The following is an 82,038-nucleotide window of genomic DNA, read 5'->3' on the forward strand; positions in this document are numbered from 1 at the left end:
CGTTTTTGCCAAAGAAGATTCGTATTTTGTTTACCCCAACAACTACAATCAATTTGTCAATTACTTTAATGGAACATTCCAACATGGTGGAATATCGCTGGAAGAAATGATTATCCCCTTTGCGACATACCTACCGAAATAGTAATTTTGCAACATGGAAATTATTGTAAATACCACAGCAGATCTATCTCAAGCGGCTCAGACACTTTTAAATAGTTTTCCAAAGGACCGGATTTTTCTATTATATGGTTCCATGGGAGCAGGAAAGACAACTTTTGTAAAATACCTGTGTAAACAATTGAATGTACAAGATAGTACATCTAGTCCAACATTCTCCATTGTTAATGAATATGAGTCTCCAGCTGGACCCGTATATCACTTTGATTTTTACCGCATTAAAGATGAACAGGAGGCATTCGATTTTGGTTATGAGGAATATTTCTATTCAGGTGCTTATTGCTTTGTTGAGTGGCCGGAGAAAATCCCCAACTTACTTCCTGAAGAAGCAAAAGAGATACATATTAGCATCCTAGATGCAACAACACGTCAAATTTCTATTCGTTAACTACCTTTTTTTCGACTCCCTACTATGGCCCATTCATCCTCTTGTCAATATATTCCAACTGATATCCATGTGCCCGGATTAGCGGCTATACATGCCGAACACTTGAGCTTTTCCTTTCATGAGAACAATATGCAGTTTGCTGTTGAAAATAGTTCTTTCGATATCGACGAAGGAAAAATAACAGCGATCATTGGTGAATCTGGTAGTGGAAAAAGCACCTTGCTTAGACTTATATACGGTCTTTTGGAACCAACTGGTGGCATTGTGCGCTATAAAGGTTGGCAGGTCCCGACACGCAAGGACAAGCTGATCCCCGGACATGATGCCATGAAATTAGTCTCGCAAGGCTTTGACGATTTGAATACGTATGCCAATGTTTGGGATAATGTTGCTTCCCAATTGCCAAACACAGATATCAAACGCAAGCAGGACAAAACTGCGGAAATATTACAACGTCTACGGATCGATCACCTCGCTAAAAAAAGAGTAGCCGACATCAGTGGCGGAGAAAAACAACGCGTAGCAATCTGTCGTGCATTGATCAACGAGCCTGAAGTCTTACTCATGGACGAACCATTCAATCAGGTCGACGCCTCTTTTAGGGATACCTTACAACAGGACATCAAGGATATTGTTAAAGAAACCGGGCTAACCGTCATTTTAGTTTCACACGATCCGACGGAAGTACTTGCCCTGGCAGATAATCTTATTGTGATGAAATCTGGCAAAATCCTGGATCAAAACAACCCACATGTGCTGTACAGCAATCCATCGCACCCTTATACTGCCCAATTATTGGCAAAAAGCAATATATTACAGGTTGAGCAAGCTCAAAATTTAGGCATAGCAAGCGAAAAACCAATCGCGATACATCAAGAATGGATCTCAATCAGTCCTGCCGAGCAGTCTACTTTTTTTGTGAAAGATGTCCGATTCAGAGGTTTTTATTATGAAATCGTCGTCAGCAATAATGAGATTAACTTACATGCGATTATTACATCGCAAATAATTCCACAAAAACAACAGGCTGTTGACCTAACAATATCCCACTGGATCTCTTTTAACCATTAATTGCATAGCTTAGTCTTGTGTATCAAGCCAAGATAAAAATGCGTCAAACCATAACTTATCCGAAGTTTTGTTAATTAATCCAAAACCGTGTCCCCCTTGCTCAAAGGTATAAAGCTTGCTGGGTACTTTTGACTTGTCCAGAGCAGCAATCATTCTATAACTGTTTTCTATCGGTACAGCTGTATCGTCTTTGGCATGTACAAAGAAAACCGGACAAACTTCAGGAGATACCTGCAAATTGGAAGAAAAAAGATTGATTTGGTCTTCTGAAGGGTTTTCTCCGATGAGATTTATACGCGAACCTTTGTGTGTGATATCATTTTGCATAGAGATTACAGGATAAATTAATCCAGCAAAATCAGGTCTTAGGGATACATGTGAAGGATTCACTATATAGTCTTTCTTAAACTTCGTTATTAAAGTGGAAGCCAAATGTCCGCCTGCGGAAAATCCGATAACCCCCACCTTTCGAAGTCCGGGGTGCAGGGTTCTGATCAATTGCATTGCCCGCTGCGCGTCCTGAAGAGGCCCTATAGATTTGTCACGCATGATATTCGGCGAAGGCAATCGATATTGCAAAACATATGCCGAATACCCATTTTTCACCAACTCTTTAGCAACGGCATGTCCCTCATGATCCATTGCGATATGAGCATACCCGCCCCCAGGAATAACCAGTACGGCGATATTTTTATCGACACTTTTATCTGCTGTATAGGCAAATAGCTTGGGGACGTTCTTTTCTAAATTTACCTGCTCTTTATCAGTCGCATTTGGAATAGAATCTGCATAAAGGTTGATTGCCTCCTGCGCTTTAACAAGCGAGATCAAGGAACATAAAATCATAAAAACTTTTTTCATTTAAATAACATTTAAAAAAGATCGCAAAATTATATTTACTAGAAATATCCTTCCATTTTACATGCAACATCTGCATGGAGTAGATCAAGAAGCAGCTGGATACGCTTAGAATTTATAACGAAGAGACGACTAATAAATCTAAATCCTTTGCTGTCATATTAAACCTGGAGGCCATATCTATATTCGTCAGATTACCTTGATACAAATAAATGGAACTTCGAATACCAGGGTTCTTCCAAATGGCATTTTTCAATCCCCCGAGTTCAGCAAAATCGAGTAAAATCGAAGTGAAGATATTGCTCATGGCATAGGTGGCTGTTCGCGCTACCCGAGACGCTATATTAGGAACACAATAGTGAATAACATCAAATTTCCGAAAGACAGGTTTATCGTGAGAGGTCACCTCCGAAGTTTCAAAATTGCCCCCTTGATCAATGCTTACATCTATAATAACGGAATTGGGTTTCATTTTAGAAACGGTCTCTTCCGAAATCACGCAAGCGGAACGTCCATTAAGCGCTCGTAAAGCACCGATAACAACGTCTGAACTGATCACGGCTTTGTTTAAAATAATAGGTTGTATAACAGATGTAAACACACGACTACCCAGGTTATTTTGTAGGCGTCTAAGTTTATAAATCGAATTATCAAATACTTTTACCTCTGCTCCTAGCGCCAAAGCCGTCCGAGCAGCTTGTTCACCAACGGTCCCTGCGCCGATAATAACAACTTCGGTCGAGGCTACCCCGGTAACGCCGCCGAGCATCAGTCCCTTGCCTCCAAATGCATTGCTCAGATACTCTCCAGCAATTAAAGTTGCCGTCGCCCCTACGATTTCACTCATAGCACGAACCACAGCTAGGCAACCGCCCTCATCTCTTAAATATTCGTAAGAAATTGCGGTAATTTTTTTATGCATTAATGCCTTTAAGACATCCAAGTTCATAAGCGAAGGTTGCTGAGAAGATAATAAAAGCTGTCTTTCTTTCATCAGCTTGACTTCACTAATTACAGGGCTGCCAACCTTGATGATCAGATCCGCTTGGTACACTTCTTCTCTTGAAGATACAATACGGGCTCCCTGCTCACTATAATGGTGATCCAAAAAATTGGCTCCTGCTCCTGCTCCCGTCTCAATGATTACTTCGTGCCCATTTTCTACCAATAATGCAACCGCTAATGGTGTCAGGCAAATTCGCTTTTCCTGAAGCGAGATTTCTTTTGGAATGCCAATAAATAAACTTTTTGCATTCTTTTTCTTCTCAAACAGCATCTCTTTTGGAGAAATCATAGCCTGACTCGCAAGCTTTCCTAACTCATTCATCTTGTAAAATTGATCGTTAGCTAAAATTACAATAAATAATCAATCTTATCAAACGAAGATAAATTTGGTTTGGCACAGCTTTGGAATGAAACAAATTTATCTACATTTGTCTTAAATTAATCAGATATAATACCATGCTCAGTAAAGTCAATATAGTGCCACGGTGGATCATTTTTTTATTGGACATCTTTAGTGTATCCGTCGCTTATCTCCTCGCAAATGTCATTTATTATGATTTTAATTTCGATTTTTTACTCGATATTGATTTTAGCATTCGTTACATTTTATTTATCGGTGTATGTTCTTTGTCGTTCTATCTCTTTAAAATGTATACTGGGATCGTGCGTTACACAAGCGCCATCGATTCCATACGTATATTATCAACGATAACATTCAGTGTGTTTGTTCTCCTCGTTATAAAACTAGTTATCCAAGCAAATGAAATCGAGCGCAACATTCCAACGGCACTCATTATCTTCTTTGCCCTATTCTCCTTCCTTATTTTAACTGTATATAGAACAATTATTAAGATTTTCTTTCTATACACCAAAAAAGTCAACGGTTCCAGAAAAAAAACACTGATCTACGGAGCTGGTGATTTGGGGATTGCTGTAAAAAGAACCTTAGACCATGATGTACGTTCCAAAAATGCTATTGTAGGATTCTTGGATGATAATGATCAAAAAATCAACAAAGTAATTGATGGAACCAAAATTTACTCTTCTCAAAAGTTTAGCCACCTCATCAACACACTAAATATTGAAGAGGTCATCATCGCGTCACACAACATCCCTTCGGACCGCAAAAATGAAATAACAGATGTCGCGCTCGAAAAAAACGTCAATATTTTAACACTTCCGCCCGTTAAAAAGATCATGAATGGCGACCTTAACCCCAATCAGATTCAGAAAATAAAAATTGAAGATTTGTTGGAAAGGGAGCCGATCAAGATTAACGACGACCACATCTTAAGCCAGACGAAGGGCAAAAGAATCCTTGTTACTGGAGCAGCCGGTTCTATCGGAAGTGAAATTGCAACCCAATTGGGAAGATACGAGCCCCAGATGATTATTCTTTGTGACCAAGCAGAGTCCCCCTTACATAATCTCCAGCTTGACCTTCAAGATGAATTCCCAAATCAAGTCTATCATACTTATATAGCAGACGTCCGAAGTACAAAAAGGATGCAATTGCTTTTTGACACGTTCAAGCCGCACTATGTTTATCATGCGGCAGCATACAAACATGTGCCAATGATGGAAAACCATCCTTTGGAAGCGGTACAGACCAATGTTATGGGAACAAAGAATTTGGCGGATTTAGCCGTAGAATTTCAGGTTGAAAAATTTGTCTTTGTCTCTACCGATAAAGCTGTAAATCCCACGAATATCATGGGGGCGACAAAACGTATCGCAGAAATCTATGTACAATCGTTAAACAATCATTTGGAAAATACATTGGGGGCAAGTGTTCACACCAAATTTATAACAACACGCTTTGGCAATGTCTTAGGCTCCAATGGATCTGTTATCCCCCGATTCAGGGACCAGATTCAGAAAGGTGGCCCTGTAACCGTTACTCATCCAGAAATTACACGGTATTTTATGACCATTCCCGAAGCATGCCGACTAGTCCTTGAAGCTGGAACAATGGGACAAGGTGGCGAAATTTTTGTCTTTGATATGGGTAAATCTGTAAAAATAGTAGAGCTAGCTAAAAAAATGATTCGCCTTTCGGGATTTAAACCGAATGAAGATATTGAAATAAAATTCACGGGATTAAGGCCTGGTGAAAAACTATATGAGGAATTACTAAATGATTTAGAGAATACCTTACCGACGCACCACGAGAAAATCATGATCGCCAAAGTCAGAGAAAATAATTATGATAGGGTGTGTATGAAAATCGGAGAATTGCAACAGCGTTTAGCGACGCAGAACAAAAACGAAGTTGTCTATCAAATGAAAATTATTGTACCTGAATTCAAAAGTAAAAACTCCATCTACGAACAGCTAGATAAGGAAATTGAACTATCGAATGAGTCGGAAAACCAAAGTTAATTCACGTTAAAATTTGCAAAACACTTGCAAATTTGCTCGAAAAGTGTATTTTTGCAATCCATATTTTACTGATTAGTAATGTCTAAAAACACAAATAATACAAATCAAGGTTTCAAACCTTCAAAAGGATCTTTTTTTCAAGATAACCAAAAAAGTGTCGTGTTCATTTTAGGTGGTATCGTTGTATTGATCTTACTTTATTTTGGTTATCAAAAGCTTTATCTGGATCCAAGAGCAGAAGAAGCTTCGAATCGTATGTACAAAGCAGAACAGCTTGCTACAATTGATTCGTTACAAAGCAAAGCAATCATGGGCGATGGTGCATTTCTTGGATTTAAACAAATTGCGGACGAATATTCCAATACAAAATCCGCAAATATTGCAAACGCATATTTAGGAGGTTTGTATTTGCGTCAAGGTAAATTCGATGAAGCTGCAAAAGCGCTTGAAAAATATGCTCCGACAGGAAGTCAAATTCTAGATCCACTCGTAATTGGTTTAACAGGTGATGCTTATTCAGAATTAAAAGACTACAAAAAAGCTGCAGACTACTATAAGCAGGCTTCTGAAAAATCAAGCAACTCGTATACAACTCCACTCTTTTTGAAAAAACTAGGACTTGTATATGAAGCCCAAAATGACTACAAAAGTGCAGAGACAGCTTACAAAAAGATTAAAACAGATTTTCCGGAGAGCCAAGAAGCTTCAACAATTGATGGTTTATTAGGCCGTGTACAAGCACATTTATAATAGAATAATTATAAAAATATACTAAAAAGAGGCTATTTGATAGCCTCTTTTTTTGTGACCATCTAAAATCACTATCTTTGTTCCTATTATGGCAAGTAGCATTAAAAATTTATCCGACTTTTCGCATATTCAGGTTGCGGATGCAAGTCCATTCAAATTTGCAATCGTTGTTGCACAATGGAATGCAGAAATCACAGGTGCATTATTGAATGGTGCAATTACAGGCTTAGAGAAGCATGGCGCTCAAGAAAAAAATATCCAAGTCATCGAGGTTCCTGGAAGTTTCGAATTAATTTCGGGAGCAGATCTTGTGTTCAGAAACCAGAATTTTGATGCTGTTATTTGTTTAGGCTGCGTCATTCAGGGTGAGACGAGACACTTTGATTTTATCTGCGATGCAGTTGCAAATGGCATTGCCAATGTAGGGCTCAAATACAATAAACCGGCCATTTTTGGTGTATTAACTACTGATAACCTTCAGCAAGCATTGGATCGTGCTGGTGGAAAACATGGCAACAAAGGTGAAGAAGCTGCTATTACAGCAATACAAATGGCTCATATTGCCAAAAAATTCTAGTTTGGTATTAATTTTGCCTACCATTCAATGATGAAAAGTATTACTGAGCACAGCTTATTACTCAGTTACTTATATTTTATACAAATCGATTAATAACATATTCAGTTATCTTATTAATCGATTTTTATTTTTTCACTGGAATAAATTGTTATTGAATTGTTTTGATTGTATTGTAAATCAGATGTACAACAATCGATAGTTTTATAGACAATGACGCAATGATGAAGTTTATCCCGATCAATTTTGATACGGCTTACTTGATGATTGTTTCTTAAAAAAATAGGATTATGAAAACATTATCGAATGTACTCTTGGTCGTTATGCTGACGTTATTCTGTCAGCTGGATCTAGTGGCGCAAGACGATAGTCTAAACAAGCAGATTTGGCAAAGTATTGGTGGCCAGGAAAAATGGGATTCTTTGCAATATTTGGCATTCTCAGCAAAGGGAAATACCATCTCCGACCAATTGTCAAAAGAAGAGCGAAAATTCTTGTTCAATCGCAGCACCGGAGCATGTCGATTTGACGGCTATAGCGCCACAGATCAGGTGACCTATCTGTTTAATTTTAAGAATCCAGGGGCCGATAAACTCTTTATTGAAGGGAATATAGCTGGAGATGGGCCAGAGCTAAAAAAGTCAATTAAAAACCAGCTATTTTCGGATCTCAATCTACTACTTTTACCCACCTTGATCGGACAGAAGAATGTGCAGCTAAAAAGTCAGAAGGAAAGTTTCAGCGCTGGACAAAAATTAACGATAGCAAACTATCAGCTCGTCAGGCCCTATCTTTGGTTCAAAGATGGATGGTTTGCTTTACATTGATCAAAATACCGGTGAGATTGTACGTTACGAATACACAGATAAGGGCGAAAAAAACACTTATGAAGTGAGCAAATATAAGGAGATTGGCGATGGTATACGTTTACCTAGTTTCTTCAATTCGACAAGCAATGACCAAAAGAGTTGTATATTCTCCGCTATTTCGTCTTTTGTACAAGTAGAACAGAAAAATTTACAGAACTATAATATGATTAACTGGATAGAATTAAATACAGAGGAACAGTTACAGGAGCTTTATCAATCTGATAAAGTTGCAGCCATCTTTAAACATAGCACGACTTGTGGTATCAGCAATATGGCTAAGCGCAGTCTTGAGCGTATGTCTGCGACGTCAGACCATGATTATGCAATCTATCTTTTAGATCTTTTGCGCTACCGTCCATTATCAAATGAGATTGCCCAACGTTGGAATGTAACACATCAATCCCCTCAGATACTGATTGTTGAAGGAAAAGAAAGTCTATATGATGCTTCCCATGGCGATATCCAATTTGATGAGATTGAACAATACCTGACGGCAATTTAAATAGTATAGGCCGTAATCGCTGTTCAATAAAAAATAGTTAACAAAATTTATCCCAAGGGTTAATATGTTATATTGATCCCTTAGGATATATTATGATGATGAAAACAGCTGTGCTGGCTATTTATAAATTTCTACTGTTATCTTACCGTCTTTGGTCACGGTACCCCGGTACATCCCGGCAGTATTAAAAGGCATAGCAACATGTCCATTTTTATCCAGTGCGATCAGGCCGCCATTTCCGCCCATTTCACCAATCCGATCGATCACTTGCCGGCTCGCCTTATCAACATGTTCACCTTTGTATTCCATTAAAGCCGACACCGAATATGCAGCCACGGTGCGGATATAATATTCTCCCCATCCAGTACAGGAAACAGCACAGGTATTATTGTTCGCATACGTTCCAGCACCAATAATTGGCGAATCTCCGACACGTCCAAACTTCTTGTTTGTCATCCCTCCTGTAGATGTACCGGCGGCCAGGTTACCTGCTTTATCCAAAGCAACACAACCAACTGTACCAAATTTAGCATCCTTATTGATGATTCCTAAACGTGAGCTTTGTTTTTGATCGTGATCTAGTTGTGTTTGCGTACTGTCCTCCCTGTTCACTTTCTGCAAAGCATCCCAACGTGCTTTAGTCCAAAAATAAGAAGGATCGACGATGGTTAGCCCCACTTTTCTTGCAAATTGTTCGGCACCTTTCCCCACCATCATAACGTGCTCAGACTGTTCCATCATCGCTTTTGCTGCTGAGATTGGATTTTTGATCGTCGTCACTCCTGCAACTGCGCCCGCAGCCAAGGATTTACCATCCATAATGGAGGCATCCAGCTCGTTGCGTCCGTCATGTGTAAAAACCGCTCCTTTCCCTGCATTAAACAAAGGTGAGTCTTCCATCACATGGATAGCCGATTCGACGGCATCCAAACTGGATTTACCTTCTTGCAACTTTTGGTAGCCTATACGAAGTGCTTGCTCTAAGACAATCCGATAAGCTTGTTCCATCGAATCTGTCATATTCTTTTTCAAGATCGTCCCCGCTCCACCATGGATCGCCAAAACAAATCCGCCCTCTGTCACGTTTACAGATTTTTTATACGACTTACAGGAGATAGCCAACAGGGCTCCCGCAATTATCACAGCACTTATCTTGAGCTTATTCATCTTCTTTCTCCCACCATTCTGAAGATTGTAAATCATCTATCTCACGACGGTCTTTTTTTCGTAGGACGCCCTGTACCGCGATCGCGTTTTAGGACAGGAGCATGAAATACGGATTTAAACCCTACCGTTTCTTCTACAGGCGTCTGATCTTCGTAGAATTGAACAGCAGTCTTGGCGTCAACACGACGGTCTAAAAGACCTGTCACCTGCACCACTTTTTTTTCAATTCCCTTTTGGATATGGTATACATCTCCGATCTTAACTTCATAAGAGGGTTTTATATTTTGGCCTTTGAGTTTTACTCGTCCAGCCTTACAGGCCTCCGTTGCCAAGGTTCTTGTCTTAAATAAGCGAATTGACCACAAATATTTATCAATTCTCAATTTTTCTGATGTTCCAGCCATATTTACAAAAATAATTATATTCAGAAACTATCGGGGCCCCTTCCAGGTAAATTAACATATTTCCGTTATAAATATATGCTTAAAGCACAAGGAGCCATGGATAAAGTTGCTTTTAACTGCAACTTTATCTAAGTTTGTACATCAAAATAAACTAATTCAAATAAGCAAACAAATAATATGGTAGAGCCACTTAAAAAATTGATTGAGGAAGCTTGGGAAGATAGACAATTATTGGAGTATAAAGAATATACAGAAGCGATCCGCGCTGTTATCATGAAGTTGGATAGCGGTGAAATCCGTGTGGCTGAGATGATCGGTACAAGATGGCATGTAAATGATTGGATAAAAAAAGCGGTCATCTTATATTTTCCAATCAATGATATGCGCGAAATGACTGCAGGTCCTTTTGTGTTTCATGATAAAATGAAATTAAAAACAGACTACAAGCACACAGGTGTACGTGTTGTACCTGGAGCTTCCGCTCGTTTAGGTGCATATTTGGCTAAAGGAGTGATTATGATGCCTTCTTACGTTAATATCGGTGCTTATGTAGACGAAGGTACCATGGTGGATACCTGGGCAACTGTTGGCTCTTGTGCGCAAATTGGGAAACATGTACACTTAAGTGGCGGCGTCGGAATTGGAGGTGTATTGGAGCCGGTACAAGCAGCCCCGGTTATTATTGAGGACAATGTTTTTATCGGTTCAAGAGCGATCGTAGTAGAAGGCATTCGTGTAGAAAAAGAGGCTGTATTAGGTGCCAATGTTGTATTGACAGCCTCAACAAAAATTATCGACGTTACGGGACCTGAACCTGTAGAATATAAAGGTTATGTACCTGCCCGCTCTGTTGTTATTCCGGGTTCTTACACCAAGAAATTTGCAGCGGGGGAATACCAAGTTCCTTGCGCTTTGATCATTGGTCAACGTAAAGAGTCTACAGACAAAAAGACTTCATTAAATGACGCACTACGTGATCATAATGTAGCTGTATAAAGTTAAAACTAGTATAAAGATAAGATGAGTGCATTCGTAGATCGTGAGGATTTGAATAAGGCCTTGGAGACGTTAAAAAACGGCGGATTAATTCTATACCCCACCGACACCATTTGGGGGATAGGCTGTGATGCCACCAATCCAGAAGCCGTGGAGAAAGTTTTCCAACTAAAAGGAAGAGATAAATCCAAAAGTCTGATCGTCCTTTTACACAACGACAATCAATTAGCGAGTTATGTCAATGAAATCCCGGATGTGGCTTATCAACTTATTGAATATACAGAAAAACCCTTGACAATTGTCTATTCGAATGCCAAAAATCTTGCGCCCAATGCAATTGCTGAGGACGGTTCAATTGGCATTCGAATTGTCAAACACCCTTTTTGTGAACAGCTTTTGCAACGGTTTCGCAAACCGATCATTTCAACTTCGGCAAATATCAGTGGTGAGCCAACGGCAAAAGATTTTGACGAAATATCGGATGCCATCAAGGATGGGGTAGACTATATTGTTACCTATGACAGAAACGTAACAACAGATGGGAAATCATCTACTGTCATGAAGCTGGACCCTAGTGGTAAATTTGAATTTATTAGAAAATAGCATGAAAAAGATCGTTTTATTTTTTGCATTAGCCTTTGCTGTTACCAATATATCTTTGGCACAGCAAAAGGATATTCCCGGCGCCAAACCTGGTGTAAAATATGGGAAAGAAATCTCTGCGTCCAATGCGATTTCAGTAGCAAAGCTTGAAAAAGAACTTACGCAAAAGAACGCATTCAACGGAAAGGTAGCCGGTAAGGTCGTTGAGGTATGTAAGAAAAAAGGCTGTTTCATGACGTTGCAACGGGAAGGTGAAGAGCCTATTACCGTTCGTTTTAAGGACTATGGTTTCTTCATGCCAGCAGACATTGTCGGTAAAACGGTTGTTGTCGAGGGTATTGCGAAGAAAAAAGAAGTTTCTGTAGCGTCGTTACAACATGCGGCAAAGGATCTGGGTAAATCACAGGCTGAAATAGATCAGATTACTCAACCTAAAAAAGATATTAGCATTATTGCCGACGGCGTTTTGGTTGTCAAATAAGCCCTTCTCACCAAGCCTAGCATTGTTCTGATGAAAATATTCCAGCCTTCACCCTGTCATTCCATACTGGTCGATGGTACCTTAATGGCTTTCGAAAAGCCCATTATTATGGGGATACTCAATGTGACTCCAGATTCATTTTATGATGGTGGCGACAATACAACCGTCGAACTTGCGGTAGAGAAAGCCAAGAAGCTATTGCTTGAAGGTGCTCAAATCCTTGATATTGGCGCCTATTCCTCACGTCCAGGTGCTCCATTGATTTCATCACAGGAGGAAATGGATCGAGCTCTTCCTGCTATTCGGGCGATTAAAACTGCATTTCCTGACGCAATTTTATCAATAGATACCTTTAGGGCAGACGTTGCCGCTGCGGCAATCGATGCGGGAGTGCACATCATAAATGATGTTTCGGGAGGTACACTCGACGATAACATGTTCGCCACGGTAGCAAAATATCAAGTTCCGTATATTCTCATGCATATGCGCGGTATTCCCGAAAATATGCAGGAAAAAACCGATTACAACGATATTGTAACTGACGTAGCCACCTTTTTAGGTGACCGCATTGCGACGCTAAGAAGTATGGGGGTGAAAGATATTATTCTTGATCCGGGATTTGGTTTTGCAAAGACAGTGGAACAAAACTATGAGTTACTCTATCGTGTCAATGAACTTCATTACTTTGAATTACCAATTTTGGGCGGAATATCCCGTAAATCCATGATTTATAAAAAAATCGGAATCACTGCCCAGGAAGCTTTAAACGGCACCACTGCTTTAAATACGCTACTTCTCGAAAGAGGTGTACAAATTCTCCGCGTACATGATGTAAAGGAAGCGAAGCAATTGGTTGATCTCTTCTATTCGTAAATCAGCATTATTTGCCTACAAATTTCGGATCACTTAATGTTTTAATAAAAGCGATGATCGCTTCCTTTTCTTCTTCTGTCATAGGAATTCTTTTTCCATTTTCTTTCAAAATCGGATCAAGGTTAGCTGCATCCAAAAACCCTTGTCGAAATAATCCAGCACAGATTTCAACGTTGGGAACTGCCCAAAACTTCCATAAGGCGCTGTATACTCCGCATTTCTTAAAGAAGGTACCCGAAAAGCCATATAGTCTGTATCAATACCTGTGATACGTGCTCGCCCGGCCTCATCTGGATGTTTGTTTAACGGAAACCGACATTTCTAAAACTCTGATCGGTAAATAATTCTGATGCATGGCAGCTTTCACATTTCAATTTAAACAGCTGATACCCCCGTTCTTCCTCAATAGTGAATTGCTCCCCTTCACCTCGTTTTACCTTGTCATATTTACTGTCGGCTGAAATTAGGGTATACTCATATTGTCCAATGCTTTTATAAATTCGTTCAGGTGTAATATTCTCATCGCCAAAAGCCTTCTTGAACAATACTTTGTAGTCAAAATCCCCATTAATTTTGCCGATAACCTCCAAGATAGAAGAGTTCATCTCTTCATGCGTGATAATTGGAACTAAAGGTTGCTTTTCCAGTTCGAGTATATTGCCATCCCAATTATAAAATTTCATAAAAGCCAAATTCTGCAAAGGCGGCGTATTCCGAAATCCAACACGATCATCTATCCCTACCGCCTGCATTTTTCCATCGGAAAAAGCCAATGCGGGGTTATGGCAACTGGCACATGATATCGTATTATTTCCACTGAATCTTTTCTCATGAAACAGCTTTCCCCCCAATTCAACACCATATTTTGTTGGCTTATTGCTCTTAAACGCATTATTTAGACTCGGAAAATCCGCAGGAATGTTGAAAGTGACTATAGGGTTATCTTCCAGCTTAGAATCAACAATATCATCCCTACTACAGGATAAAGCAATCACTATAATGGTCAGGATTAAGATGACTTTTTTCATCCTATTAATTTTATCAAGGGTTGATGAATATTCAAAATGTACACAATAGTCTGATGCAGAAAGCATCCGTTCGCTTTTATGCCTAATGTGTTTTCCATAAATGGCTACAATCGCATTCCAGATCATAGCCATTTACATCATATTTAGTTAGAAACACCTTCAACAGTGAACATCCCTGCTGTATCGCTGCTTCCGTTGCCGCCAAGATTATCAACAAACTTCACCATTTCCACTGCTGAATGAATACTAGGTGTAGCATTATTGGCCCCCAAGGTGATGGTATTCGTTTTACCGCTTAGGAGCTTATCGAAATCTGCCCTGATGTTAATCTGTGGTATACTTTTTCCAACAGTAACTATGGAAGGTAAATTCAAGGTAATGTCCCGGTAAGCATCTACGCCCTGTTTATAAGTGGATTCATCGCCGTTTGTACCGTTGACCGTACTCCCTGTGTGAATAGACAACTCTTTATGATCAACACCATAAAAGCCCTCCAATTTCGTAAATCGGTAACCTGTCCCCCATTCCCAATGCATTTTAGTATCATTTGCTCCTGCTGTTGCATAGAAAACTGGGAATCTCAGTTGATCCAGAGTATTTATTTCCTGTTTTACCCCCAAACCGAATTTGATCTGTTTATACTCGCCAACAGGTATATTACTCAGTACATAATTTAAAGTTGCTGCTTTCGCCTGATCAATTACTGTAGCCCCTTTATCCAGGTCATTTACATTATAAGGGATCTCAGACCCGTCGGCTTTAATAAGTCTGATATTGCTAATTACATACTTTAGCTCAGAAAACTGATACAGTTGTCCGCTGGCGGATGTATTTTTCGTGGCAGCTGGGGAATCTGCACTACCCAGCACAATTGTTGTATTTTTAAATGTATTGTTGAAATGTAAGTTAACACTGTTAGCGACGTCTTCACTTTTGCTACAAGAAACCATAACCAAAGAGATCATCAGGAGTTTAATTGCATTGTTTTTCATTTTATTTTTAAGTTCTAAGGTATTTAAAAATTGATTTTTAAGGATGTAAAGATATTCCTACCCATGCGTGGTATATTTCCCCAATCCGCATAGGTACTATAGTATTCATTGAAAAGGTTCTCCGCACCGACCTGAAACGCGGCATTTAATTTCCCAATATTGAAGTTATAATCTGCCGAAACATTCCAAATCTTATAGGATGCAGTTTGGTCCTCTCCGTATTCAGGACTAAAATTGACTTGACTAAAGTCCCCGTTCATTGAAGTTTGCACGCCGATCATTTTGTATCGGTAATGCAGTGATGTTTGATAACTTAAGGGACGTATAAAGGGCAGGTTTCCGCCCATATTGTCTTGCCCTCTGGCATAGGTAAGTATAGCTTTCCAATCTAGACCTGGCAAAATTTGATATTGCGCATTGAGTGCCAGATTAAACAGCGTCGCATGATCTAAAGAGGTATAGCCTTTTACGCCTACCGATTGATAGTTCATGGGGCTACCCAAACTCAAAATCCGGCCAATAATGTAGTCTTGTATAAAGAAATAATTGGCCTTGGCCCCAATGCTTAGCTTTCCGGTCTTAAATCCGGCACTGGCATTGGCTTCATAAGAAACTTCATTTTTTAAATTTGGATTTCCGATATAGTCATAACGATCGAAACTGTTATAGATGTAGTAACCATACGCTTCCGAAACAGAAGGAGCACGATGCCCAAACCCTGTTCCTAGAGAAAAGTCAAACTGACCAATATTTAACTGATAGCTAGCATGTAGGCTCGGCAGAATTCTATTTTTCTTCTGTGGAGAACCCGGATGGAAGATCCAGTTGAATTCAACGTATTTCGAATAGTTATAGTTCAAACCCAATGAACCCCCAAAGACAAGTCTACTGATATCAGAAAGATCTAACGAGTTATTAATGGCTACACTCGCGAATCGTGTGGTCACCCATGGCCAGCTATAGGCAAACATGGTCTGTTTGGATCGATCTTGCGGATACATACGCATCTCAGCTATCGATAGATTATCGTAAGCATTTACCTGTATTTCCGAAGAATAACGATCTTTCTGCAGATTAATTTTAGATAAAAGACCGTAGGTCGTACTCCAGCCTGGCATATCCATATGGACCAAATTCTCCGGACGGGTTGTATCATCCATATAGTGCTCAACAGCATTAAAATAAACTTTGGTGTCCCATACTTTTACCAAGCCCTCTTCAAACAACTGTTTGTATGTAGCGGAAGTGATGATCGCTCTGGATAAGGATAGGTCCATTGGTAAAGCTGGAAATCCCACATCTTTTGCCCGATCAAAAATAGCATCCACCCTAACGGCAGAGAGCGGACTTGTTTTATAGGCCAAGCCCAAAGACGCATTGAATTTATTATATTGCGAATGCCGTACTTCATCGTCATTTCCATCATAATAATTTCCAGCCTTCCGGAAGGCAATACTTCCATCTGCCACAAATTTGTCGCTCGAGTAATATAAATTTCCAAGATTGAACGTCTGCTTATTATTGAATTCAAAACCTGTCTGATAGGCTCCGCCAATTTTTTTCTGCAGCCCAAACGAGGTATTCCTTCTTTTTAGATCTATACTGCCCGCGACCGTAGCGCCATGCAGATTACCCTCCTGCCCCGATTTAATATCGATGGCAGCAAGATTATTACTTTCTACATAAGAGGTTATCGGGTCCATTTTATCCGTACATGCTCCAAAGACATGCATCCCGTCGATCGTAATTATCGAACGCTCGCTACTCATATTATTGAGTAGGGGTTCCCAAGCGTAGGCACCACGTTTGATGAAGCTGATATTACTTGCAGAAGCCAAATATTCATCCACGGAGACTGTCATCTTTAGATCGTTTTCGATCCTCCTTTTAGTAGCTGCGGTGACTGTAACCTCCGCTAGACGTCTCGTGGTATCGCGCGTAATAGGATTGTTTTGTCCGTGTACGTTCCATCCCAAAGACAACATAAAGAGCATAACACTTATTTTCTTCATAGCCTCTAAAATAGAATGTCGATGTATAACTCACTTTTACGCCCTTCTACCCCAGGTGTAAAGTCTTTGGGTACCTCAGTTCCTGCTATTACCCTTCCATTTTGGTTGACCAAAATAAAATTCAGCGTCCAGTTGCCTGTCATGGTGTAATTGACAACACCTTGGTACAATCCGTTGGCCTGTTGGACCAAGTCCTTATTATTGGGGGAAGAATGGTTGCCCATCGAAGGTTCTGGCATACGCGGATCTAACTGCAAGGTGTATCCGTTGACTCTTGTATAAGACAATTGCGCAGTGTCTAATTTATAAATACCTGCGACCAGTTTATTTTCAGCAACATTTGGTTTCCAAGGAGCAATCAAGGCGATTAAATAGTGTTCGCCATCTTTCCCGGTAAAGGTGGTTATATTACGATTTTTATTGGTCTGCGGCATTACAGTTACATGCTGTGCAGCAGAGAAAGTCTGATCGCCAATTTTAAAATCGATTTCCAAACTCCAGTTTGCTGCTGCAGAACTTTCATCTGTAAACACACTGTAACCCGAAAAGTAGTTTCCATCTAACGTATGGTCCATTACGGGCTGGTTTGGACAAACAATTTTCAGTCCTTGCATATTGGTTTGGATGGGCAGCAATTTGACTGCGGAAACGGCTACAGGTTCATTATTTTGCTGCTTATTGATTTTCACGCGGATATCATTATAACCGCGGTACAATACCCCGCCCGGGGCTTCAATATGAATATTGTACCCTGAAGAAATAAGGCTTGTAACCTCTTTAAACTCCATATTCTCTTCAACAGTATTTCCCCGTTCGGCCTCATAGTCTGTTTTTGCCTTGGTACAGCCGACTACAAGAAGACCTATAATCGCGATATAAAAACCCGCTTTTTTTATAAATAAATCTCTCATCTATAATATTTCATGTATAAGGAAGCTTTCCGATTTACTTCGTGAACTCGCAAGCCCGGTTTAAATAAATCATGCTGGCATCCTATATGACAAATGGATATATTTTTGTAGCGAAATGAAATCATCCTGTTGATTTTAAGTAGATTACTAACCACGATCAACATTATAATGATTCAGAGCCACATCGAAATGTAGTCCAAATAACCATATTGGTTTCTTTGAAATAAATACTGAATAAGTAGTTTAATCGGAGGATTGATTACTTTGACAAGACATCGCTAAACGCATTTTCACAACGCAATTATAAAGCGATACTAGCCCTAGCTTACACTGTAAACCATCATCAGCGATCGATTACTTATTCAAATAAATTACTAGCTGGATTTAAACCAAAGGGGGGTGAAATATTGTAAAGATGGGATTATAGGAATAATCTTCTTTATATACTGGAAGCAGGCGCTCCACAGTGTCTTCATAAAGAGCCGTGTTTTTAAACGTAAAATCTTGCGTATTATTTATAAAAACAACATCAATAATACGTAATTCAAGATTTTTTTGTTCCTTTTCCTCATGTTCGCGCATTTTCTTCATCAAAATACACTGGCCTCGACAGGCAAGCGCATTATCGTTAAAACGATTGATACATTCGTAACGTGCGATATAATCTCGATTCAACTCGAAGACTGTCCATAGCCATACCGTTGAGAAGCTCTGTAGGAGCATCAAGGGTAATAGAATCCATATAAACAGTCTGATTTTCATTCGAATATTTTATTCTCAATAGCAGCTTACATCAGGAAGATTGCTTCATTATCTTGTAAACTGGTCAACTCATGATAATCCGTGTGAGTTTGGGCAAATATAACAAATGAAACTTGGAATAAACAAATTCCATTCGAAAGAAAAAGTCCCAGATAGCAAACTACCTGGGACTTGGAAAAAATCAATCTTTATTATTTTGTCGCAATCGTCAAGACAGCTTTCTTATTACCTGCAGTTAAATCCAATGTAAAAACATAGGTTTTACCGATCTCTAATACTTTACCGGTTTTGATGCCAAGATTGCCTGAGTCGCGTCCATTCTTTCCATCCCCCACAAAAACGATATCACTTGTCGTTGTCAGGTCTGTGCCACCAAATTCACCGCCCCATCCCTTTTGATGGAAAAATTTGAAATTGATGTTATCAGAATTTATAGACTCTCCTGCCTTAACAGTTATCTGGTATTTCTTGTTGCCTAGCGGCACCAGACAAAGCGCTTTATCTGTGTTCCAGCCTACCTGATTACTAGATACCTTAGGTTTTCCGATTCCTTCACCAATAATCCAAACCGCCCCACTTCCGTCATCTTGTAATTTTGCTAAATCATTACCTGTCATCGCTTCAACCACAAAATATTTTAAGGTAAAGTCCGCAGTAACGCGATACTTACCGTTCATTCCGTTGAAAGCGATTGATCCGTCAGGAGCTTGTGTAAAATAGTCCGGATCAATCCACCAATTCTTCAGATCTTCTATTCCGTCAAGAACCACCTTCTCGCCTTTTACCATATTCAACTCTGCCTTAAAGTGCTCATCATCGAGGCGACTGAATACCGTTCCATTAATGGCATAAGCAATAATAAACGGTGAAGCTTGATAAGTTGAGGTATTAAATGCGATGCTATAGGTTCCAGAAGTTGAATTTGAAAATGGGATTTCAGCCGTAGACCCTAGGTTTATAACATTATTGACCCAACCAAAATTCATCAGATTGCCTTGTGCGCCCACTTTTGGTGCTTGAATATAGCCCTTTACCGAAAATGGAAAATTCTCTTTTGCCGCATATTGATTACGCCCTACCCTTTCCATGCGATAGGACTTGGACTCTGTGACTAAAGTTAAATATGGAAAGTCGGGTCTGCTCAGATTAATATCAAAAGATTGTTCCGTTATTTTTTGGCTAATATTCTGTAAGACAAACTTAAGGGTTGCTTTTCCATCGGGAATATCTTTCAGGAACGGAACATAAATTTTTCCAGCATAATCTCCATTTTGTTTGGTACGAATGACGGTTTCTGTTACCTTGTCGTCTGTAAAATACAATTGTGCTTTAACAGTAGACAGCGCAACTTCACTATCCGACACATGCACCTGAAATTCGAGACTATCCCCAAAATTTGCAGTCGAGATAGGCGATTTCAATTCGATTTTAGGATCCCCTATTTGATAGGTATATTTTTCATCCTTTTTACAGGAACTAACTGCAGTAATAGCAGCAGTTCCCAATAGTATATTGATGAGATATCTTTTCATTTGTTCATAATTTATGCGCTATCCATGTGATAGCGCTTAAGGTCTATCATCCTCCAATTAATAGGTCCAGCGGTAAGAAACAACCGACTTAGCTGGCACATCATAACTAAAATGATGTTTACCATCTGCCAACGTAATTTTACGGCTATCGCCCGATTCGTTTAACAGAACAACAGCATAGGTTCCGTCTGTATTTTGAAATGCAGTATAAACCAACCCTTCCGCTGTATATCCAGAAGCGCCAATCCGTGTGGCCCCTGATTTGACCACCGAGGAAAGATGACCAACAATATAGTAATGCGAATTGCGCGTTATATTCTTATAATTTGCCTTACTAATATCTACGGCTCCATAACATGTCTGACAGCCACCTTCGCGATTTGGCCCTTTGTCAGTATCAAGCATCAGGTTCCATACAATGACGCCCTTGCTCCAATTGTTGACGGTGCCCAATGCAACTTCACGCATATCCTCCATCAAACGTTTTTCAAGATTGCGTCCATCATTCCATTCCCCAATGGATGTTTCCGTAAATACCAGTTCCTTATCTGGGCGTTGATTATGAATATCGATAAGTTCAGCCTTATCCCCACCATAATTATGGTACGCCGCTCCGGCGAAGAATGAAGCCGCTCCGGCATCGTTATAGATCTTTACAGGGTAATCAGCCTGATCAGCAATGTTATCATAGTTATAATTATGATCAAATGCATAGATCTTTGTTGATAAGTTAGCCGCTTTTAACTGTGGGCCCAAAGCTTGTTTGACAAAAGCTTGTTGCTCTTGCCATGACATATAAAGCGAAGCGGAATTTTTTCTGTTCAACGGTTCATTTTGAACAGTAATCGAATAAATATTAATGCCTTCTTTCTTCATTGCTTGGATCCATTGAACGAAATACCAACCATAGTCCTGATAATACTTTGGATTTAACTGACCACTGGTCCACGAATCAAAGGGCTTTAAATCAGTTAAGTTGTTAACTTTCATCCATTTCGGTGGAGTCCATGGAGAGCCCATGATTTTTATGGATGGATTGATGGCAAGTATTTCTTTCAGCACTGGAATGATATATTGTGTTTCTTCCGACTGTAGTCCAAAATTTTCCTTTCCTTCCTTATCCCAGCAGGTATATTCACTCAAAGAGAAGTCGGAACATCCAATAGCAATACGGATGTAATTCATTCCCATTCCATCTTTATCTGAGAAAGTCTCCGTAAGAAATTTTGTTCGATCTTCCTTACTCATCTTCATCAGATTATAGCAGGTAGAGCCTGTAACTGCTGCACCGAAGCCGTCCATTGTCTGAAATTTCTTAGCTGGATCTAGCGTAATTGTATTAGGCGACATGTTAAATTTGGAACTGAAATCAACAAAGCGTTTTCCAAAATCCAAAGACCGACTGCCTGTCGTCGTATAAATGGTAACGTCACCACTTTTTTTAATTTCATCACCTTGTGAAGGTGTATAGCTGTCACGGTTACAAGATGTTGCCGTCACTAGACAGGACAACAAGAATGTATATATCATAGTTTTTTTATTATTGCGTTTCATCTGTTAATAAATTTTTCGCCATCCATCAAATGAGGATTTCCGTTGTTAAATCAGTTAATACCCCGGATTCTGAACTAGATTAGGATTCTGATCAATTTTTGGTTGCGGAATCGGTAAACGGTAAGAGTTCTTCGTGAAGGGATACACCTGTGCCTTTCTTCCAGCATCTTTAGCATAAACAGCATTCATGACAGATTCCACCTTATCTAAGCGCACGAGATCAAACCATCGTTGTCCTTCGAAGGCCAATTCAAGACGACGTTCTTTCAAATAAGCGTCTAATAAAGCATCCTTATTTGAACGTACGGCAGCGGATATTTTAGGCAATTTAGCACGGGTGCGAATTTTGTCAATAATGTCTGCCGCTCCAGATAGATCTGATCCCTGCTGAATTAATGCTTCCGCTTTTAACAATAAAAGGTCTGCGTAACGAAGCTTGACAATACTATTAAATGCAGAACGTAATTTAAACATGAATGGATAATGGTTTGACGGATAATAGTTGCTCCAAGTAGTGGAATAATAAACAATAGATTGCCCCAAACGAACCTGGTCCCCTTCATTCGTATACGCTTGAATCAAGTCCCGAGATGGGGTTATCCATTTGGCCCATGTGAAGTTATTATCATAATTGGACAAATCCCTTCCAAACATCCAAGTCGCCCAATTACCTCCACCCGAAGTAAACTGTGCTTCCAAAATCGATTCTTTCGTATTCCGCTGTGCAAGATCTGTGTTGCTTGCATTCATTGCATATAGATCTGAGTAATTGGTATTCAGATCAAATCCATCCGCAGTCAATGCGTCAACATATTGGATAACTTTAGCGTAATCGCGAATTGGTTTTTCGGCATAGATCTTTGCCAGCATCGCTCGTGCGACGGATTTGGTAAATAAAGTCTTATTCCCATTATTGTTGGGTGGTGCATCAGCCAATCCGTCCATCAAGTCTTTTTCGATCTGCTTATAGGCTTCTTCTACTGTGGCTTGTTTTGGAAAATATTGCGGATAAACTTCATTGACATTGTCACCAGTAATATCGGGTGCAATTGTGGTAATGACAGGGATAGATCCGAATATACGGACCATATCAAACATCGCCAATGCTCTGAATAGTTTAGCTTGTGCCTTATACGTTCTAATATCCGTATCGCTCAACGATTTATCAGCAACACTATCAACGTAAATGATCAATCGATTTGCACGTCCAACATCTTCCAGATATCTTCCCCAATCCCGGTCAACAACCGAGTTAGACCCTTCAATAGAATTATTTTCGAAAGGTACAACTTCCGCTCCCGTCGTTCCCGCATAGGAATTATCGGCATGGGAATCTCCGATTAGGAGCAGATCGAGATACCAATGTTCCTGCCGATCTTTCATTTGCTGATAAATCCCCGCCAAATAGGTCTCAACCTCAGCTCTATTCTTAAAAACAATCTGCGTTCCTGTCTCGGTCTTCCCTTGACTCACATCCGAATAATCTGAAAGTGGATCACGGTTCAAAGAGCAAGAAAATAAAAACAAAGAGCCGGTTAGCAAAGAAAGAGCATTACTTATATATTTTTTCATGATACAGACAATTAAAACTCAATATTAAGACCTAAAACAAATGAACGATTCTGTGGATAGGTACCCCAATCTATACCTTGGATTCTGGAATCGGATCCGCCCGAATATTGGTTTACTTCCGGATCCATACCTGAATACTTAGTCAAGGTAAACAGATTGCTTACAGATAGATAAGGCTGAATTTTATGGATACCAATACGCTTCAGTATCTCCGGAGAAATGGAATAGCCCAAGGACACATTTTTCATCCGCAAATAACTACCATCTTCAACAAAATAGGTTGAATTTTTCATGTCAAACCCAGCTTTAGGAACATGTGTAATCTGTCCCGGTACCCGCCAGCGATCCAATACAACTGTCGTTTGATTTCGACCATCATACATCCCCTCTGTTTCCATACGGCTGGCATTGAAGATGTCGTTTCCATAAGTTCCCTGAATGAATATGCTTAGATCGAAATTTTTCCAAGAGAAACTATTTGTCATACCATACACAAACTTTGGCAGGGGATTGCCGATATACGTACGGTCGCTTGACGAGATCTTGCCATCTCCGTTCAGGTCGCGATACATGAGCTCACCGGTTTCAGGGTTTACGCCATCTGAAATATAACCGAAGAATCCTGCAAGCGATCTTCCGGGCTCATTTTTCACCACAAAATCATTGACATAATCGTTCGTTTTGACATCATAATACACCTGTTGTAAGTCGAGCTGCTGAAGCTTATTTCTGTTGAAAGAGATATTAAAATCTGTATTCCAAGTCAAGTTTCCGGTCAGATTTTTCGAATTTACCGCAAATTCAAAACCATGATTATTCAACCTTCCACCATTTCTTTGGATTGTAGTTGCTTGCTGTCCTGCAGGCAAGCTCGCATTCATTAAAAGATTCTTGGTATCCTTGTTGTAGTAATCTGCGCTGATGCTGAGTCGATTATTCAACATCGTGATATCAAAACCGATACTGGTTGTGCTTGTCGTTTCCCAAGTTAAATCTTTCGCTCTTAAGATTGTGGGTTTATTGATATTTGGTACAGCATTGTCTTTTCCCTCAACAAACCATTGTTGACGTTGGATACCGCTCAATTGCAGGTAAGCATAATCGCCTAATCCGTATTGATTACCTGTCTGTCCCCACCCCCCCCGGATTTTTAAGTCGTTTATCCAGGTTACATCTTTCATAAAATCTTCAGCAGAGATTCTCCAAGCAGCCGATACCGATGGAAAATAGCCCCAACGTCGTTCTGGACTTAGCTTGGAAGAACCATCGGCACGCATATTTGCGGTCAATAAATACTTGCCATCATAATTGTACATTGCGCGTGCGAAATAGGACATAATCCCCCAATTGGATGCTGTAGATCCTGTTCTATCCCAAGAGATCTTATTTGCAGCATTAAGTGTCTCAATGATTCCATTAGCATAGTTTGAACCATAGATATAGCTTCTGGAGTACTTAGAATCCGTCCATGACGAACCGCCCATTACTTCCAAATTATGCTTTCCGAAGTTCTTCGTGTATGTCAAGAAATTGTCCCACGTTAACACGGTATTTGTATTACGAATATCTGAAGCTTCCCCGAATTGATTTCTTCCCCACGCTGTCGTCCAAGGATCCAAAAAAGTGGTCATCACCCCGGATCTTCGATCTAATGAAAACGAAGTTTTCCATGTTAAGTTAGGCATAAAGGAAATCAATGCACTTCCTGTGGCAACAAGACGGTTTTCGCGGTTATTGTTATTCCTTGTCCGGGCTAAGTTTTCCAATGGACCTGTAATGTTGTTGATCCCATAAAAATTATTATAGAATCGATCTGGATTTGTTGGATCCCATACAGGGGCGTAAGTAGGTGTTGTGATTACAGATGTAACTACTCCACCACGGTTAGAACCCAATCCGGAGGTAATTCCATTATCATTGTTATCGGAATAATTGATATTCGCATTCACCTTTAGCCATTTTCGAACTTGGTTATCAATATTAGCACGAAAATTATATCGTCTAAAAAAGGATCCTTGTAATGTTCCTTTTTCGTTCAAGTACCCTCCACCTAAATAGTAACGAAGCTTCTCATTACCATCCGAGATGGATATTTGATGATTTTGTTGAATACCTGTCTTGTAGGTTTCTTTGAACCAATCCGTTTGATCCAACAATCCCTCTGGCAGATTTATCATACCTATTTCATCCTGTAAGTCTTTGTATTGACTGGTATTTAAAACGTTGACAGTGTTATTGACAACATTGGCTGTCCACTGTGTTCCAAGCGTAATTTTTGCCTCGCCGGCTTTTCCTGATTTTGTCGTAACCAAGATGACACCGTTCGAACCACGCGAGCCGTAGATCGCTGCCGATGAGGCGTCCTTTAGAATTTGAATGTCCGTGATATCATTGGGAGACAAGAACTTAATATCTTCCACAGGAACTCCATCAACAACATATAAGGGAGTCGTATTGCTATTAAAAGACGTTATCCCCCGAATTTGTATCTGAGGTGCTGCACCTGGCTGGCCACTCGGCTGAATAACAGTGACGCCGGCAGCCTTACCTTGAATGGCTTGTCCAAAATTGGTGACGGGCCTCTTTTCAAGGTCTTTCGTGGAAACAGAAGAGATTGCAGTCGTGACATCTTTTCTTTTGACGCTACCATAACCGATTACAATGACATCCTCCAGCATATTGGTTGATGAATTCAATTGGACGACCATGGTACTGTTGGCAGGCAATTCTTTGCTGTCGTAGCCAACAAAGGTAAATTGGAGTATACTGCCGATGCTAGCAGAAATTTGAAAACGCCCATCTGCATTACTGGAGACTGCATTATTACTTCCTTTTTGTGTAATGGTTACTCCAGAGAGTGGTTTCTGATCTTGAGCATCCAAGATACGTCCACTGACTTGAACTCGGTCTTGGGCAAATACCAAATTCACCAAAGTAAACAAGAAAGCTAGCCCCATTGAAAAGGCAACTTTTCGTGTAAAGTAAATCATATGAAATAAAAAAATTGGTTATTGTTTAATCTTTTGGTTATTCCAAAATGGCAATGAGTTTCCCCTGCTTCATTGCTCAAAACAAAACTAAGATCACCAAGACGGAGAAAAAAGAGCTAGTACTGAAAAAGTACCAGAAAAAAAATGCAAACAGCTAACATAAAGATTATTACAAATTAAATACAGCATTAAAAAGTACCTACAGGAGCGTACAATCGTCTTTAAAACAGCCAATTTTCGGGTATTACCCTACATTTTAGGCCCGGTCGATCACCGCAATCTGACATACAGCAGCTTCAAAAGCATCGCGGTTTCCCGCAGCCTTATTACGCACTTTTGTTCTATAATTATAAACTGTCCGAAGAGAATATCGAAGGAAACTTGCAATCTTCACGGAATCATCGATTCCTAATCGAATCAATGCGAAAATCCGAAGTTCAGTATTTAACAATTCTGTTTTTTTGGGATAGATTTTCTCGTCCTCCTGAAGTAAGGCATTGAATTCATCAACAAAGGTTGGATATAGATTTAAAAAGATACGGTCAAAATTAACATAGAGTTGCTGCACCTCTCTTTCTTCCATTTGCGTTGACTTTAACTGTTCGCGTAAGGCATCCCACTGCTGATTCGTCGCTTTTTTCAACAGTGCTTTTCTGATATCTTCCATTTTATCGATATAACTCGAACACATATCAAAGAATTGCGCAATATATTCCTCTTTAATATGATTGGATTCAGATAATTTAAGGTTAGTCTGGTTTATTTCATCATTCAATGATCGAAGTTGTTGGTTTGTAGCCGATAATTCCGATCGTATCCTTCTCAAATGTTGCACTTGTCTATAAATAATGACAAGTCCAATGATTACACCAATCAATAAAATACTGACGATAATGACCAAGCCTACCAGTTGCCGATTTTGGCTACTGATTTTCTGCTGATAGGCGGCATTGATTATAGGATAAGAAGAGGTACCTTCAATAATGCGATACCGCACTTTACATAACATCGCATCGTCTATGGCTTTTTCAATAAACTGAAAAGCGCGATCGAAATCCTGTTGGTCGTAATACGTTAGCGCCAGATCATGAAAAGATGCGTTGTCGCGATTAGCCATTTCAATATCTGCACTGGCCGATATGGAAAGATAGTAAATTTGACTTTTTGTATCCTTTTCATATTTGTAAATGAGCCCCATAAAATAGGCTATCAGCGCGCGCTGCTCAATATTCTTTTTGTTCTCATTCCAGAGGACCAACAATTGCTTTTTAGCATCCTCACGATTACCATTAAAAAGTGTTTTTATAGCAATGGTGGTACGATACTCCAAGGAAGACTTTGGTAGTACCGTTAACAGAGAATCACGATACTTTTCACTTGCCTGGTAATATTCTGATCGATTATTGCTCTGACCGTAATGACTATAAAAGGAGCTGTAGGTATCGTAATATTTTGCCAGGAGATCCCGGCCAAGATGAGCGGGCTCAACTTGCTTTAACAATTGTGAAGCTTCTATATACCGTCCGACGGTGGAATACACCCAGGCCAAATCGAGATGAATAACCGCCTGTAAGGAGTCATTATTCGGTGGAGCGAGCTTTTGACACAGTAAGATATAAGTAAGCGCTGCGTCAGAATCAAACTTCTTATAATTTTCAAAGATTTCGTAGTTCTTCTTCAAAAATTGAACAGGATTACTTTCTAATGCTTTGGCCTCCTGTTTTAATTTCTCCAATTTATCTTCACGGTTCTTGATGTAAATTTTCTGATTTTCCATCAAATATTCCAATCGTTGCAAAACCCGGGTACTATCGGAATCTACTTGCGCAGATAGGTAAAGACTAAAATGAGCAAAAAGAATAAAAAGAAAAATGCGCTGCAACATAATAAACTCGGTTCAACATCGTGTAGACTAAACTACATAAAAATAACAACAAAAAAGAGGACGTCTCCCGACGGCCTCTTCCCCCGACCCAGTTAAGGGTCCAAGAATTAACAAGTTAATTCTTTATCGCATGAAAAATAGTTTTCCTTTTAATGTATGGCAACCTATTGCCAACCTCCTCCCAAGGCTTTGTATAGTAAAATCTGGTTTAACGTGTTTTCTTTCTCCAATTCTACTTTTCCGATTTGGGCTTCCAGCGACTCCTTCTGTGCTGTAACGACATCCAGAGAGGTCACCCGTCCAGCAATAAATAGTTCCTGTGCGGCCTCGATAGAGAGCTTTAATGCTTGAACATGCTCATCGACAAAACCACGTCGTCTGCCTATTGCCTCTTGCGTCATAATCACATTAGAAACCTCATTATAAGCATTCAGAACCATTTTTTCATAATCCAAAAAAGCAATCCCATAGTCCGCTTTTGCAATCTCGTACTGCGTTTTCAGTTGCCTTTGGTTAAATATCGGAAGCGTAATACCGCCAAATAAGTTATAAGCAATAGATTTATCCAAATTAAATAACTTGTTAAAGCTAAAGCTCTGCAATCCGATAAATGGACTTATTGCTACAGAAGGCAGAAAAGCCAAACGTGATGCTTCCTGATTATTCGAAGAGGCAATCACTTTCAAATAAGCGGCCTTGATATCGGGACGTTGGTTGACAAGATCATCCGGTGTACCAAAATGCATTGCATGATATAAATCCGCATTTTCAGCATATGTACTTCGTACAATAGGTTGATAAAAACGTCCTAATAAACCATTTATATGGTGTTCCCAAAGTGCTATCTCTTGGATCAATTGTTCTTTAGCAGCTTTAGAATTGGCCAAAAGCGCTTTAAACTGTTGTACAGAAAGCTCAGTCGCATAACCAGCATCTTTTTTTACTTCAACAACTTCCAGTGCATTCTTATGCAATTCAATATTCCGATTATATACTTTTATCTTTTGATCCAAAGCAATTAGTTCATAATAAGCAGTTGCAATATTAGAGACTAATTCCGTTTCCAAGAGACGCTTTCCCTCCTGCTCTGCTAGGAAGCTAAAATAAGCAGCTTGTTTTTGGCTCTTTAACTTTCCCCAAAGATCAATCTCCCAAGATGAACGAAGTCCGATAAAATAATCTGGGATAAATGGTTCGGGTAATTTTTCATCATTTTTCAAATTCTCCGAGAAATTTGAATCGTAATTACCGATCCCTGACTCAGTATAGTGGCCATACTTCCGTATTCCTCCTTCTACTGCGGCCTCGACCCTAGGACCTAAAGCGGCTTTCCGTTGCTTAAAATAAGCTTGCGCAGATTCCAAACGTAGGATGGATTGACGAATATCCAAATTGTTCTGCAACGCCGAATCAATTAAGGAAACCAACTGCGAATCTTTAAAAATTTCCTTCCAAGGTCGGCTTCCCACATTTAAACTATCTGGCGAAAGATGTTTAGAAAAGGAATTCGGTACGTTTACTTTCTCCGGTTGGAGAGCTTTTTTGGGAACCGAACAACTTCCAAATAAAATAAGTGCAGCAATAACTAAAGAAGCTTGTTTCACAACTTGTTTCTTATTCTCTTTTTTTGAAAATAAGATCACTAAGCCTGGGATGACAATTACCCCCAGAATGGTTCCGATAAGCATTCCGCCGACTGCAGCCGTACCGATACTTCGATTACCCAATGCTCCCGCTCCACTGGCCATCATCAAGGGTATCAAACCTGCAATAAAAGCAAAGGAAGTCATTAATATCGGACGTAAGCGGGCAACTGCTCCTTCTATTGAAGCTGTCACGATATCCATTCCTTGCTTATATTTCAAATTGGCATATTCCACAATCAGAATCGCATTTTTGCCCAGCAAACCAATCAGCATGACCAATGCGACCTGCGCATAGATATTGTTTTCCAATCCAAAGACCTTCAGGAAAATGAAAGCACCAAAGATCCCCGCTGGAAGACAGAGCAGAACTGGTAACGGCAATAAGAAGCTTTCGTACTGTGCACATAACAACAGATAAACAAACAGAAGACAAAGCGCGAAGATATACAAAGCCTGATTTCCCGAGATTTTCTGTTCCCGAGTCATACCAGACCATTCGATACTATAACCTTGAGGAAGAGATGACGCTATTTTTTCCACTTCTTCGATCGCTTGTCCAGAACTAAAGCCTGCCGAGGATTGTCCTGTAATCATGGCCGAACTAAACATATTGTAACGGGTAATTTGTTCAGGACCATAAATTCTTTCCATCGAAATAAAGGCATTGTATGGTACCATCTCACCCGTCTCATTCTTCACATATAAGCGTAATACATCTTCTGGTCTTTGGCGATATTCGGGACCAGCCTGTACCATGACCTTATACATCTGTCCGTAACGGATGAAATTTGTCGCGTAAAGACTTCCCATTAAGGTCTGGAGCGTATTCATGGCATTCTCCACCGATATTCCTTTTTTTGCAGCCATATCGTAGTCCACCTTCAGCATATACTGTGGAAAGTTCACATCAAAACTGGAGTTGATATCCTGAAGAACATCACTTTTTTCCATATCGTCCATAAACTTCTGCAGCACTTCGGCCGTCTTATTGAGATCTTCATTACCACTACGGTCCAATAGACGTAGTTCAAAACCTGATGAGTTACCAAAGCCTGGAACTGTTGGTGGAGGAAAAAAATCAATTTCCGCATCGGCAAAGTCCTTGGTTTTTTCGCGTAAATCTTTAATGACATCATCTACTGTCTGATCTCGCTCTTTCCAGGGTTTCAGATTGATCATCCCCATCCCGTAGGAAGCGCCGGACACTTCGGTAATGATACTATATCCCGATAATGTAGAAACGGTTTCCACAATATCAAGCTGACGTGATACAGAGTCAATTTTATCCAAAACACGTTCGGTACGGTCCACCGTTGCTCCTGGAGGTGTGGTTACAGCGACATAAATCATTCCCTGATCCTCGGTTGGAATAAAGCCCGAAGGTAAGATCGCGCTACTTCCCCAGGTGGCGACAAAGAAAACGCCAAGTAAAAGCAAGGTCAATCCGCGCCGTGCACTTGTTTTTACCAAAATCCCCTTGTAACCAAAGGCTGTCTTATCATAAACTGCGTTGAATCTTTTAAAGAAACGATCGAGCCAATTATTCGATGGTTTGCGATCGTGAGGCGATTTCAAGAAAAGCGCACATAAAGCGGGTGTCAATGTCAACGCGTTGATACCTGAAATAACAATGGCAGCCGCGAGCGTCAATGAAAATTGACGATAAAATATCCCCACCGGCCCTGAAAGAAAGGCAACAGGAACAAACACGGCAGACATTACCAACGTAATGGCCACAACAGCGCCACCGACTTCTTTCATTGCCTCCAATGTCGCTTCCATAGGTTGAAGATGTTCCTCTTCCATTTTGGCATATACGGCCTCGACGACGACAATCCCATTATCCACCACAATACCTATAGCCAGTACCAATGCAAACAAGGTCAGCAGGTTGATGGAAAAACCTAGCATCTGCATAAAAAATAAGGCTCCAATCAAACATACTGGTACGGCCAAAATCGGTATAACAGTCGCCCTAAAGTCCTGCAAAAAGATAAACACAACAATAAAAACCAAGAGGAAGGCCTCCAATAAGGTTTTGATGACCGAGGAAATCGAAGCATCCAAAAACCGCGACACATCGTAACCCATGGTATAAGTCATGCCGGTAGGGAACTGGGTTTGTTTTAATTCGGCCATGCGATCTTTTACACGCTGAATTACCTCCTGTGCATTTGATCCTGGCAATTGCTTCAACATGATGGAGGCAGATGGTCGGCCATCCGTCTTGGATACCATTTCATAATCCAATGAGCCAAATTCAACATCGGCGACATCTTTTATACGGATAATGGAACCATTTGAAGTCGCTCGGATGGGGACATTCGCATACTCTTCAATTTCAGTGAACTTACCCGGATAACGTAACACATATTGTTGCATGTTGCGCATTTTATCCGAACTGATACCTGTTTGCCCCGGCGCGGCCTCGATATTCTGCTTTCGCAATGCAGCTACCACGTCCTCTGCAGAAATATTATAGGCTGCCATACGATCAGGTTTAACCCAAACCCGCATTGCATAGTCGCGCATACCCATAATCTGAGCGAGACCGACACCTTCGATCCGTTTCAGTTCCTTTAGAATGTTGATATCTGCGAAATTGTAAATGAATCTTTCATCCGCAGTTTCATCATCGGTAAAAACATTCAGATACATCAGCATGGAGTTGACCTCTTTTTCGGTGGTTACCCCTGCTTTGATGACCTCTTCAGGGAGTTCATCCAATACAGTAGTTACCCTATTCTGTACGTTTACAGCCGCAATATCTGGATCTGTACCAACTTCAAAAAAGATTTGAATAACCGTGCTGCCGTTATTGGTAGACACTGAATTCATGTAAGTCATCCCAGCTACACCGTTGATTGCTTTTTCCAAAGGAATAGCGACAGCATTTGTACTCACCTCAGCATTGGCACCTGTATAATTGGCATTGACGACTACCGAAGGTGGTACAATGTCCGGAAATTGTGTGATGGGCAATGTAAATAAGGCCAACAACCCTAAAAGTGTAATAAACACCGAAATAACCAACGACAATATGGGTCGTTTTATAAATGTTTCAAACATAATTTATCCTCCCTTACAGTTTCCTCATTTTTGGATTAATCTTCATTCCACTCCGCAGTCCCTGTACTCCCTCATAGACAATCTTGGCGTTGGGATCTAAACCTCCATCCACAATGTAATAATGCCCCACACGCGGGCCCGCTGTAAAAGGTGTCATTTTTACGGTACTATCTGCCTGTACTGTATAAACGTATGTCTTATCCTGAATTTCAAATACTGATTTTTGGTGTACAAAGGTATGTTCCCCTGTCTGCATTGGCACCGCAATCTTACCTGTTGCGCCATGCTTTAAGATATGCTCGGCATTGGGAAATTGAACCCGAAGGGCAATGGATCCAGTATTGGCTTCAAATTCACTTTCTACCAAATGGGCAATTCCCTCGTGTGGATACAGCTCACCATTGGCCAAAATTAACTTGACCGATTTTTGCGTTTCCTTACCGTCCAGCTTATCACGCATAAGTGTCAGATACTCCCTTTCAGAAATATCAAAATAAACATTCACTTTGCTTAAATCGGAGATCGTCGTAATTAAGCTACCCTCGGTCAATAAAGAGCCTTCTCTCAATAAGATACGGTCTATACGACCGTCAAAAGGAGCTTGTATAACAGTATAGTCCAATCTTGTCTGTGCCTGATTCACCAAAGCTCGGGCTTCTTCGATCTTAGAATTGGCCGCTTTTAGTTGAATTTTCAATAAATTATATTCGGAAGAGCTCACAATATTCTTGTCAACCAATTTTTGAGTTCGCTCCATTTCCAGCTTAATCTTTTGTGCTTCGGCAATAGCATTATCATACTGTGCTTTGGCCTTGGCTAATTCCGAACGATATTCCTCATTATTATACTTAAATAGTATTTGGCCTTTCTTTACCCAAGCCCCTTCGTCTACATAAATTTTATCCAAAAACCCATTCAATTTCGAGCGAATCTCGACGTTTTTCAACGCTTGGACATCCGCAATATATTCTTGATAAACAGTTGTGTCCATCACCATCAAAGAGGCGACGGGTATATTTTTGAGTTCTTCTATTTGGTCAGCATTAGCATTTTTGGAGCGGCATGAGGCCAACATCCCGACCGCGCCAAGCAAAAGGCACAGTATTCGTAATTTGTTCATATGGGAATAATCTTTTTTTAAAGGTCATATGGAATACCCAGTTGTTTTTCATCCACGTTGGTGTTTGCCAAACATTGGTATTTCATAAACGATAAAAAATGTAAAATGTTAAACCCTCCTACGGCATTTTAAAGTCAGTCGTTAGGAGAATGTATTAGATAGGAGCTACAGCAATTTTATAGGGCAAAGAGCGGCCTAAGGCCTTCCATACCATATACAGAAATAAAATAAAACTATTGCAGCCTCCGATAGAAAATTATTGGAGGTAACTAGAATGGCCTAAAACGGGATAGGAAGCGATAATACCCTGGTAAGCATAGGGTTTTAGATCGGTAAAAAGGATGTTCATCATCTTTTGCAAAACATAATGCCGTAAAGACGATTCCAAAAACAAAAATAAAAATTGGTAGTACTTGACTATTGAGTGAAAATATACGATAATCATCTTGCAATAGTACTTTTTCTTCTTGGGAAGAATGAATGGGTTCCAAATCCAATACGTCATCCAAAAAATACTCCACAATGGTCTCACCTGCATGCAGCACCTGTCCAGTTGCCGAGGAGAAAGACTCATAGGTCAACAGATTAAGGTATGCAAAGAGTGTTAAAAAATGAAATATTTTGCCTAACATATCGAAATTTCGAATCACAAAGGTATGACTTTAAATAGCTAAGATTATTTTATTCGTGTAAAAAAACCATGACAGCCTAAAATTAGCAGTCATGGTTTTCAATAAAGAATTCTATCTTTATTTTCCTTTAATTTTTTCGTTACTAAAGGAATATGGAGCATCCTCTTTTTTTGTTCCCCTATTTTTATTCGGTGTGTCACTCATTTTAAATTCAAGGTTAGCGCCCTGCAATAAATCACTATACCGGATATAATTGCGATTATAAGGCTTTCCATTCCAAGATAACTGATCTATGTAAACCTGATTCGACTCCTGTTGTTTGGCTTGAATCAAGATTTCTTTCCCGTTTTCAAGTCGGAGTATCACTTTATCGAATTGTGGTGAACCAATCACGTATTCGCCCGAGGCAGGAGAAACGGGATAAAATCCCAGCGAAGAGAAGACATACCAGGCTGAAGTCTGCCCATTATCTTCATCACCACAATAGCCATCTGGTGTAGGCAAATAAAGTTTATCCATTATTTTGCGTACCCAATATTGTGCTTTCCAGGGCTCTGCAGCATAATTATACAGATAAGGCATATGTTGGATAGGTTGATTTCCATGCGCATACTGCCCCATATTCATCACTTGCATTTCACGCATTTCGTGGATCATTCCGCGACTTTTCATACCCTCATAACTCGGAATAACAAACACCGTATCCAATATGGACACAAATGATTTATTACCACCCATCAAATTAATTAAACCCTGAGGGTCATGGAACACACAAAAACTCCAATGCCAAGCATTTCCTTCCGTATATTCTCTTGACCAAGCACTTGGATCAAAATCTGAGACGAACGATCCGTCTTCTTTTTTCCCACGCATAAGTTTTGTACTTGGGTCAAACAGATTTTTATAGTTCATCGCGCGTGTTGCATAAATAGCTGTTTCAGCTTCCGGTTTGCCTAATGCTTTGCCAAATTCATAAATACACCAGTCATTGTATGCATATTCCAATGAACGTGCTACATTTTGGTCTACTTTTACATCAGCAGGTATATAGCCCAATTTATTATAATATTCATAACCGAAGCGTCCTGTCGAAGAGTGTTTCGGATAGGCACTATTGGCTCCATGCTTGAGCGCTTCCCATAACAGGTCTTTATCATAGCCTTTCCGATCAGTCATCAGGGCATCTGCGACAATAGAAGCGGAATTGTTTCCAATCATCGATGCACGATGTCCTGGCGAAGCCCACTCCGGAAGGTAACCACTCTCTTTATACGCATTCACCAAACCTTCTTGCATGCGATCGTTCATGGATGGATATAATAAATTCAACAGCGGAAACAAACTTCTAAAGGTGTCCCAAAAACCTGTATCTGTAAACATCTCACCAGGTAGGACCTGCCCATTGTAGGGGCTATAGTGAATACGCTTACCATTTCCATCAATTTCAGAAAAGTCTCTCGGAAAAAGTGTTGAACGATAGAGGCTAGAATAAAATGTACGTAATCGGTCAATATTATGATCTTCAACCTGTACACGCCCAAGGACTTCATTCCATTGTGCCTTACCCTCGTCAACAACTTGTTGAAATGTTTTGGATTTAACCTCCTTGAGGTTAATTTCTGCCTGTTCAAAACTTATAAAAGAAGAAGCAATCCGAGCGATGACTTTCTCCCCTCTTTTCAAGGAAGAGAAACCCACAACTGCTCCGGCATGATTATCCTGAATTTCCAGTTCATCTTTACTTATCGCTCCGTTTTCCACAGCAGCTTTGTAAGAGAATGGTCTATCGAAAGTAATGACAAAATAATTCTTAAAATTCTCTGGAACACCGCCGCTATTTTTTGTTGAATACCCGATAATCTTATTCTCCTTCGGAATTACTTTAATATATGACCCCTTATCAAACGCATCAATAATAACATAAGCACTATCGGTTTTGGGAAATGTGAATTGAAAGATTGCTGCACGTTGTGAAGGCGACAGTTCTGTTGTCACATCATGATCCGCAAGATAAACGCTATAATAATAAGGTTTGGCAATTTCCGCCTTATGTGAAAACCAGCTCGCACGTTTTTCCTGATCAAATTGAGGTGTACCTGTAACGGGCATAATTGAAAACTGTCCATAATCATTGTTCCAGGGACTTGGCTGATGCGTTTGCTTAAAACCCTTTATTTTATCCGCCGTGTAAGTATATACCCAACCATCGCCCATGTTTCCTGTTTGGGGTGTCCAAAAATTCATCCCCCAAGGACGAGCTATTGCTGGATAAGTATTCCCATTGGACAATTCATACTTCGATTCTGTACCAATCAGTGGATTAACAAAATCAACAGGTGAAGCCTGCTGTGCCATCCCCCCATGGATCGCGAATAGAAAAAGAATACTACCTGTTAGTTTTTTAATATTAAACATAAATTACGCATTTGTTTGATCGTACTAGCAAAAAAAGCTAAACCGTATTAGTAAATATAAGTAAGATAATTAAATAGAGAAGATGGTCAGGTGTTTTTCACAAGATGGTTACAAAAAAATCCGCAATCAAATGATTGCGGATTTTATATCACAGAAATACTACCAGCCGGGATTCTGCCCTAATGAGGGCGATTTTTGAATCTCTGAGTTTAAAATAGGAAATAAATAATGAGTTGGAGCGGTAAAAACTCTACTTTCAACAAAGAAGCGTTCCATTCTATAACGTTTATCGCCGATTTGAATTTTACCATTTACGTCCTCAACGGCTCTCATGCCATTAATCATATTTTGAAGTTTCGGATACGCTGTATTACTATTTTTCCAGTAGTTTATACTTCGTTCATTATTTGTACCACCTGATGCAGTAAAAGTCTGAAATTTGGTTTTCTCTACTGAACTACTTGGTTCTAGATATAGGCGACTATCAAAAGCTCTCTTATTCTCATAAAAGAATTCGACTCTTCGTTCGCGATAAATATACTCACGCATCACATTTTTATCAGAAAGTGTTGTCAAAGGCATTGGCGCCATAAAGGATCTTGATCTTACCTGATTAATTAAATCATAGATCTCTTGTGTTGGTCCATCGATTTCATTAACTGCCTCAGCATAAATGTAAATAAAGTCCGGCAAACGCCATACTGGAGGTGCACTGATGATAACACTTCCATTTTTATTCCAAGCTTCCTGCAAAAATTTCCTCAGGTAATATCCCGTGCGCGTTGCATTATTCGCTCCGATCTGATCGGCACCACTCGCAATATTTGTCTGGGATGGATTATTGTTACCGCCGCGGAATGCTGCACCATGAAATATAATGTCGCGATAAAAACGTGGATCCCTTTTTACTGAAGTATAAGGATTTGCGTCATCATACCCGTCCTGTTTAGCCTTGGCACTATAAATCGGGTAACCAAAGCCATCTGGCGACAAGTACTCATACTCATCTACTTGTTCTTGAACGGGCATCTGACGAGCTCCACCACCGCGGCTTGGCGGATATACATCACCAAACCACCCTTCACCCTTATAGCGCGTAAAAAACAAAACATACTCATTTTTGAACGCTTCCATATCATAAAACATCTGCCATAGGCGTGTATAAACTGTTGAGTTACTCGTGTTTTGACCGCCACTATCTCCAAAATCGGTATTTGAGTATTTCTGATACAAACTATAACGTTTTCCCCCTGCAACCTTACTTTCAAGAACTGCCTTAGCCGCCTCTTTAGCTTTCACCCAACGCTGAGGGTCGTACGTAGCGTATTCGGACTCAAACTTACGCGTCCCATTATAGCCTTTTGCAGCAGCTCCATTCCAAAGTGGTGTAGCGGCCATCCACCGTGCTTCTGCAATCAGCCCAAGACATGCACCTTTATCGATACGTCCAAAATTCTGACCCTCCCATTTTTCTGGGACGGCATTATATGCTGTTATTGCATCCGCTACAATTTTATCAATAACTTTGTGAACTGACTCACGCTCGAAGTTCATGTTCTCTGTTGCCGTAACAACATGATCTATGTAAGGTATCTCACCATATATACGAACAGCCATTAAATGAAAGTAAGCTCTTAAAAAGTAGACCTCACCCACGCGCATAGGCAGTGAACCTGGTTCTAGGATATCATCTGGTGTACTATATTTTTTTATTCCTTCCAAAATAACGTTTGTTCTACGGATCCCGTCAAACATACTATTCCAGAATTGACCATTGTCTCCCGGTAGTTCATTGATATTCCAATCACCCGTATTATATCTATTCGTAATATTTCCTTCTACTGTAGAGCCTTCGGCCTCATCGGTTATCGCAGCACTCGAAAAATGATAGAACCACGAAATCGGTTGATTGACATTCTTCGCTTTAGTATATACATCCGTAACGAGCTGATTTACTTTTTCATAACGAGTAAAAACCTCATCTTCCCGGATCTGATCGTCGGGTAATTTGTCCAAATATTTGTTGCAACTTGCGATCATAATAGCAACCACACCTGCCATAAAAAAAAGTATTTTTTTCATCTTCAATACATTCATAAGGTTAGAAATTAAGATTTATTCCAAAGTTGTAGACTTTTAGAATCGGGTACCAATAACCGCTCGCATTTCCCATCTCAGGATCTATACTTAAATCCTTTAAACCTGACCAGGTAAATAGGTTCATTCCTTGCGCATAAACGCGTAATTGATTTAAACCAATTCTTTTAATAAGATCTTTCGGCAAATTATAACCGATCTCTATATTTTTAAGTCTTAAATATTTAGCATCATATAAAAATAGACTACTATTGCTATTTTTATTATTTTCAGAATTACCTATATGTAAAGCGGGGTAAGTTGCAGTTTCGGCCGTTTCCGGTGTCCAACGTCCCATATGAATTGGTCGAACGGAGCCGAGTTTATCTTGATCAAAAGTCGGGAAATCCCATACAGCCGCATCTTTCAATAAAATTGAAGAATTTAACGCGCCTTGAAACAAAAGACTAAAATCAAAACCCTTGTATTGCAGAGATATTGGTAGACCAAATTGAATCTCCGGGCTCCTAGGATTTCCCATCACTGTGCGATCCCCTAAATCTGTAATTTTACCATCACCGTTCAAATCCTTATATACGACATCGCCTGGTCCTACTGTTCCCCAAGGTTGAAAATTACCCTGATTTAATTTGTCCGCCTCGGCTTGATCCCTAACGAAGTGATCGAAAACATAGACAAAATTTTCATAAAGTCGTTTACCTGTTGCTTGCCTGTATTCATATAGTCGCGGAACCTCTTGTCGGTAGATCAACTTATTTCTGGAAAAGGTGAAATTAGGTTTCAGAGAGAATCTGAAATTATCCCCGATCATATCTGAATAACTCATTTCAATATCGATACCACGGTTGCGGACCTTTCCAATATTGATCAGCGGAGAACCTTTACCAACTACGCCTGGAAAACCAATGTCATCCGCCCCAAGTTCGGTAATAATGTCATAACGATAATCCTCAAAAATATCAATGCTAAAGTTCATCTTGTTTTTTAAAAAGCCCATATCGAGACCTACATTAGTTTTTCTAGATTTCTCCCATGTTATATTTTCATTTGCTAGGCGCCCTTCACGAAGGCCACTTAGTCCATTGTTAAAATTCTGTTCGCCAAAACTATAACCGTCTCCTCCCTGAAAAAATGCCAGATATCCGAATCGAGCATCACCTGGCATTTTATCATTGCCCACAAGGCCCATCGAGGCCCTAAGCTTCAAAAAGCTTAGCCAATCTTTGGTATTCGACATAAATTTCTCCTTGCTAACCACCCAACCCAATGCTCCAGCCGGGAAAAATCCATAACGTTTTCCCTCTATAAAATTTTCGGATCCATTGTAACCAAAGTTAAATTCCGCCAAATATTTTTCTAGATAATTATAGGTAAACTGTCCTGTCATACCTTGATAACGGATATCAACACTGGCTCTTGAATTCGCCGCATCATAAACAGACTGGCTCGAGCGATTGAAAAGCAACATTCCAGTAACATTGTGTTTATCTTTAAATAGACGGTTATAGTTTATTTTTCCTTGAATGAAGGTTCTATTAAAAGGACTACTTTGTGTAAATGAATTTCCAACAGTTTGATCTACCGTATATTTGTTCCCATTTCTATAAGTACCCTCATAGTATTGCGGATTCATAAATAAATCTATACCATCTGTAGGCTGAAAAGTCGCATAATTGGGATATACCCTATATCCTTCACTATAGGTACCCAACTCGCGTCTGACCCATTGTTGCTCTCTTGCATCATAGGAAAATATTCCGTCAACAGAAAGTCCCTTCGTAATAAAATCCATATTCCAACCGGCGGCAAAACTCCCTTCCAGATAGGTGTTTTTTTCTGTATGATATCCTGATCTAGTCAATTCTCCAAGAACATTAAATCGGTAAATTTGATTACCAAACAACAAACCCGAGGGATTATTTAGCAGATAACCTTGTGTTGAAGGTTGGCTATTGGCTTCGAGAGTGATGGGCAAATACGGCGGCTGTGTCATCGCCAATGTCATCAATCTACTAGCAGAAGTTCCAGGCGAGGTTCGATTGGTAATACGGGCACCTAAATTGAGCTTAACCCACAAGTTTTTTGTAATGTTGACATCAATATTGGATCTAAAGTTATAGCGTTGAAATTTAGGAGAAACATTATACTTAGATAAATCAACATGGTCATAATTATTATCTTGCCCCATATAACCGCCCATCACAAAATATTTCGCGATATCATTGCCTCCTCGTATAGATAGATTGTATTCATGTTGAGGTGCAGTTCTAAAAATATAATCAAAATAGTCCCAGTTATAGCCTAGCCCATCCGAATTATCTCCCTTTGCCCGTCTAAATTTATCTATAGCATCCTGACTAAACAATTTTAAGTTATTGGTATTTCCCCCGGATAGCTTCGCATCATTCGTTAACGCTTCATTGTAGAGAGTTGCATAATCTGCAGATCCCAAAAGCATCGGCAATTGTGCGGGTGTATTTAGGCCATAAGACGCTTTGAAATCCACCGTCGCCTTATCTGCGGATTGCCCACGTTTTGTTGTAACAACGATAACACCATTTGCTCCCCGAATTCCATATGGCGCTGTAGCTGCTGCATCTTTCAAAATGGAAACCGTTTCAATTTCGTCTGGGGCCAAATAGCTCATATCACGCTCAATTCCATCTACAATTACAATAGGTGATTGATTGCCATAAGTTGACTTACCACGAATAAATAATTCTGAACGATCTACCCCTGGTTCTCCTCCAGCATATTGGTTGACGACCAGTCCTGGTAATCTCCCAGCGAGCATGTTATTAATATTTGCAGCAGGGCTCTGCACCAGGTCCTTAGTCGTAATTGTTGCTACCGCACCTACTACATTTCTTTTCTTCTGCGTTGTATATCCAACAACAACAACATCCTCTAATGCTTTTACATCTTCTATCAGACTAACCTGTAGCGCCGATCTTCCAGCGGCAACAATTTGTTGAGGCTGAAAGCCAATATACGAGAAAGTCAACACCGCATCCTTATAGGGAATTTCTATTCGATATCGGCCTGATGCATCTGTTTTCGTTGATTTTCCACTTGCTTTAACGACAATGGTAACACCTTGCAAAACTTTACCTGTCGAACTGTTTAAAACTGTTCCCTCTACAATAATACCTTCTTGTTGGAAACTGAAGTGGCTAGACGCAGCTTTCAATTCGGTCCACAAATTGAATGTGCTACACACCGAAAGCGTAAAAAATAATGGAATTACCTTTCTTTTCATAAATAATAATTAATGATTGGTTTACTAATACAAAAATTGGTCGTCAATTAGTTATTTCTTTGGAATGAACACCTCCAAAGAAATCAACCTTAAGCTGATAAACTAATTCGTTTTAGTAAAATTAAAAAGAAAGAAAAGAGAAAGTTGTTAATCGATTGTTAATGACAATTATTGAAATCGACCTCTAAAATAAATCCCACCTTATAAACAGTTTTAATAGCAACATACCGCGATCTTTTCAGCATTTTTCTAATCTTGCATATAAAAACATCAAGACTTCGTCCTAAAAAATAATCGTTATCTCCCCAAAGAGCAAGTAAGATCTCTTCTCTTTTCAATACAATATTCGGTTTGCTGGCTAAGAAAGTCCAAAGTTCAAATTCACGTGGTGATACAACCTGCCGAGATTTATCATTAAATTCTATTGCAAGTAAATTACGGTCAAGTTTAATGTCACCAATATTGAGTTGCAATTGAGAAACAACAGGCTGCTTAACAATATAATTTTGAAGTTTCAGAGACAATTCTTCAACATCAAAGGGTTTTGTTATGTAATCATTACCCCCTAGACGGAGTCCCTTTAATCGATCTGTTTTAGACAGTCTGGCTGTGAGAAAAAGTACAAATTGGTTTTTATTTAACTGTGAAATATATTCAACAAATTGAAATCCGTCCCAAGTAGGAAGTTGTATATCTACTATAAGGATATCATATTTATTAATCTCATAATAGGATATCCCCTCTTCAGCAGACATAGCATGACTAACATCAAATCCAAAATTTGATAGATAATCTATGAGCATTGTCGCTAAATCAAGATCATCTTCAATCAGCAATATATGTCCATATTTTAGTATCATCTATTATATTGTTGGTATGGAAACCGAAAACGTTGTTCCAGACTGAGTTCCTGATTTAACGTCTATTTTCCAACGATGAATCCGCATAACTTCCTTTACGAAAAAAAGTCCCAAACCTAGCCCATTTGAAGAAGCTTCTTGCTTACCCCGATATCCCTTCGTAAAAATATAAGGCAGTTGGTTATGTGAAATACCTATTCCATTATCGTGTACAGTCATCATCACAGTATTTACTCCGTCCATACTCAAGCGAATATGGATACATTTTATTGGCTCTTTATTATACTTCAGTCCATTATCGACCAAATTGTTTACAGCAGTGACGAACATAAATGGATTGACAAGCGCCTTTACGTCTTTAACGTTTTCATCCATCAAAATTTGAATTACTGTACTTTCTGATACTAAAATCCCTAGGTCCTGTTCTAATTGAACCATAAGTTCTTCCAAAAAGTGTTCTTCGAGAATCACCTCTTCCTGATTAAACACGCTCAAATCAATAGCCTTGTTAACTAATCGATCCAAACGGTTTACCTGACGCATCAACGTATCCAAAGTTGTTGCCATTTTTAGTTTATCTTCTTTAGAAACCTTTACCACCAAGTTAGTTAAACCAATTCGTATGGTTGTCAGTGGTGTATTGAATTCATGGGTGACATTGTTAATAAAGTCAGAAGCCATTTCCGCCATTCTTTTTTTGCTTTATCCAACTACTGTAGGTCATCAAATACAACCAAACAATACCAATTATACAGCAACCCGACAGTAATAATAAGGGGAAAATGGATCTTAATACAGAAAAATTTGTATCAATATTTCCAACGTACAACGTAAAAGCCACACGATTTGACATCTTACTATTTGCAGTTATTGCAATCGACGATACGATATTGTCTTTGTCAATAAACCGAAATTCCCCTCCAATAGGAATATGCTGATCTATTCCAAAGTCCATAATTGGTATAAATGTCTTCGCATCAAAAGTCACCGAAACATCTTTCAACACAATGGCATAACCAAAACCTTCGCCCAAATTGACTTCGGATCTGATCTTATGAAATAGGCTGTCCATGGCTGGATGATTTCGAAGCCTCGTTACCAACGTTTTTGCGATACTATCTTTCAGATTATTGAAAGCATTACTATCGTCTTGGTAATAAGCTTTCAGACGAACTAAATGAGGCATTAAGGTTGAATCGATAAGTTTCTGCCCGCCCGGAAATATCTTATCGTTCGAGATATACTTATCGTAAACAACCTTAATTGCCTTTTTTTCTTTCTGAAATAGTTCGCTTCTTTTAATCTCATATGATCGTGCGATCATGAGATACTGTAATATCAGAAACAAAAATAAGCAACAGATAGCTATCCATTTGTACACACCTGATCGTCTCATCTTTGTGAGCAGGCTTTTATTTGTTCGGTTTATTACTCATCTCGAAGATTAATTCACCACCATTTATAATGCTACTATAGGGTAATAGAAAATCAGCCAATTTCCGCCCATTTAAAGAAACGGATTTAACGTAAACATTCTTTTCAGACTGGTTACGGGCAACTATGGAAAGACTGCGTCCATTTTCAAGGTTAACCTTTGCCGATTTTACCAAAGGACTACCAATCCAATAACTATCTTCCCCAGGTGCCACTGGATAAAAACCCAATGCAGTAAATAAATACCAGGCAGACATTTGTCCACAGTCATCATTTCCCCCTAAACCCGCATGGCCATTGTGATACTGATTCCGTATGATCTGTCTGACGCGGGCCTGGGTTTTCCAGGGACTATTGGTTATATTGTACAAGTATGCCACATGATGTGAAGGCTCATTTCCATGCACGTAATTTCCGATAATGCCATCGCGGGTAATATCCTCCGTATGTTCAAAATATTTATCCGGTAATTCCATGGTAAACAGGGAATCCAAATAAGACTCTAAACGTTTTTTGCCTCCCATTAATGCCATCATTTCAGTAGGTTGATGCGGTACATACAGGCTGTAATTCCATGAATTTCCTTCAATAAATCCTTGTCCATGTGTATCCAAAACATCAAATTTCTCCTGAAATTTACCCGCAGAATTCTTGGGACGCATAAATCCAATGGAGGAATCATAGAGTGATTTCCAGCTTTCAGCTCTTTTGGAAAAAGTCGTGTAAATATCCTCTTTTCCCAATTTTTTCGCCAATTGCGCTATGCACCAATCGTCATACGCATATTCCAATGTATTAGAAACAGATGTTCCCGATACATCTGCAGGAACATACCCCTTATCAATGTAAGCGCCGATTCCCTCATACTGACGTGTATTTGCCGTTTGTACGCAAGCCGCTAGTGCGGCTCCTGCATCGCCTTTGTAAACGCCCTTAAGTATTGCATCAACAATAACAGACACCGAATGATAGCCGCTCATGCACCAATTATCATTCGCATAATGCGACCAAATCGGCAACATCTTCAATACACTCTGGTCATAATGAGCCATCATGGATGCTACAATATCAGCATTACGAGAAGGGTTAATTAAATTCAACAGCGGATGAAAAGCCCGATAAGTATCCCACAGCGAAAATGAAGTATAATTCGTAAAACCTTTGGCGCGGTGCACCTCCTGATCCAAGCCTTTATATTCACCATTCGTATCCATATAGACTGTCGGCATTAAGCTTGCATGGTACATGGCTGTATAAAAATTGACCAGGTCTTCCTTGTTCAACATTTCAGCTTCTATCTTATGCAGCTCCTTTTCCCAAGCTTCTTGGCCTTTCTTAACGTAGCCATCAAAATTCCAGTCTGGAGCCTCAGCCTCCATATTGGCCAATGCATTCTTCATGCTTACTGGACTTAAAGCTACTTTCAGAAGGATGGATTCTTGTGCTTTTGTATCAAAATCCAAGTGTAGCTTAATATTGTGCGCTGCAAGGTCGGGGAAATTATTTTGTTGATCAAACTTACGCCAGAAACCATTATACACAGATTTTCCATCTTCATACTTGGCGCCATAATTCTTAAAAGCTTTTGAGGTCTTTATTGCAAAGTATACGGTGCGCGTTCTCGACCAACCGTTTGTTTGACGGTAGCCTACCAGGGTTGAATCGTTCAATACCTTGACAACGGTCCAAACATTCTTGCCATCATAATTATAAATCCCAGCAGTTAGATCTACGATAAGATGTGAAGCGTCAGACTCTTTGAATGTATAACGGTGGAGCCCTACACGTGTTGTAGTCGTTAATTCAGCCTTAATCTGATGTTTATCCAGTAGAACACTGTAATAATTGGCCTCAGCTCGTTCATTGGCATGCGAATAGGAAGATCGATAACCATCTTGTGGTCGATCAGCTGTACCCGGATTTAATTGAACTTTTCCTTGTGTCGGCATGATCTGTATGTCACCAAGATCGGAGTGACCAGTGCCACTAAAATGCGTATGACTAAACCCGACAATCGTCGGATCATCATACTGATAACCGGCACAATATTTATAAACATCGCCGTTATACCGTCCATTGACGGCATAAGATAATGTATCCGTATCAGGACTTAATTGTACAGCACCGAATGGAACTGTCGCCCCTGGAAAAGTATGTCCCATTTTCGCCGTTCCGATGAGTGGTTTGACATACTGAACTAATTTAGTTTCTTGTGCCTTTAATAGATATGGGACACTAATTAATCCCAAAAAGACTAAACTTCTGATATTCATCGCTTATGAATTATAGTGTGGGATTTTGGCTATAATCGGCCCATAGCTCATCAATAGTTTTACCCGTCTCCACTTTCCAAAAAGCATCACTATAGCTTTTACTACGCATCGCTGCATCCAATTTTTTGACAAAATCCTTCTTTACATGTAGATTGATCCAGTACAAAAAGCGCGCTGTAATACGATAAGAATCGCTGTATTTCTGCTTTTCGTTATATTCTGGCAGCTTCCAGTTTGCCCCCGCATTATCTATGCCATCATCAAATCGGACAAAATCGGCTATCCCCTCCGTAATCCACCACGGGCCCGCCCCATCGGGGTATGCTTGAACAATATGCATGACCTCATGGGTAACCACGTCAATATCCCCTGGATTTTTGGCAAACCAGGCTGGACTATAACGGACAATCCCACCCGCTGTCGCTGCCACACCTTTATAGTCCGGATCAATAACAAAAGAGACCTTTTTTATAGTCTTTTTATTATATTTCTTGGCTAGTTTAGGATAGTTGGTAAAATATGCCGCTACCAGCCTTTCTTTTAAAGAAGCACTAAAATCTTTGTCTTTATTAATCCAAATCAGGGTATAACCACCTTTACTGATACTATCAATATCCACAGCAACCTTGCGGTCATTTTCGGTATGTTTCCAGTTGTCCTGCGCAAAAAGGGAACAAGAGTATACCAAGCCAAATACAGTAACAACGATTTTTAAGTTTTTTAAGTTTATCATAACCTAATGATTATTTCTTTTTGTTCGATTTCAACTTGATATTTGTTTGCAAATCTGTTGTCATTGAATAAGGCGCTGAATTTTTGGACGCTCCCTAGTATAATTGGGTTTTGCCGCCATATCAAAATTAAGTGTCCCACCTTCATGCAACGCTTTATGACTTAACCAGTTCTTAGCATAATCCTTACCGTTCATTTGCAATGTATTTACATACACATTTTCAGTAGAATTCTTTGGAGCATCAATGGTCAAGGTCTTACCATTTTCAAATGTTAAGGTCGCTTTTTTAAATAATGGCGCTCCGAGCACATATTCATCCGTTGCCGGACAAACAGGATAGAATCCCAGCGCAGAAAAAACATACCATGCAGAAGTTTGACCATTATCTTCGTCACCACAATAGCCATCAGGTGTAGGCTTATACATGCGATCCATCACTTGACGCACCCAATATTGTGTTTTCCAAGGTTGGCCAGCGTAATTGTACAAATATGGCATATGCTGAATTGGCTGATTACCATGTGCATATTGCCCCATATTCGCAACTTGCATTTCACGTATTTCATGGATAATACCGCCATAATAGCTATCGTCGAAATCTGGAGACTGGACAAACACCGAATCTAACATGCTCACAAATGTCTTTTCTCCTCCCATTAGGTCGATCAGCCCCTGAACATCGTGAAATACGCTCCACGAATAATGCCAGCTATTTCCTTCGGTGAATGCGTCACCCCATTTTAATGGATTAAAAGGAGTTTGGAATTTCCCATCTTTATTCTTTCCACGCATAAGATTGGTCGATGGATCAAATAAATTCTTATAGTTCTGCGCACGCTTAGCATACAAATCAATTTCAGCCTTCGGACGGTTCAACGCTTTTGCCAATTGGTAGATCGTGAAATCGTCATAAGCATATTCCAATGTACGTGCTGCATTTTCATTGATTTTAACATCATAAGGCACGTACCCCAAGCTATTGTAATAGTCAACGCCCTTCCTTCCAACAGCACTCATTGGTCCTTCGTTATTAGCACCGTGTTGTAAAGCTTCGTATAACTTATTGATATCATAACCGCGTAATCCCTTCATATAAGCATCCGAAACAACCGAAGCGGAATTATTGCCCACCATAATATCGGCATATCCAGGACTACTCCATTCAGGTAGGAAACCTCCTTCCAAATAGGCATTGAGAAGACCTTCCTGCATTTCCTTATTAATGGAAGGGTACATAAAGTTTAAGAATGGATACAACGCTCTGAAAGTATCCCAAAAACCTGTTCCTCCAAATAAATAACCAGGAAGTGTTTTTCCATTATATGGACTGTAATGTACAGCCTTTCCTTGCGCATCAATTTCATATAACTTGTTTGGGAAAAATAAGGTCCGATACATCGTCGAATAAAATGTACGCAACTGATCGATATCATCGCCTTCTACTTTAATTTTTCCTAAGGTAGAGTTCCAGATCTGACGTCCATCTTCTTTTACTTGATCGAAAGACTTATTACCTAACTCATTTAAGTTTAATAAGGCTTGTTCGGCACTAATAAAGGAAGATGCTACGCTCACCTGTACTGGTTTCGATTTGTCTTTTACCTTAAACCCTACGATTGCACCAGTGTGATCACCTTTGATCTGAAGTTGCCCATCCTTCTTCTCTTTGCCTTCCCAAGTAGCGACACTTGCAAAAGGTTGATCAAAAACCAAAACAAAATAATTCTTGAAAATAGCAGGCAGTGGGCCCCGTGCATATTTAGAAGAATAGCCAATGATCATATTTTTTTCTGGAATAATCTGAACTTCAGATCCCTTTTCATAAGCATCCAAAACAATATACGCATCGTCTGTTTTATTAAACGAGATCCTAAACATTGCTGCGCGTTCTGTTGGTGTCATCTCTGCAGTCACATCGTGATCTGCTAGATAAACCGAATAATAATAAGGTTTTACAATCTCCGCTTTGTGCGAAAACCAGCTCGCACGCTCCTCTTGATCAAATACGGGCTTTCCAGTAACAGGCATGATTGAAAAAACACCGTAATCATTCATCCAGGGTGATGGCTGGTGAGTCTGTTTTAAACCACGAATCTTGTCAGCGGTATATTGATACTGCCATCCGTCGCCATTTTTCCCCGTTTGAGGTGTCCACATATTCATCCCCCAAGGTCGCGCTATTGAGGGATAGGTATTACCATTGGACAATTCAAATTTGGATTCCGTACCCATTAATGGATTAACAAGATCGACAGCTTCCATTTGCTGTCCTCTAAATTTCTGAGCCAAAACCGGTTTTGCGCAAAACAAACCAAAAGACAATAACGAACCCAGAAAAACACTTATAGATTTTTTCATTATTTAGGATATATAAAAATATTTCTACTAAAACGTATTAGTAAAGATATAAAAAAGAATATTAAATCAAAACAAACACCTGGCATTGAGAAGCAGGTCTTATTATTTTTACAATCAATTTCTACACATCCTTTTATTGCCCCATTTTAGCGCCGGATCAATTTTGTTGAGATGATATATTCTTTTGGTGTGGATATCCCTTGATCTATTTCCTTTAACAAAACTTTCACACAAGTCTTAGCCAGAGGTTCCAATGGTTGTTGTATACAGGAGATTTTAGGGTTTAAAAGATCAAACAACTCATGGTCATCAAAAGAAAACATCGGAAAATCATAGTTATTTTCATCCGCTGACCGCAAGGCCTTCAAGCCGAGAATACAAAGGTAGTTTGTTGTAAAAAAGAGACCATCTAATCCAACCTGCTTAGCTGCCCAATTTTTCAACGTACGTGAACCTTTCTGCTTCAGATGCTGATAAGGTAATTGCAGTATGCGAGGCTCCATTCCGTATGTGTCACAAAAATCTAAATAGGCACGTTTGCGCGCCAACATTTGTGGTTGATCCGAATCGATGGTTACCAGTCCAAAATTTCTACAACCAATAGATTTCAAATGGTCACATGCATTCTTCCCACTAACTTCATTGTCAATATGCACATAATGGGTTTCCACTGCTGGAGTATTCCTATCAAAAACGACCAATGGAACTTTATGCTCCAATATTTTGCGTTGGTATTCTTCCAAATCTACTGTCGGAGCCAAAATAATACCCTCCACTTTCTTTTCCAACATCGAATCAATGATATCGCGTGCATTTTGTGAATCGCCAAGCGTACTACTGTAGAGGACGTGATAATTTTTCTTTCGGAACAATTCCTCTACATATAAAGCAAATGGACCAAAAAAAGAATCTCCAATATTCTCTACAATTAGACCGATGGTATTTGACCGCCCCGTAGCTAAACTCTTAGCGAGAGCATTGGGCTTATAGCCTACTTTTTCAACGTATGCAAGTACACGGTTTTCCAATTCCTTGCTAATGCGTGCTCGCTCGGCTTTGTGATTAATGACTAATGAAACAGTTGATTTAGACACATTGAGTTCTTGTGCTATTTCTTTAATTGATTTGGCCATAAGAGCATTTTCATAAAATTAGGGTGAAATTAGAAAATAAATATGAACATATCGGAGATTACAATTGATAGCACACAATAAATTATTACACAATCGTATGCGTAGACAACAAAAAGTAACATATTATCAAATTAAGGCTCTTTCATTACCGCTATTATATCTCAACCAATGCGAACTAGTACGATCAAAAGCTATTTTTGAGTAAATTTAACCCTCATTCTTTTTGGAATAATTAGAATAATATACTTCTCAAAAATAGAAGTACTAAAAAAAGCATACGAAGCATTACCAATAAAACTAAATTAGGACCACCTGACTGTTTTAGTGGATTAAATTGGACTACTATATAAACTAGTGGACAGTCTTAGCTAAGAAAAAATTAATTTGAAGAAATAACCTAATGCAAATGAAAACATCTTTTATCTTGTCTCTTCTTTTGACTCTAGCCTCTCTTGCCATAGCTCAACAGAAGGACCAAAGACCGAATATTGTACTTATTATGGCAGATGACCTTGGTTATGGAGACCTTGGTGTATACGGTCAGCAAAAAATTGAAACGAAAGATATCGATTCATTGGCTGCCAAAGGAATGAAATTTGACAACTTCTACGCTGGGACATCTGTGTGCGCTCCGTCGCGATCATCTTTAATGACAGGACAGCACACTGGCCACACCGATGTACGCGGTAACAAAGAAATTGAACCCGAAGGACAACAACCGCTAGCCGACTCTGTACAAACTTTCGCTATGCTTCTACAACAGGCAGGATATACAACCGGTGCATTTGGAAAATGGGGCCTTGGAATGGTCAATACAACAGGGGCGCCCGATCAAAAAGGATTCGATGAATTTTATGGCTATAACTGTCAACGTCAATCCCATCGTTACTACCCCACTCACCTCTGGCATAATAAGGAAAGGATAGAACTCCATGGCAATGGTTTAATGGCCAAAAGGCAGTATGCACCAGCATTAATCCAAGAAAAGACCCTGGAATTTATCGATGAAAATAAGGAGAAACCTTTTTTCCTGTATGTACCTACCGTTCTTCCACACGCCGAATTATCAGGTCCGGATGACAAATATTACCAATTATATGCAGACCGGTTTGATGAAAAACCGCATAAAGGAAATGACTATGGACCACAAGCAACTGTTCCCGGTTACACTTCGGTTGAAAAACCACATGCGATGTATGCGAGTATGGTAAGCCGTATGGATGCTTATGTCGGTCAAATTGTTGATCGGCTACGTGAAAACAAGCTATTGGACAATACAATTATCATTTTTACGAGCGACAACGGATCGCACAAGGAAGGCGGAGCTGACCCCAATTTTTTCAATAGCTCCGGTGGGTTGCGTGGCAACAAACGCGACCTCTATGAAGGTGGCATCAAGACCCCTTTCATTGTGTACTGGCATGGTAAAGTTGCCGAAGGGAAAACTTCAAACTACCTAGGCGCCTTTTGGGATATTATGCCTACGATGGTTGAGCTTGCCGGAGCAAACAAACCGCATTATACAGACGGTATTTCATTTGTGCCAACGCTACTAGGTAAAAACAAGCAACAAAAACAGCACCAATACCTGTACTGGGAATTTCATGAAGATGGGGGACGTCAAGCCTTGCGTCAGGGAGACTGGAAACTTATCTTACAAAAAGTCAAAAGTAGCCAATCTACAGCCGAACTATATAACCTCAAACGAGATCCCAAAGAACAACACAATGTTGCCCAGGAAAATCCAAAGAAAGTAAAAGAATTACGCCAGCTGATTGAAAAAGCGCATGTCGAAAGTGGTATTTTCCCATTGACAAATATAACTCAGCCATAAAAAATAAAACAACGATTTGGGGGGTAGCTAACTGAATTATATTCCCCCAAAAAGCTATTAAATTCCTTGAGAATATAGGAAGAACGTTAAAAAATAGAGATTATCTTTCCTGTAAAAAGAAATCATATTTTTTTCACTAAGTTTACTGACTACCCCAAGTGGATGCTCATACCTATGCAAAAAGATCCCAGTCAAAATAAAAACTGGGATTTCTCACCCTAGTCAGTAATATATTAATTATATACCCTTTGGTCAATTATGTAGGAACGGATTATTATCCCAATTGTGGATCAGTTTTCGAATGATTGCCCGTTTCCACACGTCCTGCAAACTGGCGCACAAATTTGGTATTCTCAACATGTACCGTAATATCATACCACCCATGGATTTTATGAGATTCCACAATCCACTTCGTAGATTTCCCGGCAGCAAGTACAATGGATTTCTTCCATGTACTATAAGCATTATCCTCCGCATGTAGACGGAATGATTTTTTGCCATGATTTTGAATCTCCAAAACAAGATTACCCGTTAAGTGCCCTTTCCTCCCGATTTCATAAGTTGCACGAACAGTCAATGGTTCCTCATGTCCTTTAAATCCCCGCATAAACCCATTTGGGCCATATACGGTTAGATCGTAATGCCCATCTTTAAAGTCAGCCAGATTCCAGTCAAAGCTCAGATTCTGACCAGCAACAACTGCAAAAGGCCAAAATTTAACCCCTTCTTTATAACTTGGTCCACTATAGACATTAAAAGGGCTACTGAGCGATTTATCACCAAACACCTTATTACCCGCTTCTAATGTTAAATGAATTCGGTTGTCTTCTTTAGCAAATGACTCTTTAGCATAGAGCTCATAGGCTAACGCGCTAGAATTTTTTTGACCTTTCTCCTGTCTCGCCAGTAAAGTGGAATGCCCCTTAGACCGTAATGCTGCGGCATCCTCTTTCGACCAAACGTGAAAATTATTGGGTAGTGGTTTCGATTTCGCCTGATCAATCGCATAGATCTGCTGATTCCGATCAAGGAAAGGCAAATCAACAGCATTCGATCCCTCAGCTTTCCGAAATATCGATGTCAAGTCACCTGTAATAGCTCGACGCCAAGAGCTTATATTTTCCTCTTTTACCTGCTTACCCAACTTTTTCTCGAAAAAATGCTCCATAAATTGAATCGTCGACGTGATATCACAGATCTCCGAATTGACCCAACCGCCTTTTGACCAAGGCGAAGCCACAATCAAAGGGACGCGGTAACCAAGCCCCACTGGGCCTTCCGTTGCATTATCTTTTTCTTCACCATCGGCAAGCTCCTGTGCTAAACTCACATATTCACCACTATAATCTAATTCCGGAGAAGTTTTTCCAGAACGGCTGTCTGCGGGGTTAGGTGCTACAAAAGGAGGAATATGATCAAAGTAACCATCATTCTCATCATAGTTCAGAATAAAAATGGTCTTCTTCCAGATTTCCGGATTTTCTGTCAAAATATTCAATAGCTCCGATACATACCAAGCGCCATACATAGGTGCACTCGGATGATCTGAAAAGCTTTGTGGTGCTACAAGCCACGACACTGCTGGCAGTTTCCCTGACTTCACATCATGTCTAAATTGGTGGAGTACATCGCCCTTAGGAACGGTAATTTTTTCACCCTCATGTGTCACAACGCTTGTCTCCCGATAGAAGGGGTCCCCCTCATTCGTTTGAAATGCACGTTCATGCAAAGCACGCTGCTCTTCAGGAAGCTGCTGAAAAGCATGCTCCGTAAGGCGTGCCAAATGTTTTTGGTAGCTATTCAGCTGTTCCTGCTTCTGCTTGAGTTTATTCTGTGTTTTCTGGACACTCTCGGAGCTATTATTAGCTAATGCTTTCTCAAGTTCTTGAATCTCCGCTGGTAATTCCGCGACACGTTTCCGCATAAAACCAAGATGGCTTTTCTTGAATTCAATATGATATTGCGCAAACCATTCTAAATTATTGTCTGTAAAATTACCCAACAAATCCTCGCCGTCTAAGCCACTTTCTATGCTGACCTCATTTTGGTAGACTTTCCACGAGATCCCCGCTTCTTCCAGGCGTTCAGGAAAAGTCTTCCAATGTGCCCAACGGTTAAAATAGATATCGGAATTCCGCACCAATGGCTTCGCCCCTTTATGTGGCACACAGGTTCCAGTCCAGAAGAAATGCCTATTGGTTGTTGTACCTGTGATAGACGAACAGAAGTGCTGATCGCAGATCGTAAAGGCATCAGCCAATGCATAATAAAAAGGGATATCTTCACGTGTATAATAACCCATTGTTAGCGGAATCTCTTTCAGAACCTTTCCTCCTGGCCGTTTTGCTTCGATCCAATTATCGTGTTTTCCCTCATTACGGGCTGCCATCTGGTTTTCCCAGGAATGTGGTAAATTTCCGGTCCACGCAGCATTGGAGTTTTTGATATCCAGTCGAAACGGCGAATAGGTCTTACCTGCAGCCGACGACTGCAACCATACGGGATTACCGCTAGGCAATTTAATCGCCCGTGGATCATTAAATCCCCTAACCCCGCGAAGGGTTCCAAAACTATGATCAAAAGAACGATTCTCTTGCATTAATAAGACAATATGTTCGGCATCTAAAAAGGTACTTCCTGTTATAGGTTCAATCGCCAATGCACGCTGTATCGCATCAGGCATGGCATTTTGTAAACCAAAAACACCCGCTAACAACGAAGCCTTCTTGATAAAATCTCTTCTGCTATCCATAAATAAATTTGTTGTCTCTCTACTAAATTCAATGGTCCACAGCGAATATATTCATTCGCTGTCGTTTTTAATGTAACGTTTTTAACAAAAATCCCCGCAAACGATTGATTTCATTTGCGGGGATTGTTTTTTCGAACGGCTTATTTCAAAAGCCACATCAATTGGTTGATTTCATCATTGCCTTTATATTGGCGCTGCATGGCCTCGTCCAAATTTGCAGAATTATAATTGTACTCTAAAGATGGGTAACGCCACCGCATCGGTATTTTATCCGGTGCGACCGAATTCAAACTTGATGTTGGATTGATCTTCCATTTAGGATAGCCCGTTCTTCTATAATCATAATATGGAGTCATACGTCCCTGCAAGTAACTGGCTAAATACTTTTGTGTCATAATCGCCTCCAGTTGAGCTTCTAGTACGACCGGAAATTGATTTCCATAAGTTGCTACCGCTGTATTGATGTAATTGGCATCTAACGGCATATTATGAGTGAATTGAGCCGTATTTGGCGTATTATCCGCTATAAATTTCATGGCAGCTTCAATGCCTTTCTTATACCAATTGACGGATGATTCGGCAACCCAGCCCCGCGCGGCAGCTTCGGCTATCACAAAACATAGATGTGCATAACTGTATTGTTGTGTTGGTTCACCACTAACTAGTTCAGTATAACGGTCATTCAATTTAGAATAATCATTTTTCTTTTTTAACTCAGCAATTTCACTAAAGGAAAGAGAAGCATCTGTCCCTATGTACGCACTGAAATCATTAGACTGTTTACCGTTTGTGATTTGCAAAGCCGAAGGATTCGCATAATAAAATAGTCGTCTATCTTGATATTGTTTCAATCGGTCAATTATCTCTGTCGAAACAATAGGATAAATAACAAAGCTATTGCTAATCTTATAAAAAGGATAGGTTTGGCTGGCCTTGTCCTCATGAACCACTTGAAAATTATCTGCGTTACTACCAAAGATCGGTTTACTGCTTAAGATTGATTTAAAACGTTCCTTTATCTTCAGATCGGCATCACTTTCTTTTTTACTTAATTGGATTAGAACATTCAATGCAAAGCTGTTTACCAATTTGCGCCATTTCGTAACATCTCCAGCGAACAATGGATCACCATCAAATTTTTCACCTTCCGAGAAGAGCTTATCTGCAAGTTCCAATTCATTCAAAATACCCAGAAAAACATCTTTTTGCGTATCATATTTTGGAAAGTAAACTTTATCCGTTTCCCCTTTTAATGCATCTTTATAGGGAATATCTCCGACACTCATAGTCCCCTCGTAAAACTTCATCGCACGAGCAAAATACATCAAACCATTATAAGAGTTCTTAAGTTTTTCGCTTGTCGCAAACTCTCCCATAAAATGAGCATCGTTGATCGAAGTCATTGAGATATCCCATTCTCCTAAACTATTATATTGATATCCCTCCGTCAACTCCGTCCAAGCGATTTCTTTGGTGAGCATATAAGGCTGCATAAACCCTTTAGTAGAAGGTTGACGTACCAAATTTAAAATTATACGAGTAGCCAACATGGAAGGTTTTACCACGGATGGTGTCTCAGGATTAGTATTGATCTCATCAAACTTGGAACAACTTGTCGATACCGCCAAAGTACCAAGGGCGATATACGTCAATAATCTTTTCATGTTCATATTTGTTTTGTAGTTTTTAAAAAGTTAGGTTAATATTAAAACCAATGTATCGCATCGATGGTGAACTTAAATCCTCAGACCCCACATCTGGATCAGAGAAACGAAACTCTTTGGTCCACAACAATAAGTTTTGCCCAGTCACGCCAACACTTGCACGTTTCGCTTTAAACTTCGAGGCGATTTTATCCGGCATTCGGTAGCTAAGCGACAATTCACGTAGTTTAATGAATGTTTCATCCCAATAGTTCCATCGACCCGAATAGGCTCGTTTGTAATACCCTTCATATGAAACCACTTTATCATTTGGAGCAAATACACGCGTATCCTCTGTAATCTGACCATACTTATCATAGGTCACACTACCGGAAATGATTTTAACACCTGGAGCGATAAAGGTTTTATTGCCATTAACCACTTCCTCATAACGGTATGGTGTATCTGAATCAGGATGTGAACCTGTCTGCCACAAACGACCATTCATTGTTGAATAAGACATCCCTTTGATCCGTCCATCTAAACTAAAACCAAATGAGAAGTCTCTATAACGAAACTGATTTGAAAAACCCCAAAACCATTTTGGTGCAGTATATCCTACCAATTGATTGGCATATTGCGCCGAGATGGGCATCCCAGAACTATTTAATATCATTTGTCCGTCCGGAGAACGCTCCCAGTCCTTATATTCGATATAATCAGCTCGCAACCCTTCCTTAACATATAGAGCATCTTTTGAATACTGAGGATCTAGTTTATGAAAATAACGCATGTTTTGAGAGAGATTCATCGTGATATCCCACTGGAAATTTTCACGCTTAATCGGTGTACCACCCAAGGTGATTTCATGCCCTTTAGTCATCTCTTCCTCTTTCGTATTGATCAAACGCTCCTCAAATCCTGTAGTTTTTGAAATCTTAGCTTTGACGATCTGATTGTGCAATAAACGATAATAGCGGGTATAATTACCGTACAACCGATTATTCAATACCGCGAAGTCAAACCCGAACTCGGTCAAATCGCGTTGCGTAGGTGAAATCGAGTAGTCTTTGATAATATTTGGATAAGAGGCTGTTGGTAGGCCATTCCAAACATTGCTTGTTACCGAAAAAGTTGAATTTATCTCATATGGATTCAGTACGGATTTTGTAATCGCCCAAGATCCCCTTACCTTGAACATATCCAACCAAAGAGGTTTTGATGGAAGCAGGTCCGTAACAACAACACTTCCCGAAACTGAAGGATAAAAATAAGAACGATGATCCTTTGTTAACGTTGAAACCCAATCATTACGTCCAGTAGCTTCCAAAAAGATCGCATTTCGCCAAGACAAAGAAAGACGTCCATAAAGCCCATTTCGCATTTCTTTAATACGGGATTCTACCGCCTTTGCAGGATCGATTGAATTCCGTAATGAATAAAATCCTGGAATTGACAAACCGTTAACTGTATTTGCGATCAAATTATTATCCTTGCTATAGAAAATAGACCCCCCTAATAATCCATCAACTCCCCAGTCGCCAAAATTTTTCTTGGCAGTAAAAATCGCATCGTTCGTAGTCGCAAAGCCATCATAATCGGCTTTCATATACTTCCCTTTACTATCAAAACCACCGAAATCTTCAAATCCGCCCCGTGTTCCATATATTCCGATCGGATTTTGCTGTGTTCTTGACTTGCCATAATAATCATAACCCGATCGCACCATGAATTTCGCCCAATCGTTCACCTTATAATTCAAGGTAACAGCGGCATTCACCTTATTGATCAATTCGGGAGTAGTTTTTTCGTGCGCGATCAAGTACGGATTATCATACCACCCTTTATACATCCAGTTTTGAGACTGGTCTTTCACTAGCCAATAGTCTTTGTAATCTTTCAAATTATATTCGGGGCCGGTCCACACTAAGATATTATAGATGTATCCTTGATCATTATAGCCGGAACCAAAATTATTAGAGGAAGAACTTCGGTTATACCCAAGCCTAGTTTCTAAGTCAAATTTCTCACTGATCTTTGTTGTTCCTGTCACCGAAATATTTGTCAGGTTCAACTTTTGATTGGGATACTGTCCTTTATTATAAATATGATTAATGGATGTTCTTATGCTTCCATGGTCCCCTTGATTAGTAAAGCTGACAGTATTATTGGTGATAAACCCTGGTTCCAAAAAGTTTTTAAAATTGTCCTTACCCCTTGACGTAAGCTCACTTACTTCATACTGTTTGCTAATTGGATTCCATTGTTCGGCAGTTCGGCCAATATCCAATTTATCCCCCCAGACATAATCATCATTGTTAAATTTTCCGGACTCTCCCGAAGAATAGCTATGCTGCACCTCAGGCAACGCAAGATAGCCTGAAAAGAACATATTATTGGTATTCACCGTAATCTCTGTTCCTTTCTCTGCTAAACCTTTTTTGGTCGTGATCATGATGGCTCCTCCTTGTCCCTTACTTCCATAAAGGGCGGTAGCGGTAGCTCCTTTCAAAACGGTCATATCCTGGATATTGTCAACAGGGACATCCCTTAGGTCCATATTTTCGTAAGCCACGCCATCAATGACCAAAATAGGTGTCAGTCCACGTACTTCGATTTGTGGTGTTTTGTTAAATTCTGTACTATTCATAACGCGTACACCGGAAATACGTCCGGTCAAAGTCGTCCCGACATCTACTCCTTTAACACGCGTCAAATCTTCTCCCTTCACACTTTGAGTTGAATAGCCCAAAGCCCTTTGCTCTCTTTTTATACCCAACGCTGTCACAACAACCTCTTCCAATGCTTCGGAGGATTTGGCTAGTTTAATAGTCCCTGCTTGTGCCGCCAAAATTTCAATACTTTCATACCCTATATAGGAAATCTGAAGGATTGCATCGTCAGCAGTATTTGGCAATTTGAAAACACCACTACCATCCGTAGTAACAGCAACAGCAGTCCCTTTCACACGTACTGTGACACCAGCGATAGGCTGACCTGTTTCCTGATCGACAACCTTACCCCTAATCTCGTTGGAAACAGCGGAAATCGGCTTATCATTCTTACTTCTAACATCATTATTGGTTCTCTTCGAGACCACATACAGCTTCTCATCAATTTTCTTGACCTCCAGATTTCCGTCCGAAATGGTCTGAATAAATTGAACAATCTGCTCCTTTTTCAATGTACTCAAATCAACTAAGTCATTGACTTTTTGATTTGATATCGAAGCGTCATAGCCAAATTTGACATTAAATTTTTGTTCCATTCGTGTGAGGATTTTCCCAATTCCTTCACTGGTCGAAAATTGTGATGCCATGGTCTGAAGTGCAAGCGACTGAAAGAGCAAGGCACTTCCCATAAGTTTTAAATAGTAATTGGTTCTTTTCATAAATTACTTTTTATGGATAATTATTTGATTAAATGCGGTATTAAGCATCGTAAGTGATTTTTCTAGATCACTTGCTGGTAGATAACCTGTATAACTTTCCGTCCGGAAAGAGTCTATCAATTCGAGGTTACTATCCGGATAAAGGTTATTGAGATCGGCGACGATCTGGGTAAGAGGAACTTGATTAAACGATAAAAGATCACTCTTCCAATTTGTTGCGCTGGTCGTATCTGCTTTGGATACATCAAATTGCTTTTGTCGCTCATCATAGGCAACTTGCTGCCCAGGTTTCACAATGGAATATTCCTTCCCGCGAGATACACATACGCGGCCATGATTTAATACCAAACGACTGTGCCCCTGCGAACAGTTTAAGTTAAAGGCTGTGCCCAGCACACGAACATCAAAGTCGCCCGAACTGGCTATCACAAAAGGTTGCTCAGGATTTTTGGCGACTTCAAAAAAGGCTTCGCCTGAAAGTTTGATCCGACGTAAACTGTCTGTATCAAAATCTGACAACAATTCAATCTGTGCTCCCTGTCGCAGAGAAACATGTGTACCATCTGGCAGTACCAGCCTCTTCACAAATTTTGTCGGATTAGAATAATGGACAGTTGCGTAGGCTGCGTTCTTATGTTGCTCCCCAAACTTAAATTGAAATAAGAAAGCAAGGCCGATCAACAGTAAACAGGCAGCGGCGGAAATGACAGACCAACGTCTTTTCCAAATAGGTACTACACGCGTCGTCAATGGCGTACCTGTAATCGTAAAGAAGATATCTTCAGAAGTTGTTTTGTTCAGTTCACAATCACGATCATCTAGCGCAACAACCTCTTCCACATCTGGAAGTTCATCCCTGTCACAAGAAGTCAGTAAATCAAGAAATATGGCGTTTTCCTCGGGACTAAGTTCTCCCTTAAGGAATTTTCTATATAAAGCAGCTATTTTGGAATTCATCATCTATGCCCATCTTTAAATACATATACGTACCTCGATGACCAGAAGACGATGCGGCTCTAAAAAATATTTAAAAAAATCAATAGGGCTATTGAAATCTCAAAATGATCAATAATATATTGCCGAACAAACTTGTTGCCTTTAACCAATTGATCACGGACGGTATTAACGGAAATCCCAAGCCTATCTGCAATTTCCTGATTATCCAAAAACTCTTCTTTACTCAAAAGAAAAATTTCGAGTCGCGCTTTCGGGAGTTTTGAAATGGCCTCACGATAAACGCGCTCCAAATCTTTAAACCGAATAGCTTCCTCATTCGAATTGTCTACCAATTTGGTCTGATCGATGTCTGTAGCCTGAAATTGGAATCTGACCTTTTGTTTTCGCAATTCGTCGAAAACAAGATTTCGGGCAATCGTATAGAGGTAAGACTGCGGATTTTTATTCCCATCTAATTCTGCCCATTTTTTCCAAATTCGAGAGAATGTTTCCTGGACTAAATCTGCGGCAGCTGGTTCTTCTTTCAGATGTAAATAAGCATATTTATACACTTTGTCCTTATACAACAAAAAGAAAGTTTTAAAATCCAAGGCATTATTATTTTCAATAGGCATTCTTCATCACATATAATTGATCCTACAAGTTTAGTGAGAATTTTTTAAAATATGCCCATAAATGCGTGGGATATGCGACAAGTAGACCCAGATTCACAAGTGATAACAATTTAATTACAATCAATTTATATTAAATTAACACCAATTTCATGGGATATTCGATCAACAAAATAATGTCTAAAGGACCACACCATCTTATACAGCAAAGGATAGCCTGACTTAGATGCATAAAAAAGTTCCATTGCAGGTAGGCAATGGAACTTTTATGTATTCCTGTATTTCTATAGTCGATACACGAGTTATTTTAATAATGGAAATGGTCCCAAGAAGTAAGTTCCTCGTTTATAGAAACGGAGAAAGAAATCAAGGACCTCGTCGTTCACCGGAAAGAAGAACTGTTTGTCCACTTCCGCCTTGAATAGATTAACATAGTACTTCGGCAACTCACTTGGGAAAAAATCTTCGACCAAAAGATTCAAAAAGTAGCGTGCATAAGGCACCTCAATTTCACCATCTTTCTCCGCGAAGTCGTTATTCTTTAATGGGAAAAATTCCGCTATACCGCCAAAAACTTCTAAACCCGTTTTTGGATTAAAGAATACCGTAACTTGGGCATCTTCCGTAAGATCCAAATTTGATTCTGGAAGTGGAGATTCTTCTTTGCTCGGGTATTTTTGTTGATACTTCTTAAAGAAATCTGTTGCAAACTCCTTCACTTCTTTTCCTTCCATAAACGCAACAGCCGCCTTATGTTCTGACTGGAACAATTTGCCCATATCTTTCAGCTGCTTTTCCGTTTTCTTCAAACTCTTATCCTTACCATTCAAGGCCTCAATGCGATAAGTCATCTCATACTGCTCCGGTAAATCAAAATTTACCTCATCGGTATTCACAACGGTCATGATTCCAGAGAGATTCCAAGCATCTTTCCATGGCACAATTTCCATATAGAAAGATAAGGTTTCCGTAGGTTCAACAAATTGCTGTATAGAGTCCTTAAAGATTTTAAATGCTGTCTTTGTACCGATATGTTTTACATGCACATAAAGCTCGTCCGCTTTTACATATTCAAAAAAACTATTAATACGATTACCTAAAGTTTTGACAATACCATATAGCGCATGTTCTTTGCCAACCACCTCAGCTACAAATTCAGATGCCTTCAATGCAAACAGATGCAGTCTGTAATTATTGAAATGGTTATCTCGAACGCGATAGATCATCTGTTGTAACTGATTCTGATCGTGTTGATATCGCCCTATCTCCGCAACTTGCATCAAATGATTGAGATTGGTGTTATATTCACCCGCTGTCAGGTAATTTGTGGCAACAAGCTTTTCAATAAAATTACGGACTTCAAAATAGTTCGCCCCTTCGTCCAAAACATATTCTAGTTTTAACTTTTCATTTTCAGGAGCAACTTCATAATGTTCTTCCAAGATCGAATAGGCCAAATCTGTAACCAATTGGATCAAACGACCACGGGGATCAATAAATAAATGTGGATTACGTTCACTGAAAAATAACCAGGTCAATACAGCTATATCTTCACTATTAATATCCTCAGCATAATAATCCGTTAGGTCATTATCATTATAAAAAGGCAAAAGTTGATTGTATAGTTCTGTATGGATCGTTCTAAAAGCAGCAAAAATTCCTGTTTTCGCAATAACGTCTTCTAAGTAACACGTTAGATAGATACTCAATGTCTTTAAAGTATCGGTATGGATGAGATCATTTGTCTCTTGCTCCTCAAACCATAGTGTAGATAAACTATCATTGATTTCATTTGCAACGCGTAAGTAATAACTATCTATTTCGTTTGTTTTTTGATAAGTATGGTGTGCTATCCAGTCTTGAATAAAAATTCTGTTTCCTCTCATATGAAAAATGCTAAAACCAAAAGTAGCCAAATTTTCGAAATATCCATACGGGCAAAACACAAGATAGCAGAAATAGGACTCACTATTCGCCACTTTTCTTAACAACAAAATATATTAAGACGAATTAGACTAATTATTTTAGGAATAATAACTTCAAAACTACTAACCAGCAACGTTCACACTATCAAGTGTTAAGTGATCTTGAAGCGACGAGTTAATTATATTACAAGTTTTAAGTAAATCTCTAACAGGATATTTTGCAACGACCTCTTCCAATGCAACTAGATGGCGTTGGTGATGAGTATCTGTTCCGACAAAATCATACATACCCGATTTGATCATGGTTAATGCAGCAGATTTAACTTCAACACCGTAATAACGACTTATCGATAACAAATTTAATTGTAGCATACATCCTGCATCCTTAATCTGCTTATACATATTAAAATTATAATGATAATAGTTATAACGCTCCGGGTGAGCTAAAATTGGTTTATATCCCAAATTCTGAATATCAAGGATAGTTTTAAATAACGCTCTAGACTCTTGAAGATATGACATTTCAATAAGCACATAACCGCCCGGCATTACACACAACTCATTTGAACCGATTAATTTCTCAATCCCATCATCTACCATATGTTCAGCAGCATGAAATATCTCTGGAGAATTTGGTATCTTTTTCAATTCTTTGACCAACAAATCCTTTGATTTTTCAATTGTACTCAAAGTGTTAGGATGAACACCTTCTATTATATGCGGCGTACAGATAAATTTATCAAATCCCATTCTGTTTAAGCCTTTAATTAACTCTATCGACTGATCAACAGATTGACTTCCATCATCAATTCCTGGTAAAATATGGTTATGCATATCGACCTCTAGAAAGGCTAATTTTCCTACAACCTTTATCTTTGAATCCTTTTTCTTGCCCGTAAACAATTTTGACAATATCCCCATATACTAATCAAATAATTTTAAAGTAATTTAATAGAAACTACAAATATAACGGAAAACATAAACAAAACGCTACAGTTAAACATAATTTATTTAAAAAACCAATTCCTTTCTATAGAAAAAACTAATTTAATAGTTGTAACTAATTTTTGTAAAAGCTCAAAATATTACATTATAACCTTTTATTTACAGTTTATGCAGAAATGCTTTGAAACTGCTTTTCAAAAAAACTCCAAATTAATACAGCAAAAAGAGTACCAACAAAAAAGCACCAATACTAAATATTGATGCCTTTTAATAATTGATATAATATCTGATAACTAGCTACTTTTTAGCAGATTTAAATAAATTTCGAAGAAAGTCGAATCTTCTACTACTCTTATCTTCTCTCTCACCATAACCATAACCGTAGCCATAGCCATAGCCATAACCTCTGGCAAAATCGACATCATTAATTACAAAAGCCATATTTTTCAATTTACTTTGTTGATAAAGCTCTTTAGGCACTTGTAACAATCTTTTATCGAGATAATTTGCTCGTGACACATAAATAGTTAAGTCGGCATTATGGGCAATTAATACAGTATCAGTCACTAAGCTCACGGGAGCCGTATCAACCAAAACATAGTCATAATTTCTACGTCCGTACTCAATAACGTCGTCAAAATGACCGTTCATTAAAAGTTCCGCGGGATTTGGAGCGACATAACCCGAATAAATAATATCAAAATTGTAATTCCCAGGTTTCTTTATTACGATATTATCAAGTTCCATGTCGGGATTAATCATATACTGCGTGATACCTATATTGGTGTGTTGAAGGTGAGCAAGTCCCAAATAATCCAAAACTTTAGGACTTCGGATATCTGCACCGATCAGAAGTACCTTTTTCCCAGACATGGCAAGAATTTTCGCTAGATTAGTTGACACAAACGACTTCCCTTCTCCAGACGTTGTTGAAGTAATAAAAATAACTTTCGAATCATTTTTATTAGGTCCCAACATGAAGGACATATTTGTACGGAGTATTCGAAAAGCCTCGGCTAATGAAGAACGATCATTCTCCTGGATGATAGGATGCTCACTTCTAGGAATCTCTCCCAATATAGGAGCTTTTATAAGATCTTCAATATCCTTCCTAGACTGAATTTTGTTATCCAATAAAAACTTTAAATATAATATACCAAATGGCAAGATCACGCCAACAATTAAAGCTCCTAACAACACAATACTTTTCTTAGGAGATACTGGAATATTGGAGCCAAAGGCTTCATCAATAATCTTTAAATTGTCCGGTGTTGCTGCGGCCTTGATCTCATTCTCTTCTCTTTTTTGTAATAAAAAAAGATAAAGAGATTCGACAATCTGCTGCTCTCTTGAAATATCTTTAAATCCACGTTCTTGTTTAGGAAGATTACTCAATTTACCTTGTAACTCCGATTTCTTAGCTTGGGCAGAATTTAGGGCTAATTGTGTAACGTTTCGGTAATTATTTAATGACTTTATCACATTGTTATTCAAGACCCTAATATTATCATTGATATTTTTAATGACAGGATTATCAATAGTAGAAGACTTCAATAAATCATCTCTTTCTAATACCATCTTATTATACTCAGCAATTGTCTTTTCAATTGAAAGATCCTGAAGGCCGATATTTGTAGGCAAAAGTTCGGTATTGTTGGATTGCACATATTGCTTCATATAATCAACCAACTGAAGCTGAGTTCTTTGTTCTACAACTTTCTTATCTGATTCTGAAGCATTTTCAAGAAAAAGCTTCGCTTCAGATTCAACATCAATTAGACGATTCCCTTCTTTAAAACTTTCAGCTTTACTATCGACATGAGACAAATCCCCAGAAATTTTATCGAGTCGCTCGTTGATAAATTTAGACGTAGCCTTAGTAAGTTTATCTTTATCTTGAGTAAGATCTATATTATATTGATTAATTAATTCATTAATAATTTTAGAAGCCTGTAAGACTGAGGCAGAAGTAGTTGAAAAATTAATAATATAGGATTGCTTTTCTTGATTAGGAGTCACATTTATATCCTTCACTAGATTCTCTAATGCATTCAACCTAGGAAGAACTGTAATGTTTATACTTTTATTAATAAAAGACTGAATAATTGGAGTTTGAGGCAAAAGAATAATCTCACCTAAACTTGACTTAACTTTTGTTCCAAGAAGAATCTCTTTTGTATTCTTTCCAAATTCATCTTCGAGAATTACTTTTGTGGGAGAGAGTATATCAACACGAAATCGTCCTTTTATTGTATCTTGGTAAGATATATTTGAATTTACCAAAAAGAGGCGAATTGGGGATTCTTGTTGTGCTAACATTTCTTTCTTAAATCTACCTTCAGAATAAGAAATGTTCAAATTCAGCGTATCGACAACTTTTCCCGCCAATCTTCTAGATTTAAGAACATCAATCTGATCCATTACTTTAGCCGTATTACCAGTACTACCAGTGATAGATGCGAGATCCGCTAGGCCAGCCAACTCACCTTTACCTTCATTTTCATTTGGCAGCAGTATTTTAGCATCTACTTTATATTGCTTAGTTGCAAATTTAAGATAAAGAAATGCACTAAATAATACGATTGAAATAGACAAAACAAACCATTTCCAATAGTAAAAATATTGCTCAAAAAGGGCTTTTATATTTATTTGCTGGTCTTCTTGTGAATCAGAACTCAATTGAGATAAATTATCAGGCATAATAAAATTTGTAAATTTTTAACGTACAATAACAGAAATAACAGTGATAATCAAACCAACTACTGAGATCAACACATTCGTATTCTGACCATAATTAGCATTTCGAATTTGAGATTTATTTGGTTCAACATACACAACATCATTTTGTGCTAAATAATAAAAAGGGGAATTTAAAGCACCTTGTTTAGAAAGATCCACTCGATTAACCGTTTTTTGTCCATTTACCTCTCGTATGACCAAGACGTTATTTCTTACCCCTTTCATCGTCATATCTCCAGCCATACCTAAGGCCTCAAGCAATGTTATACGCTCATTTTGTAATGGAAATGAGCCCGGACGAGCCACCTCCCCAATCACCGTCACTTTGAAATTATTGAATGACATATTAACCCCTGGATCAACAATATATTTCTTTAATTCTCCCCGCAATTTATCCATCGCTTCCATTCTTGTCAAACCCTCCAAACGAATCTTACCTATTACAGGGAAATCAATCATACCCATTTGGTCGACGGTGTAAGTTGGCTTCATTGCCAAATCGGTACTAGTAGCACTATTCATTTGATAGGGGCTAACTTGATTAAATGGCATAGCAGCTTTCAAATCAGCAGCAGAAACAGTTATTGATAAAATATCATTAGGTTGTATACGTGGAATGTATTTTTCGTAATCATTAACAATATTTGTCGAGTCGGATTGGAGGTATATTATACTTTTTCGAGAGCCACATGATGTTAGCCCTAAAACTATGCTTGTTAGCAATAATAATTGAAAATAATGTTTAAACTTAAAATAAGTATGCATGAATAAAGTATTATTTGTATAATTCGTGGTAAAAATATCATTTTTTTATTGAATAATCATCTCAAGATTACAATTAGGTTGCTACTTGAACCCCATCACTATCAAAATCCAATACACTAAAATCTGAATTTTGGGATTTAAATTCTGGAACAATCTCTTTTAAAACTTTTACCAAGGACATTGCGTCCATTTTTTGCAATGAGGTCATAGTAACAAGTTCTTTCAATTTTTCACATTTAAATGCTAGATTTTCATGATTAATTTTTGCAATCATAATTTTAGGATGATGAGTTTCCAAGGTATTTTCACCATTTGCTAACAGCTCTTCAAAGATTTTTTCACCAGGTCTAAGTCCCACTATTTTGATATCAATATCCTCAGGATACCGATATCCTTTTAAACGAATCATCCGTTTAGCCAAATCCATAATTTTGACAGAGCTACCCATATCAAAAACAAATATCTCCCCGCCTTGGCCCATAACGGCAGCCTCCTGAACTAATTGACAAGCCTCCGGAATAGTCATAAAATAACGTGTAATATCAGGATGCGTAAGTGTAAGTGGCCCTCCTTCAGACATTTGCTTCTCAAACAAAGGAATAACTGAACCATTTGAGCCTAATACATTTCCAAAACGTGTAATAACAAACGATGTATTACCCTTACCATAACAACTGCTGACATAAATCTCAGCAGCTCTCTTCGTTGCTCCCATCACATTTGTAGGATTTATCGCCTTATCAGTAGATATCATAACAAATTTTTTGACATTATACTTTAAGGAAAGGTCTGCAAGATTCTTAGAGCCAACAACATTTGTCCAAATAGCTTCGTAAGGGTTATCTTCCATTAGAGGAACATGTTTGTAAGCAGCAGCGTGAAAAACGATATCAAAATTATACTGATTAAATAAATGATCTAAGAATACAAGATCCCTAACATCGCCAACAACACACTTTATTTTATCAGAATTATTCAGGTTTAATGATTGCTGCAAATCATAAAGTGGAGATTCGGCCTGGTCTAATAAAACCAGTTTTTTAAATCTTTGTTTTGCAATTTGACGAGAAAGTTCCCCCCCGATAGATCCTGCAGCGCCCGTTATCAGAATTACTTTATTCTCAGTCTCAGCTGTTATTGCAGGATTGTTCAATTTTATATTTTTCCTCCCTAATAAATCTTCTACTTTAAGAGGCCTAATTTCTCTCTTGATACCCGAATTTAACAATAAATGGGCCGGAGGCATAATTTTCAACTCAACTTTCAATTGCTGAAAAGCATCTGTTATTTTCGCCAATCTTTCGGGATCGTCATTTTCAACCGCTATAATAACATCAGAGATATCATTCCCTCGAATAAAATCTTTTGTTAAACTAGAAATATCGATTATAGGCAACCCCGCAATACGCTTCCCCACACGCGAGGCCTTATCTTCAACAAATGCGATAACTTGATATTTTGTCCTCTGATCTTCTTTCAGTAAAGAGAACGCAACCAAACCTGGTCTTGAAGCGCCAAAAATCAACACTTGCTTCATTTTTCTATTCCTCAGAAACAAACTTTCATATATTGTACGATAAAAAACTCTGGAGGCAACCAAAGAAACCATCGTAAAAAAGGTATGCATTAAAAGTACACCATATGATAATCTAAGAAAACCAAATATATTCTGATCTTCACCGAAGAAAACCCGAACTATCGCACTTAATAATGCCAAAATCATAAAAGCAAGCCAAGATGTTTTAAATATCTTAACGGCATCACTTAACCCTGTTTGCCTTACAATACCTTTGTAGGTTTGCATTATGACAAAACAGCTGAGATAAATCATTAATACGATAGGTGCTTTCCACATCATATCAAATATATCTAGACTTCCCTTAAAGCTATTAACAATAAAATTCGAGAAGATATAGCAAAACAAAACTATACCCAAATCAAATATTAATACAACCCATCGTGGATTTTCTTTGCGAAGCCTTCTTCTTATATATGATAAATTCATAAAGATCAAATTTTCCTTGGATTACAAAACCGCCTCAGAATTATCAAAAAACAAACCAAAAAAGAAGGTTATCAATATTTTCTTTGAACCGAAAGCACATTGCATAAAACGAACAAATATACACCAAATTTAGAATTTGATGTATACTAAAAACGACACTTCGTAACTAATTATAGAATTTCATATACCTTTTATACTTTCATAACACATTTTTATCACAACAAAATAAATAATCCACTTTGGGGAGCCGCTACATTTTATTTAATTCCGCCAAAATTTGATCGAGTAAATAACTGATCGCACCATCACTGGTCTGCGGCAATCTTGTCGACATTTCAACCTCAGCACGGTTACCAACCACACCTTTGGAAGTAATTGCGGTACTGCCATATTGATTGAGTTGTGCCAGTGTTGTTTCCCATTGTTTATCCGGTGTAACCCCCATTTCCTTTAACATTGTCGGTAGCTTTTGTAGGTCAATAGCTGCTGACATCTTGTTTTGCTTCATCAGTTTTACAAAGTCTTTATTTCCGGGAGCATTCATCTTATTCTGACGGATATCATTTAGGGACAATGAGTCATTACTAACCATTACCAAATCTTCTTTCAAGAGAACATACATTGGAAAATCCTTGGCTTTCTGTTTTGAAAACGCATAAATGCCATCATAGACCTGCCCAACTTGCTTTGAAACAGCCATGTCCAAGCCTTTTTTTATCAGACGTTGATCCTTTGATGTGAACATCCAAATAAATACTGGAAGTGTTTCTTCCTTGGTCTTTTTCACTTCGATTGCATTGTAATCATCGTCGTAGGTGTAATCGATATAATCTTTTTTGAATTTACGAAGACCGTTAACAACCACGAGGTGGTCTCCTGGCATTACCTGGGCAATGGCCTTTTCATCTAGTGCTATTTCAAGAGCCATCAGTCCCCATTCGACAAGGTCCTGTTGAGGCCCCAATAAACCGCTATAATATTTTGCCATATAGGCAGGCATTTCTCTCAGATAAGCCTCTGAATTAATATTCACATTAAAAAAACCTAAGGTTTTATCCGTTAAATATTTACTGAACTTCGAATTAGGTTTTCGCGCATACATTCTTTTGGTCATCTCAGCAAGGGCCTTATCTAAACCCACAGATCCCTTTAATTTCAGCACATTCCCCTCTTGCACTAAATCCAATAGACCGTCTTGATAACCCGTCTTGAACTTATCCAGTTTAATTCCCATATAATAATAAGGAAGAGAGGTGGTATAAGGCAATAGACCACGGTACAGATCCTCTACATGAGGAACATACAATCGAATAAGCCCGAGATTCTTTAAAACCTTCTCCTGATCTGCAATTGACAAAGACTTATAACTCCCTGAAACCAAACGGGTAACTTCATTCAATAACCATTTATCACGTAAGCCGTTACGAATCGAATCGTTTTTCCGATTTTGATCTTCATAGGCCGTATAAAGCGAATCATAATAACCGGGATCATGCATGTCTGCCGCGTCAGCCGCTGCATCCGCAGCCGCAGCCGCAGCAATATCAACAACTGGTGGCAGTACTTCTGTAGCACCTACTATCGTATCAGGTTCCGCAGCTATAGCAACCGGTGGGGATACTGGCACCGCTAGATTTTCATCCGCATCCCAGACTACGGCAGCAGAGTCCATTGCGGCTACAGTTGTATCTGCCCAAGCATCTTCGTCATCAGCTGGACGCCCAACGTAATCCACCTTTTGGATTCCATAACGACTAGCAATCGAATCATTGTCCAAAAAGCTGGTATTTGTCGTTGCCGAAACAAATCTAGCGATAAGATCGTTGTATACTAACATACTCCCCGCCTTGAGGCCTATGCTCGTATAACCATTGGCAAATGCCTTGGGTTCACCCGCCTCATGAAGCAGTTTCTCAAATTGCCCCCTGTTGTTCAAAGAAAATATAAATTCCGTAAAACTGATACTATCGGTCTTTCTGGTATAAAAATAGGCCGTTTGAGATAGGTCTACTCCCAAATTTTTAATATCATTGCTCGCTGATATTCCCGATTTCTCAAAAAAACCTGCTTTCTGAAGCAACTCGTTCAGCTTATTTGCATTAGCCTTCTGTACAATATCTTTTACGTTAAAGGCCGCAATCATTTCTGCATCTTCGGGGATCTGTTTGATCAAGTCCTGCGCCTTTACAATTGTCCCAAAAGACAAACAGGCTAATCCTAGCAGTATAAATTTTGATTTCATCTTATAAATAATTTTTCAGCTACACCCAACCTACGCTATAGAAGCACTTTCAGCAACTAAATATGGTCCTGGGTTCACCAATGTTATTAGGTTATTTTGTTAATGTGATTTTATTTGCCAAACTCGATTTACCATATACCAAATCCATAAAAGGTAGCTTTAGCAAGACCCTTTCTTATTTCCGGCAACCTTTGCCAGGCCGGTTTGCCTGAGAAGCTATCGGTTTTTCAAAACGAATAATCTGCGTGTAGAATGCATCTGCAAACTGGGTCGTATTATCGCTTCCCAACTGATTGAATTTTGTCTTCCAGTCAGCAGAAGCCACAAATTTGCGTTCAAACACATTACTTTGCGCGTTATAATAATAGCGGTTTGAATTCGATATGTTCGTTTTAAATCGATTTGCCAATATATCTGAAAAGGCATTCAACGATTCTATCTGACTAAAGTCACATGAAATATTAACGATATAATTGGTAAAATCTGTGCTGTACTGTACATTAGAAATACCTTTAGTCTGCTTGAGCAGCTGAACAGCAGATCGAATCTCTTTCTCCATGTCCGCTGAGAAGGTATACGGATGCCTTTAATACTTTTCATTTTCATTAAAGAAGACACCTTGGTTTTACTTTTACTCAAATTTAATGTGGCGGCAATATGTCCGGAACCGTCTGATTTTAAGTCGATCTGCTCAACAAAATCAAAGCAGCTCGATGCCGTCAATACCATGACAACAGCACAGATAATCACATAAAATCTATTCAATTTTCCTTTTACTTTAAATACTTCTTCCATTACAACCTCGTAACGATTAATAATTTGTCAAATCAATATATGTTTTGACATGAACAGCAAACATTGTGCTATTTTTTTCCTATTGACAAATTTATTAGAAACGAGAATATATTTTACTACCTGATTTCAGGGAAAAATGAAGAAAATCAACACCTTCGTATTAATTTTTTCCAAAAGGAATTAAAAGCGTTACCCTAGTACTACACATAATAGCAAACAGCAACCTAAAACAAATGATTTTTAAACAAGTATGGAACACATACTGCTAAATATTGTATCAATTACCTATATTATTGTCTTAACAACTGTTTGAGATCTTTAAATATACTACAAGTGAGATACTATAAAAACCGAAATAGTGCCTAAAATATCTATCTAAAGATCAATCCAATACAAACCTTATAACCAGGATTACTAAAAAGATCGCTGTAACTTCTAGTGAACTTAACTATTTTTGCCATCACTTTATCAATATACACTAGCTATTCATATGACGAACAAGACCAAAGCGATACCGGATCAAAATATATTCCGGATAGCCTACATTATAATTGCATTGCTTACTTTTAACTCCTGTCAGAAAACGGAAACTAGAATTGACCGAGCAGCGGTGCAATTTACCCCTACTATTGTCGGTCAAATCAACACACAAACGACAGAGAGTTTCTGGAATAAAAATGACCAAATCGGTGTATATATGTACAAAGCCGACCAACCTTTGGCAGCAATTTCGCTTATCGACCAGGTCAAAAATTACCCCTTCACTTTTAACGGTTCGGTTTTTCAAAGTAACAGCCCGGTTTTCCTACCGAATGAAAACGTGGACTTTATCGCCTATTATCCTTACAAATCACTGGCAGACTTTCAATATCCCATCAATATAAGTGACCAGTCCAACCCGGCAGCCTTAGACCTGATGTATGCAAACAATGCCAAAAACATCGGTAAAAACAACAATACAGTACCACTTATTTTTGTACGACAACTGAGCAAAGTCAACATTAAGCTATCCATAACCAATACAGCCGCATTGGAAGCCAATCAGATTATCGTAAAAATGCCAGCTATAAGCATCCAAGGAGGATTCGATTTGACAACAGGAAAATTGACTGTTAATTCAACCGAAAAAAAGGATGTGCAAAAAAAGGTATCACTAAATACCAATAAAACCGCCCATATAGAATTTATGCTACTTCCTGGCGAAGATATCACAGGAAAGGCCATTAAGTTTATTGCCACTAATGGCAATACCTATACCTGGACAATACCCCAAAATCGGAATTTAAAAAATTTAATAGCCGGAAGCCAATATAGCTTTGATATCAACATTGACAATGGAAAACCGAGCGGCGGGATTGGTGAATCACAAGCTTATCTGGAAATACCCAAAATGAGCAATCTCAGTAGTGATGAGGTATTTATACAACATTTTATGCCCGACGCAAGCGACAGCAGAAATTATGCGATGCTATATGACAAAAAGCTAAAAATGGCATATTGGGTTGCATACCCCTTATACAACAGTGTGCTAGGGTCAGGCAACCGTACGGATGCCTGGGGTTACGATCCTGCCGTATCAACAGCATTTCAACCCAATCTATTTAAGGGATTTCAGCCAACAGGGTACGACAGAGGGCACCAATTGCCAAGTGCAGACAGAAATCTCAATATTGCTCAAAATAAAACAACATTTTATTTTACCAACATGACAGCACAGGTTTCACGACTTAACCAAGGTATTTGGGCAAACCTCGAAACGAAAGTCAGAACCTGGACTGCACAGTGTGACACGATGTATGTCGTAACTGGCGCAATACCTAAGACCAGCACCGAAAACAGCCTCGATTTTGCGCGGACAACGATGGAAAAGATATTGCCAAACCAAAATACTATTTTAAAGCCTTGGCAATGAAAAAAGGAAACGAATATTATACCATTGGTTATAAGATTGACAATGTCATTCCACCTTCAGGAAGCACGTTCGAAAATTATAGGTTAACCGTAAGCGAACTGGAAAAAATAACTGGATTCACTTTTTTCCCCCGATCTAAATGATACACAGAAAGGAAATATAAATACCTCCATTTGGAAATAATTAAACTCCATTTAATCTCACTATTCTACCATGGTTCAACCGCAATTTTACTAGATTTATCAAATGAAACTTATCATATTTGATCTGGACGGAACACTGCTAGATACATTACAAGACCTGGGGGACAGCTGCAATGCTATTCTTGAACAGCATGGATATCCAACGCATCCACTCGTTGCTTATAAGAAATTTGTAGGCAATGGCGTACAGAAACTCATCGAAAGGGCATTGCCCGAAGAAGCACGAACGGCAGAGACGATTACAGTCTTACTTGGAGCTTTTAAAAGCTATTATGAACAAAAACCTGTATCGTATACACGGCCTTACCCGGGAATTGTATCGCTGCTTCAAGAATTGAAGTCTTTAGGTTACCTCATCTCCGTGGCGTCCAATAAATACCACGAGGCAGTCATCCCACTGATGCAACAATACTTCCCCGATATTCCATTTGACCTTGTCCTCGGCCATCGCGCTGGTCATCCAGCCAAACCCGATCCCGCAATCGTCCTAGATAGCCTCGAGACATTAGGTGTCAACAAACAAAATTGTCTGTATGTCGGTGATTCATCGGTCGATATGGATACGGCCAATAATGCCGGGGTAACAGCAATCGGTGTTACCTGGGGCTTTCGCGATGAAGACGAATTGAGACAACACGGGGCAAAATACATTATCAATACCCCAAGGGAACTCCTTAATATTACAGCAACAACGCAGATATAAAGAAAGAACGGCACTTTAACCGATAGCGATTTAAGTGCCGTCTTTATTGAATCTATCCTAATGTCGTTGATTGCGTACCATTGCTATTGGCGATCCAATGAAATCAGGTAAATTTCCTATAGTGTCCTGAGCCTACATTTTGCATCCATTAGTTGCTCACGCTGTCCTTTTGGATGACCAAGCTTCATGTGTATGTATACATACATAGAGGAGGATGTCCACTTCAGCGGAGATAGTGCTAAGGGATCAGAGCAAGTAAAGGAGTTACAGCAGCGTTTTCAAATGTTCTGATCATGCCACGATCCGGTTATCCAGTACTCATCTTGCAGCTTGTAGCTATAAATAAGTGGGCAGCCGGTTAATTGAGATGATTAAAGGGACATAAAGAGGATCATACCGAAAGTTTGGGGGGTAAAGTTTTTAAGCATACAGTTTCATTACTCTATATAAGAAGAATGTGGTATCTCTTACGCCCCGAAAGACACTCCTGAAAGCTTTGAGCTTTGCATTGAAAGATTCTGCTGAAGCATTGGTGCTTCTGTTGTCGAAGTAGTGTAGGATATATTGATGATGTGCCGCAATGGATCTTGCTACGCTCTCAAAAGAGGCGATGCCCGCATTCTCAACCTGATTATGCCACAGTCCCAGCTTGGTAAATGCTATCTTTTTGTCCCTGCATTTATTGAATATGTCACCCAGGGCAATTCCAAGGTCATAAGCGAGCTTTAGTTTGGGAAACCGTATGAACAACTGTTCAGCTCGTTATTTCTGGTTTTCGGACCATCGGCCTGGATGCTTGAACAAGAGGTGTCTGGATCTAGCCAGTAACTGTTTGAGCGTGTCTCCATTAGGCAACAACTCGGGTTCATATGGGGTTCCCTGCTTTCTAGAATAGGCCATCTTCTTGCTTCTGCATCCAATACTTCCCAACGATACCTGATACGGAGTTCCTGCACTGCATCGTAAGCTAACTTTGGACATGGAACCGATCGACCACACGCCTGGCATTCCTGAAACATCTACGGATTGCCTTAGCCATGTCCAGTGCCATATCCATGGTCACCTCCTTTACCTTATTCCTTGAACGTAAAGGTATTCGCTCAAGAACAGTCATGATATCCTCAGCCTTTGTGCCCCTGATAGTTGCCAAAATCGTCCCTTTACGCCCTTTTGCCGATTTACTACTAACAATGGTATATAATTCACCGTTGCTAAAACTGGTCTCATCGATGCTCAAGCGTTCGGAGATATTCCCGGGGAAAAGAGTCCATCGCTCTGCATGTGGCTTTTGGCCCCAATCATGGAAGTCACTGAGATGGTTCTTGTATTGATCCTGAAGTTGCTTGCCGTCCATCTGGAAGAATAATCCTACCAATTGGGCACTTACAGGATAGTTATCCAAATATCTTCTTTAAAAAAAGCCCGAATTCAGTTGTCATTCGGGTACCTTCACGGACCAGGTTCCAATCTCTTGTGATAATCTGTCCCGTATCTAAGACTGTCCAGCGACGACGGCGGATATGTAATGTAACTTTCTGACCTCTAATGGGAAAGTCGGAAATCTCTGTAGAAGGCATAAAGCCCTTTGACTCCAGCTTGCTGTTCTCATAGCCTGTTGGAGAAATATTAAGCTCGTCTAAATAAATGTGGAGTTGATTGTCAACCTGATCGACTTCTAAAATCTGAAAGTATTCTAAAAGCCCTTCGGGCATCAATAGCGATAGTAATTTACGTTCGGCGTCTTGCAAGGGATATCTGTATTAAAGATGCTAAACTAGGAAATTTTTAATATTCCCCCAAGAAGTCTGCTTGATCCCATAAAGATGCCTCACACTGCTAAGGCACAATGAGGCCAGGGGAAGTACGGGGAGTATCTAAACGAAAGAAGCCCTTGACTGTTTCCAGCAAGGGCTTCCGTGTAAAAAAAAGGCACCGACCTACTCTCCCACCTGTTACGGCAATACCATCGGCTCTGGCGGGCTTGACTGCTCTGTTCGGAATGGGAAGAGGTAGACACCGCCGATATAGGCACCTAAAAATCTTTATTGGTCTGTCTTATGATAATATATCATCGTCAGGCCAACTGACATATATATTGAAAGAGCTTCGTTTCTTTTTGTTATTCTTTTCGTTTCTAAAAATTAAAGAGGAAGACAACAGTCTTATCTGCTTGAGAAAGCTTCGGGCTATTAGTACCACTTGGCTTTGGTCTCTCAACCTTTACACCTATGGCCTATCAACGTAGTCATCTTCTACGACCCTATAAGGAAGTCTCATCTCGTGGCTAGTTTCGCACTTAGATGCTTTCAGCGCTTATCTATTCCAGACGTAGCTACCCTGCCGTACACCTGGCGGCATAACAGGTTCACCAGAGGTCTGTCCAACCCGGTCCTCTCGTACTAAGGTCAGATCCACTCAAACTTCCAACGCCCACAACAGATAGGGACCGAACTGTCTCGCGACGTTCTGAACCCAGCTCGCGTGCCACTTTAATGGGCGAACAGCCCAACCCTTGGGACCTTCTCCAGCCCCAGGATGTGACGAGCCGACATCGAGGTGCCAAACCTCCCCGTCGATATGAGCTCTTGGGGGAGATCAGCCTGTTATCCCCAGCGTACCTTTTATCCTTTGAGCGATGGCCCTTCCATACAGAACCACCGGATCACTATGTCCGTCTTTCGACCCTGTTCGACTTGTCGGTCTCACAGTCAAGCAAGCTTATGCCATTGCACTCCGCGTACGGTTACCAAGCGTACTGAGCTTACCTTTGAAAGCCTCCGTTACCTTTTTGGAGGCGACCACCCCAGTCAAACTACCCACCAAACAATGTCCTCCTCATTAAGGAGTTAGAAACCGAATACAGAAAGGGCGGTATTTCAAGGTTGATTCCATGACTCCTGGCGAAGCCACTTCAACATCTCCCGCCTATCCTACACATCCTGTACCCAATCTCAATGTTAAGCTATAGTGAAGGTGCATGGGGTCTTTCCGTCCCGTTGCGGGTAATCGGCGTCTTCACCGATACCACAATTTCACCGAGCTCATGGCTGAGACAGCGCCCAGATCGTTACACCATTCGTGCAGGTCGGAACTTACCCGACAAGGAATTTCGCTACCTTAGGACCGTTATAGTTACGGCCGCCGTTTACTGGGGCTTCGATTCAATGCTTCTCTTGCGATGACATCCCCTCTTAACCTTCCAGCACCGGGCAGGTGTCAGGCCTTATACTTCATCTTGCGATTTTGCAAAGCCATATGTTTTTGTTAAACAGTCGCCTGGGCCTTTTCACTGCGGCTGCTCCTCTCAGAGACAGCGCCCCTTCTCCCGAAGTTACAGGGCCATTTTGCCGAGTTCCTTAGCCATGACTCACTCGAGCACCTTAGGATTCTCTCCTCGACCACCTGTGTCGGTTTGCGGTACGGGTCTTCATAACCTGAAGCTTAGCGGGTTTTCTTGGAAGTCTGTTTACCTACTCTATCAGCGCCACCGGAGCTTTGCTGTACTATTGGGTTTCAGCTAGAGTTGCGGATTTGCCTACAACTCCAATACCTACGCCTTTCAACGAACTATTCCGTCAGTTCGCGGCAGTGTCACTACTCCGTCACCACATCGCAGTTATGAAGAGTACTGGAATATTAACCAGTTGTCCATCGGCTTGCCCCCTTCGGGTGCGCCTTAGGTCCCGACTGACCCTGATCCGATTAACGTTGATCAGGAAACCTTGGTCTTTCGGTGGGCGGGTTTCTCACCCGCCTTATCGTTACTTATGCCTACATTTGCTTTTCCATAACCTCCACACAGCATTACCACTGTGCTTCCCCGGCGATGGAATGCTCCCCTACCAGATGCATATCTTTCAATGCAAATCCATAGCTTCGGTACCGTTCTTGATGCCCGTTTATTATCCACGCCCGGCCGCTCGACTAGTGAGCTGTTACGCACTCTTTAAATGAATGGCTGCTTCCAAGCCAACATCCTAGCTGTCTGGGCAAACCGGACCTCGTTAGTTCAACTTAGAACGAATTTGGGGACCTTAGCTGATGGTCTGGGTTCTTTCCCTCTCGGCCTTGGACCTTAAGCACCCAAAGCCTCACTGCCGGCTATATTTGATAGCATTCGGAGTTCGTCTGGATTTGGTAGGATTTGACTCCCCCGCACCCAATCGGTAGCTCTACCTCTATCAAACTCTACGCCGACGCTGTTCCTAAAAACATTTCGGGGAGTACGAGCTATTTCCCAGTTTGATTGGCCTTTCACCCCTACCCTCAGGTCATCCGGAAACTTTTCAACGTTTATCGGTTCGGTCCTCCATTACATGTTACTGCAACTTCAACCTGCCCAAGGGTAGATCACAAGGTTTCGCGTCTACCTCATCTGACTATGCGCCCTATTAAGACTCGCTTTCGCTTCGGCTGCGTCCCTGAAGGACTTAACCTTGCCAGACAAGAGTAACTCGTAGGCTCATTATGCAAAAGGCACGCTGTCACAGGACCTGCCTGCTCCAACCGCTTGTAAGCACACGGTTTCAGGTTCTTTTCACTCCCCTGTTCGGGGTTCTTTTCACCTTTCCCTCACGGTACTGGTTCACTATCGGTCTCTCAGGAGTATTTAGCCTTACCAGATGGTGCTGGTGGATTCCCACAGGATTTTCTCCGGTCCCGCGGTACTCAGGATACCACTATGTCAACATTCTTTACCTGTACGGGGCTCTCACCCTTGTCGCGCAGTTTCCCACCTGCTTCCAGTTCATAGCGCTGTACAATGTCGTGGTCCTACAACCCCGTCTATGCCGTAACATAAACGGTTTGGGCTCTTTCCCGTTCGCTCGCCACTACTTGGGAAATCATTGTTATTTTCTTCTCCTACGCCTACTTAGATGTTTCAGTTCAGCGCGTTCGCGTTTTATACGACTATTCTTCAAATAGTCAGGTTGCCCCATTCGGAAATCTACGGATCGGTTCGCATTTGCCAATCCCCGTAGCTTATCGCAGCTTATCACGTCCTTCTTCGCCTCTGAGAGCCTAGGCATCCCCCGTGTGCCCTTATTTACTTTCTTCACCGGCATAGCCTTTTGCTACTATGCGGCTGCTTTTGATATATATACCCATATGCTACGCAGAGATTCGTTCGGCATTCACCGAGGGTCTCCTCTCTACATCAAACACATACACGTATTGTCTCTATACTGTTGTCTTCTCTTGTAATTTTTTTTTCTCTTTCAATATGTCAAAGAACTCTTTTCCGGTAT

General features: G+C 39.7%; 57 protein-coding genes, 2 rRNA genes and 2 pseudogenes (1 of these 61 only partly in view). 16 read left to right on the forward strand and 45 right to left on the reverse strand.

The window, feature by feature from the left end; genetic code table 11:
- The 3 genes in view from porX to DTA23_RS05165 are tightly spaced (at most 24 nt apart) and all read left to right on the forward strand, a layout consistent with a single transcriptional unit that may run on beyond the window.
- Window positions 1-142, forward strand: partial view of a T9SS response regulator signal transducer PorX gene (gene porX / locus DTA23_RS05155; RefSeq protein WP_070561696.1) — the end only. Its footprint begins 1,412 nt before the window's first position; only the last 142 of its 1,554 coding nucleotides appear in the window; the start codon falls outside the window, past its left edge; the stop codon is at window positions 140-142.
- Between the two features lie 12 nt (window positions 143-154).
- Complete coding sequence (gene tsaE / locus DTA23_RS05160) at window positions 155-565, forward strand: tRNA (adenosine(37)-N6)-threonylcarbamoyltransferase complex ATPase subunit type 1 TsaE (protein ID WP_112373982.1); 411 nt, start codon at window positions 155-157, stop codon at window positions 563-565.
- Window positions 566-589: 24 nt separating this feature from the next.
- Window positions 590-1,636 carry an ABC transporter ATP-binding protein gene (locus DTA23_RS05165; protein ID WP_112373983.1) on the forward strand — a complete coding sequence of 349 codons (1,047 nt, stop codon included), beginning with the start codon at window positions 590-592 and terminating at the stop codon, window positions 1,634-1,636.
- Window positions 1,637-1,645: 9 nt separating this feature from the next.
- On the opposite strand, the gene DTA23_RS05170 is transcribed toward DTA23_RS05165, so the two are convergent.
- Both DTA23_RS05170 and DTA23_RS05175 read right to left on the reverse strand, forming a co-directional pair.
- The gene (locus tag DTA23_RS05170) at window positions 1,646-2,497 is read right to left on the reverse strand and encodes an alpha/beta hydrolase (RefSeq protein ID WP_112373984.1); all 852 of its coding nucleotides are present in this window, start codon (window positions 2,495-2,497) and stop codon (window positions 1,646-1,648) included.
- 112 nt (window positions 2,498-2,609) lie between these two features.
- Complete coding sequence (locus tag DTA23_RS05175) at window positions 2,610-3,821, reverse strand: alanine dehydrogenase (RefSeq protein WP_112373985.1); 1,212 nt, start codon at window positions 3,819-3,821, stop codon at window positions 2,610-2,612.
- Between the two features lie 134 nt (window positions 3,822-3,955).
- Here DTA23_RS05175 and DTA23_RS05180 point away from each other — a divergent pair, with 134 nt between their 5' ends.
- The 5 genes from DTA23_RS05180 to ytxJ all read left to right on the forward strand — a co-directional run bounded on the left by DTA23_RS05180 (window position 3,956) and on the right by ytxJ (window position 8,576).
- Complete coding sequence (locus tag DTA23_RS05180) at window positions 3,956-5,881, forward strand: polysaccharide biosynthesis protein (RefSeq protein ID WP_070561708.1); 1,926 nt, start codon at window positions 3,956-3,958, stop codon at window positions 5,879-5,881.
- A gap of 78 nt (window positions 5,882-5,959) precedes the next feature.
- A complete protein-coding gene (locus DTA23_RS05185; RefSeq protein ID WP_046674761.1) occupies window positions 5,960-6,631 on the forward strand; it encodes a tetratricopeptide repeat protein in 672 nt (223 codons plus the stop codon).
- An 88-nt stretch (window positions 6,632-6,719) separates the two neighbouring features.
- Window positions 6,720-7,208: a 6,7-dimethyl-8-ribityllumazine synthase gene (ribH, locus tag DTA23_RS05190; protein ID WP_070561710.1), complete on the forward strand. Its 489-nt coding sequence runs from the start codon at window positions 6,720-6,722 to the stop codon at window positions 7,206-7,208.
- A gap of 287 nt (window positions 7,209-7,495) precedes the next feature.
- A complete protein-coding gene (locus tag DTA23_RS05195) occupies window positions 7,496-8,032 on the forward strand; it encodes a hypothetical protein (protein ID WP_112373986.1) in 537 nt (178 codons plus the stop codon).
- Window positions 8,010-8,576 (forward strand): bacillithiol system redox-active protein YtxJ, encoded by a 567-nt coding sequence (gene ytxJ / locus DTA23_RS27435; protein WP_218565294.1) that lies wholly within the window; start codon window positions 8,010-8,012, stop codon window positions 8,574-8,576. The genes DTA23_RS05195 and ytxJ overlap by 23 nt, the downstream gene beginning before the upstream one ends.
- A 117-nt stretch (window positions 8,577-8,693) precedes the next feature.
- On the opposite strand, the gene DTA23_RS05205 is transcribed toward ytxJ, so the two are convergent.
- A complete protein-coding gene (locus DTA23_RS05205; RefSeq protein WP_256602831.1) occupies window positions 8,694-9,779 on the reverse strand; it encodes an isoaspartyl peptidase/L-asparaginase family protein in 1,086 nt (361 codons plus the stop codon).
- A pseudogene (locus tag DTA23_RS05210) lies at window positions 9,736-10,147 on the reverse strand (RNA-binding S4 domain-containing protein). Before DTA23_RS05210 ends, DTA23_RS05205 begins: the two are co-directional and overlap by 44 nt.
- A 177-nt stretch (window positions 10,148-10,324) precedes the next feature.
- Between DTA23_RS05210 and DTA23_RS05215 the strand changes: the two are divergent.
- Genes DTA23_RS05215 through folP form a run of 4 tightly spaced genes read left to right on the forward strand, consistent with a single transcriptional unit; the run spans window position 10,325 to window position 13,100 of the window.
- Window positions 10,325-11,143 carry a 2,3,4,5-tetrahydropyridine-2,6-dicarboxylate N-succinyltransferase gene (locus tag DTA23_RS05215; protein WP_070561716.1) on the forward strand — a complete coding sequence of 273 codons (819 nt, stop codon included), beginning with the start codon at window positions 10,325-10,327 and terminating at the stop codon, window positions 11,141-11,143.
- A gap of 24 nt (window positions 11,144-11,167) precedes the next feature.
- On the forward strand, window positions 11,168-11,746 hold the full coding sequence (locus tag DTA23_RS05220; protein ID WP_070561718.1) for an L-threonylcarbamoyladenylate synthase: 579 nt from the start codon (window positions 11,168-11,170) through the stop codon (window positions 11,744-11,746).
- A 1-nt stretch (window position 11,747) separates the two neighbouring features.
- Window positions 11,748-12,227 carry a DUF4920 domain-containing protein gene (locus DTA23_RS05225; protein WP_070561720.1) on the forward strand — a complete coding sequence of 160 codons (480 nt, stop codon included), beginning with the start codon at window positions 11,748-11,750 and terminating at the stop codon, window positions 12,225-12,227.
- Between the two features lie 30 nt (window positions 12,228-12,257).
- Complete coding sequence (gene folP / locus DTA23_RS05230) at window positions 12,258-13,100, forward strand: dihydropteroate synthase (RefSeq protein WP_112373988.1); 843 nt, start codon at window positions 12,258-12,260, stop codon at window positions 13,098-13,100.
- 7 nt (window positions 13,101-13,107) lie between these two features.
- On the opposite strand, the gene DTA23_RS28485 is transcribed toward folP, so the two are convergent.
- The 24 genes and pseudogenes from DTA23_RS28485 to DTA23_RS05345 all read right to left on the reverse strand — a co-directional run bounded on the left by DTA23_RS28485 (window position 13,108) and on the right by DTA23_RS05345 (window position 51,367).
- A complete protein-coding gene (locus DTA23_RS28485; RefSeq protein WP_256602842.1) occupies window positions 13,108-13,236 on the reverse strand; it encodes a hypothetical protein in 129 nt (42 codons plus the stop codon).
- A 166-nt stretch (window positions 13,237-13,402) separates the two neighbouring features.
- Window positions 13,403-14,128, reverse strand: a complete 726-nt coding sequence (locus DTA23_RS05235; RefSeq protein WP_218565295.1) for a cytochrome-c peroxidase — start codon at window positions 14,126-14,128, stop codon at window positions 13,403-13,405.
- A gap of 143 nt (window positions 14,129-14,271) precedes the next feature.
- The gene (locus DTA23_RS05240; protein ID WP_112373989.1) at window positions 14,272-15,120 is read right to left on the reverse strand and encodes an MbnP family protein; all 849 of its coding nucleotides are present in this window, start codon (window positions 15,118-15,120) and stop codon (window positions 14,272-14,274) included.
- Window positions 15,121-15,143: 23 nt separating this feature from the next.
- Window positions 15,144-17,132, reverse strand: coding sequence for a TonB-dependent receptor plug domain-containing protein (locus DTA23_RS05245; protein ID WP_112373990.1), 1,989 nt, complete (start codon window positions 17,130-17,132; stop codon window positions 15,144-15,146).
- Window positions 17,133-17,137: 5 nt separating this feature from the next.
- On the reverse strand, window positions 17,138-18,043 hold the full coding sequence (locus tag DTA23_RS05250) for a FixH family protein (protein WP_239468788.1): 906 nt from the start codon (window positions 18,041-18,043) through the stop codon (window positions 17,138-17,140).
- A gap of 384 nt (window positions 18,044-18,427) precedes the next feature.
- Window positions 18,428-18,805 carry a hypothetical protein gene (locus DTA23_RS05255; protein WP_075990767.1) on the reverse strand — a complete coding sequence of 126 codons (378 nt, stop codon included), beginning with the start codon at window positions 18,803-18,805 and terminating at the stop codon, window positions 18,428-18,430.
- Between the two features lie 191 nt (window positions 18,806-18,996).
- Window positions 18,997-20,337, reverse strand: coding sequence for a DUF5125 domain-containing protein (locus tag DTA23_RS05260; RefSeq protein ID WP_112373991.1), 1,341 nt, complete (start codon window positions 20,335-20,337; stop codon window positions 18,997-18,999).
- A 57-nt stretch (window positions 20,338-20,394) separates the two neighbouring features.
- Window positions 20,395-21,867 (reverse strand): endo-1,6-beta-glucanase, encoded by a 1,473-nt coding sequence (locus DTA23_RS05265; protein WP_172462320.1) that lies wholly within the window; start codon window positions 21,865-21,867, stop codon window positions 20,395-20,397.
- A 78-nt stretch (window positions 21,868-21,945) separates the two neighbouring features.
- Entirely contained in the window at window positions 21,946-23,463 is a 1,518-nt protein-coding gene (locus DTA23_RS05270) for a RagB/SusD family nutrient uptake outer membrane protein (protein ID WP_112373993.1), read from the reverse strand.
- An 11-nt stretch (window positions 23,464-23,474) separates the two neighbouring features.
- On the reverse strand, window positions 23,475-26,420 hold the full coding sequence (locus tag DTA23_RS05275) for a SusC/RagA family TonB-linked outer membrane protein (protein WP_256602844.1): 2,946 nt from the start codon (window positions 26,418-26,420) through the stop codon (window positions 23,475-23,477).
- 289 nt (window positions 26,421-26,709) lie between these two features.
- Window positions 26,710-28,338 (reverse strand): SusR family glycan utilization regulator, encoded by a 1,629-nt coding sequence (gene susR / locus DTA23_RS05280; RefSeq protein WP_112373995.1) that lies wholly within the window; start codon window positions 28,336-28,338, stop codon window positions 26,710-26,712.
- A gap of 164 nt (window positions 28,339-28,502) precedes the next feature.
- A complete protein-coding gene (locus tag DTA23_RS05285; protein ID WP_112373996.1) occupies window positions 28,503-33,053 on the reverse strand; it encodes an efflux RND transporter permease subunit in 4,551 nt (1,516 codons plus the stop codon).
- 13 nt (window positions 33,054-33,066) lie between these two features.
- The gene (locus DTA23_RS05290; RefSeq protein ID WP_112373997.1) at window positions 33,067-34,173 is read right to left on the reverse strand and encodes an efflux RND transporter periplasmic adaptor subunit; all 1,107 of its coding nucleotides are present in this window, start codon (window positions 34,171-34,173) and stop codon (window positions 33,067-33,069) included.
- 269 nt (window positions 34,174-34,442) lie between these two features.
- Complete coding sequence (locus DTA23_RS05295) at window positions 34,443-34,805, reverse strand: hypothetical protein (protein ID WP_070561742.1); 363 nt, start codon at window positions 34,803-34,805, stop codon at window positions 34,443-34,445.
- A 117-nt stretch (window positions 34,806-34,922) separates the two neighbouring features.
- Window positions 34,923-37,220: a GH92 family glycosyl hydrolase gene (locus tag DTA23_RS05300; protein ID WP_112373998.1), complete on the reverse strand. Its 2,298-nt coding sequence runs from the start codon at window positions 37,218-37,220 to the stop codon at window positions 34,923-34,925.
- Between the two features lie 159 nt (window positions 37,221-37,379).
- Complete coding sequence (locus DTA23_RS05305; protein ID WP_112374070.1) at window positions 37,380-39,302, reverse strand: RagB/SusD family nutrient uptake outer membrane protein; 1,923 nt, start codon at window positions 39,300-39,302, stop codon at window positions 37,380-37,382.
- A 19-nt stretch (window positions 39,303-39,321) separates the two neighbouring features.
- Window positions 39,322-42,576 carry a SusC/RagA family TonB-linked outer membrane protein gene (locus DTA23_RS05310; RefSeq protein ID WP_112373999.1) on the reverse strand — a complete coding sequence of 1,085 codons (3,255 nt, stop codon included), beginning with the start codon at window positions 42,574-42,576 and terminating at the stop codon, window positions 39,322-39,324.
- A 158-nt stretch (window positions 42,577-42,734) separates the two neighbouring features.
- A complete protein-coding gene (locus DTA23_RS05315; protein ID WP_112374000.1) occupies window positions 42,735-43,436 on the reverse strand; it encodes a response regulator transcription factor in 702 nt (233 codons plus the stop codon).
- A gap of 3 nt (window positions 43,437-43,439) precedes the next feature.
- Window positions 43,440-44,117 (reverse strand): sensor histidine kinase, encoded by a 678-nt coding sequence (locus DTA23_RS05320; protein WP_172462321.1) that lies wholly within the window; start codon window positions 44,115-44,117, stop codon window positions 43,440-43,442.
- Entirely contained in the window at window positions 44,107-44,760 is a 654-nt protein-coding gene (locus tag DTA23_RS05325; RefSeq protein ID WP_112374002.1) for a hypothetical protein, read from the reverse strand. The genes DTA23_RS05320 and DTA23_RS05325 overlap by 11 nt, the downstream gene beginning before the upstream one ends.
- 88 nt (window positions 44,761-44,848) lie before the next feature.
- Window positions 44,849-47,143 (reverse strand): GH92 family glycosyl hydrolase, encoded by a 2,295-nt coding sequence (locus DTA23_RS05330; protein ID WP_112374003.1) that lies wholly within the window; start codon window positions 47,141-47,143, stop codon window positions 44,849-44,851.
- Between the two features lie 10 nt (window positions 47,144-47,153).
- The gene (locus DTA23_RS05335; RefSeq protein WP_112374004.1) at window positions 47,154-47,876 is read right to left on the reverse strand and encodes a basic secretory protein-like protein; all 723 of its coding nucleotides are present in this window, start codon (window positions 47,874-47,876) and stop codon (window positions 47,154-47,156) included.
- Window positions 47,877-47,886: 10 nt separating this feature from the next.
- Window positions 47,887-50,234, reverse strand: a pseudogene (locus DTA23_RS05340) (GH92 family glycosyl hydrolase).
- 146 nt (window positions 50,235-50,380) lie between these two features.
- Window positions 50,381-51,367 (reverse strand): LacI family DNA-binding transcriptional regulator, encoded by a 987-nt coding sequence (locus tag DTA23_RS05345; protein WP_112374006.1) that lies wholly within the window; start codon window positions 51,365-51,367, stop codon window positions 50,381-50,383.
- 406 nt (window positions 51,368-51,773) lie between these two features.
- On the opposite strand from DTA23_RS05345, the gene DTA23_RS05350 reads away from it, so the two are divergent.
- The gene (locus DTA23_RS05350; protein ID WP_204990921.1) at window positions 51,774-53,201 is read left to right on the forward strand and encodes an arylsulfatase; all 1,428 of its coding nucleotides are present in this window, start codon (window positions 51,774-51,776) and stop codon (window positions 53,199-53,201) included.
- Between the two features lie 274 nt (window positions 53,202-53,475).
- Here the strand turns inward: DTA23_RS05350 and DTA23_RS05355 are convergent, their stop codons facing one another.
- The 12 genes from DTA23_RS05355 to DTA23_RS05410 all read right to left on the reverse strand — a co-directional run bounded on the left by DTA23_RS05355 (window position 53,476) and on the right by DTA23_RS05410 (window position 73,735).
- Window positions 53,476-55,953 (reverse strand): phosphocholine-specific phospholipase C, encoded by a 2,478-nt coding sequence (locus DTA23_RS05355; protein WP_112374008.1) that lies wholly within the window; start codon window positions 55,951-55,953, stop codon window positions 53,476-53,478.
- Between the two features lie 140 nt (window positions 55,954-56,093).
- Entirely contained in the window at window positions 56,094-57,617 is a 1,524-nt protein-coding gene (locus DTA23_RS05360; RefSeq protein ID WP_239468787.1) for a SusD/RagB family nutrient-binding outer membrane lipoprotein, read from the reverse strand.
- 22 nt (window positions 57,618-57,639) lie between these two features.
- The gene (locus DTA23_RS05365) at window positions 57,640-60,987 is read right to left on the reverse strand and encodes a SusC/RagA family TonB-linked outer membrane protein (RefSeq protein ID WP_112374010.1); all 3,348 of its coding nucleotides are present in this window, start codon (window positions 60,985-60,987) and stop codon (window positions 57,640-57,642) included.
- A gap of 3 nt (window positions 60,988-60,990) precedes the next feature.
- Window positions 60,991-61,947, reverse strand: coding sequence for a FecR family protein (locus DTA23_RS05370; RefSeq protein WP_112374011.1), 957 nt, complete (start codon window positions 61,945-61,947; stop codon window positions 60,991-60,993).
- A 56-nt stretch (window positions 61,948-62,003) separates the two neighbouring features.
- The gene (locus DTA23_RS05375) at window positions 62,004-62,558 is read right to left on the reverse strand and encodes an RNA polymerase sigma factor (protein ID WP_112374012.1); all 555 of its coding nucleotides are present in this window, start codon (window positions 62,556-62,558) and stop codon (window positions 62,004-62,006) included.
- A 299-nt stretch (window positions 62,559-62,857) separates the two neighbouring features.
- Entirely contained in the window at window positions 62,858-64,441 is a 1,584-nt protein-coding gene (locus DTA23_RS05380) for a DUF3843 family protein (RefSeq protein WP_112374013.1), read from the reverse strand.
- 162 nt (window positions 64,442-64,603) lie between these two features.
- The gene (locus DTA23_RS05385) at window positions 64,604-65,401 is read right to left on the reverse strand and encodes a tyrosine-protein phosphatase (protein ID WP_112374014.1); all 798 of its coding nucleotides are present in this window, start codon (window positions 65,399-65,401) and stop codon (window positions 64,604-64,606) included.
- A 321-nt stretch (window positions 65,402-65,722) separates the two neighbouring features.
- Window positions 65,723-68,125, reverse strand: coding sequence for a GumC family protein (locus tag DTA23_RS05390; protein ID WP_112374015.1), 2,403 nt, complete (start codon window positions 68,123-68,125; stop codon window positions 65,723-65,725).
- Between the two features lie 18 nt (window positions 68,126-68,143).
- On the reverse strand, window positions 68,144-68,929 hold the full coding sequence (locus DTA23_RS05395) for a polysaccharide biosynthesis/export family protein (RefSeq protein ID WP_112374016.1): 786 nt from the start codon (window positions 68,927-68,929) through the stop codon (window positions 68,144-68,146).
- Between the two features lie 73 nt (window positions 68,930-69,002).
- Window positions 69,003-70,934, reverse strand: coding sequence for a polysaccharide biosynthesis protein (locus DTA23_RS05400; RefSeq protein WP_112374017.1), 1,932 nt, complete (start codon window positions 70,932-70,934; stop codon window positions 69,003-69,005).
- A gap of 250 nt (window positions 70,935-71,184) precedes the next feature.
- Window positions 71,185-73,176: a DUF4836 family protein gene (locus DTA23_RS05405; RefSeq protein WP_112374018.1), complete on the reverse strand. Its 1,992-nt coding sequence runs from the start codon at window positions 73,174-73,176 to the stop codon at window positions 71,185-71,187.
- 175 nt (window positions 73,177-73,351) lie between these two features.
- Complete coding sequence (locus tag DTA23_RS05410) at window positions 73,352-73,735, reverse strand: hypothetical protein (RefSeq protein ID WP_112374019.1); 384 nt, start codon at window positions 73,733-73,735, stop codon at window positions 73,352-73,354.
- 726 nt (window positions 73,736-74,461) lie between these two features.
- On the opposite strand from DTA23_RS05410, the gene DTA23_RS05415 reads away from it, so the two are divergent.
- From DTA23_RS05415 to DTA23_RS05425, 3 genes are all read left to right on the forward strand, one after another.
- Window positions 74,462-75,883 (forward strand): fimbrillin family protein, encoded by a 1,422-nt coding sequence (locus DTA23_RS05415; protein WP_112374020.1) that lies wholly within the window; start codon window positions 74,462-74,464, stop codon window positions 75,881-75,883.
- On the forward strand, window positions 75,880-76,026 hold the full coding sequence (locus DTA23_RS05420) for a DNA/RNA non-specific endonuclease (protein WP_256602846.1): 147 nt from the start codon (window positions 75,880-75,882) through the stop codon (window positions 76,024-76,026). Before DTA23_RS05415 ends, DTA23_RS05420 begins: the two co-directional genes overlap by 4 nt.
- 103 nt (window positions 76,027-76,129) lie before the next feature.
- Window positions 76,130-76,789, forward strand: coding sequence for an HAD family hydrolase (locus DTA23_RS05425; protein ID WP_112374022.1), 660 nt, complete (start codon window positions 76,130-76,132; stop codon window positions 76,787-76,789).
- Window positions 76,790-77,209: 420 nt separating this feature from the next.
- Here DTA23_RS05425 and DTA23_RS28490 read toward each other — a convergent pair whose 3' ends face one another.
- The 5 genes from DTA23_RS28490 to DTA23_RS05445 all read right to left on the reverse strand — a co-directional run bounded on the left by DTA23_RS28490 (window position 77,210) and on the right by DTA23_RS05445 (window position 81,846).
- Window positions 77,210-77,539 carry a transposase gene (locus DTA23_RS28490; protein ID WP_256602847.1) on the reverse strand — a complete coding sequence of 110 codons (330 nt, stop codon included), beginning with the start codon at window positions 77,537-77,539 and terminating at the stop codon, window positions 77,210-77,212.
- 217 nt (window positions 77,540-77,756) lie between these two features.
- Complete coding sequence (locus tag DTA23_RS28495; RefSeq protein ID WP_256602848.1) at window positions 77,757-78,191, reverse strand: transposase; 435 nt, start codon at window positions 78,189-78,191, stop codon at window positions 77,757-77,759.
- A complete protein-coding gene (locus tag DTA23_RS05435) occupies window positions 78,184-78,537 on the reverse strand; it encodes an ISAon1 family transposase N-terminal region protein (protein WP_070569066.1) in 354 nt (117 codons plus the stop codon). The genes DTA23_RS28495 and DTA23_RS05435 overlap by 8 nt, the downstream gene beginning before the upstream one ends.
- Before the next feature lie 176 nt (window positions 78,538-78,713).
- Window positions 78,714-78,825, reverse strand: a 5S ribosomal RNA gene (gene rrf / locus DTA23_RS05440).
- Between the two features lie 134 nt (window positions 78,826-78,959).
- Window positions 78,960-81,846 (reverse strand): 23S ribosomal RNA (locus DTA23_RS05445).
- Window positions 81,847-82,038 lie beyond the last annotated feature (192 nt).

The organism is Sphingobacterium multivorum (assembly GCF_900457465.1).
Taxonomy (GTDB): Bacteria; Bacteroidota; Bacteroidia; order Sphingobacteriales; family Sphingobacteriaceae; genus Sphingobacterium; species Sphingobacterium multivorum.

Excerpts from the sequence above, each read along its gene's own strand:
- DTA23_RS05290 (WP_112373997.1), bottom strand. The coding sequence starts at position 34,173 with ATGAACAAATTACGAATACTGTGCCTTTTGCTTGGCGCGGTCGGGATG.
- DTA23_RS05315 (WP_112374000.1), bottom strand. The coding sequence starts at position 43,436 with ATGATACTAAAATATGGACATATATTGCTGATTGAAGATGATCTTGAT.
- DTA23_RS05390 (WP_112374015.1), bottom strand. The coding sequence starts at position 68,125 with ATGCCTGATAATTTATCTCAATTGAGTTCTGATTCACAAGAAGACCAG.
- folP (WP_112373988.1), top strand. The coding sequence starts at position 12,258 with ATGAAAATATTCCAGCCTTCACCCTGTCATTCCATACTGGTCGATGGT.
- DTA23_RS05310 (WP_112373999.1), bottom strand. The coding sequence starts at position 42,576 with ATGAAAAGAAAGGTAATTCCATTATTTTTTACGCTTTCGGTGTGTAGC.
- DTA23_RS05170 (WP_112373984.1), bottom strand. The coding sequence starts at position 2,497 with ATGAAAAAAGTTTTTATGATTTTATGTTCCTTGATCTCGCTTGTTAAA.
- DTA23_RS05235 (WP_218565295.1), bottom strand. The coding sequence starts at position 14,128 with ATGAAAAAAGTCATCTTAATCCTGACCATTATAGTGATTGCTTTATCC.
- DTA23_RS05405 (WP_112374018.1), bottom strand. The coding sequence starts at position 73,176 with ATGAAATCAAAATTTATACTGCTAGGATTAGCCTGTTTGTCTTTTGGG.
- DTA23_RS05205 (WP_256602831.1), bottom strand. The coding sequence starts at position 9,779 with ATGATTTACAATCTTCAGAATGGTGGGAGAAAGAAGATGAATAAGCTC.
- DTA23_RS05220 (WP_070561718.1), top strand. The coding sequence starts at position 11,168 with ATGAGTGCATTCGTAGATCGTGAGGATTTGAATAAGGCCTTGGAGACG.
- DTA23_RS05225 (WP_070561720.1), top strand. The coding sequence starts at position 11,748 with ATGAAAAAGATCGTTTTATTTTTTGCATTAGCCTTTGCTGTTACCAAT.
- DTA23_RS05415 (WP_112374020.1), top strand. The coding sequence starts at position 74,462 with ATGACGAACAAGACCAAAGCGATACCGGATCAAAATATATTCCGGATA.
- DTA23_RS05400 (WP_112374017.1), bottom strand. The coding sequence starts at position 70,934 with ATGAATTTATCATATATAAGAAGAAGGCTTCGCAAAGAAAATCCACGA.
- DTA23_RS05215 (WP_070561716.1), top strand. The coding sequence starts at position 10,325 with ATGGTAGAGCCACTTAAAAAATTGATTGAGGAAGCTTGGGAAGATAGA.
- DTA23_RS05285 (WP_112373996.1), bottom strand. The coding sequence starts at position 33,053 with ATGTTTGAAACATTTATAAAACGACCCATATTGTCGTTGGTTATTTCG.
- DTA23_RS05375 (WP_112374012.1), bottom strand. The coding sequence starts at position 62,558 with ATGCCTATTGAAAATAATAATGCCTTGGATTTTAAAACTTTCTTTTTG.
- DTA23_RS05325 (WP_112374002.1), bottom strand. The coding sequence starts at position 44,760 with ATGATCGCACGATCATATGAGATTAAAAGAAGCGAACTATTTCAGAAA.
- DTA23_RS05365 (WP_112374010.1), bottom strand. The coding sequence starts at position 60,987 with ATGAAAAGAACCAATTACTATTTAAAACTTATGGGAAGTGCCTTGCTC.
- DTA23_RS05260 (WP_112373991.1), bottom strand. The coding sequence starts at position 20,337 with ATGAAAAGATATCTCATCAATATACTATTGGGAACTGCTGCTATTACT.
- DTA23_RS05165 (WP_112373983.1), top strand. The coding sequence starts at position 590 with ATGGCCCATTCATCCTCTTGTCAATATATTCCAACTGATATCCATGTG.
- tsaE (WP_112373982.1), top strand. The coding sequence starts at position 155 with ATGGAAATTATTGTAAATACCACAGCAGATCTATCTCAAGCGGCTCAG.
- DTA23_RS05345 (WP_112374006.1), bottom strand. The coding sequence starts at position 51,367 with ATGGCCAAATCAATTAAAGAAATAGCACAAGAACTCAATGTGTCTAAA.
- DTA23_RS05180 (WP_070561708.1), top strand. The coding sequence starts at position 3,956 with ATGCTCAGTAAAGTCAATATAGTGCCACGGTGGATCATTTTTTTATTG.
- DTA23_RS05320 (WP_172462321.1), bottom strand. The coding sequence starts at position 44,117 with ATGGCTTCTGACTTTATTAACAATGTCACCCATGAATTCAATACACCA.
- DTA23_RS05305 (WP_112374070.1), bottom strand. The coding sequence starts at position 39,302 with ATGAAAAAAATACTTTTTTTTATGGCAGGTGTGGTTGCTATTATGATC.
- susR (WP_112373995.1), bottom strand. The coding sequence starts at position 28,338 with ATGTTGCAGCGCATTTTTCTTTTTATTCTTTTTGCTCATTTTAGTCTT.
- DTA23_RS05270 (WP_112373993.1), bottom strand. The coding sequence starts at position 23,463 with ATGAAAAAATATATAAGTAATGCTCTTTCTTTGCTAACCGGCTCTTTG.
- DTA23_RS05185 (WP_046674761.1), top strand. The coding sequence starts at position 5,960 with ATGTCTAAAAACACAAATAATACAAATCAAGGTTTCAAACCTTCAAAA.
- DTA23_RS05350 (WP_204990921.1), top strand. The coding sequence starts at position 51,774 with ATGAAAACATCTTTTATCTTGTCTCTTCTTTTGACTCTAGCCTCTCTT.
- DTA23_RS05380 (WP_112374013.1), bottom strand. The coding sequence starts at position 64,441 with ATGAGAGGAAACAGAATTTTTATTCAAGACTGGATAGCACACCATACT.
- DTA23_RS05295 (WP_070561742.1), bottom strand. The coding sequence starts at position 34,805 with ATGTTAGGCAAAATATTTCATTTTTTAACACTCTTTGCATACCTTAAT.
- DTA23_RS05240 (WP_112373989.1), bottom strand. The coding sequence starts at position 15,120 with ATGAAAAACAATGCAATTAAACTCCTGATGATCTCTTTGGTTATGGTT.
- DTA23_RS05420 (WP_256602846.1), top strand. The coding sequence starts at position 75,880 with ATGAAAAAAGGAAACGAATATTATACCATTGGTTATAAGATTGACAAT.
- DTA23_RS05265 (WP_172462320.1), bottom strand. The coding sequence starts at position 21,867 with ATGATATATACATTCTTGTTGTCCTGTCTAGTGACGGCAACATCTTGT.
- ribH (WP_070561710.1), top strand. The coding sequence starts at position 6,720 with ATGGCAAGTAGCATTAAAAATTTATCCGACTTTTCGCATATTCAGGTT.
- DTA23_RS05410 (WP_112374019.1), bottom strand. The coding sequence starts at position 73,735 with ATGGAGAAAGAGATTCGATCTGCTGTTCAGCTGCTCAAGCAGACTAAA.
- DTA23_RS05330 (WP_112374003.1), bottom strand. The coding sequence starts at position 47,143 with ATGAATATCAGAAGTTTAGTCTTTTTGGGATTAATTAGTGTCCCATAT.
- DTA23_RS05370 (WP_112374011.1), bottom strand. The coding sequence starts at position 61,947 with ATGATGAATTCCAAAATAGCTGCTTTATATAGAAAATTCCTTAAGGGA.
- DTA23_RS05335 (WP_112374004.1), bottom strand. The coding sequence starts at position 47,876 with ATGATAAACTTAAAAAACTTAAAAATCGTTGTTACTGTATTTGGCTTG.
- ytxJ (WP_218565294.1), top strand. The coding sequence starts at position 8,010 with ATGGATGGTTTGCTTTACATTGATCAAAATACCGGTGAGATTGTACGT.
- DTA23_RS05360 (WP_239468787.1), bottom strand. The coding sequence starts at position 57,617 with ATGAAAAGATTATTGACGTATATCGCCCTTGGTACTTTGGCGGTATCG.
- DTA23_RS05195 (WP_112373986.1), top strand. The coding sequence starts at position 7,496 with ATGAAAACATTATCGAATGTACTCTTGGTCGTTATGCTGACGTTATTC.
- DTA23_RS05425 (WP_112374022.1), top strand. The coding sequence starts at position 76,130 with ATGAAACTTATCATATTTGATCTGGACGGAACACTGCTAGATACATTA.
- DTA23_RS05175 (WP_112373985.1), bottom strand. The coding sequence starts at position 3,821 with ATGAATGAGTTAGGAAAGCTTGCGAGTCAGGCTATGATTTCTCCAAAA.
- DTA23_RS05300 (WP_112373998.1), bottom strand. The coding sequence starts at position 37,220 with ATGTTTAATATTAAAAAACTAACAGGTAGTATTCTTTTTCTATTCGCG.
- DTA23_RS05355 (WP_112374008.1), bottom strand. The coding sequence starts at position 55,953 with ATGGATAGCAGAAGAGATTTTATCAAGAAGGCTTCGTTGTTAGCGGGT.
- DTA23_RS05245 (WP_112373990.1), bottom strand. The coding sequence starts at position 17,132 with ATGAAGAAAATAAGTGTTATGCTCTTTATGTTGTCTTTGGGATGGAAC.
- DTA23_RS05275 (WP_256602844.1), bottom strand. The coding sequence starts at position 26,420 with ATGGGGCTAGCTTTCTTGTTTACTTTGGTGAATTTGGTATTTGCCCAA.
- DTA23_RS05395 (WP_112374016.1), bottom strand. The coding sequence starts at position 68,929 with ATGCATACTTATTTTAAGTTTAAACATTATTTTCAATTATTATTGCTA.
- DTA23_RS05385 (WP_112374014.1), bottom strand. The coding sequence starts at position 65,401 with ATGGGGATATTGTCAAAATTGTTTACGGGCAAGAAAAAGGATTCAAAG.
- DTA23_RS05255 (WP_075990767.1), bottom strand. The coding sequence starts at position 18,805 with ATGAAAATCAGACTGTTTATATGGATTCTATTACCCTTGATGCTCCTA.
- DTA23_RS05250 (WP_239468788.1), bottom strand. The coding sequence starts at position 18,043 with ATGAGAGATTTATTTATAAAAAAAGCGGGTTTTTATATCGCGATTATA.